Consider the following 83,111-nt stretch of genomic DNA (forward strand, 5'->3'; position numbering starts at 1 on the left):
CTGTCGTTTTCAAGCTCGTTCAGTAATGACTTTTTTCCGTGAGGCTATTTCTGCCCATTCTTGTGACTTGGCTATGCCTGAGCTCATTCCCATTCTTCAGACCTGAATCCTTACCAGAAAACCTCGCCCAAGGGCCTGTATGCAAGCTTAACCATCCCTGCCTTGAATTTGGATTTACAACTCACGCGACCTGGTTGCCCAAAATTGCTACTAGGACAGCTAGTTACAATGTAGATGTGCGTCAGGACTACGAATTTTTAGTCAAAGCTAAGAAGAATCCTCAAATTGAGCAGATGTTTGAAAATGAAGTGTATCCGCACTTCTCTTAAATCTGCCACCTGTTATCGAACAGTGCCCGAAAACCCTGTGTCAAAAGACCAGGATTTTCCAACACCGGATATCTCAATACCAACTAGGAGAAACCTCATAATGTTCGTCATTTCAGGATACAAAATTATCGAAACTATTTACACGGGTGAAACAAGTGTTGTTGTTCGAGGAATCAAACCTCCAGAACAACAAGTTATTCTAAAAATTTTGAATCTTGAATATCCAACACCCGCCGAAATTGCCAAATTCAAGCACGAATACGAGATTGTCAAAAATTTGCAGCTTGAGGGAATTGTCAAACCAGAGAGTTTAGAAATCCAGCAGAATACATACGTTCTGGTTATGGAAGATTTTGGCGGTCAATCTTTGTCCAGCGCGATCGCCAGCAATCCCATCGATTTAATTACTTTCCTTTCCATTGCCATTCGCCTGTCAGAAACTCTAGGAGAGTTGCATCAAAATCATATTATTCACAAAGATATCAAACCTCAAAATATTATTGTTTCTTTAGAAAAAGATATTATTAAAATAGCAGATTTTGGCATTGCTTCAAAGCTTTCCAAGCAAACGCAAAATATTAGCAATTCCAATTTAGCTGAAGGGACTCTCGCTTACATTTCTCCGGAACAAACGGGGCGGATGAATCGCTCGATCGACTATCGTACTGACTTTTATTCGTTAGGGGTTACATTTTATCAAATGCTGACTGGACGGTTGCCATTTGAAAGCGAAGACCCCATGGAATTAGTTCACAGTCATATTGCCAAACAACCCGTCCCCCCAAAAAAAGTCAAAAGTGAAAATTCAATTTTCATCCCGCCAGCAGTTTCCGATATTGTGATGAAGTTGCTGGCTAAAACCGCAGAAGATCGATACAAAAGCGCCTTGGGCTTAAAAGCAGATTTAGAAACCTGTCAGGAAATGCTGCGAAGTCAAGGTAAGATTTCAGCGTTTCCTCTGGGCAGACAAGATGTTTCGGTTCAGCTACAAATTCCTCAAAAGCTCTACGGGCGTGAAGCAGAAGCAGCCGCATTACTGGCAGCATTTGAACGGGTTATCAGCTATTCTAGAAGCGAATTTGTTATCGTTTCTGGATATTCAGGGATTGGCAAATCATCTCTAATTAATGAAGTCCAAAAACCCATATTTGAAGCGCGAGGATATTTTATATCGGGCAAATTTGACCAGTTTAAGCGGAATATTCCCTACGCTGCTTTGATTCAATCATTCCAGGAATTAGTGCGACAACTGCTGACGGAAAGCTCAGAAAAAATCGAAATTTGGCAAGAAAAAATTTTAGAGGCGGTTGGTACTAACGGTCAGGCGATCGTCGATGTCATTCCAGAAGTCGAACTGATTATAGGCCATCAAGCTGGCCTACCCGAACTAGAACCAGCAGAAACTCAAAACCGCTTTAACTTGGTATTTCAACAATTTGTTAACGTTTTTACCAGGAAGACACATCCTCTGGTTTTATTTGTGGACGATTTACAGTGGGCAGATGCGGCATCTTTGAAGTTAATTAAACTGCTGATGGCAGAGTTGGATAACCGATATTTACTATTAATAGGTGCTTATCGAGATAATGATGTAAGTCCGACTCATCCGTTGATGGAAACATTGGAGGAAATTAAAAAAAATAGGGCAACAATTGAGGCAATCGCGCTCCAACCTTTGAACATCGAGCACATCAACCAATTAATTGCCGAAACTTTCAACGAGTCCAGCGATCGCACCCAATCTTTAGCTGAACTACTGCTGGAAAAAACTGGCGGTAATCCTTTCTTCTTAACCCAGTTGCTGGAATCATTATATCGAGATGGTTTGATATCATTTGACCTGCGGCAAGGAAAATGGCAGTGGGATGTCGAGCAACTGCAAGCGATCGTCATTACGGATAATGTAGTCGATTTAATGACAAGCAAAATTCAAAAACTTGCCGAAACAACGCAGCAGGCAATAAAATTAGCCGCTTGTATTGGCAACCAATTCGATCTAGAAGTTCTTTCAGTCGTAAGTGAAAAATCTCCAACGGTGATAGCGAACCAGTTATGGGATGCACTTCAGGAAGGTCTAATTCTTCCCTTGAGCGATGATTATCTGTTACCCATGCTCGCCAACGCCTCGGAAACAACACCCACAGGCAATACCAAGTCAATCTTCTACAAATTTTTACACGATCGCGTTCAACAAGCTGCTTATACTCTCATCCCCAACGCGCAGAAAAAAGCAGTACATTTGAAAGTCGGTCAACTGCTATTGCAGAATACCGCACCAGAAGAAAGAGGCGAAAAAATCTTCGATATTGTCAACCAATTGAACATCGGTGCTGAGTTAATAGAGGAGCAATCGGCAAGAGACGAACTCGCACAACTCAATCTGATCGCCGGCCGCAAAGCCAAAGCTGCAACTGCTTACGAACCTGCTGTAAGGTATTTAACTGCTGGGTTAGAACTGCTGTCATCTGATAGCTGGGACTGTCAATACGACTTAACTTTTAATCTTTATGTATCTGCAGTGAGGGGCGAATATTTAAATGCCAATTTCGAGCGGTCTGCAATGCTTGCCCAGACAGCGCTACAACAAGTAAAAACGGTTTTAGAAGCAACCCGGCTGTACGACTTAAAAATTAAGTTGTATCTGTCTAAAAACGAAATGAAATTGGCATTAGAAACTGGGATTCAAGGTTTGGCAAGGTTAGGAATCTCTGTAGAGCAACAAATACCGCAACAAGTCTCGATCGAGACTTTGAAACACCTGCCACAGATGACCGATCCCTATAAAATCGAGGCAATGCGGCTGTTAAATACCATCATCTCACCAGCTTTTATTGCCGAACCTTCCCTAGTCCTGCCAATTATCACGACTATGATGGCAATTTCTAGGGAGTATGGGAATTCTGCCTTGGCAATTTATCCCTATGGTCTTTATGGCCTGATTCTGTCTGGAGCAATGGGAGACATAAAGGCTGGATATGAATTTGGTAAACTGGCAATGAGTTTGTTGGATAAATTTGATGCTCAAGAATTTAAATGTAAAGTTTACCATCTATTTAGCACTTGTATTCTGCCTTGGAATCAGGCGATTCGAGAAACTTTCGACCTGACACAACAAGCCATTCAAAGCGGACTGGAAACAGGAGATTTAGACTATACTTGTTATGCAACCATGTATAGTTGTTTACATTTATTTTTAAGTGGAAATAAACTGGAATATGTAATAGAAAAGCAAGATCAATATATTGAATTAATTGCTAGGCTTGAACAAGAGTTTCCTCTCTATTACGTCCGCATATGGAAACAGATTGCCTTAAATTTAAGGGGAGATTCGTCAGAGCCATGTCAGTTTACAGGCAGTAGCTTTGATGAAGAAAAACTGCTGCCGAGATTGCTAAAAGTTAATAATATTCAATCGCTGTTTTCCTTCTATTTTGGCAAAGCGATGCTTTACTATTTATTTAAAGATTTTGTCCTTTCTGTAGAAAATGCTGCCTTAGCAACCCAATATGCAGAACCCGTCGTGACTACAATGATCTACAGCGATCGCAATTTTTACTATTCTCTGGCATTGTTAGCTCGATATCCGGATTTGGAAACATCTGAGCAAGCACAAACGATCGATATCGTCATAGAAAATCAGCAAAAAATGGAGAAATGGGCATTCCATGCTCCAGCGAATTATCGTCATAAATACGAATTAGTAGAAGCCGAAAAAGCGCGAGTCTTGGGGGAACCGCTCAAAGCGATGGAGTATTACGATCGCGCGATTCAATCTGCCAGAGAATCAGGATACATTAATAATGAAGCGATCGCCAACGAATTAGCAGCAGAATTTTATTTGGGGATGGGACGAGAAAAAGTAGCTCGCACCTACCTGAATGATGCTCACTACGGCTATATTTGCTGGGGTGCTCAAGCAAAAGTAACAGATTTGGAATCCAGATATCCTGAATTATTTACTCGAAGTGGAAACGAAAATATCAGTATTCAGACAACCGCCACCTCATCGAGTATCAGAACCATACAACTACTAGATTTAGACACAGTATTGAAAGCTGCCCAGGCAATTTCCAGCGAAATAATTTTGGATAAATTGTTGGAAAAATTGATGGAGCTAGCCCTCGCCAATGCTGGCGCACAAAAAGGATTCCTGATGTTATCAAACAACAATATATTAAAGATTGAAGCTAAAGTAGAGCTTGATAAGCGAGTAGAAGTATTGCAATCTTTGCCAGTAGAAAGCAGCGATAATTTGCCCCTAACTTTGGTCAATTATGTTGCCAGAACCAAGGAAAATATTGTTTTAAATGATGCCAGTAACGAAGGGAGATTTATTACCGATCCTTACATCGTCAAGTACCAACCAAAGTCTATCTTATGTGCTGCGATCGTCAACCAGGGTAAACTGATTGGCCTGTTATACTTAGAAAATAATCTCGTTTCAGGAGCCTTTACGCAAAACCGTTTAGAAATCGCTAAAGTTCTATCTTCTCAATCCGCTGTTTCTATTGAAAATGCCCTACTTTATCGTACCTTAGAAGATAAAGTAAAAGAACGTACAGTCCAACTGGCTCAAGCTAATGCAGAAATTATCGATCTCAATCAAAAACTTAAAGCTGAAAATATTAGGATGGGTGCTGAGTTGGATGTCACCAAGCAACTGCAACAGATGATTTTACCCAACCAGTCAGAATTAGAGGCAGTTGAAGGATTAGAAATTGCTGGATTTATGGAACCGGCTGATGAAGTTGGCGGTGACTACTACGACGTGTTGCAACAGGATGGCAAAGTCACCATTGGCATTGGTGATGTAACTGGACACGGTTTAGAAAGTGGCGTTTTAATGATTATGGTGCAAACAGCAATTCGCACTTTGTTGGCGCACCGCGAAACCGATCAAATTAAATTATTGCAGACAGTGAACCAAACGCTTTTTGACAACGTAGAGCGCATGAATTCTGGTAAAAACATGAGCCTTTGTTTGCTGGAATATCAAGACAATACCCTGCGTCTGAGCGGACAGCACGAAGAGATGATTCTCGTGCGTTGCAGCGGCGAAGTAGAGCGAATTGATACTATGGATTTAGGCTTTCCGATCGCCTTGGAAGCCAATATTGCCGATTTCATTGCTACTACTGAAATACAGTTAAATTCCAGGGATGTTGTCGTACTCTACACAGATGGAATTACTGAAGCTTTTAATATGGAGAAGGCGCAATACGGTATCGAGAGATTAATTGAAGTTATTGCTATTAATAGGGGACACTCAGCAGCCGAAATCAAGCAAGCTGTAGTTGACGACCTGCGACGATACATCGGGGAACAAAAAGTATTTGATGACATTACTTTGGTAGTAATCAAACAGAAGTAATCTCAATTCCGGGTTTACTCTCCCCTTCCGAAACATTTGAACAATATACCACCGATTAACATAGCATATCAGTGTATCGCTTTCTCGTCCCTACAACTCAAAACTCAAAAGTATCGATCGCCAAATGCCAGTTTTTCTGATGCAGCCGATCGCAAATTTGCACTTTTTCAACCGCCAAATATTGCTGAAATTCTGGTTTTTCTATGCCGCTGCGCCACATTACCAGAGCATCTTCTCCGGTATCTTCGTAGTATCGTTTCCGCCGTCCGGCCTCTTTAAAACCAAATTTTTGGTAAAGAGAAACTGCGGCTAAATTAAATTCCCGCACTTCTAAAGTAGCCCGTTCTAATGGTCTATAGTGAGCCTTTTTTAGTAAAGCCCAAAGCAGAGCTTGTCCTAAACCCTGACCTTGAAAGCGAGGATGAATTGCCAAAATTGTAATATGAGCTTCTTCTAAAATTGCCCACAGGCAACCCAAACCTACCAGGGTTGGGGGAATCTGTAGGGGCGGTGCTCCCGTGACCGCAAGGTTTTGAGCTGATTTGCCGACCTCGGTTTCCGATGCCCACAAACCTAGTAAATCGCTGTTAGGACTGCCTAACTCGCGCCCATAGCCTTCTAAAGTCCAAAGTCCGCCAAAACATAAGCGATCGAGTTCGACTGCACTTTGGAGGTGTTCTGCGGCGAGATGTTTAATTTGTAGAAAACGCACGGCTGTAAATTGTACACTGGAAAACACAGTAGCGATTAGCTGTTTGTTGCTAGTTTTGAGTCATGACTCACAAGTCTCCAGACATTAGTCTACTGCCGACTGCTGACTGCTGATTAATGACTGCCGACTGCTGACTGCTGATTAATGACTGCTGACTAATAACCTAGGATAGTTATTGCGCGATGGTATCAACTCAATCTTTCGGGGTCGAATCGGGACTTAAGTATCTGTCTGAGTCTCAACAAGTCCTGCAAAATCGATCGCCCAATCAAGAACTGTTACCGCTGACAGCCAGTGTTAACAGCAGCGATCGGTTGGAAATCGGAGGCTGCGAGGTGACAGCTTTGGTGGAGCAATTTGGCTCGCCGTTGTACATTTTAGACGAAGAAACGCTACGGGCGGCTTGTACCCAGTACCGGGATGCTTTTAGGCGTTACTATCCGGGCGAATCTCAAGTGCTCTATGCTTCTAAAGCTTGGAGTTGTTTGGCAGTTTGCGCGATCGCAGCTTCGGAAGGTTTAGGCATAGATGTCGTATCCGCCGGGGAAATCCACACTGCACTGCAAGCCGGCGTGGGCCCCGACAAAATCTACTTCCACGGTAACAACAAGTCCCGCGAGGAACTCCAGCTAGCTGTGGAAAGCGGCTGCATTACCGTAGCCGACAATTGGCGGGATTTAGAGACTCTAGCAGAGTTGGGAGAATTGGGTGTCAGCAGCCTCACAGGTGGGCCGACACGAGTTATGGTGCGGTTTACTCCGGGAATTGAGTGCCACACCCACGAGTACATTCAGACGGGTCAAATCGATAGTAAATTTGGCTTTGATCCCAACTCGCTCGATCGAGTATTTACTTTCATCAGCCAACAGCCGTCGTTATTTTGCGTGGGAGTGCACGCTCACATCGGCTCTCAGATTTTTGAACTGCAACCCCATGACGATTTAGCTGAAGTCATAATTCAGACCTTGACAAAAGCACAGAGTTATGGTCTGCCAGCAACAGAAATTAATATTGGCGGTGGGTTGGGCATTCGCTATACTGAAGCGGACGATCCTCCTAGCATTGAAGATTGGGCTCGTACGATTTGCAAGGCAGTGGTAGCAGCTTGCGAGCGGCAGCAATTGCCCTTGCCTAAATTGCTTTGCGAACCTGGTCGATCGCTCGTGGGTACAGCTTGCGTTACAGCTTACACCGTTGGCTCTAAAAAAGTCATTCCGGAAATGCGGACGTATCTAGCTGTCGATGGCGGGATGTCGGACAATCCGCGTCCTATTACCTATCAATCAGTTTATCGAGTCCTCGCAGCCGGCCAAATGTCTGCTCCCTTAACGGAAACAGTGACAATTGCTGGGAAACACTGCGAATCAGGCGATGTTCTGATTAAAGATGCCAAATTGCCAGAGTGTCGGGCCGGAGATATCCTCGCCGTTCCGGCTACAGGGGCATACAATTACAGCATGGCTTCTAACTACAACCGAGTGCCCCGACCGGCCGCGGTTTTAGTGAGAAATGGGGAAGTTAACACGATTATACAGCGGGAAACTTACCAGGATTTGCTGAGGCTTGACCGCCTTCCTGAACGACTCGGAGCTCAAAAGTTAAAAGTTAAAAGTTAAAAGTTAAAAGAAAGACAATCCATGTTTACTTAGTGATGATTGCCTTTTCACTTTTAACTTTTGCCTTGTTCAGTCACGCGATTAGATTGACACTCCCCGGTCTAAAAACACGGGGATTTTCAGCATATTCCTTATAACAACTGTTCATGGTTCATGGGTTCGAGTGCATCACGGTTCGCGGTTCACAGGCGGTAGCGTTCGATGAACCATGAACAATCAACAATCTGGCTATGACTTTAGCCTCGTTCAGTCCTTATTGATTCAAGGGATAGATATTGGACTGGTTTTTGCCCTTGCGTATTTGGTGCTCGTCATTGTTGGCGAGCGCAGAACGCTGTGGATGGTACGGGGATTTATTATTTTGATGCTGGCGGCGGCGCTGAGCAACTGGGCTGGATTGAGGCTGTTGCACGTTGCCCTCAACAGCTTGGTGACTGGTTCGGCTGTGGCAATGGCGGTAATATTGCAGTCGGAGTTCCGCCGATTTCTGGAACAATTGGGTCGGGGGGAATTTCGGCAATTGTTTGGACGCGATCGCCGACCAACTCCCGAACCGGACAGCGTAATAGATGAAATTGTGGATGCAGTAAAAGAACTTTCGCAAAACCGCACGGGCGCTTTACTAATTATAGAAACAGATTCTCCGATCGACGATCGAGATTTTTCGGTGCCCGGACTAAAGCTAAATGCTGAAGTTTCTAAAGAATTGTTGCAGACAATCTTTCAGCCGCAAACTTTGCTGCATGACGGAGCTGTTTTGATTCGAGGTTCGCGAATCGTGTCGGCGGGGGTTATTTTGCCTTTGTCCGATCGCAGCGCGTCGCGGCAGTTGGGAACCCGCCACCGGGCGGCGATGGGGATTACAGAACGGGTGCAAGTTTGCGTGTGCGTGGTGGTGTCCGAGGAAACGGGTTCTATTTCTTTAGCGCAGATGGGAATGTTAAATCGACCTTTGACTAGCAGCAAACTTAAGGAATTGCTGGAAGCCAAGCTGTTTCCGTCGGAGGGAGAAAGAGTTGTGGCTCCAATTCCGATCGGCAATCTCGGACGCCAGATAGGATTGAAGGGAGTGACGCTGTTAAAACGGATACTGCGCCGTTAGTCGGGTAATCGGGAGAAACCATGAGTCAAGGAATTTGCTTGGAAAAGTTGCCGGAGGATCTGCAACAAGAACTACTGCCTAAGCACATAGCAGTGATTATGGACGGGAATGGGCGCTGGGCTAAGAATAAGGGGTTGCCGCGGATTGCGGGACACCGCCGAGGAGCTAGCACTCTGAAGGAACTGCTACGGTGCTGCAAAGATTGGGGGATTCCAGCTTTAACTGCCTATGCTTTTTCGACAGAGAATTGGGGGCGGCCGGCCGGGGAGGTGGATTTTTTAATGAGTTTGTTTGAGGGAAAGTTGCGGCAAGAATTGCGGGAGATGGTGGACGAGGACGTGCAAATTCAATTTATGGGGAATTTGCAGGCTTTGCCGAAGTCTTTGCAGGCGGAAATCGAGCGTTCTGTGACGGCCACTCAGCATAATCAGGGGATTTTGTTTACGGTGGCGACGAATTACGGGGGGCGTCAGGAGATTGTACAAGCTTGTCGGGCGATCGCCACTCAGGTGAAAGAGGGCAAGTTGCAGCCGGAGGAGATTGATGAGGTTTTATTTAAACGCTATTTGTATACTGCTGATATTTGTGACCCGGATTTGCTGATCCGGACGAGCGGGGAAATGCGGTTGAGCAATTTTCTACTATGGCAAATGGCTTATTCGGAAATTTACATTACTGAGACGCTGTGGCCGGATTTTGATCGATCGGAGTTTCACCGCGCTTTGTCTACTTATCAGCAACGTAACCGTCGATTTGGCAAAGTGTAACGATTTTGGATTGGGGATTTTAGATTTTTTGGTTGATTTTTCAGTTTCCAAGTAGGTATCGATTGTGAGGGAGCATCTCCATGAAAGTAAAAAACGTTTTTACGACCTGCGAGCATTCCGCACAGCACAATACAGCAAGTGTCCCGTTGGCACTCTCATGTAAATGCTTGCACGCTTGATGCTCCGGATTCTTATCTGGATTCCCCATCTAAAATCTATAGCAATCCTTGCAGAAGTTGTAAATTTTTTACCCCACCCCAACCCTCCCCTTGCTAAGGGGAGGGAGTAAGAAATTCAGAAATGATACGAGGATTACTATTAATACCAATTTCACTCACATCTCACATCAAATTAGGGGCCGGAGAAAACGGCAGCTTCAATGTCCTGACGTGAAAGCGAGTATTTGAATGCTCGCTGAATGTCTTGGCCGTCGTTTCCGGCATTGATGTAGCGGATGGTGAGTTGGTCGATGTCGAGGGAGAGTTCTGCTTTCCATGTAAGTTGCTCGATCTGCCAGCAGTGAAGTTCTCGCTGATCTTGCTGGCAGCCGCGGCTTTTGAGCCAGTGCTCGATTTCCGGGAGTGGATGGTTGTACAAAGGAGTGTCAGCGGAAGGAAGAGTCATGGGATTTTAGATTTTAGATTTTGGATTTTAGATTGGGGATTTCCGATTGAGGATTTCCGATTGAGGATTTCCGATTGAGGATTTCCGATTGAGGATTGGAGATTTGGGATTTGAGGCTTTAATTGCCGCGAATTAAGCCGATCGCGATCGCCACTACCAAACATCCAATTAAGCTAGCTCCCATGATCAACAGGGCGAACATTTCTCCGGGGGAAAGAGGTCTATCCGTAGGGTCTAGGTAAGCGGAGTTGGAAATTTTTTTGCCAGAGCCCGAAACCGGAGTATTGAAGCCAGGGGGCGGCCCAATCACGTTCATGCGAGAATAGCCTATTTTGAGGTCGTAGGCGAGGCGACGTTCTGGGTTGCTGAGGGTGGCGTAGGCGTTGTTGAGCTGCTGAAATTTGGCGGTGGCGACGGAGGGCGGCAGCTCGGTGGTATCGGGATGGTAGAGTTTGCTCAGTTCCCGGTACGATCGCCGAATTTCGATCGCTGAGGCTGAAGGATGCAGCCCTAACAAGCCGTAGTAACTAGAACCCAAGGGGGTTTGGGCGGGTATTTTCTGACTTTTGCTGTTTGCCGTTCCCTCGTTAGGAGTCACCTAAGCGCCTCTGGGCTTGTTGTGAATAGTTTTTGATTATTTTAGCCCAGAGTTGAGGGTAGCGCCACTGTCTGCTATGTCGAGGGGTTTTCGCGTGCGATAACCGGCGGCAACTAACATCAAACTCAGCACCAAGATATTGATGCCGTCAGCTTCATCGATTTGTGATGCCACTGACCACTATGTCTAGGTCTACTCCCTGTGCCTAATTCCTTTAAACTATGAATCGCCCCGCAAATTTTGGACATCTTCAACGCTAAGCCCGGTAACTTGGCTGATCGTGGCATTATCTAGCTGTGAAAGTAATTGTCGGGCGATCGCCAACTTCTCTTCTCGCTTGCCTTGTTCTATGCCTTGTTCTATGCCTTGTTCTATGCCTTGTTCTATGCCTTGTTCTATGCCTTCCTGAACCGCCTTAATAATTGCTCCTTGTTGGTCATAAATAAACTGTTCTCTTCTGTCTAAATCTTCCACTTCTTCCCGGCTTAACTTGGCTTGATTCGCAATATTAAAAGCTTCATGTATTTCTGGTATGCTATCCATTGTTTCGGGAACTGATGTCAGACTTCTGGCATTTTTCATGAAATAAATCCATTTATCTGCTAAACTTTCAAGTTCCTCCTGTCCTTTGATAAACTTTGGCAACTCTACAAACACTAAATCTAGATCGTTTTCGGGATAAGTAAAGTTTTTCTTTACTTCTTTGAACACAAATCTCGAAATCCATTCTTCGCTGTTAGGAAACATTTCAAAATCAGTAATTGTCAAGGCAATCACTGGCTTCAGCAATCGATATCCTTGTGCTGCTTCCAACTGAAAAGCATAAGTCTTTGCTGCATTGTACAAAACTCGCTTGCCAAAAGACTGGACGTTGAGCACTTGCATTTCAATAATTACTAAAGTGCCGTCGCTGAGTTTGGCTTTCACGTCCAGATAAGTATCTTTTAATCCTTCAAGTTTGGGTGGTAGATTGGGGTTGATAATTTCTAAGTCTTGGATGGTGGGCTTGCCTTCATAAATTAAGGCGTTGAGAAAGCTAATTAGAATATCTTTGCTTTCTGAGGAACCGAAGATTTTTTTGAAGGCGTAATCGGTTTTTGGGTTGATAAATATCATGGTTGTCAAATGGGTGCTTTTCGACTATTAGTTTGGTGAGGAAGCAACCGGAATCGAACTCACTCAGACTGCTGATTTTGTTTCAGGCAAAGGCTTGACATCTTCTGGTAAATGTGCGTGAGCCATAGCCAGCACTGGCTCCTCAATACTGTGTTCGCCGTCGGTGGGAAGTTGGCAAGAAATCAGTTCTGTGACGATGCGATCGCCCAGAACATCTTCCCAATCCTGCAACTGTTCTCTGGCTTTGATCGGTGTATTGAGAGCCACGTCTACGCCCATTTGCTGAAGGTTGAGGCTGTGGGCTGTCGATCGGCGGTTTACCAACTCCACCAGCCAAACGCTCAATCCGACTGCTGCCATCAAAGGTAAGACAATCCGGTAATCCCGGGTTAATTCAAACATCAATAGGATGGCTGTCAGCGGTGCTCTGGCGCTACCGGCGAGGACGGCGGCCATTCCCACCATTGCGTAGGCGGGAGGGCCGGCGACTCGATCGCTCATTGCCGGCAGCATTTCCAAAAACAGGCCGTAAGCCGAACCCAGGGAAGCTCCCAAAAACATCGCCGGAGCGAAGATGCCACCCACTAAACCGCTGCCGAGGCTGATTGCGGTCATCGCCAGTTTCACAAACAGCAGCAGCAGCAGCAAAGGCAAGGAAAATTTAACATCTTGGAGCATTGCTTGGACTGTTTCGTAGCCGACACCCAAAATTTGAGGTAATTGCAGGGCGACTAAGCCGACGCAGGCCCCGCCGATGATGGGGTGCAGCGGCCGGGGCAGTCGTCCGAGCCAAGCAAATCCTCGGATTTTTCCTTGAAAACAGCGATCGGCCAATTGAATTGCTTCTGTGTAGACTAGAGACACTCCGCTCGCCAAAAGTCCCAATCCCATGTACAGAGGTAGTTCTAGGGGGCTGCGGACATCGTAAACCGGCAAAGCAAAGGCAGGCTGAGCTCCCAAGCAGATTTGAGCGATCAGCGCGGAAACTACGGCGGAGAGCAAGACAACGCTGACTGACGAAGTGGCGAAGGTGCTGCCGAGCACGACTTCTAAAGCAAAGAAGACTCCGGCGATGGGAGAGTTAAATCCGGCAGATAAACCTGCTGCTGCTCCCGCGCCGAGGAGCAAGCGCTGCCGTTCTGGGGAGAGCTGTAAGACTTGAGCCAGCAGCATTCCGAAGTTGGCGCCGATTTCGACGCTGGGCGCTTCCGGGCCGAGGGAGGCGCCGGTGCCGAGGGAAACTGAGGCCGCCACCATTTTAGTGATGGGTTTGAGGGGGGAGAGTTCTTGCAGCCCGCGGGTTGCTGCAATTAAGGAAGACATATTCGGGCCAAAGTCCCGAAACCGCCAGCGCATCAGCCCGATGATGACTCCGCCGAGGGTGGGAATGCAGGCTAGCGTCCAAGAGCCTTTCGAGGCGATCGCACCCATGAAGTCTTCCAGCATCAGGCTGTGGATGAAGTGGATGAGGTAGTGAAACGTGACGACGCCTGCACCCGTAACTCCCCCTATGACTAGGGAGAGGATGAGCAGGAGCGTTTCTGGGCTGGGGTGCAGGCGGTTGAATAGCGGGCTTAGGCGGGAGGCTTGGGGAGTTGCTGCGGTTGGGCCGGGTGGCGGCAGATCCACAGGAAGGGTGGCTCTCATTTAGCGGTTAATTCTTCTGTGAGAAGTTAGATAAATATTACATTTTATTTCTTATTTTAATTGTCAGTGATTTTACGGGAATTGACAAGTTAATTAAGGCGTATTTTAGGGCGGATTTTTGGGGCGGGCGGCTGGTGGAATGACTGATTCTGAGGAGCGGCGAATTTTAGGTCATTGTATACTCAGTTACTTTTAAACTTAGATACTCTCTGGCGATAATGCTAATTAACTATATTTACATTGTTGGGGCTTAGGGCGATCGCATGAGTGAACTTGCAATATCATATAACTCAGTGAAATACAACATTCTGATTACAGAATTGGCGATTTGAGGCTTTACCTTAAAACCACTAATCTCAAACCACAAATCTCAAACCTCAAATCCCTCGATCGCGCATAGTATCACATCGGTTGTTGAGTGGGCGGGATTCTGGGTCTGGATTTGGCGATCGACATTAGCGGATCGCCGATGGTGGCCACTTTCCATGGACGGGATTCTAGCTGGCGTGCTGCGATTAAAAAGGGTGATCCTCGCTTCAGGCGATCGACCATTAATTTAGGTGGAATAAAGGCCGATAAAAAAGGTTCGTTGACGCTGCCAATATATGCGTAAGCACCATTTTCTAGCCACCTTCCGGCAACGGTGTTTTTGTCATCTGGCGCTGCTGCTGACCAACTGTGAATCATGTGGATTGCTGCGGGAAATTGAAGTTTTGGTATGTCCTCAACTGAAGCGTCGCCGTTGCCGACTTGGAATGATTTGGGATAGCCTTTGGAATTCATTAATATTAAGTCAAATGTCCACGGTTTTGAGGCTAAACTCCGCCACTTTTCCAGGCTAGATTCTGGTTGCTGGACTACTTCGACATTCAAACCTATGGTTTTTAGTCCGCTAGCTGCTTCCTCCATTTCATATTTTGCCCAATTTCCTTCCTTGGGGTAACTGTCATAAAGCATGGCTGTTTGGCTGTCTAGAAATAAGGCGCACATGGCTTGATAGATCGATCGTACTTCGGAGCCGTAAATCCAGCCGACAGCCGCCCAGCGTTCGCCGTTGGGGTGTCGTCCCAAACCGTCGGTAACGGCTAGTTGTTCGTCTGGTTTTTCAGGAGATTGATATTTGACTGCTAGTTGGCGTACAATAGTGATGGTGTCGATCGGGTCTGCGAGTTGAGAGTAAAAATATCCGGTTGATTCGACGGCTTTTGTAACTGCTAGTTGCAGACTTTTCCACTGTGTATTATTGAGGGTATCGTTGGGTTTTCCGAAGTTGCTTTCTAGAAAGACTAAAGGTTGACCGTGAGCGGCTGCTAAGGCAACTGCTGCAGAACGTGCCGGGTCGTTTTCTGATGTGATTACTACTCCTGGGGGTTCCCAGCCGAGTTGCTTCCATTGTGCTTTTAAGGTTGGAGTATCGGTGGCATTCCAAGCTGCGGCTGCTGCATTCAGCATTAATTGTTGGAGTTTTTGATTTTTTGGCAGTTGCTGTTTGATGCTTGGCAAGCGGACTATTTCTTCGGGTTGAAAGCGCTGCAAAAACATCGGCGTATATTTGTTGTCTTCGATGAGAATAGGCCAGTTTCCTTTGAGATTCCATTTTTGGATTGCTGCTAAGAATGTGGCTTCGTCTGGTACTAAAACTAGGCGATTGACTGTTGGTATGTTGTCACGGAGGATGGCTGATCGGAGGCCTGTTTGAATTGGCCAGGGTTCTTGTTTGGCTGAGGCGGGAAGTTGAAAGGGTTTTGCGAGAAAATTGCACGCCGTGAATTGCTGCGATAAGCATAAAAATAGTGTTAATGCTAGCAGTTTAATTTGTAGTTTTTTGTTATATTTCATTCTTTTTGCCGCAGATTGAAGCAGATTAACGTGGATTAACGCAGATGCAGAGGGGGTCTGTTAATAGATTCCGGGAATTAGTTTTTTGACTCGCTGGCTGTATTGTGAATAGTCTGGATATTTTTTGGTTAACCAGGCTTCTTCTCGGTTAGCTTTGATCTCGAAAAATATTATTAATATTGTGCTTGCTATTAAGTGGGATATGCTCATTTGAAAAATTGTCCAGCCGAAGGCTGCTAAAATTAAGCCACTGTATAATGGATGCCGCACTATTCCGTAAATGCCTGTTTGGACTAATTCTCCGTTTTCTATGGGATACGGTAAAGGTGTGAGATTTTTTCCTAAGTCTATCAATCCTTTGATGATGAAAATTAATCCGCTTAAGCCGAGCATACTGGCCATAAACCAGGTAATATAAAGTAATTGAGTTGATTGAATTTTTAATCCGGGCAGTTGATAAACTGGTAAGATTGCAAATCCTGTGAGCAATGCTCCTTGAAGCAAAACTAAATATTCGCCACGGCTGTTGTTGCGCCAGCTTTCGCGCGTGAAACCCCAATCAGTTAAGATTTTCATAGTAAGACGAAGAAGGAAGAAGGAAGAAGGAAGAAGGAAGAAGGAAGAGGGGAGAAGGAAGAAGGAAGAAGAGGGGAGAGGGAAGAAGGAAGAGGTGAGAAGAAAGTGAACTGTAGGTTGGGTAGAGTGAAGTAAAACCCAACCTACGGCGAACAGTGAACAGTCAACAGTCAACAGTCAACTGTCAACAATTAACAAATTTATTCTAGCCAGGGGCGAGTCATTAGTTCTAGTTGGTTGACTTCATCTTGGCTTAAACTCCAGCCTAATGCGCCTGCGTTTTCTTGGGCTTGTTTGGCGGTTTTGGCACCGGGAATGGGGATGACTCCGTTTTGGCATATCAACCAGTTTAGGGCAACTTGGGCAGGCGTACGATCGCGCTTTTTGCCCATTTTTCGCAGCGTGGACATGACTAATTCGATTTTTTCGATGCCGCTTTTGCTGAAGCGGGAGTCCATTTTGCGGGCTCCTGTAGGTTGTTCTTGGGCTGTGTATTTGTCGGTGAGCAATCCTTGGGCTAAGGGGCTGTACGCTAAAATTGTGACCCCCAATTCGCGGGCTGCACTCACAATTCCTTGTTTTTCTACTTGTCGCGACAGCAAGGAGTAACGGACTTGATTTGTTGCTAACGGAACGCCTCGGGCTGCTAGTATTTTGTGGGCTTCGCGCATCTGTTCTACTGAATAGTTGCTGACTCCTACTGCTTGAATTCTGCCTTGTTTTACTTCATCCGCTAAGGCGTTCATTAGGGTTTCTTGACTCAGCAAAAAAGTGAATGGCCAGTGCACTTGGTAGAGGGCTATTTGTTCTACTTGCAAGCGTTTTAAGCTGGCACTCAAAGCGTCGGAAACTGATTTTCCTGTAATCCGCCAAGGTACGGGGCCGAATTTGGTGGCTATTTGCACGGGTTGGGTGGTTTTTTTGAGAAACTGCCCCAGTAATTCTTCTGACAAGCCGTTACCGTAGACTTCGGCTGTGTCGAAAAAGTTGACTCCGCTGTCTAGGGATGTTTTGAATGCTGCTTCGACTTCGGCGGCGCCGTAGTTGCTGCCGTAGTTCCAAAATAGTTTGTCGCCCCAAGCCCAAGTTCCGACGCACAGGGGAATGACGGCTGGGCCGTTTTGTCCTAGGGTAATGGTTGTCACGGTTGGTAAATCCACAGTTATTGATTCTCTTTATTTTTATATGAATTTATAGGAATAATCGCGATGGAGCTTCTAGCCTGGGGAAGAATGGCGGCTGGTTGTGAGTATGTCAGTTACTATAAATGCAAATGCTGCGTTTATTTGAATAGTTATGTCTATCAACCGTTTGCCAGATTCAAGATTAACAGATTCTGCCACTCTTGCTATCAAGAGAGTTACCCTCCTGACTATGTTCCGGTTGGGTTTGTTTCAGATGGGATTGGGCATGATGTCGATTTTGACGCTGGGGGTGCTCAATCGCGTGATGATTAAAGAGTTGGCGATTCCGGCTACTGTGGTGGCTGGTACGCTGGCGATGCACCAGTTTGTGGCGCCGGCCAGGGTGTGGTTCGGGCAAATGTCTGATGCTAAGCCTTTGTTTGGCCATCACCGCACGGGTTATGTGTGGGTAGGAAGCGTTTTGTTTGTGATTTCTGCTTTTTTGGCGGTGCAGGTGATGTGGCGCTTGGGTAGCAGTTTGGAGGCTGTGGGGTGGACGACTCCTACTTACGGTTGGGTGGGTTTGTTGGGTTTGATTTTTGCGCTTTACGGTATTGCTATTTGTTCGAGTTCGACTCCTTTTGCTGCTTTGTTGGTGGATGTTTCTGATGAGGAAGATCGATCAAAGTTGGTGGGTGTGGTGTGGTCGATGCTGATGGTTGGTATTATTATCGGGGCGATTGTTAGCAGCGGTTTGCTGAAGCAAATTGATGGGGATGTGTCGCGGGAAGTGTTGCAGGCTTCGATTAATGGTTTGTTTGTGAAGGTGCCGGCGGTGGTTTTGCTGTTGGTGGGGATTGCGACTTTTGGGGTGGAGAAAAAGTATTCGCGCTACGGGGTGCGATCGAGCGCAGTGAACCGAGAAGATAAAATTACTCTGGGAAGTGCGCTGCGGATTTTGACTGCTAGCCGTCAAACCGGTTTATTTTTTACTTTCCTGCTGATTATGACAATTTGCTTGTTTATGCAGGATGCGGTTTTGGAACCTTACGGCGGGGAAATTTTTAAGATGCCGATTTCGGAAACTACTCGGTTGAATGCTATTTACGGTACTGGTACTCTGATCGGTTTGAGCGTTACTGGTTTTTTAATTGTGCCGCGCATTGGCAAGCAAAATACGATTAGGTTGGGCTGTTTGTCGGTGGCTGCTTGTTTTGGTTTAATTATTTTATCTGGATTTACTGGTAATCCAATTGTGTTTAAGTCGGCTTTAATGTTGTTTGGTCTAGCTTCGGGAATTACGACGACGGGTGCACTGAGTTTGATGTTGGATTTGACTGCTGCAGAAACTGCTGGGACTTTTATTGGTGCTTGGGGTTTGTCGCAGGCGACGGCGCGGGGTGTGGCTACGGTTAGCGGCGGTGCTATTTTGGATTTGGGCAGAAGTTTGTTTGGGGTGCCGATGTTGGCTTACGGGTTGGTTTTTGCTGTGCCGGCGGTGGGTATGATTCTGGCTGTTTGGCTGTTGGGTAGGGTGGATGTTCGGGAGTTTCAGGATAATGCTAAAAGTGCGATCGCCACTATTCTTGAAAATGAATTAGACTAATGTTTGGTTCATTTGATCGGTGTCAGTTGTCAGTTGGGCTGTGGCAGTTGTTAGTTCCAATAATCAATAACCAATAACTAATAACGAATAACTAATGACTAATTTTTGGGATTCTATTTTAAGTTTTGCACGGGTTACTGTCGAGAGAGTCGGACAGCAGTTGTTGCAAGATTTCGGTTCCGTCCCAGCGGATGAGAAGGATGACGGGAGTTTGGTTACGAAATCCGATAATTGGGCGGATGCGGAGATTAGAAGTGCGATCGCATCTGCTTTCCCCACTCACGGGATTTTAAGTGAGGAGGGCGAACACGTTTTCCCCGATACTGAATGGTGCTGGATTGTCGATCCTTTAGATGCTACAACTAATTTTGCTAGGGGAATTCCGATTTGGGGTATTTCTTTGGGTTTGTTGTATCGTGGAACTCCGGTTTTTGGCTACGTGCATTTGCCGCCAATTAATCAGTCTTTTCACGGTTTTTTTGCACCTGATTTTGCGGGTGGCGTGTTTGACAATATGCCTCAAGGTGCGTTTTTAAACGGGCAGCAAATTCGGCCGACTGCTGATAAAATGAGTGGCAATCATTTTTTTAATTTGTGTTCGCGGAGTGTGGGAATCGGGCCTCATCTTCCGAGTAAAGTTCGGATGTTGGGCATGGCTAGTTACAATTTTTTGACCGTAGCTTCGGGTGTGGCTATGGGAGGGGTGGAAGCGACTCCAAAAGTTTGGGATATTGCGGGGAGTTGGGTAATTGTGAAGGCTGCGGGTGCGGTTTGGTTGCCTCTGGAATCCCAGGGAATTTTTCCGCTGGAAGTGGGGAAGAATTACGGTAGGATTTCTTATCCGACTTTGGTGATGAATCGCCAGGAGTTAGTGTCGGTGTTTTTGCCGTTTGTGGAGGCTTGGAAGAAGAAAAAAATGGGGTAATTTAGGTGAAGCGAAGCTATCCCGTAGGAAATCGAACAATTATTAAATAAAACTGCAGGGCAGGCGTGACGGAGGAGTCTCCCACGTCTGCCGTGCTGTTTGGAAGAAATATACCGACCGATGACCGATGGTTCAAGTATGCCTACTCTCGTCTATTTCTGGCAATCTGCGATCGGGTGGTTTTGTTTTACGTCGATCGGGTGATGCGGTGCTGCTACAATTTGTGGTAAGTTTTCCACTACCTATTATCTCTCGGAAATAAAATTATCCCCGTCTTTAAGTAGAGGCACAAGGGTAAATAGATTTACTGCGGTGTGGGAAAAAGTAGATGAGTGGTATATTGGCTATGTCGAAGAGTTAGCCTGGGGGAAGATACAAGAATAAACCTGGGAAGAAACTCAGAAAATTATGCGGTTTGCGATCGCACTAATCTCGATAGTACAATTTCAGGGATTCACCAGAGGGATGATTTTCTAAGTGCAATTCTCAAGCCTGGCTGCTGGTTTTAGCAAGTGCTGATTTTGGGTATGTGGTGAATGTCATGTTAATTTGGGGGTGAGAATAACAGCCAATTAACTACGATCGTAGCAATTCTGCGATGCGATCGCACTTGATGCAGCTAGCAAAATAACAGATGCTGGGATTGGGACACAACATGGCTGTGTCCCTACTGCAAAATGAATTTATTGCCTCATGCGATTAATTTCGACAGCACATTAGACAACTTAGCACCGAGATTCTCCACAGAGTCCTGCTGTTTGGGATCTTTCATCATACCGTCAGGATTAAATGCTTCAAAAGCTTGGGGAAGTGCTTTCTGATCGGGGAGTACCAATACGTTAATATTCCCCAGGATCGATCGCAAATGAACTAATCCCCGCAAACCGCCGATTCCGCCTGGGGAAGCACTCATAATTACCGCTACTTTGCCAGTAAATGCCACCAATCCCGGTTCACCCGGTGCTGGGCGCGATACCCAATCGATCGCATTTTTCAACACAGCCGTAATTGAACTGTTATACTCAGGGGAAGCTATCAAAAACCCGTCATGCGCTACCATCAATTCCTTCAATTTGCGGGCATTTTCTGGCATTCCCTCTTTTGCTTCCAAATCTTCGTCAAATAGCGGCATCGGCAAATCGCGCAAATCTACATAAGTAACTTCTGCACCCGCCGCCGTAGCCCCAGCCGCCGCAACTTTTACCAGCAGTTTGTTATATGATCCTTCGCGGGTACTTCCGGCAAATGCGAGAATTTTTGGTCTATTTGTCATTGATTTTTTCCTGATTATTGTTTCCGAGTAAAATTGTACTATTCCGAGTGATTCCCAACAAAGTCAGCAATGAGTTTATCTGCCGACACAAGAGGATTTCCACGGTAATTAAATAAAACAGATCGCATTTTTACATTCCCGACTCCCAAACGCCTCTCGACGCGACTGGGAATGCCATAACCGTAAATAATGTGTCCTTTACCCGCCAACACCACAACTTGATAGTCGGGGTTTGCTTTGACAAATTGGGCTATTTTTTCCGCCATAGTTTCGTCCCACAAAACTTGGGCTTGCAAGAATCTTTCAAAAGCCGTACTATTTCCCTGTTCGGCCTTTTGGTGTTGCTGGTAAACTTCTAGCAGCAGTTGCCGATATTGGGCGTTGTCGGTGCGAATTTCGGATATTGGCGGAATGTGCTTTTTTTCCTCTGATGTGAGGCTTTCTAAACCTTGACTGGCAACTTTTCTCGTTACTTCGGATGGTGTATTTAAGGCGAGGACAGGTAGTTGATTTTCTTTGGCAAACCGCAAAATGGGGGCGTAAGATTCCCAGGGAAAACGCCATCTGCGATCGTACTCTGTTTGCTCGACTAATTGCTCTTGGGTCAGTTTACCTGCTAAGTAGTTGTCGATCGCGCTTTGAAAGGGACGCTGAAACATTTCCATCGCGATCGCAATTTTCCGATTTTGCCGCTGCATTTCTCGAACAATCTTTAGTTGAGCTTGGTGGTCTTCCGCGCTATCGTGGGTTTCTCCCAGATACACGACTTTTGCCTTCACCAACTGTTGCAGAATCTCTTGGTTAGTGTAAGTTTGCCGAGGTTGAGGGTTCGCCGTCGTTGAAGCAGTCGCTGCACTGCTGCACAGCAGAAAGATGCCGATCGATAAGGCGCACAGTTTGATGAGTTTGGTTGTTTTCATACAGATATTATGCCTGTTTCTCGCAGCAGCAAGCACAGCCGAACTCTACTATTTTAGCTGAGCAGCTAGAAAGCTCGATCCTTAATTTAACTTCATAATTAGTCGTAATTATCTATATCCATAGAGGATGGTCTTCCCTCTTCCCTCTTCCCTCTTCCTTCTTCCTTCTTCCCTGTTCCTTCTTTTGTAAAGTTTAGTTGCAGGTACTTGCGCTTCTAAAAGAAGGTGCTAAATTAATAATATGAAGCGAACAAAAAGCTTCTCTGACAGATACCACATCTAGATACCGCAGCGAAGTTCACAATAGAATCTAAGGAGTAAAACGCTGTCTAATCTCACATCTGTCTCATCAAAAACCAATAGCAGCACCCACCAACAAAGCTGATACTTCCTCAACTAATTAGAGGGGAGCAATGCAACTGAATCCGAGGATTATTGCAACTCCGCATCGAAGTTGAAAAAAGAGGAAATCACTCGGTACATATGGCTGGGTGCTGTTGTTGTTAAAATAGATTTTCGGTTTGTGATGTTTTTTGCAGTAGAGGCAGAGCCTCTAGATATGCGTTACCGGGCAGAGCCGGGTAACGAGCATAAAAGGAGAAAAACTAGAAAATTATTGGAAAATTGTCTCGTCTTCCTTCCGCCACGCGGGATCGACGATACAAATAAATATTAGCGGCTCCGTGCCACAGTTGTAAATAAACTGCTTGGCGTTTGGGGGAATGTAAACTGCATCTCCGGCTTCCACGAATTGATTTTCGTCGTCGATGTGCATTTCTCCAACGCCGCAGAGGATGTAGTAAACTTCAGAAGTTGTCAGGGAGTGCAGCGCAGAAGTTTGTCCCGGTGGCAAAGTGGCGTGGGCTAAACTGTAACGCAAATCCACAGCTTGTTTGTCTGGATGCAGCAATTCTCGCAGTTGAGTACCGTCGCCAGCAATAAACTCGTCGCAGGCATTTAGCTTTTGAATTAGCATTCTTTCCGCACTCCTTAAAATCTCTTTACCACAACTTAAGTTTAATTGAAAGAGCCAGAGATGTTAAGAAATATGTAAAGTGGCGGTCGGATTTTTTAACCGTAAATTCCCGAATGCCCTCGATAATCAGGACAGTCGATCGCATCTTCAGATAAAGCTATTGTCGGCTGAACGGGACACTTGAGATGGTAGTCGCGGGTGAAAAATACGCAGTTAGCACAAGGTATTTGGTGCATGCGCTGAGCTCGGCGCAGGGAGTCCGTGACTGTACGCCCGACACTCAAACACAGCAAAAAAACTAAGCCCCAAGCGGACACAAAACACAGCGGGACTAAAACAGGCTGTATTGCCTTAAGCAAAAAGTAAAGCATAGCAAGAAAATTCAGCGTTAGAAGCCACACATACATTACAGTAGTGGAATTGCCGATCGAGCGACCAAAAAGTTTAGAATCCTTTACAGCTCGATCGAGAAACCGGGCAATTATGGCATGATAAGGAGCAGTCCTTAAATAAATTTAGAGGAAATCAGTTATGACTCTGCGATTAGGCGATACAGTTCCCAACTTTACTCAAGCTTCGTCTGAAGGCGAAATCAATTTCTACGACTGGGCTGGGGATAGCTGGGTCGTGTTGTTTTCTCACCCGAAAGACTATACTCCAGTGTGCACCACAGAACTTGGTGCAGTGGCCCGTCTAAAGTCTGAATTTGAAAAGCGTGGCGTCAAAACCATTGCCCTCAGCGTCGATGATGTGGATTCTCACATGGGCTGGATTAAAGATATTGAGGAAACTCAAAATGTCACCCTCAATTATCCGATTTTAGCAGATGGCGATCGTAAAGTCTCCAACATTTACGACATGATCCATCCTAACTCTCTGAACAACTTAACAATCCGCACAGTTTTTGTGATTGACCCGGAAAAGAAATTGCGTTTGAGCATTACTTATCCGGCTAGCACGGGTCGGAATTTTAATGAAATTTTGCGAGTAATTGATTCCTTGCAACTTACCGACAAATACAGCGTTGCGACTCCGGTTGATTGGAAAGACGGCGACGATTGCGTAATCGTACCTTCGATTACCGACCCGAAAGAGTTGGAAGAGAAATTTCCTAAAGGTTATACGCCGATTAAGCCTTATTTGCGGATGACTCCTCAGCCCAATAAATAGGTTTAATTTACCACCCTGTTTGTAGTAATGACTTCATTCTTTAATCCTCATTTTTGAGGGCTGAAGTCCTCACTACAAACAGAGAAATTATGCAATCTTGTTTGAGAATTTAGATTTCAGGAAAGGCAAAATGCTGTCATCTCCGATCGTATTGCGAATGCCACCAAAATTGCAAATGACAGACGGCCAGTTTTTCGATTTCTGTCAATTAAATCGCAACTTGCGAATTGAACGCAGCCAGCAGGGAGAAATACTATTATTGACTCTCGTTGGGGGAATCAGCAGCAACCGCAATGCTATCTTAACTGGAGAATTGGGAATTTGGACAAAGGGAGACGGAACTGGCATTGCTTTTGCTTCTTGTACAGGATTTATTTTATCGATCGGCTCCGTGCGATCGCCTGATGCTTCCTGGATTAAACTGGAAAGGTGGAATGCTTTATCAAAAGCACAGCAAGAAAAATTTGCACCAATTTGCCCTGACTTTGTAGCTGAACTCAGACCAGATTTTGAGGACTTAGAGCCACTGCAAGCAAAGATGGCAGAATACATCAGAGAACCAGGAGTGCAGTTAGGCTGGCTTATAGACCGCAAAAATCGCAGAGTTTATATTTACCGTCCCGGTTTGCCAGAGGAATGTTTGGAGAATCCGGCGACAGTTAGCGGCGACCCCGTTTTGCCGGGATTTATACTCAATATGACCAAGATTTGGTAAAAGTGGTAGCAATAATATCAACTTATTGTAAAAATTAATAATAGGATGCAAACAGGCAAAAAATATGGATATTAAAAACGGCTTTGTAGGCACAATCGGCAACACGCCACTAATTCGCTTAAACAGCTTCAGCGATGAAACTGGCTGCGAAATTCTCGGTAAAGCAGAGTTTCTCAATCCCGGCGGTTCTGTAAAAGACCGGGCTGCTTTATACATCATCAAAGATGCAGAAGAAAAAGGCTTGCTGAAACCGGGCGGCACTGTTGTTGAAGGCACTGCCGGCAATACTGGCATCGGTTTGGCCCACATTTGCAACGCTAAAGGTTACAAATGTTTGATTGTGATTCCCGATAACCAATCTCAAGAAAAAATCGATGCTTTGAAAACCTTGGGCGCTGAAGTTCGGACTGTTCCCGCTGTCCCTTACAAAGACCCAAATAATTATGTCAAATTGTCTGGAAGATTGGCGGCGGAAATGGAGAATGCAGTCTGGGCAAATCAGTTTGACAATTTAGCCAATCGCCGAGCTCATTACGAAACAACTGGCCCGGAAATCTGGGAACAAACAAACGGTAAAATAGATGCTTGGGTAACAGCTACTGGTACTGGCGGCACTTTTGCGGGCGTAGGAATGTTTTTAAAAGAAAAAAATCCTGCTGTTAGAATTGTCTTGGCAGACCCGATGGGCAGCGGGCTTTACAGTTATTTCAAAACTGGGGAAATTAAGACTGAAGGCAGTTCGATTACTGAGGGAATTGGCACCACCCGCGTGACTGCAAATATGGAGAATGCCCCGGTAGACGACGCCATCCAAATTAACGATACTGAAGCTGTGAGGGTGATTTACCAACTGCTGAGGAAAGAAGGGCTGTTTATGGGCGGTTCTGTAGGGATTAATGTGGGGGCGGCCGTGGCTTTGGCAAAGCAAATGGGGCCTGGACATACGATTGTTACGGTACTCTGCGACGGCGGGGCTCGGTATCAGTCGCGTTTGTTCGATCGACAATGGTTGGCTTCCAAAGGTTTGTCACCAGATTAACAGTAGGGTGCGCTGCGGCGCACTTTAAAATCTGGGCATCATATATAAAATTTTGGCCTATATGGCCGCACCTATTCCCATGATAAAAAAATAGCATATATGTAGCCCAGTGTCAAGTAAAAAATATGAAAATTAAAGAATCTTCTAGGCAAGTTCTTGTTTGCCAAAACCGCACTTGTCGCAAGCAAAATTCAGCAAAGGTACTGGCAGCTTTTCAGAAATTGTCGCCTTCAGAAGTTGAAGTTGTTGCTAGCAGTTGTTTGGGACAGTGTGGCAACGGCCCGATGGTGTTGGCGCTGCCAGAAGAGGTTTGGTACAATGGCGTTTGCCCTGAAGAAGTTGCGACAATAACTGAGCAACATTTGCGGGGAGGAAAGCCGGTAGAGAGGATGCTTTACCGTAAGTTTCACCGACTTTCTAATTAGTCGATCGCCCGCCTTTAAAATTCTTCCGCAAACAACCGGCGGAGAATTTCCGTGACTTCGGCGCCAAATCTCGCGTCGAGTTCGATCGCCAAGCGATCGACATTGCTGGAACCGCCTACAGCTTTTTCTGCCCGCAAAGTCATTGCTAAAGTTCTGAGTTTGGCCGGCTTTCCCGTCGCCTTCGGCCGTTCGTCAACAAACCGCACTAAAGCCACATAAACTGTTTCTAGGGTTCCCCTGATCGCGCTCAGTCCGTAACCTAATTTTGAGATAATTACTGGAGAAGTGATAAGGCTATCCATCCCCAAAGTTTTAATTGCTACGTCCACATATCGAGCGCTGTCATGTCCCATTGCTCGGACAATGCTTTCTAAGCTGTTCCACTGAGATCCTTTCATGCGCGATCGCTGTTCGATGTGGAAGTGCCATCCTAACATTGAAATCAGCCTGGTCAAGTCATAAGCAGATACGGAATTATTTTGTTTGATGCTGTTTGGCGCGGCAGTTAGCAGCACTTGTTTTTTGCTGAGATCAAAAATTTTTGGGTTGTTGTGATAAGGATTTTCGCCGTAATCGCCGCGAAAAATTAGCTCATTATTGCCAGTAGCGTTCTTTAGCCATTGCTCTAGTCCTATGCGAGTATCGAAGCGTTTGAACATCGCCGCTAAGGAGTTTGAACTTGCTATATTTGAGGCATAGCTAATCATGTCTTTTGCTACATCGTAAAAGTAAAAATCCTCTTTTAGCCCGTTGCCATCTCTCACAACGCAGTTGTCAATGTCGCAGTCGGGATATATACTATTTACTTGACTGACGATATTAAGGAGTGGGATAATTTTAGTAGCACTCCACTGCTCAGCATTAGTAAGTGCGTTTTTTCCCAGCCAGTGCGCCTGAATTTTCCCGTCTACAAAAGTACCAATGCAAACGCAGGCTTCTTTGATGTCTTCGTGGAGGAAACTTAAAGCTTGAGAGTTAATTTGAGGTAGTTCTCCCAGGCTGGGAAATGGGGTAAGTTTGAGGGGATTATTGGGTCCGGGAATAGAGCTAATTAATTTTAAGCCGTCGGGTTTCTGTTTGAGATAATCGGGATAGTTTTTAATTTCTTGTTGGTAAGGGGATTTTTCAATGCCTCGGTCTAAAAAAGCTAGTTTGTTTATGTTAGCTTGGGCATCTATTTGCATTTGGAGGTAGTTTTTGAAGATGCGCGCTCGGTCTTTTGCGAGTTCGAGGGAGGTAAGGTTCATGATAATTGTTGGCAGCTTGTTACAAATAAGTAAATCACTATACTAGGATTTACGCAAACAAACCGGGTTTCTATGTAAAATTTTGGGTTGGGAAACGAAAAATTTATGAATAAATCGGGTTTGAGAGAGTAACTGCATTCAGGACAATATATCTGAGTTCGGGCCCTGCGCTCAAGCTTTTTTGCCGCGTACTTGAATGCGTTTGTCAGTTTTTTGTTTCTTAATCCAAGAGACAAATTTCTGGAGTTCAGGGTCATTTTTGAGCTTTTCCAGGGTGTTGAGCTCTTGGGCGAGGTGTTTGTTGTCAAATAGAGAGTGAATCTGGCGGTGACAAGCGGAGCAAATGTCGATTGTCGGGCTGGGATCTTCGTTTTTCCGCTTGGTGTTTTGTTTGGGGATGAGGTGATGGGCGGTTAATGCTTCCATTTGTCGATCGCACAATTCGCACTGCATAATTTTCTCAATGCTGCTGGATAGGAGAATTGCTACTTTTAGTTTAGCGCGATCGGCTTTGATTCATGTGAATAAAGGTCGATCCCACTCTCCAAACAATAAAAAACCCCCAATTGGGGGTCATACAAATCTCTTGTGGCAGAGGCCGAAAAGCCTCTGGGATCACAAAATATACAGCAGCAAAAACAAAACAATCCAAATAACATCCACAAAGTGCCAGTAAATCTCAGTCGCTTCGATTCCGAAGTGGTGCTCGCTAGAATAGTGACCTTGCGCGCGCGATCGCCACACCACCGCCACCATCAGCAGCACTCCTAACGTAACGTGCAAGCCGTGAAAGGCCGTCAAAACGTAAAAGCAACTGGCATACAAATTAGTCGTCAAGCCAAACTCTAAATGAGCGTATTCGTAAACCTGACCGAACAAGAAAACTGCCCCCATAGCAATAGTTACGAGCAGCCAATTACGCATTCCTGCGGCATCATTTTTTTTGATTGCAGTATCCGCATTGTGAATCACAAAACTGCTAGCAATCAGAATTACCGTATTGATTCCCGGCAGCAATAACTCGCGCTCGGGCGTACCTTCAGGAGGCCACGCGGGGGCCATCGCCCGATAAATCAAATAGGCGGCAAACATACCGAAAAATATCATGCCTTCAGCGCACAGGAAGACAATTACACCTAACATTCGGTGGTCGGGATGCTCGACACCGTGTGCTTCTACCTCAGCCTCGTGGTGGTAATTCAGGGCTGTTTTTGCCGGATCGATCGCTGGAATTTGCATAAGAAATTGGTAATGAAGAAGTCAGTTGTCAGTTGTCAGTGGGCAGTTGGCATTAGTCATCAGTCATTAGTTAACAGTTAACAGTCAACAGTCAACAGTCAACAATGACTGATGACTGATGACTAATAACTATTCGCCATCTTGACTTTCATCAGCAGGAGAATCAATATTTACCTCTGATTCAGGAGCGACCAAAGTGGCAGTACCGCCAAAGAAAGTTGAAGCTTGAGCCTCAGCAATAGGAATACCTGTTTTCTGGGCGTTGCGCGTGGCATTTTCCCTCAGCTTGAGTCTGAGACGTTCCCCAGTATGCTGAATTTTTTCCATGCCGTAATCGTAAGGCCCCGTTGCTAATACGGGAACTCCTTCAAAATTTTCGATAGGCGGCGGCGAAGTCGTCATCCATTCCAAACTCAAAGCTTGCCAAGGATTGTCACCTGCTTTCGGGCCGTACCTCCAGCTCCAAATCACATTAATGATAAACGGGATTGTAGAGACTGCCAGCATATAAGCACCGACAGTACAAATGACATTAATTGTGGTAAATTTCGGGTCGTACATTGCCACTCGCCGAGGCATTCCTTGCATACCCAAAGCGTGCATCGGCAAGAAAGTTACAGTAAAGCCAACATAAGTTAAAACAAAGTGAACTCTACCCCAAAATTCATTAATCATCCGCCCCGTCATTTTGGGGAACCAGTGGTAAAAAGCAGCGTAAATTCCAAACACTGAGCCGCCAAACAGCACGTAGTGTAGGTGAGCGACGACAAAATAAGTGTCGTGAACGTGAATGTCAAAAGGTACGGAAGCTACCATGATCCCGGTGATGCCGCCGAGGACAAATGTGGAGATAAAACCCATCCCAAATAGCATGGCGCTGACAAGCCGGAGTTTGCCTCCCCAAATAGTTGCCAACCAGCTAAATATTTTAATCCCAGTTGGTACGGCGATGATCATAGTCGTGATCATAAAAAACATCCGCAGCCAGCCGGGAGTACCGCTGGTAAACATATGGTGCGCCCACACGATCAAGCCCAAAAAGCTGATAGCAAGACTGGAATATGCGATCGCCAAATAACCAAAAATTGGCTTGCGCGAATGCACCGGCAAAACTTCTGAAATCACCCCGAAAAAGGGCATAATCATAATGTAAACTGCCGGGTGCGAATAAAACCAGAATAAATGCTGGTAGACGATGGGATCGCCGTTGCCGGTCGGGTTAAAAAATGCCGTCCCCGCTAACAAGTCAAACGACAGCAAAATCAAAGCTGCGGCTAACACTGGAGTAGCAATCAAAGTCAGCGCTGAAGTCGCAATCATCGCCCAGCAAAACAAAGGCATATCATTGAGACCCATGCTCGGAACGCGCATGGTAAAGATGGTAACGGCAAAATTCACCGCCCCCAAAATCGAAGAAGTCCCTAGTATTAAGACGCTGAGAATCCAAATTTCTTCGCCTGCTTGAGCAGTAACTAAGCTCAAAGGTGGATAGGAAGTCCAACCCGCCTGTGGAGCTCCCACCAAAAAACTGCTCAACAGCAACACGCCGCCTACGGGAATCAGCCAAAAGGCGATCGCATTCAGCCTGGGAAATGCCATGTCTTTTGCCCCAATCATTAAGGGGATCAAAAAGTTAGCAAATCCGGCTCCGGCGGGTACGATCCACAGAAAGATCATCACCGTGGCGTGAACAGTAAATAAACTGTTGTAGAGTTCGGGGGTGACAAAATCGGCGTCGGGGGTGGCGAGTTCTGTTCGCACCAAAGTGGCCATCACGCCGCCGATTAGATAGAAAATAAATGTTGTGACTAGGTATTGAATACCGATGACTTTGTGGTCGGTATTAAAAGTGAAGTAGTCGCGCCAATGTCTATCGGCGGGCGCTGTTCCGCGAGCCTCAGTGTTGGCACTTTCTTGGAACTGTGCTTGTGTCATAGTTATTAGTCATTAGTTATTAGTCATTAGTTATTAGCTCAGGATCAAAGATTCAGTGCCAGGAACTAATGACTATTTTTAGTGATGAGTTGGGTGAAGTTGTTCTAGGGTTTCGGAATTAATTTTTATTTCCCTGACGTAGGGAGCTAAAAATTCACCGTCTGACAATTCCCCAGGATTGACTGCAACTGCTTGCTCTAAGTTTTGACTGCTAGCAATTTGCTGGCTTTGCAGCCAACCGTCGAATTCTTCTGGCGTGTGAACGACTGCTACAGCTTTCATTGCTCCGTGGTAAGCGCCGCACAATTCAGCACAAACAACCCGGTATTCGCCGGTTTTAGTTGGTGTAAATCTCAGTTCGCTGGGCCGCCCGGGAATTGCATCTTGTTTGAGGCGAAATTCTGGCAGCCAAAATGCGTGCAGCACGTCTTGGGCTGAGATATTTAGCTGTACGTCGCGGTTGACTGGCATATGCAGTTCGCCAGAACTAACGCCGCTTTCTGGATAGCTAAAAATCCAGGCGTACTGCAAACCTGTGACATTTACAACTAAGTCTGCTGGTTTGTCTTCATTTTCGGGGGAAGCGCCTACGCCTAAAGCATAGAGTTTTGGAGACGGAATTTGAGGGGCGTTTTGGGGTGTATCTGAGAGTGTGGCTGCGATCGCACTTCCCCGCATTTTAGAGTGCGCTTGCATGGTTCCGTGGTCATGATTGCCCATCGGATCGAGGCCTCCCATTGAGTTGTAAATCTCAAAACTGTAGACTCCGATTCCTAAAATAATCACCGCCGGCACGGCTGTCCAAAGAATTTCTAAGGGAAAGTTGTCATGCCAAGGCGGCCCGTCTGTGTTGTCTCCTGGACGGCGGCGATATTTAATTGCAGCAAAGATGAGAATTCCCTGGACCATGATAAATAGTCCAGTGGAAATGGTCATCATTGTATTGAATAGTGCGTCTATCTCGGATGCTTCATTAGAGGCGGCGATCGGCAGTAAACCGTGATTCTGCCCGTACCAGAGACTGATCAGAGTCACTCCGATGCCGGCGAGCATGGTGAGGATGGAACTTGGAATGTTCACGCTGGTACTTCTTAATAGCGACACTTCTTCGCTTGAAAAATGAAGGAAGCGCCTCTGGGTTATCAATTTTTAATTGTAAATGGTATTTTTAGTAAAATGTCTCTCTTAAGGGTTACTTAAGGCTTAGTATTTTTGACTGACCGATCGCGAGCCTAAAAATACGTCTTTTGTACATTGACAAAAATGAGTAAAAATGCTATATGATCGCTCTGTTTGGCTGCTAAATTTGAGATTTTTTCTCAAACACCATCAAATGCTGCTGCGGCAACATATCTTTTGTCTCTTTCCATACTAAACCGACGGCTGCCATTTCTTTTTTCACCTGCTTCTGCGTCATTTTGTGCAAACCTTTAATGGGAATCAGCGGGTTTTCGCCGCGATACTCGATCGATACCGTGCGGCCTCTCGGTTTGAGTGCTTTCACAATTCCTTGCATCATTTCTCTGGGATATGCAAATTCGTGATAAGCATCGACCATCACAACTAAATCCACGCTGTTTTCCGGTAAATTCGGATTGTCGATACTTCCCAAAACTGGCTCAACGTTAGCAATATTTTTTTCTTGTTTATTCACTTTAATAAAATTAATCATTTCCGGCTGCGCGTCAACGGCTAAAACCTTTCCTTCTGGAACTAAGGGAGCGATACGAAAGCTAAAATATCCCGTTCCCGATCCAATGTCGGCGACAATATCGGTTGGTTTTAAATCGAGATTGTGGACTAATCGAGCTGATTTTTCTTCCATGCCACGAGAGGGTCTTTCTAGCCAACCAGCGCCTTGATATCCCATGACTTGAGCAATTTCTCGACCCATGTAAAATTTGCCGGTGCCGTCGGGATTGTGGACTGTTCGCTGCTGATAAATTGGGTCGCCATTTGCGGTTTTACTTGCTGCTGCACAGGCATTGAGCGGCAACAGGCAAATTATTGCTAAGATAATTGCTGTTAAATGTTGAATGAATTGTCGGTTTTTCACGATCGTCCTAATTGTATATTTAATTTTTTGATTACCAGGCTCTACGCGGTAATGCAGAACCCGAGGAAGCTCCTCGCGAATATCGAGAATAGTTTAAGATTTAGCTGACAGCGGATTCTAACAATTTAATTGTACCAGAGTCAGCGTCGATTTCGACTTCTTGGCCGATCGGCAAAGTGAACTGTTCCCGGATGTGTCCCACCATTGAACCGTACCACGCGGGAATCTTCAAAGGGCGAATGTGGTCGGACAAGACTTGAGGCAAGGTTAGAGACTCTTGGGGTTTTTCAGCTTCGCACTTGGTACACTGTCCAAAAATAAAACCGGATATTTTATCAAGAATGCCCGCTAATTTGAGCTGCGTCAACATTCTATCGATGCGATAAACTTCTTCGCCAACTTCCTCGACAAACAAAATACTGTTTTCCCACTGCGGCAAATAAGCCGAACCAACCATTGCTGCGATTACTGATAAATTGCCGCCGATTAGTTTTCCCCTAGCTGTGCCCCGCCCGATTGTTTGAACTTGCACACTTTGGGAGTTTTCCATCGTCACAGAACCTCCCTCAAACAAAACTTTTTTGACGTAATTCACTGTAAAGGGGCTCCAAGTTGACGCACCTAAAGGGCCGTGAAAAGTAACTCTATTAGTTTTAGCATAAATCGCCAATAACAGTGCGGTAATATCGCTGAATCCCATAATAATTTTGGGGTTGTTGCCGATAATATTGTAATCCAGGAGCGGCAATATCCGACCACAGCCCCAGCCGCCCATCCCGGTAAAAATAGCTCGCACTGAGTCATCGGCAAAGGCTGCATTGACATCGGCGGCGCGATCGGCATCCTTGCCTGCTAAATAGCCGTAGCGGTCGTAAAAATGCTCTCCCAATTTAACTTTTAATCCCAGCTTTTCCATAACTTTAAAAAAATCCTCGATTTCTTTTTTGTAGTTGAAAGCAGCAGGATTGATTAAAGCTACGGTGTCGCCGACTTGCAGGCGGCGCGGCTTAGCGATCGCACTTTGGGGAGATAGATTGGTTTGGGCGAGCGGCAAAAGCTGAGTACCAATAGCAGTCAGCCCAAAAGTTGTGAGCAGAGCGCGGCGGCGGAGAGTCATAGCTGTTAGGTAATTTTTGCTATAATTGTATAGCAAAATCTCTGCCATATCAGTTTAAAATTGCGAGTTTACAATGAAAACCGACACTAAAATCTCAGCTAAAAAATCTTGGGCTCAAGCTTTAGCCCGTCCTGCTGCAGAGTTTCCGCTGACTCAGCTATTGGTTAAAAGCGGTAAAATTCCCGCAGGATTGCGCGGCACTCTCTACCGTAACGGGCCTGCACGTTTGCAACGCGGCGGCATGAATGCGGGACACTGGTTTGATGGCGATGGTGCAATTTTGGCAGTACATTTTACCGATGTCGGTGCTGCTGCTGTTTATCGCTACGTGCAGACAGCAGGATATCAAGCTGAGGAAAAAGCTAATAAATTTCTCTACCCTAATTACGGCATGACAGCACCGGGGCCTGTGTGGCTGCGGTGGACTAAAACTGTTAAAAATGTTGCCAATACTTCTGTTTTAGCTTTGCCCGACCGCCTTTTAGCTTTGTGGGAAGGCGGCTTGCCTCACAGCCTCGATTTGCAAACTCTGGAAACTCAGGGAACGGACGATTTAGGAAGTTTAGAGAGCGGCTCTTCTTATTCAGCTCACTGCAAGCGCGACCCGATTACTGGGAATATTTTTAACTTTGGAATTACACAGGGTGCTAGTACAAAGTTGAATCTCTATAAAAGCGATAGTACAGGCAAAATATTCCAAAAAGCAACAGTTGCTTTAGATGGAATCCCGATGATCCACGATTTTGTTTTTGCAGGGAAGTATCTCATATTTTTTGTACCGCCGATGCGACTAAAACCTTTACCGATTTTAGCTGGAATTAGCAGTTACAGCGAGTCTTTTGAATGGAAACCCGAGTTAGGAACGCAGATATTAGTTGTTGACTCGGAAACTCTGTCTTTAGTTAGTCGCGGCGAAACCGATTCTTGGTTTCAGTGGCATTTTGCTAACGGTTTTGTCAAGGAAGATGGTTCGGTGGCTGTAGATTTTGTGCGCTTCGCTGACTTTCAAACTAATCAGCGGCTGAAAGAAATAGCGGCGGGTGAAACTCGCACCGATGCGGAGGGGACTCTGTGGCGGGTGCATCTCAATCCTCAGACGGGAAAAGTGACAGCAGCCGAAGAATTGTTGGATCAACCTTGCGAATTTCCGACGGTACCTGCTTCAGAAATAGGGCAAGACTCGCGATATATTTATCTGGCAATGTATCGGCCTGACGTTGATATTGTACCGGAACGTTATGGTGCGATCGCCCGTTTGGACACGCAAAGCCGCAATCTCACAATTGCCGACTTGGGCGAAAATCGCTATCCCACAGAGCCCATCTACGTTCCAGATATTTCGTCGGAGAAAGGTTGGATAGTAACAGTTATTTATGACGGCAATTCTGACAGCAGCGAAGTCTGGATATTTGACAGCGAAGGGCTAGATCGCGCTCCTGTTTGCCAGCTAGAATTGCCCGGTGTCATACCTTTGGGCTTTCACGGCACTTGGAAATCGGCAGTCTGAGAAAAGTGTAAAGAAGTGTTGCGGAAGATTTATTAAAAATTGTTGCCGCTTTAACTTCTAGTTGTTAAGGTGTGTGTAGATAGGAAATTCTCATATCTAGGAGGTGTGGAATTGATAATCTGCATTGCTCAATTATCCTGTGCCAATTCGCACCAATCCCCGGCGATTGTAAGTCGCGGTTGCACAGGATATCGTCTGCCTCTGCGGACTAAAAAAAGAGGGGTAATGAAGCCCCGAACAATGACCAATTCGGGGTGAATATTCCCGGCGAATAAATTCGCGGCTACACAGGCAAAGTCCGCCTCCGCAGACTGAAGAAAACCAATCCCCGGCGAATAAATTCGTGGCTACACAGGCAAAGTCCGCCTCCGCGAACTGAAAAAAAGCGGTAATAAAGCCCGCTTTGGCATGATTCCCGACTAGGTTTTCTCATCTCATCTTGGTCTGCTGGCATGAGGTTAAAAGACCAGATATTTGACTGATTTCTGGCAAACCCAAAGTAAAGTTTAGTTCAGCTCACGCGCACGTTAGCGATTCAACAGTTTTTGGTTTTGAGTTAACCCCACAAGTAAATGAGGTCTATCGGAACAAGATAGCCTTTCCCAAAATTATGAATTATGAGTTGTTACCGCCAAAACATCCAACTCATAGCTAATAATTCACAACTCACAACTCATAACTCCGTGCCGCAGTGAGCATCTACCAAAAGGTTTAATCTATGCAACTTCAAGGAAAAACAGCTCTTGTTACAGGAGCTTCGCGCGGAATTGGGCGATCGATCGCCCTGGAATTAGCGAGACAAGGAGTCAAACGTTTGTTGATTGTGGCGCGCAACCGCAAGCAATTAATTGAACTGGCAGAGGAAATCGATGTTTTGGGCACAGAAGTAGTGCCGTTAGCTTTGGATTTAACTCAGTCAGTTGCGGTGAATATTGCGATCGCCCAAGCTTGGCGAGATTGCGGCCCGATTCACCTGCTAGTCAACTGTGCAGGCGTCGCGCACCAAGCATCTTTCTTGCGTTCCCCGCTACCGTTAATCGAGGAAGAAATCGCCTTAAATTTGCTCGGAACCTACACAATTACCCGCTTGATAGCTCGGCGAATGGCCACTCAAAAAGAGGGAACAATCGTCAATGTTTCGAGCTTAATGGGCAAAATTGCCGCTCCCACAATGGCGACTTATTCTGCTACCAAATTTGCCATTTTGGGATTCACCCAAGCTTTACGCAGCGAGTTAACTCAGTACAATGTTCGAGTCACAGCTTTGCTGCCATCTCTAACAGATACCGACATGGTGCGAGACTTAGAGCAATTCCGGTGGGTAGTGCCCACAACTCCCGAAAAAGTTGCCCTAGCACTTGTCGCGGGATTGCACAAAGATGCGCCGGAAATCTTGGTAGGATGGCAAAGTCATCTAGCAGTTTGGTGTCACCGAATAGCACCTTGGCTGCTGGATTTTGTGTTGCGGATGGCAACTCCAGAACTTCGGGATAAATCGCGGGGCCGTAAATTGCGGGAGGCTTTGGCTAGCGGGCGATAAACTTTTTAGTAGGGCGGGCTTTTCGGCCCAACCCCTACTCCCCACAAAAAATTTGATGTGTTGTGGAACGGGCATCTTGCCCGTTCCTAAGCGCACCTTACATTTGGCAAACACTTTAACTGTTAGTCATATCGTTTCCGGTTGCATCGGAATGATATAGAGGACACGGCAGTGACTATAGGTGTCAACTTAAGACTCAAACCCTTGATCAATCTCGCTTTTAGCCTAGTCTAGATCCCCCTAAATCCCCCTTAAGAAGGGGGACTTTGAGAAGAATCTTGTCCTCCCCTTTTTAAGGGGGGCTAGGGGGGATCTAAGTTTAATGGTCAAAAGCCGTCTGTGACTAGGTTTTACATTAAGTTGACACCAATGATATCACTCATCCTCCTCAGAAAATAGCGACGGTAAATCCCGTTCTCCCCTCACCACCCTGATAATTTCAATTCCACTGTCTATCGCCCGATAAAGAATAATGTAACCCATGAGAGGAAGCCCCCGCACAGAAGCTGCTAGTTCCTCGTAACTACGACCCATATTAGGAAAGTTAATTAAATTGCGACACTTTCGATTGAACTCCTCGACAAACTGTTCTCCGGATTCAATATTTCTAGCTGCAAAGTAATCCGAAATTTCATCTAAATCGCGACTCGCTTCTGGAGAAACAATGTAGCGACTCATCTTTAGTTCTCCCGCATTTTCCGAAATTTTTCCTGCAATCTTGCTATGACTATTTCTCCATCAATCCCTTCACCGCGATCGAGTTGAGCTATTCCTGTTGATACTTTTGGTCGCGTTTCTTCTACCCATTTTTGATAGCTGTTGCTCTCTTTGGGCTCGCTGTTGTCGGCTAGGAGTTCTAAGGCCGCTGCAATTACCTCCTCCGCCGAAGGATATCTGCCACTTGTAACTTGTGCTTCTATGAATTTTTGCTGCTCAGGCTTGAGAGTAATTTTCATGGGGTTTACCTCTGAGAACCTTTAACTATTATATCATTTCCACTCCCCTTGCAAGGTAAAAGCCGCCCAATAATAGGGGGATTTCCATTTTTCCTGCTGCATCATTTCAATCTGTGCGGCCCTCAAAGCTGCCGCCGGTGCTAACTTTTGTTGCAGCATTTTTTGATAAAACTTTTGCATTAACACAGCAGTTCCTTCATCATCTACACTCCACAAACTCACCGCCACCCGCTGCGCCCCCGCATACATAAAACCCCTTGTTAATCCCACCATGCCTTCGCCTTTAACATTCTGTCCCAGGCCCGATTGGCAAGCACTTAAAACCACTAAATTTGCCGCCAGTTTCAAGTTGAAAATATCCGTGAGGCGCAAAAAACCATTGACAAGATTGCCCTTGTCATCTACCATCGACATCAGAATTCCTGAAAGTTCGGGATTTTGGCTGTTGGCAATGCCGTGGGTGGCAAAGTGAACGATTTGATAATTGGCTAAATTTCCATCGGTAGCAGTAGTGCGACTGGCATCAAAATCAAATATTTGACGGCTAGAAGCTGAGGGAAATAAGCTGGATATTGTTTGGGCTTCTTGGCGGGTAAATGCGAGGCGTTGGGGCGGCCATTGCCGATTAGAAGCACGAAGCGATCGATTTAAACCGAGGTTATTTGCTTCTAATTTTTCTGTTGTTGCTTGGGTGATTTTTCCTTTAATTCTTTCATCGTCTGGACTAAAAACTGGATCGGCTAAAATTGCTAAATTTCGGCTTGGTGGTTTTCTATCTCCGTAATTTTGCCTGAGAATAGCGAGACTTGAGGCAGAAGGCAAGGTAATAATTTCATGTTCGGCAATTAAGGGAACATTGGTATTTTGTCCGGCGGTTTTGTCAAGAGTTAAAGCTTGAAAAGGGGTATAGTGCAGCACGCCGTCGGGAACAATTAATAAGCGTTTGTTTCCTAATTGGGCTGCTGCGGGTTGTAAAATCACTTGACCCAGATTGGCACTTGCTTGGGCAACTTGTTGGGGAATATCTCTCTGGATTGGGCTAGTTATTGTCTCTAGGAATTCCTTAGCTGCTGTTTCTATATCGGCGCGTTTTGGTAATTCATAGCTGCTTACTCCTGTTGATGTCACAACCCACAAATAACTGCGGTCTTTGCCGAGGGAATATTGCAATAAAATCGTGTTGTCATCGAGAATCTGTTTCTGAATTTCTGGGAGTGTTAAAGGTTGGGGCTGGGTGAGGGCTGCGTAGCGGGGGCTGGCGGTACGAATCTTTGTTTTAATTTGCTGATATTGTTCCAAAAGTGCGAGGCGCTGTTTGTCGATTTCATCGATTTTAGTTGCGTTGGGATTGGGGGTACTGATTGTTTCGATGCGCTGCTTTTCAACGGCATCGAGTTGCTGTTGCAGGCTCTTTTCTTGTTGCAGTAAATCAGGGGAAATGCCTTCGCGAATGTTGGCGTTACTTTCTTGGAGAAGTTCGAGGAGGCTGCGGGCTCTCGAACGTTCGCTGGCTTCTAAGGCTTTTGTAGCATAACCGGATTTAGGATTAGTTTTATGCAGTTGCATTAACAGGTCGATGTAGAATTCGTAGTAGTCCTGTACTGTGGCAAAGTATGAGGTGCGGAGTTCTGGACTGGCTATTTTAGTGCGGAGGTTTTCGATGATTTTGAGAGAGGATTCAATGTCGTTGAGGGCTTCGGTAAGATTGTTTTGATCGCGCTTGACCGAAGCCATACCGAAAAGGGTAACAGCTTCCCCAGAGCGATCGCTTACTGCCCGACGCAGAGGAAGCGACTGGCTGTAATACTCTAGCGCTTTCTGTTTTTCTCCTAATTGTGAGTAGGCACTGCCAATGCGGTTGAGGGTGATAGCTTCCCCACGGCGATCACCTATTGCCCGAGTTAAGGGAAGCGACTGGCTGTAATACTCTAACGCTTTTTGTTTTTCTCCCAACTCTGAGTAGAGAGAGCCTATGTTGTGGAGGGTGTCAGCTTCCACACGGCGATCGCCTGTTGCCCGACTCAGGGGAAGCGACTGGCTATAATACTCTAACGCTTTCTGTTTTTCTTCCAACTCTGAGTAGAGAGCGCCGATGTTGTTAAGGGTCGTAGCTTCCCCGCGACGATTGCCTACTGCCCGAAATATGGGAAGCGACTGGCTGTAAGACTCTAACGCTTTCTGTTTTTCTCCCAATGTATCGTAGACTAAGCCGATGTTGTTGAGGGTGGTAGCTTCCCCGCTGCGATTGCCTCCTGCCCGAAATATGTGAAGCGACTGGCTGTAATACTCTAACGCTTTCTGTTTTTCTCCCAATTTATCGTAGACTAAGCCGATGTTGTTGAGGGTGGTAGCTTCCCCGCTGTGATCGCCTACTGCCCGAAATATGGGAAGCGACTGGCTGTAATACTCTAGCGCTTTTTGGTTTTCTCCCAATTGTGAGGAGACTAAACCAATGTTGTTGAGGGTAGAAGCTTCCCCACCGCGATCACCTGTTGCCCGCCTCAGGGGAAGCGATTGGCTGTAATACTCTAGTGCTTTTTGGTTTTCTCCTAATTGTGAGTAGACACTGCCGATATTGGTGAGGGTGGCAGCTTCCCCACCGCGATCGCCTGTTGCCCGCCTCAGGGGAAGCGATTGGCTGTAATACTCTAGTGCTTTTTGGTTTTCTCCTAATTGTGAGTAGACACTGCCGATATTGGTGAGGGTGGCAGCTTCCCCGCTGCGATCGCCTGTTGCCCGTCTCAGGGGAAGCGACTGGCTGTAATACTCTAACGCTTTCTGTTTTTCTCCCAATTCTGAGTAGACACCGCCGATGTTGGCGAGGATGACAGCTTCAAGGGAGTGATCGCCGATTGTCCGACTCAGCTGAAGGGACTGGCTGTAATACTCTAATGCTTTCTGCTTTTCTCCCAATTCATCGTAGGCTTTGGCGAGGCCGATGAGGACAATAGCTTGCCTTCTATTGTCACCCGCTTCTCGATATAGCTTCAATGCTTCTTCCCACTTGACTATCGCACCTCTTTTTGATTCCGCTGTTCCTCGAACATACAGTTGTAGTCCTTCGTTTAATGCTTTTGCAGCACTTTCGTTACTGTTACTTTGTGCTGTTTGTACGGCGTTGCCAACGGAAATGGTTGCTGCCACTGGCTGACTTAACTGAAGCGAAAGTGTGATCGACATACCAGCCAAAAACCATTGAGCGCGATCGAACATAGCCACCCCTTTTGTATTTGCTTCAATCTTAGGTCACTAGCCTGCTTAGTGTTAAGGCAGGAAGAAGTCAGGGCGATCGGCATTTTTGCTAGAGTTAACGAGTAGTGCGATTCCCTACGGGAGCGCTACGCCGCGCGTACTTTTTCCCAGCATGAACAACATCCTAACTACCCCCGATCCCGTAACCCGCCACTGGGATTGCCCCGAATGCGGCGGCACCGGTACCCTCAGCCCAGAAATTTGCCCTGTTTGTCTCGGAGCAAAATACATCGATCTCGCGACAATAACGAACTGGATGCTCGATTTTATGGAATCTCGCGGCTGCGATCGAGCTGAGATCGATCGATTGCGAACCGAAAACCCAGACCCCCTAACATTAACTTTTTGCCTCGAAGTTTGTATCGCCCTTAAATAAACAATTTACCAATTACCAATTACCAATTCCCTATTCCGAATATTCAGTGTCCCTTAACCGGATGTTGCCCGTAAAAAGGCAAAGCATCCGACCAATCAGGACGACTTCCCATTTGCCACTCCAAATAAGCTAATTCCAATACACTAGAAACCGACCAACCCAACTCGCTGCCAACTTCAATTAACTGATAAGAATTTCCCCAATTATCCAACTTTTCTTGCCAGGATTCCGGTGTCATTACCGTATCAGTAAACAACTCAGTTACACCAGAATTACTGTTAATTGAATAAACCGCCCCAAACACTTGTCCCCGCTGTGCAGGCATTTGCAGCGCCATATCCTGAGTTGAGATAGATTTTTTACTGCTGCTGCAAGCCACAGCCGCCAAAGTTGAAACCGCAAAAACCGGAATATCCAACTGTTGAGCCAAAGTCCGCGCCGTCACCATACCCATCCGAGTCCCAGTGAAACCTCCGGGCCCCTTCGCCACAGCAATAAAAGCCAAATCCGCCCAAGTTTGTGGCTGAATAAACTCGACTAAATACTGATGCAAATGAGTTGCTAAATCCCGATCCAAATTCCAAGTTTGGCAGCGAGAATCCCCGGCAAAATTGCTGATGGCTAAACCGAGTTCGCGACTAGCTGTGTGCAGGGCTAAGCCGTATTTTTTAACAGATGTTCCGTCTTGGGGATTGCTATTCACGATTAATGATAATTTTCCTTAACAAAAAACAGGGGCAAAGCCACAACTAAGCAACCCAAAAGAATGCCAAATATTCCCGTATTTAAAATCCTGGAATTACCCATGCCCCCAGTCACCAAAAACAGCACTACTAAACTTGCAAATAAATTTTTATTGGCAAATTCTTTGTGTTGGGAAACTTGATGCTTCACCGTCATAAAACCCGACGTAACTATTAGCGCAAACCAAGAATTAAAAATGACTATTTGAGAGCCAAAGATAAACCAAACTAAGGCAAACATTAGCGCATCTATCCAAAAATCCTGAGTTTTTAACTTCGGCTGCCAAAATTCTTGGGTAGTAACAGAGGCGATTTTCTTGAGTAATTGATTGTGTTGCAGCCGCACGAGTTTGTTTCTCAATTTAATCTTGGGATCGATTTGCAATATTTGCTTCCACTCCGGGCGGCGAGAATTGTTAAGTCTTCCCAACAGCTTCACGGCTGCGACTTTATTTAACTGCAAATCGGTGAGTCTGGTGGCAATTATTTGAGATAAGTGCGGATAGTAAACGGGGTTGTCTTCGGTTCTGTTGATGACGATATTGAGCTGTTGCTTGGCTTGACTGACTTGGATTGTAACATTGTACGGGGCGAGATCCTCTTGTAAAGCTTGCTGAATTTCGGCTTGCTCTTGGCGAGTGAAAAGCGACACACCGGGCGCAGGTGTAACCACCCGTTCTGCGGGCGTTTCCGGCGCGTCTAGCACAGGCGAAGCCTCTAAATATACCTGTTTGGGGTTCAAGTGCCGGATGACTGCTGATGCTGAACTGTAGCGCCGATTGGTGGCACTTTGGAGCATGGTGTCGAGGATGCGGCCGAAATCATCGCTAACAGCAGTCTTCAAATAATTTCGCCAAGCCCAAGAATCCTCTGTACTGTCGAACAAATCGAAGGGAGGAATTTCAGTCAGCAAGTGAATGCAAGTAACGCCCAAACTGTAGATATCGCTGGCAAAAACTGCTTTCCCCATCAATTGTTCTGGGGCTGTATAAGCAGCACTGCCGATGATTGTACCAGTTTGCGGCAACCCGGTTGCTGTTACTTTCTTAGCTGCACCAAAGTCTACTAAAACAATATCTTTTTGGAAAGGAGAGGGTTGATAGGAATTTTCTAAGGCGGGTAAAGGGGCTGGAGATAGCCTGCGGCGAATGATATTTTCTGGTTTGATATCGCGGTGAATAACTTTGGATTTGTGGACGAAGTGGAGCACAGGCAATAAATCGTTGAGGATTTGCCGAATTTGAGTTTCGGTGAATGCTCCTTTTTGTTCTAATTCTCTGGCTAGGTTTTTGCCGTCTATAAATTCTTGTACTAAATACTGTCTCCCATCTTGTTCAAAATGCGCGATTAATTCTGGAATCTGGGGATGTTTTCCCAAGGTTTCTAGCTGGGCTGCTTCTTGGTAAAATAGTTGAGCGGCTTTTTCTGCTGAGGTATTTTGCTGCAAAAATTGCTTAATTACGCACTGCGAAAAAATCAGGGGTTTGGTTTCATCAACTGCTAGAAATGTTCGGCCAAAGCCTCCTTGCCCGATCGGCTTTATGGTTCGGTAGCGAGATGCTGATGGCGTTTCTGCGTCAAAAGTTAACAACAAATTGGAGCCGCAACTTTGGCACAATTCTGCATCCCCTGGGTTGTGCGGATTCTGACAAGTTGGGTTTAAGCAATAGCACATTGGATTTTAGATTTTAGATTTTAGATTTTAGATTTTTAATTGGGAATGGGGAATGGGGAATTGGGCATCGGGCATCGGTAATGGAAAATTGAAAATTGGGAATTGAATATTGGAAATGGAAAATTGAAAAGCGGGTAAAAAGAAGAAACAAGAAAATGAGAGCGTTTTATTTTTTGGTTCTTCCTTCTTCCTTCTTCCCTCTTCCTTCTTCCTTCTCCCTTAAGTGGGGACGAGTTCGCCTGGCCGCAATTTTGCCCATTTGCCGGTCTCTTGCTTGAAACTCTGACACCCCACTACATCCCATTCCATTTCAATTTCGTCTTGGCGGGGACGGATGTTGACGTTGATGGTGGGTTCTACGGGGTCGAAATCGGGTGTTTCGGTGAGGTGAAGCTGTTCGTGCTGTTCTTCTACGGCGTGGTAGGTGAAGCAGCGGTCTACATAGTGGCAGTTAATACAAATACACATTCTTGATATCCTCTGTGCATTTCAAAAAGATTGGTGAAATTTGAGCTTTCTGTTAATCTAGCGTAGCAAGAGTTTAATTGTTTGTAAGTTTGTAGATTTTTGTTGCAATGCCGATTAATTTGCCCTCTTCATTATCTCCTAATACTTGGCCGTTTGATTTGGAACTGCTGACACCGCCTGCTTATATGGTGGGCGGTGCGGTACGGGATGCGTTGCTGGGCCGCCGATCGCACTATTTTGACTTGGATTTTGTCATGCTAACACGGGCGGTGAAGACTGCTCGAAAAATTGCCGATCGCACGAATGGTGGATTTGTCTTGTTGGATGCGGAACGCCAAATTGCGCGGGTGGTGTTTGCGGGCGGTACGGTGGATTTGGCGCAAGCGGAAGGGGGGAGTCTGGAGGGGGATTTGCTGCGCCGAGATTTTCGGATAAATGCGATCGCCTACAATCCTTTTACAGGAGAAATCATCGATCCTTTGGACGGTCAAACTGATTTGCGGTTGGGTGTGCTGCGGATGATTTCGCGGTCAAATTTGGAGGACGATCCGCTGAGGTTATTAAGAGCTTACCGCCAAGCGGCACAGTTGGGTTTTGCGATCGAACCTGAAACTCAATCGGCGATTCGGGAATTAGCGCCCCTGTTGAGTCGGGTAGCGGTGGAACGGGTGCGGACGGAATTGGGTTATTTGTTGAGCAATCCTAACGGTGTTCCTTGGATTTGTCGCGGTTGCGAAGATGGTTTGTTTTCGATTTGGTTTGAAAGTGCGATCGACCGTTTTGATATTTTGACAAAAATTGACGCCTCTGCTGACAAATTAGCGGCAATTTACCCGGAATTAGGGAAGGAATTCGGGCGTCAGATTAGAGATACAATTAAAACGCCTTTGTTGGCTGTGGCGAAGCTGGCTATTTTGGCAGATTCCGACCCGACAATTGCTGAAACGCAGTTGCTGCGGTTGAAGTACAGCAATGCGGAGGTGAAAAGTGCGATCGGGCTTTTGAAATACTTGCCCAAATTGCAAGCAAAACCTATCGCGGAAATGTCTTTGCGAGAACAGTATTTTTTGTTTAGGGATGTGGGAATAGTATTTCCAGTTTTAGCAGTTTTGGCAGTGGCGGCGGGAGTTGCGGTTGATGAGATTTCACTGTTAATTAATCGCTATCTCGATAGGGATGATATTATTGCTCATCCCACACAATTAGTTAGCGGCAATGATTTAATGGAATATTTAAATTTGCCCAGAAGTCCACGGATAGGCCAATTGTTGATGGAGATTCAATTAGCGCGGGTGGAAGGGAGAATTGCGACTCGCGAAGATGCGCTGAAATTGTCGGTAGAGTTGGTTGATGTTCATTGATATTTTGCAACTGTGGCAACAGTGCGATCGCTCCAATAATCTCTTGACAATTGTCGCGACAATTACTATTATTGAAGTGATGCTTATTAAATAAAAATAATTAAATGCAACCTTTGAGTCTAATATCACCTGTGATTTCCGCCGAACGGGAATTGCGAGAGGTTTATCAAAGCAAATACGGCATTCTCTACCAGGAAGACTGTCTCAAGTTTTTAGGTGCTATTCCCGATTACAGCGCCGATATTGTCTTTGCAGATCCGCCCTTTAATCTGGGCAAAGATTATGGCAATGGTGCGAGCGACCTGCTGAATTCCAGCGATTATCTTGCTTGGTCAAAACAGTGGCTTAAAGAAAGTATTCGAGTGCTTAAACCGGGCGGAAGTCTATTTATTTTCAACTTACCTAAATGGTGCATTGAGTACGGTGCATATTTAAACCAAGAGGGAATGAACTTTCGTCACTGGATAGCTTGTAGAATGCCTAAAGCCTTTCCTCGCGGCAAGAAAATGTCTCCCGCACACTACGGATTGCTTTACTACACAAAAGGCGAACCAGCAGTTTTCAATAAAGTTTATACGCCGATTCAAGTCTGCCGACATTGCGGAGGAGAGATTAAAGATTACGGCGGACACCGCAAAAAATTAAATCCTCAAGGTATTAACTTAATGGATGTTTGGGATGCTCCCGAAGATGTCTGGGAAAATGCTTCTGAAGATATTCGAGAAGAAAATCTGTGGACTTTAATTGAGGAAATGTGGACAGATATTCCGCCAGTAAGACACCGACAGCACAAGAAAAGGGGAGCCAACGAATTAGCTCCAATCATGCTGGAGCGTATCATTGCTATGGCATCGAATCCGGGACAAGTTGTAATCGATCCTTTTGGAGGTTCTGGCACTACATTTTATGCAGCAGAGAAGTTGGGTAGGTATTGGCTGGGTACAGAAATCGGCGATATTGAACCAGCAGTGAAGCGGTTACAAGACTTGGCAAATGGAAAAGTTGAAAACTGGGAATCAGCAAGAGGAAAGACCAAAAATAAAGCTAAACAAAACGAGTCAATCCAACTATAATTTGTTTTCTTGACAACTAACATTTTATATTAAAGCGCGACCATCTGTGCCTTTAGTAATTGTAGGTACGTTGCTATCCAGGGCATCATGTTCAATGACAAATATGGCTAAAAAACCTTCTTGTATGTTAACAGCACGCCAGACATCAAAGTAAGGCTCTAGCTCCTCATAATTGCCAATTCTATCAGTCAAATAAGGGTACAGTTTGCGGCTGGGCAGAACTAATGCCGTCCCCAAAAAAATCCCTCGTAAAATACCGAGAACCAGTTTATTAACAGCACGGTGACTTGATGAGATATTTCCTGTTTCCCATTCAAAGGCAAATAAATGATTGTCTAAGATTTTGGTAGCATCTACTCGTCCTGGCGCTCTAGTTGCAAATCGGATTTTAGTTTCAAGCTGCCATCCAAAATTGTCCTGAAGAGCCGCCATACAAGCATTTTTGATAGGTTTGACACCGTTTCCGTGGCTGGTTGGATTGATCGTAAAGTTTGATGCACCCACAGGCCACGCGATCGCGTCAATAGCAATCCGTATTTCATTTTTAATAACTCCCCATTCTTCTGACTCCTCAAAGTTACCGCGACTAATAAGTGATACTTCTTGAACTATCTTCACAGCGTACTAAGCCTGTTCATTTATACTTGCTTTTAGTTCTTCCGGCAATTCAAACTTGCCATCTGCACCCGCTTTAAACTCAACAACTTTCAACACAGCATCAACATTCAGCGGCCCGTAAATATGCGGATAAAGATCTCCGGCTGCCGATTCATACTTAACTTCTGCTTGCACTTTCCCAGAGTCAATGCACAGCAAAAGCAATCCTGTTTGTCCGACAAAAAATTTGTTGGCACTTCTAGTAACTTGCGGGAGTGTCGAACAGTGGATAAATCCTTCAGAGTCTAGGGTATCGCCGCGATAGGATTGAAGGTGTTTTGCTTCTTCCCACTGTTGGCTTTTAGCAATGTGAAATATAACGCTCATAATTGAATAATTTTAACGTGAAACAGTATTTTGTTAGAGCCCCGACTTGTTTAAGCAGTCGGGGAGCTGCTTTCCCAGGCAGAGCCTAGAAGATTAAAACACTAAAGTCCTTACTACAAACCTAGCACGATACGAGTACATCCGATCGCCTGAGAACTCTCATATCTTCCTCATCGAGTTCGACTGGTGTACCGCTGCGAATTAGTTCCACAAAATCCTCATTCGGCACCATGATGCACAAAGTGTACAAACGTTCACTGCCCGTATTCTCAATTACGTGAGTGGCTGTTGGAGGCACTAACAAACTATCTCCAGGTTGAATACTAACTGTTTTTCCGTCGCAGGTTGCTTGCCCAGTTCCTTTGAGTACAAAAAACATTTCGACTGCCAATAGATGGCGGTTGGGAGGAGTTTTGCCGTCCACATCGAAAATCTCCACGCAAACTGTTAATGAAACATTAGCTATTACCGGATCGAAAACGATCGCTAATCGATTAGTATCGCCCGGACTGATGCGAAATGCTTGGTAGTCTTTCGGAGACTTTATAACAGGAATCATGCACTGGTTTGTCATTTTTTTATTGTTAGTTGTCAGTTGTTATGTTTCTGGTGTCATTACTGAGAATCCAGAGTCATTAGTCCGCCGCTCAACCTCCAAAGTTTATTGATTTCACAGGAGAGTGCGCTGTCAGAGCAGGAAGCGAGATATATAGGCTTTGCTGTGCGGGACTCTCGCACTCCTAAAAAACGCTTTTTGTACTCCAGAGGGATACTCCCCTGATGACTGCTATTTAATTGCTTCTAACATAGCCTGAGAATCCGACAAAAAGCCAAAACATTGTTTAACGTTATAAAGAGTAGCTTGCCAGCAATACTCGGGAGATGTCGTAGCTGTACAATCTTTGACTAAAATACAGTCGTAACCGAGGAAATTAGCATCTTGCAGGGTAGCCATGACGCACTGATCGGCGTTTACTCCTCCGAAGAAAAGTGTAGTTCTGCCGAGGTTCCGCAAGATACTATCTAAAGGAGTATCCCAAAAGCCGCTCATCCGATATTTATCAACGCAAATATCCTCCGGTTTGGGTTTTAATTCATCGACAACCTGCGCTGCCCAACTCCCTGCCATCAGTACAGGTGCGTTGTTTTTTGGCAGCGGATCTCCCAAACCTACGCCGTCGCCTGTGGGATTGTAAACGTGACGGGAAGCTGCACTAATATTGAGCAAATCGGGGCGGTTCCCCCAGTTAATCCAAATAATTGGCACTGCGTGCGATCGCAATTTTGGCAGCAAATTTTTTAAAGGATTAATTGGAGTTCGGGCCGACGTTACATCTACGCCAATATGTGCTAGCCAACCGTCGGGATGACAGAAATCGTTTTGCATATCTATCACCAACATTGCTGCTTTTGCTAAGTCCAAACGCAGGGTTTTAGTTTCTGTTTCCAGGGTAACAGGTTGAGGCGCGATCGGCGATCGGGTGATATCGGCAATTTTGGCATCAACTTTCCAAGCATTCGGCGGTACGCCCAAGGTGCGGAGAGAATCAGGATTCATATAGATTGTGAGTCAAAAACAATCTCAATCTTATAGCTATTTGATGGTTACTAACTTGTCATATCTTAAATGTTTGTTATGATTAAGTATCAGTGGAAACTTTTTTAGATATTTTATAATTTATTAACTTTATTACAGTTGGGCGATCGCAAATGTTAGCAGCCTGCAATCCTACAATAAAAATTAATATAAATTTACACAAAGGGTAAATCTATGAGCTTTACAATTCAAAATGCTTTAATTCCGGTTGATAGCGGTTATGAAACCGCAGATAGATGTACAAGTAGTGGATAATTGCATAAGTACGATCGCCCAGAATTTAATTGGTGGCAAAATAGTTATTAAGGGCAAAAATAAGCTGCTGTAGCCCGGTTTTATCAACGCGCACACTTACTATTCATAAATGTGGCAAAGGTAAGGTGCAAAGGATCGATGTTGATGCTTTGAGGCGGGAATAATTCGATCGCAGCGAGTGGACTAGCAAGCGTCAATCGCAAACGGTGAGCGAGATTGAGGCCCATTACCGCCAAGAGATGAAACTGCAAGGTTATTCTTAGGGGGAATCACAGGTAAGGTGGGCATTGCCCTACAGTATGATGTTAAACTATGATATTTGCGACAAATTGATGATTAAACTGCACAAATGGCAGCGGATACTGGCTTTAATAGTTGTTTTTACGATCGCCCTTACCTCCTCCGCCATATTATCCCCGCGTCTCTTGGCTCAAACCCCGCCCCAAACCCCAACAACCGAATTGCGCGGCGTCTGGCTGACGAACATTGACAGCGACGTTATCTTCTCCCGCAACAACATCATTGACGCTGTAAATCGACTGGATAAACTCAATTTTAATACCATCTATCCCACGGTTTGGCAAGGAGGCTATACGCTTTATCCGAGTGCAGCAGCCCAACGAGTATTCGGAGAGTCGATCGATCCATCGCCCGGATTGAAAGACCGAGACATTCTCAAAGAAATTATAGCGCAATCTCGCCAAAAAGGTATAGCAGTAATCCCCTGGTTTGAGTTTGGTTTCATGGCTCCCGCCGAATCGGAATTAGCCACACTTCACCCCGACTGGCTGGCGCACCGGCGCGACGGTTCAACTATTTGGAAAGAAGGCCAACACGAGCGAGTTTGGCTGAATCCCTTTCATCCGGAAGTCCAGCAATTTATCTTAGATTTAATCCTAGAAATTGTCGATAATTATGATATAGATGGCATTCAATTTGACGACCATTTCGGCTTGCCAGTAGAATTTGGCTACGAGCCAGTAACAATGTTAATGTATCAGGAACAAATTAAAAGCCCTCCCTCCGACGACCCCCGCGAAACCTTCTGGGTGCGCTGGCGCGCGGACAAAATCAATGACTTCATGGGGCGAGTTTCTCGCGCCATCAAATCCCGCAAAGAAAAATGTATTGTCAGCTTATCTCCGAACCCTTTTCACTTTTCTTTGCCCGCCCACTTGCAGGACTGGTTTACCTGGGAAAGACGCGGCTACATCCAAGAAATTGTGTTGCAGGTGTATCGCAGCGATATCAAGCGTTTTAGTGCCGAACTGGAACGGGAAGAAGTTAAACTGGCTAAACTTAACATTCCAACTGCGATCGGCATTTTAACTGGTCTTAAAAATAATTCCGTGCCCCTCAAACAAATTCAAGAACAAGTGCAAGAAGTGCGAAAAAGAGATTTCGCTGGCGTGTCGTTCTTTTTCTACGAAAGTTTGTATAATTGGGCTAAGGAAACCCCCGAACAGCGCAATTCGGCATTGCAAGAATTCTTTCCCACAAAGATACAGCGCCCGCCATCCGAAGGTGGAATTTGAAACCCACGGTTAAAATGAGAAAAAGCATACAGCGCTTAGGAATTGTCATCTTATCTCTGACCGCTTTCCTAACAATTGGCTATCTAACTCCCAGAAAGTGGGGAAATTACGCGCAAGCAGATTGCACAATTTCTCTATACATTTCCAACGAAGGCATCCACACCGAGGTCATCGTTCCCGTTAAAAATGAATATTTTGACTGGAATCAATTTTTACCGCTAACAGAAATAGGGCGGGAGGCCACTTCTGATTATAAATATTTGTCTTTGGGCTGGGGAGATAGAGCTTTTATGTTGGAGACTCCCACATCAGGAAGTATCAACCCAGTTACAGCTTTCAAGGCGCTATTTCTCCCTACTCCGTCTACCCTACACGTTCAAGGTTATCGGGTTCTCCCCCTAAATATTGAAACCAAATGTGTTAAAATCAGTGGAAAAAATTATCGGCTGCTGGTAAGTTTTATTAATAATTCATTTCAATTAGGTGCAGCAGGTAAGCTAATGAAAATTAGCTACGGCTACGACAACAGCGACAGTTTTTATGAAGCAAAAGGCAGTTACTCTATTTTGAGAACTTGCAACGACTGGACGGCCGAAGCTTTGCAAAAAGCTGATGTCAATACTCCTTTATGGTCTACACTTTCTTCTGCGATTATGTTTCATTTAAATAGCGGTTGCGAATGTCAAAAATAAATGGTAATGGGTAATACAATTTTAGATTTTAGATTTTAAAATTCGGAATTAATGATTATGTATGGGTTGGTAGCTTGCCTAAAGTTGCATTCTTTTTTTTAACTGGTATAATTACCAATTTGAGGAAAAATCATGAATGTAATTCCAGCGATCGACTTATTGGATGGAAAATGCGTCAGATTGTATCAGGGAGACTACGCGAAGTCGCAAACTTTTAACGACAACCCCGTCGCAGTCGCCAGACAGTGGGTAAATGAAGGCGCGACAATGCTGCATTTAGTAGACCTCGATGGCGCTAAAGCAGGTCATCCAGTCAACCAAGCAGCCATTGAAGCGATCGTCCGATCGGTAGACGTTCCCTGTCAAGTAGGTGGGGGAATGCGCGATCGCGCTTCTGTTGCGGCTATCCTCAATTTAGGCGTTCGGCGCGTCATTCTCGGCACTGTCGCCGTCGAACAACCGCAATTAGTCGGCGAATTGTGCGCCGAATTTCCCGGCCGAATTCTGGTAGGTATCGATGCCAGAAATGGCAAAGTTGCTACTAGAGGCTGGCTAGAAACTTCGGAAGTTTTAGCAACAGAATTGGCGCAAAAAATGGCCGAGTTAGGTGCTGCTGAAATTATTTACACCGACATTCACCGCGACGGTACTATGGAAGGGCCGAATTTGGAATCTTTGCGCGAAATTGCTAACGCTATTTCGATTCCCGTGATTGCTTCCGGTGGCGTTAGTTCGATCGCAGATTTGTTGAGTTTGCTGGCTTTGGAACCAATTGGCGTCAAAAGTGCGATCGTCGGTAGGGCAATTTATACCGGCGATATCTTGCTAAAAGAAGCAATTCAAGCAGTGGGACAAGGGCGGTGGCAGGATGTACCGCCAGATTTGGGTTCTTCAAGCTTTGCTTGATAGTCATGTCGAGTTAACTGGCTACCCAATATGTAACAGTTATCAATTTTCCGACTTACAGTCAACAGTCACCAGTCAACAGTCAACAGTCAGCGTAGAATCGTCTTTCTTACCATCACCGTAACCATGTTTTTGAACCATACAATTACAGCTTTAAGTTCTGGGATGGCATCCCTAGTTAATCCCATACCTTTGTTAGCAACAGTCGAGGCAGAAAATTCGCCGATCGTCCTCAGCGGAGTTTTGCTCAGTTTGGTAGTGATTTATATCGCCAGTAAAATCGGCGCGGAAGTGGCTCTAAAATTTGATTTTCCCCCGGTTTTGGGTGAACTTGTAGCAGGGGTAATTGTTGGTGTATCTGCTTTACACTTGATCGTTTTTCCCGGAAGCGGGCTGTCAGCATCAGACTCCGGGATTATGACAGTTCTGCAATCGATTAATCATCTGTCTCCTGCCACCCTCACCAGTATCTTTGAATCGCAGAGTGAAATCATTGCAGTGCTAGCTGAATTAGGCGTGATTATTCTGCTGTTTGAAATTGGCTTAGAGTCGGATCTCAAACAACTCAAGCAAGTCGGAATTCAAGCTACCGTTGTCGCCTGCGTAGGTGTGGCAGTTCCCTTTGCCGCTGGTACTGCGGGCTTGATGATAATTTTCCACACGGCGGCAATTCCAGCAATTTTTGCGGGGGCTGCTTTGACGGCAACCAGCATTGGAATTACATCTAAAGTATTGTCTGATTTAGGACAACTGAACTCTAAAGAAGGTCAAATTATTGTCGGTGCGGCGGTGATTGATGATGTGTTAGGAATTATTGTCCTGGCTGTTGTCGCCAGTTTAGCCAAAACCGGTGAGATTGATGTTGTTAATGTCATCTATTTGATAGTCAGTGCAACTGTTTTTCTGCTAGGTTCGATTCTGTTGGGCGGTGTCTTCGACAAAACCTTCTCGGCGGTGGTGGGCCAACTCAAAACTCGCGGAAATATTCTCATCCCGGCATTTATTTTTGCCTACTTCATGGCTTTTCTGGGCAATGCAATTCATCTCGAAGCGATTTTGGGTGCCTTTGCTGCGGGCTTGGTTTTGGATGAAAGCGATGCCCGCCTGGAGTTGGATGAATTGGTGAAACCCATCGCCGATTTATTTGTACCCATCTTCTTTGTAACGGTAGGGGCACGGGCGGATTTGGGGGTTTTAAACCCAACAGTGCCGGATTATCGGGCGGGACTTTTGATAGCCGTATTTTTGATTTTGGTTGCTATTTTGGGCAAGATCGTAACAGGTTGGGTGGTGTTTGGTCAGCCTGGAATCAATCGATTGGCGATCGGAGTGGGGATGATTCCTCGGGGCGAAGTCGGGTTAGTGTTTGCCGGCATCGGTTCGGCGAGTGGGGTTTTGGATAAACCGTTAGAAGTCTCGATTATTATCATGGTGATTCTGACGACTTTTTTGGCTCCGCCTTTTCTGCGGATTGCCTTTGGCGATACGGTAGTGCCTCCTGCTACTGGGGAACTTTCTAGCGAGAAAACCGTTTGATTGAGGGAATTTGAGTCTGGGCGATCGACTGATTTAGAAACAAATGTCGATCGTCCAAATTTATTTAGCCGTAAGAATAAGTTTTAAGTTGTGATAAGCGGCTACAGCTTGACTTTCAACTGATAACAGTTGTCAGCGAGTTTAATTAGTTCCCCCAGGCCCCAAGTACCTTGATCGTTCAAAAGTTCCGCTAGTTGATTCGGGATTGCTTCTTGGCCCAGAAATGCCCCGCTGATGGCACAAGCCATTGCTGCGGTGGTATCCACATCGCCACCGACGGCGATGCTAGTGCAGAGAGTTTCCCAGTAATCTTGAGGCGTTCTCAAAAACGCATATAAACTCCACAAGACGCTACCAACTACAAAAGGGGAAATTCCTTGCCAAGAGCGATCGTAGTTTAACGGGAGTCCAGCTCTAGAAATCAACTCTACGGCTTCTTCTGGGGGCAATTTGACCCAATCAATCAAATCTTTGAGCAAAGCAGCAAAGGAAGAATCAACTTCTGCTACCCATTCGCTCAGTTGACCGAGAAATGGCTCAGTTTCAATCATCATGTCAGATTGAAGGGCGATCGCCACAGCCCCCGCGATCGCCACAGCACCGGCACAACACCGCGAATCTTGATGGGTGATGCGCCCTTGATCGCAAGCAGCTTGTACAAGCTGGGACGGGTCATCGTAGAATATTAAGCCGATCGGCCCTGCCCTCATAGCACTGCCATTACCAGCATTGGGAGCAGGAGTACCAGCTTCTTGCCAAGCAACGCCCCGTATCAGGCGGTTTGCAGCTTCTTCTGTCGATCGACCGCGCCCGACAATACGCTCTTGAGCGAAAATGTCAGCAATACGGGTGGCGTAGTCGCTGGGGTCGAATTCGCCACAAGCGAGGTAGCTTTGGAGGAGTTCGCGGGCGAGTTGGGAGTCGTCGGTGTATTGACCAAAAGGAAAGCCGAAGCGATCGCGATCTTTGATTTTTTTGAGTCTAACTTCGTAGCTGACAAAGTTTTGGCAAACTTCGGGAGGATAGCCTTCTACTCTACAGCCTATAGCGTCGCCGAGACACTGACCGATCAGACAACCTCTAAATTGTTCAAGACGCGGGACTGCCATTTATGTAGTTTTAAGTATGTCGATCTAATCTTATGTTAAATCCCCGACTTCTTAAAGCCTGCTGTGGAGAGTCAGAGCGCCCGCGCAATAGCATTAACTACTTGTCTACCCCCTTTTTTTCTTGAATTAGATCTGACCAGTTTTCTTTTATTTACACAAATCATTCAGACGCGAGATAACAGTTTCCAAGCTACTTAATAAAGGCTATATATAGAGAAATCCGATCGCAGTTATTTACCAACAACTGCTAGAGCACCGCTTTGCAAAACAGGAATTTCAATTCGGAACTCTGTTCCTTGATGGGGTTGAGAGAAGCACTGGATGAAGCCACCGTGCTTATCAACTACAATTTGATAGCTGATGGATAGCCCTAATCCAGTTCCTTTACCCGTTGGTTTCGTGGTGAAGAAGGGATTGAACACCTGTTGTATAACAGTTTCCGTCATCCCAGGCCCATTATCTTGAACTTGAATTACTACATTTTTTGAATAACCGGGCTGAGTTTCGTTTGTGACTAGCTTCGTCCGAATAGTGATGCGACTGGGATTTTTTGGGATGTCTTTTGTATAAGGCTGATTGTCGTAGTTTTCTAAAGCATCGATCGCATTTGCCAGAATATTCATAAAGACTTGGTTCAACTGTCCGGCATAGCACTCTACCCGCGGTAAGTCGCCGTAGTCTTTGACAATTTCAATAGCAGGATGATCCGGTTTTGCCTTCAGTCTATTTTGCAAAATCATCAATGTGCTGTCAATTCCCTCGTGGATATCAACTGGCTTCATTTCTGCCTCATCCAGCCGCGAGAAGTTTCGTAGCGACAGGACAATTTGACGAATGCGATCGGCTCCTACCTTCATTGAAGTCAGCATTTTGGGCAAATCTTCACTAATGTAGTCCAGATCGAACTCTTCAATTTTTTCCTGAATTTGGGGATTAGTTGGATAGGTTTGCTGGTAAAGCTGAATCAACTTTAGTAAATTTTGCGTGTAGTCGGCAGTATGGCTCAGGTTGCCATAGATAAAGTTAACTGGATTATTAATTTCGTGAGCAACACCAGCAACCAGTTGCCCTAAACCTGACATTTTCTCTGCCTGAAGGAGTTGTGCCTGAGTTTGCTGCAAGGTTTTGAGTGCAACCTCAGCTTCCTCTTTTGCTTGCCTTAACGCAGCTTCGGCTTGCGTGCGCTCAGTAATATCCAGTGTCAAGGATGCAACTCCAACAATCTTTCCAGCCTCCCCTACTAAAGGCGTATTGAACCATTCGCAAATAATGGTTTGGCCGTTTTTCGTAATATTTTCGTTGACACTGTAGATTCCTCCGACCTGACTCAACAACTCGTTCATAACTTGATCGACTATCTTTCTGGCAGACGCAGGCACAATTAATTCTGCGGCATGGTGTCCGATCGCCTCTGTAGCCGTGTAACCAAAAATCTGCTCGGCCGCTGGATTCCAGGCCGTGACTTTAAAGTTTAAATCCCATTCCACAACTGCCAGTGCACTTTGGCGGAATAGAAAAGATAACCGCTGTTCCGACGCTTTGAGTTCTTCTTCTACCTGTTTTCGTTGAGTAATGTCAATCCCTGTTTTGATGATGTACTCAATTTCACCTTTATTATCCAGTAAAGCAGTATCTGACCAGGCAATCCGTCTGAGTTGTTGATCTTTGGTCATCCAACTGCCTTCATACTGCTGGGGAAAATTACCAGATTGTAAAGACTCAAAAGTAGTTTTGGCTTGTCCAACTAAGTCTGAGTTCTGGAACAAGTCCCAAATGTAGCGCCCTTTCACTTCATTAAACGAGTAATGAGTCATTTGTTCGCAAGCCCGGTTAAAGCGAACGATTTGTCCCTGCGGGTCGAGCACAACTACCAAGGCACCTGCAATTTCAAGAATGGCTGAAACAAAATTGCCTTCCACTTCAACTGCTGTAATCAGTTCCTCTAACTGAGTCGCCATATTGTTAAATGCGATCGCCAATGTCCCCAGTTCGTTTTGGCTGTCGATGTTGACCCGTGTATCTAATTGCCCCGCACTGAGTTGAGTAGCTGCCGTGGTTAAGCGCTGTAGCGGCACCACAATTTGCCGAATAAATAGATACCCAATGCCAACAGCGACGATCGTCACCACTGCCAATGAGGCTCCCATAATTGAAAGCATTTGGTAAACGGGAGCATAAGCCTCAGCCGTTGGCAGTTCTACAACCACATTCCAATTCACGCTCCGAACTAAGGCACTGGCTCCCAATACTTCTACCTGGTTTAGACCTTGATAAACGTTAAGGCGCTTAGTATCTTCGGAGGCTTTCAAAAATTGAAATAAGGGGCGCTTAGAAATATCTTGAAGCTGAAAGGTTTCTGGGTTACTACCCTTTTGAGCAATGAGAAAATTACGCTCATCGACTACATAGACATAACCCGTCTTGCCAACCTGCGTTTGGGAAACAACAAACCAGAGAAAGTTGAGATTTACCTGTGCTAATAGCACCCCATCCACCTCATCTCGCTCATTCCGAATCGGAACCGCCAGAATGGTGGTTGGTTGGTGAGTTTTAGGATTAATTTCTACAGGACTGACATAATCTTCCTGTTGTTTGAAGGCACGAATAAACAGTGGCGAATTAGCTGGATTTTCTAACTTGAGCGGTTCGTAGGGTGAAACTGACGCGACAACTTGTCCCTTCCGGTTCAAAATGGCAACGGCTTCATAAGCATCATTATGACGAATCAACCCTTCCAACAGGCTCTGCTGCGCTTGAGGTTGAAAGTTTGTGAGTCCTTTAACCCTAGCTAAATAGCTCAGTTTTCGTTTCAAGTCATCTAAATAATTATCAATCTGCCCTCCTGCTGTATGGCTGCGCTCTTGTTGGAGCGATCGCGATTGCTGGATCTGCGCCTGAAAGCTGAGGTAGATCAGCAAGCCACCAGTGGGCAGTAAGCTTAGAAGAACCAAAAATATCAAACCATACCGGAGCTGATGTGCAATAGAAAAGAAGCGTTGCCAGGGATGAGAACGGGAGCTTCTGGCGATCGGCAGAACGCGCTCGTTGCGTTGATTTTGCATCGGACTTAGGATCAATATTAGTAAATCAATTAATCGGTGCACTAAGGAGAAACATCGATTTTGCCAGTCGTCACAGCTTCTCGGATGGTCTTGAAAGTGTCCTCTTCCTGAGACGTGAGACTACCACGGAAAGGGGCAAAGTCGTAGATTTTCTCCTTGAGGCCAAACTTGTAAAGTTTTCCTTCCCAGCGACCTTGCTGGGTTAACACTGCCGCATTTAGTACCAGATTGGGAATGTCCTGCAGAACGCTAGTTAGGACTTTGCCGGGAGCCACTTCGTACTGATCCTTTGTCCTACCAATCACCAAGACTCCTGGCTTTTGCGTAACGGCTTTTAGCGCGGCTAACCCTGCCTCACCCGCGTTGAATGCCAAAACATCAACTCCAGAAGCAACCATATCCGTTGCAACTTTGATAGCTTTTTCCGTATCAACCCAAGAATTGAGAAAAGCAGTCGAGGCTTGAACAGAGGGATTGGTTGCCTTCACTCCCCGCCTAAACAATGCTTCTTCTTCTTTGTAAACCGGATAAGGTTCACCCACAATATAGCCCACTTTATTGCTTTTGGTCTTCATGGCAGCCAAAGCACCTGTGAGGTACCCCACCTCACCCGAGCGAAAGGCAACAGCCCCCAAATTTTTGTTATTCCCTGGATGCGTTGTAACCAAGGCAAATTTCGTTCGTGGAAATTCTTTAGCGACCTTTTCGGCAGCTTTGGAATAGGCCCCACTGGCTGCAATTACCAGGTCATACCCTGACAGGGCATATTTGCGAATGGTAGCTTCACTATGTTCACCGTCAATACTGTCAGTAATGTCTACCTCAGCATTAAATTTATTTTTGATTAGATTCAATCCTTCAAAGCAAGCTTGATCCCAACTTTGGTTGTCTTTGGCGCCTGTGGTGAGCATTGCCACTCTAAAGCTGCTAGGAGTCCTTGCTTCCGGGGAAGAGTTTACGTTCGGAGTCGATCGAGTGCAACTGATCGCAAAAACCAGAGCTAGAGCCGCCAGAGTCATTTGTTTCAAGAGGGATTGAATTCGCATAATAGCTTTTCGCAGCAATATTACTTTTTACGCCGATAAATTTGTTGAAGGGTATCTCAACAAGCTTCACAACTCTTACTCTCGTTAGTATTTAATGCCTTTGACAGATTCAGCCTAACACTCATTTAATCTCAAAAAAAAGTAAGGACACGGCACTGCCGTGTCCTTACAACTCTAACCTGCAATTAACCGAATTCGCGATTACTTAACAAACAGCATTTCTTGATAAGTAGGCAGCGGCCACAAATCATCAGCCACTTCACCTTCCAGAGCATCTGCATACTTGCGAACCTCATCCATCAAAGGACGAATTGTTTGCGAAGCATACTGCATATGATCTTCTGTAGAAGCAAAATCGTGCTTGCTCAAAGCAGAACTCAATTTGCTCGCAGTATCAATCATTGACTTAACCAACATCGCTACTTTTTCGGCACTTTCCTTTTCCAGTTCAATCCCAATCTCTTTCAATTTAGAAATCGTGCCGGAAAGTTCAGCTAAATACCTCACCGCAGCGGGGTAAATAATAGTTTTTGCCATGCTTATTACCAGTTTTGCTTCGACTTCAATTGCCAGCAAATACTGCTCTGCATAAACATCGTAACGGCTTTCCAATTCAACGGGAGTCAGAACACCTGTCTTTTCAAACAAATCTTCAATGTATCCTTCCTTCAACACGGGCAAAGCATCTGCCGTAGTCCGCAAGTTAGCTAAACCCCGTTCCTCAACAGCCATTTTGTGCCATTCTTCCGAATAGCCGTTGCCGCCAAATACAACCGCACCGTGCTCGTCCATCACTTCTTTGAGAATGGTTTGGATGGCAGCATTCAGTTCAGTTCCGTTAGCCAAATCGCTTTCTAATTTGTTAGCAATCCAGTCCAAAGAATCTGCAAGAATCGTATTCATAGCCACCAGCGGCCCGGAAACAGACTGACCGGAACCAACTGCCCGGAATTCAAATCGGTTTCCAGTAAAGGCAAAGGGCGAAGTCCGGTTTCTGTCCCCAGCATCCTTCGTGAAAGTAGGCAGCGTTTCTACACCTAAATTCATAATTCCCCGACCTTGAGAGTCCTTAACTTCTCCCCGGCTAATTTGCCCGAAGATATCTTCTAATTGCGAACCCAAATAGACAGAGATAATTGCTGGTGGAGCCTCATTTGCACCCAATCGGTGGTCGTTGCTGGCAGTAGCAACTACCGCGCGCAACAGCGGCCCGTATTTGTGAACTCCGCGAATCACAGCGCCGCAGAAAACTAGAAACTGCACGTTAGAGTGCGGTGTATCGCCGGGGTCTAATAAGTTTCCTTGGGTGGCATTGCCAACCGACCAGTTGACGTGTTTGCCGGAACCGTTAATGCCTGCGAAAGGCTTCTCATGCAGCAAACACATAAAACCGTGTTTCTTCGCAGTGTTGCGGAGAATTGTCATGGTTAATTGTTGGTGGTCGCTGGCGACGTTTGCTGCTTCAAAAACAGGTGCAATTTCAAACTGACCGGGAGCTACTTCGTTGTGGCGGGTTTTGGCAGGAATTCCCAGTCGGTACATTCTTTCTTCTACTTCCTGCATGAAGACTTGAACGCGCTCGGGAATCGCTCCAAAATAGTGGTCGTCAAATTGCTGACCTTTCGCAGGAGGTTTGCCGAAAAGGGTACGACCTGCTAGCAGTAAATCAGGGCGGCTGTTGGTGAAATTGGCATCTACCAGGAAGTATTCTTGTTCGGAACCGCAACTGGAATTGACCGGAGCAACTTCGGTATTTCCTAATAGCTTTAACACTCGGGTTGCTGCTTTGTTCATTGCGGCAATGGAACGCAAAAGCGGCGTTTTCTTGTCTAAGGCTTCACCTGTCCAGGAGATGAAAACAGTGGGAATGCACAATGTCATGCCGTTGTCGGTTTCCATGACATAAGCAGGGCTGGTGACATCCCAGGCTGTATATCCGCGAGCGGCGGCGGTGGAACGGATGCCGCCGTTGGGGAATGAGGAGCCATCCGGTTCGCCTTGTACTAGAACTTTGCCTGCAAATTCTGAGATGACGGAGCCGTCGCCTTGCACTGAGATGAAAGCATCGTGCTTTTCGGCGGTGCTGTTTGTTAGCGGGTAAAATACGTGGGCGTAATACAGGGCTCCTTTGGAAATAGCCCAATCTTTCATTGCTGCTGCAACTACATCAGCTACGGAATCATCTAGTTTTTGGCCGGTTTGAACGGTGTTTTTTACTGATTTGAAAATGCTTTTGGGCAGACTTTCTTGCATTTTGCTCAGACTAAAAACGTCTGTTGCCCACATATCTTCTAGCCGCTTGGGAGGCTGGGCAGGCATCTGTTTGCGGTTGACGATTTGAGAAATTGCTTGAACGCGCGATTGGTTTCCACTCATGGTTATTTTTATTGGGATTGCAGGACGAGTTGTTGATAAAAAATAGATGTTAGCAAAAGTCTAACGATTGACGAATATGTTGGATTTACCCAACGTTTTTAGTCAAAGCTAACTTTGGGGAGAATGCCTTTTTGGCAGACTCTAAAAGATTGGAGGAGCGAGGCGCAATGACTTCGCCCTCCATCGGGTGTGACAATCCTGTGTGAGATGCGGTTGGATTGCGGTTATTAGCAAGAAGATAGATGGCAAGAGCCTGTACAAACTTGAGTCAACATTATAGATGTCTGCACTGCACAAATTTAGTAACTAATCTTTACCCTGGTCAGCTCAAAAATTTTGTGCGAATCAATTCCGATGAATTCAGGTCAAAACTACTTATGGTTTTTAACGGTTCGACGATCGATAAATCGCAGTCCAGCAAACAACGCACTCGTTTAGGGGTTTTGGAGAATTATGGAGAGTACACAATCTACACTTGGAGAGTGTAAACAATCATTAACCAAATAAATGTATCGCAGGCTACAGAATTTTAGTTTTTTTTCAGAAAGATCGATCGCACCGATCGCACACAACCGCAGGATTTCAGTGTAACAGGACGCGGGGCGCTGAAACTGAGGGCGATCGTACATTTACAGGAATTATCGAGGGATACTATATATAGTGTACCAAGAAAAGGATCTCACTTTGGCGTTGCTGAATTCTGGTATGAAATTTGTAGGGGCAATTCCCCCGTGGTTGCCGCACCGCTGGGGGGGTAAGCTTTTATTTAGCACCGCCACAAAACTTTCCCAGCGCAGTAATGGGGATTTCTAGGGATATAAAATGAAGAGAGTTACAGCCATATTTTAGGCAGTTTGAGACGCCTTTATTTAAGTAAAAATGAGTATTTAAACTTTTATTTAATTGGTTGGTAATCCGAAGACTTCAGAGCATGAGCCAAAAAGCGTTCTGTGTAGTACAAAGCCAGTTGATTGCTCGGGCCATTAAAAACAGCATCAAATGCGTGTTCAGCCCAAGGAATTTCGAGCAAAATAGCCCGATCGCCCGTGGCTCGTAATCGTTGGTAGAGCGATCGACCAAACTTGGGCTGAACGATATGGTCGCGACCTGCATAAACCAGTAGAGAAGGGGGAAGATTCGGTTTAATATAATTTATGGGAGAAGCCCGACGGTAAAGCTCGTTGAGTTCGTCTGCGGTTCCTCCCAAAAAGGCACGCAAAACGGCTCTAACATTTATGGCATCAGGAAAAGGTGGGTCATTGTATCCCCGAATCAGGTCATTTGGTCCGTAATAGTTCACCACTGCTCGAACTGGAAGCACACTAGAATCATAAGCAGTTAGCATTGCTAAATGGGCACCTGCCGACCTTCCCATCAGAGCAATTCGATCGAGATCGATTTCCCAATCACCAGCATGAGTTTTGATGTAGGAAAGAGCGGTTTGTACGTCCTCAAGCTGAGCAGGAAATCGATACTTGGGAGCGTGGCGGTAATCAACTGCAACCACACAATAGCCTTGGGCGGCCATATAGCGGCTGAATTCCTCATTGGAATCGGCATTGCCTCTCTGCCAAGCTCCTCCGTAGAGTGTGATAATCGCCGGATATTTGCCAATTTGCATCGGCCGGTAAAGGTTTAATTGCAGTAAAACTCCGTCAGGGTTGGCAAATCCAATAGCCCGATCGATCCTAACCTCTCTAATCGGAATTCCTCGGAACGCATCTGCGAGGATAAACGGTTGAGGGCGTAGCTGCGCGCGATCGGCTTGAGGAACGGCTGCTAAATAGTTTTCCCCTAGAACAGCTTGCATTTGGGTAGCTATCCCTGCATTGGCTGCTGGGAACTGAATCAGTGGAAGCAGGCCCAGGATTAGGGCGAACAGGTTACAAATTGACAAAATAATGTAGACTTTGCCTTGATGCCGTCTGAGCAGGTTCAGCAGAAGGGCGATCGTATTGATACCGACCAACCAAGGACTGATTTCGGGTGCTCCCACCGCCAAAGGGTACAGGAACATCGTGGGTGCTGGTACGATGACCCAGAGACTGAGAAATAGCGCGATCGCACTCAGGAACCAAGGGATAAATTGCGAGACTAAGAACGCTGCTAATAAGGGTAACTTTTTGCGGTTCTTCTTGTGGATCATCGGATTTTCGCAGCCTAATTTTTAATCAGTTTAAATTAATCTGGCGGTTTTTATTGGTAAGTCGATCGCCTCTGGCATTTTACCAAACCTGCAACTTCGACTCCATGACACCCTGCGTCGAGCGAAAATGTTTTGTATCGTTCTATTTTCATCTTTGACGTTGTTCGCTGTTTGTCGGAATCTTAAGCTGAGGTTGTCCCACTAAACTAGCTGTATGGGCTGTTACTCATCAAAAGTTTGGCTATTATAGCAACCGCTAAGACGGTGAGGACATTCTTAATCGCTGAAACCATTGCTCTTACTGCTTCTTCCTTCTTCCTTCTTCCTTCTTCCTTCTGCTATATTCCGATTTTAGTAGTTAGACAGAGACAGCACTTAGGCACGGGTGTGGAGAAACCGGGTTTTTTTACAGATTTTTGAAATTTATGGAAACCTCAAATCGGAACGCAATTAAATTGTAGAGCAAGTGTATTTATCAGGTAAAATCGAGTCTAATCCTTTAACTGCTGAGGCATAGTCTCATGCCCATTCCCAAACTCAGTGAAACAACGATCAAGCTTCACACCTCTGCCCAATCTCTCAAGCGGGGTGAAGCTTACTATTTAGCTGGCAATGTTATTAGCGCAGTCCGGCGTGGCAATATGGTGCAAGCAGTAGTGCAGGGTTCCGAAGTAGAACCCTACCGTGTTACCCTGCCCTTTGATGATGCCGGATTAGGATCTACATTATTCTGCACTTGTGCTTACGATAACGATGGGTGGTGTAAACACATTGTGGCGACGTTGTTATTGTGTCTAGGGCAACCAGAAATAATTGAGCAGGGCCCGACACTGGAACAATTGCTCGATCGCCTCAACGATGTACAAACCCAGCAATTAATACAGCATTTAGTAAAAAAAGAACCATCACTCATTGATGCGATCGAACGATACATTAACTTAAGTGCTATTCCTGCACCTTCAAACCAACCTACCAAAGCACCCCGCCACACCTCCATCGATCCTGCTCCTTTTCGACACCAAGTACGACGAATTTTGCGAGAGGCTGTGAGGTATTTGGAGGATGGATGGGAGGAAGACCCAATTACAGAAGAACTTTTAGATGTAATTCAGCAAGCCCAGGAATTCAGCGAACAGGGGGATGGCAACAACGCCTTAGTAATTTTAGAAGCCATCACCACAGCCTGCGTTGAAGATTGGGATGATGTAGAAGAGTTTGGCGCTGACAATTCTGAGATAGCTAACGCTTTGAATGAAGCTTGGACAGAAGCCATTTTGACTGCTCAACTAACTGCTGAAGAAGACATTGATCTCCAGGTGATGTTAGAAGCTTGGCAAGATGAATGGGATTGTGATTTCAGTATGAGCTTGGAAGCTTTACGCCGAGGTTGGGATGACCCCCTACTCCAACAGGTACTTGAAGGAAACATTACTGGGCAAGGAGTTTGGGCTGGTGACGCACCAGACTGTGCTCACGACTTAACTTTGATTCGCTTGCAAATCCTCGATCGCCAGGAACGCGATCAAGAATACTTATACTTAGCCCAAGCAGAAGGTTGTACTCAACAATACTTGACGATGTTAACTCGTTTGGGGAGAGTAGAAGAAGCAGTGGAAGCTGCTGCTACCCAGATGCAATCAGCGGAAGATGCTTTTGCTCTCGTTCAAACTTTAAAGCAAAAGGGAGCCTTAGAACAAGCTCTGAAAATTTGTCAAGCTGGGTTAAATTTGTCAGGTCATTGCCATTACCAATTGGCAACATTGATGAGTGAGTTGGCTGTTGAGTTGGGCGAAGACGAACTTGCGTTAAATGCTAGAATCCAGATATTTAAAATCAAACCGTCTTTTAGCGATTATAGTTTAGTGAAGGAGTTAGCAAGAGATAGTTGGTCAACTTTGAAAGCAGATTTGTTAGCAACTCTGAAAAGTAATGAAAGTTGGAATTTTCCAGACGCGAAGGTTGATATTTTTCTGGATGAGGGAATGATTGAAGATGCGATCGCCCTTGCTGATGGCTTGAGTTATTACGACTCAGCACTGATTCACCGAGTAATGGGGGCTGCTATCAGCCACAGCCCCGATTGGGTAATCGCCAATGCTTGTCGGCGTGCTGCATCGATTATGGATCAAGGGAAATCAAGCGAGTACAATTTGGCGATTAAGTGGTTGGAAAAAGCCCGCGCTGCCTATTTACACACTGGGCAAAATCTTCAGTGGTCTGCTTATCGTTCTCAACTGATGCAAGTACACAGTCGGAAGCGGAAGTTGATGGAAATGCTCAAAAGTCCCCATTTAGATTGAGCCTTAAGTTTACCGTAAACCCAAGTGAAAGCGACCCAACCCAGGATCGAATAAACCTTACTTAATTTTTGCTTTTACGGCCCTAGATTCCACTGTGAATCCTGGAATATCTTGCAATTCTGTTTCGCTCAAACTATACTGTTCGCAAACCAAACTCAAACGAGTTCCGGTACTTTTAACAGCGTTGACAGAGTGAGTCAAATCTCCTTGAAAATAGATCAGCGAGTTGGCTTGTGGCTTAATCTGCCCGACTTGCTGTTTGTTGCGCCGCAGTATCAACTCTCCCCCTTGCAAATTCGGCGGTACTTGCACGTATAAAACGCTGACGGCTGCGGGAGGTTCAACTGTTTTGCAGTACGATCGCAAAGATCGATCGATATGCGGATCGACGCGGGAACCTTCACCCAGCAACAAAGGGTTGAGGTAAAAAGCATTGCATTCAGGCTGTAATGCTTGGTCTAGATAGGGTTTGAACAAGGGGAACCGCCGTTCTACTTCGGCGATTTCCGCACGTTGAAACACCACGGAAAACCCTTTTGTGCCAATGAAATCGCGATTGAGGTTGTTGATTGCTAGATAAGGGGAGGCTAGAATTGCTCCTCGCAAGTCGTTGAGGTAGTCGATCGAGAAAGCGTTAGGATGTTGGCTATAGTATTTCAAGGCACTCAAAAATCATCAAAGTTTAAGGAAACAGCAGATAGAAATGCAGCAATCGCTCAGATTTGGGATTGCTTCGTTTCTCGCGGAGGACATAATAATCTTGATTTCAGTCCGCGTACTTAAGTCAAAGGTTTTTCTTAACTGCGGGCGATCGCCCGGAAGTGTCGCAACCGACTAGCAACGGCAGAATATCAGTATACAGGCGATCGTTGTGGTGATTCGATTATATTTGCAATTCCATTATACATGATGCCGCTCAGCAGCCGATCGCCCATGTATTTTAACTTGTGGAATTGCAGAGGCGGGCCTAATTTCCGCGATCGCATCCGGCCTCTGTTTTCTCACCAATTTCTTAAGTTTGCTAGCTGGAAAACAGATGTGTGTTGGGACTTTTTCGCAAACATCTTGCTAAAACAAGCAACCCGTGCATTAGGTCAAAATGCTGGGAGGGCGATCGACAATATCTAACTGGCGATATAACGTTAATAAAGTTTACAAATAGAGGGTATCTAAAAAATACCAGCAGTCACAACATTTACTAAGTAATTATTTCAGATTAAATTAATATTTCTCTTGGTGAAAAAAGCAAAGAGGCCAGCTATACTTAAAAAGTAAGTGAAAAAAAACAACTCGCTGAAACGATATGGCAACAACATTGTACGAAAAAATGGGTGGAGAGCCAGCCATTAAAGAGATGGTGGATGATTTTTACCGCGATGTTTTGGCTGACGAGATAGTGAGCCATTTCTTCGATCATACAGACATGGAAAAGCAGCGCCGCCATCAAACTGCTTTTATCTCTTATGCCCTCGGCGGCACCAAGCAATACTCAGGTCGTTCAATGGAGAAAGCCCACGCAGGTTTGAATTTACAGCCTGAACACTTTGATGCGATTGTGAAGCATTTGACAGATGCAATAGTTGCCCACGGCGCGTCCCAAGAGGATCTCGATGAAGCGCTAGGTAAGATCGCGACTTTGAAAGAGGCTGTTTTGTACAAGTAAGATCGAGTACAGACAAGAGGGTTTTTGCAGCCACTCGAATACTGATAAAAGTGGAGATTTCGTAATTGTGCAGCGAAAGCTCCACTTCGTTTTTGGCCGCATATAATGAACCGCGAAGATGCGAAGGAAGAGAAGAGTTCACAATTGAGGCGAAGATGGCTAGAGTTATTTAACTGACCTCCCGTATGAGTTATGGGAATCAATCGCGAGCGATCTTATAGCGCGTTTAAGTTATTTTCGACTGGGTTTATAAATACCTATTTCATTTTTTATAGTAGCTTATTCGGCTAGCCACGGTATGGCTAAAGTATATTTTACGGCATTCGTTAATTTACTTGAAATGCTGACAACTTATATTCCTCCTTTAGCTAGATGACGGTAGTTAAGTGCGGATTGCACGATCGGTTTACTAATTGCCAATTACCAATTCCCAAATCGTATATGCCGCAATACTTCGGAAAACTTCAAAAAACCGAACAGCCTTGGTCAACAATCGGTTCGGTAGAATCCATAAATAAAACCGATCGCACCTTTCACTTTAATTGCGGCGAAACTTCCCTAAACCTCAGCATCCTCGCGCCGAATTTAATCAGAGTGCGAATGTCCCCGACAGGTGAATTCAAAAGCCGATCGCACTCAATAACTGTGCCTGACGAAGAGTGGGAAATTATACCATTTGAAGTGCGAGAAACAGACGAAAAAATAGAAATTGAAACATCACAAATAACGATTTCAGTCAAGCGCTCTGGCTCTGCAATCGAATGCTTTGACAAATCGGGAAAACCCTTTGCTAGCGACTGCGATCCTAGTATGGGATGGCGCACAGGCGCAACCGCAGGCTGGAAACGCATCGAAGCAGACGAACACTTCTACGGTTTCGGCGAACGCACCGGCTTTCTCGACAAACTCTCTGAAGTCAAGACAAACTGGACAATAGACGCGCTTGACTACAATTCCCTCAGCGATGAAATGTACCAGGCGATCCCATTTTACATCGCCCTGAATCCCGATCGCGCTTACGGCATCTTTTTCAACACGACATTTTGGAGTCGATTCGACATCGGCGCCGAACAACCGGGAGTTTTGCGGATGGAAACCAGAGGCCCGGAACTCGACTACTACATCATTTACGGCCCGGAACCCGCCCAAATTCTCGCCACCTACACGCAGTTAACCGGCCGGATGCCGCTTCCGCCAAAATGGGCGCTGGGATACCACCAATGCCGCTGGAGCTACGACTCCGAGGACGTTGTGCGGGAGTTAGCGAAGCAATTTCGCGATCGGGCGATTCCCTGCGATGTCATTCACCTCGACATCGACTATATGGACGGCTACCGCATTTTTACCTGGAGCCCGAAGCGTTTCCCCGATCCCGCGAAACTGATCGCAGACTTGAAAGCAGCCGGTTTTAAGGTTGTCACCATTGTCGATCCCGGTGTCAAGTACGAACCGGAAGGGGATTATGAAGTATTCGATCAGGGTGTGGAAAACGACTATTTCGTCCGCACCGCAGAGGGAAGGCTATTCCACGGTTACGTTTGGCCCGAAAAAGCGGTGTTTCCCGACTTCCTGCGGCCAGAGGTACGCGAGTGGTGGGGCGAATTGCACCAAAACCTTACAGATATGGGCGTTGCGGGGATTTGGAACGACATGAACGAACCTTCGATCGCAGAACGGCCTTTTGGCGACGGCCACCAACACATCTGGTTTCCGCTGGATGCACCGCAAGGCCCGGAATCCGAGGGCGCCACCCACGCGGAAACGCACAATTTGTATGGGTTGATGATGGCGAAAGCTTGTTCGGAAGGGTTGCAAAAAGTGCGATCGGGCGAGCGATCTTTTGTGCTGACGCGATCGGGTTTTGCGGGCATTCAGCGTTACTCCTCGGTATGGATGGGCGACAATCTATCGCAGTGGGAATACTTAGAAATGTCGCTACCGATGCTTTGCAATATGGGGCTTTCCGGCGTGGCGTTTGTCGGTTGCGACATCGGGGGTTTTGCGGAGAATGCAACCGCTGAATTGTTCGCGCGGTGGATGCAGGTGGGAATGCTGTATCCCTTGATGCGCGGTCATTCGGCGATAAATACGGCCCAACACGAACCGTGGGTTTTTGGCGATCGCACTGAGAAGATTTGCCGCGAATACATGAATTTGCGCTATCAGTTGTTGCCTTACATTTACACGTTGTTTTGGGAAGCTGCGACGACGGGAACACCGATTTTGCGACCGCTACTATATCAATTTCCGCGCGATCAGGCAACTTATCACCTTTACGATCAAGTATTGCTCGGCCCGTCGCTGATGGCTGCACCTGTTTACCGCCCGGGAGTTGAGCACCGCGCCGTGTATTTGCCGGAGGGGACTTGGTACGATTGGTGGACGGGCCAATGCTATCAGGGCCCGACGCACATTTTAGCTTATGCACCTTTGGAGAGAATGCCGCTTTACGTGCGGGGCGGGGGCATAATTGCGATCGCACCTGTGAAGCAATTTGTCAGCGAAGAACCGCTTGAGTCATTAAAAATGCGAATTTGGCCCGGAAGCGGTGAATGGACGCTTTATGAGGACGATGGACACACTTTTGAACATGAAAAAGGTGTCTGGGCTACTACTAATTACAAGGTGTATTTTGAAGGGGAAAAAATAATCGTTGAAATTGCCGCGCGCGAGGGTCAATTTGTGATATTTGAACGCGAAGTTATTGTGGAAGTTGTTGGCGTTGGCGAACAGCGATTTACAGATGATGGTACGGTGCGGCGTTTGACATTTGGATAACTTTGGCATAAAGCGGTTTATGCTATGGTGGGATTCATTCAGGGCGATCGCTCGATCTGGCAGAGTTTGAGATGGAAAGGGCGATCGTATCCCTCGATCGCTCTGAGCGTGTGATTCCGGTAGGGGTGCTTGGTCGCACTTAGCCCGCAATCTCAAAGCTGAAATTGATGAGGATTTAATTTAGTCTGATCGAGGGACTGTCTCGTTACCTTTTGAAATCGGTGAGTATCAGCGCGTTGCTGTCAAGATTGTGGACGATATTGTGGACGAGCGCGGGATTGAAAGTTTTAAAATTATCCGATCGCAGCCATAATCTCTCTCTAGCATTGCCGAAGAGTTGGGGTGTCCAGCATCTTTATTATAGTAAAAAGTGTTTTAGTATAATAAAAGCTTGCTCCGGTAATCTTATTTCACTGGAATAACATAAGATAGCAAAACCTCAACCTTTGTCCCTCAGCCACCCAATGATGCGATCTGGTCGATACGTCCAACAAATCGAAGGATACAGCGCCTTCATTCCAGCGCCACTCCCCCCAAAGCCACCGATCAAAATGGACGGCGCGCTCAACCGCTTGCTCTCTGATGCCGATCGCGCTTTGGGAAGACTGGACGGTGCCACCTCTATTTTGCCCAACCCTGACCTATTTGTAGCGATGTATGTCCGTCAGGAAGCGGTTCTTAGCTCGCAAATTGAAGGGACGCAAAGCACCCTAGAGGACGTACTTCAATATGAAATCGATGTCAAAGGTCAAGAACGCTTTAAAGATGTGCAGGAGGTTGTTAACTACGTTAACGCCATGAACTACGGTTTAAAGCGGCTTCAAGAATTACCACTTTGTCTGCGCTTGCTGCGAGAGATCCATGCAGAATTGATCAAAGACGTGCGAGGGAGCGAGCGCACGCCCGGAGAATTTCGGAAAAGTCAAAATTGGATTGGCCCTCAAGGCTGTGACCTTGCTACTGCTGCTTTTGTACCTCCAACAGTGGCAGAAATGCACCACACCCTCGATAATCTAGAAAAATTTTTGCACGATACCAATTCCTTACCTGTACTGATTCATTGCGGATTAGCTCACGCTCAATTTGAAACAATACACCCATTTTTAGATGGAAACGGACGAATTGGACGATTGCTAATTACTTTTCTGCTTTGCCAGCAAGGAATCCTTCAAAAGCCTTTACTATACCTCAGTCATTATCTAAAATTTCACAGAATAGAGTATTACGATCGCCTGATGGCAATTCGCACTCATGGAGATTGGGAAGGATGGTTAAAGTTTTTTCTTCAAGGTATTTTTGAAGTCAGCCAGTCAGCCACATCAACAGCTCGTTCTATTCTGGAAATGCGAGAAAAACACCGTAAAATCATCGGTCAGCAGATTTCCACCAGCAGTTATGGATTGCGCTTGCTAGAAGTCCTTTTCCAGCACCCTATCGTAAATATTCGTTTGGTAGAAAATGAACTGCAATGTACTTACGCAACCGCGAGTAAAATCGTAGAACAATTTGTCAAACTTGGCTTGCTATGCGAAGTCACAGGTTGGCAACGCAACAGACTTTATCGTTACGAACCCTATCTCGATCTTTTTGAAAGCAACTACACATTAATCACTCCAGAAAAATCTGATTCTCTCCCATCAACTCAAAGTTAATCTTTTTTTAAGATAGCCAAATTTAGGCGCGCGCCAACTACAATTAATCAACTCATCATCTATCGGAAGTCTAAATCATTCATGCAGGTTTGTAGGGGTAGTACCCCGTGCCTACCTCGATCGGGGCAACCACGCGGGATTGCCCTAACTTAATTTTACAACTCATTTAGCCGCTATATAATATACGGGAGGCGAGCAGTAGACATCTCCAGAACAGCCAGTCTTGAACAGGCTTTCCGGTCTGTTCCACAAGAATTATTGGAGAGGTCTAGTAGACCCGACACTTACCCACAAACTATGCAACCCATCCAAATTACCACATTCCAAGCTTTGTGGCGCAGCTTGGGCCTGATAATCAAAGCCGCACCAATAGAACTCCGCAATTTAATATTACTCAACATCATTCGCGGTGCTGCCCCCTCTGCCGTGCTATTTTTAGATAAATTAATCATTGATGAAGTATCTCGGTTGCTATCGCAAACCCAAACAGCACAGCCCTTTGCTTTGATGCTTTCCCGGCCAATATTACTGTGGAGTATTGGCGGAGTCTTAAGTCTCAAGTTAATCGGCGACTCTCTCGAAACAATGAGTTCTTTTGCAGCGACATCTTTGCGCGATCGCGTTCAAGGCTTTGTCGAAGGAAAAGTCCTGGAAAAAGTCGCGAATTTCGACGATATTGCACTCTTTGAAAACCCCGAACTATTAAATATTGTAGAACTCGCAAAAACCGGAGTATCGAAAATACAGCAACTAGCATTTACCCTCAGCATGACCATCACGGGAATTTTTATATTTATTCCATCTATTAGCCTTGCTGCTACCATAGCTTGGTGGGTGCCAGTGCTGATGCTGATTTCATCATCTCCCTCAATTTACATCCAAAGAAAATATAGCCGAATCATCTGGAGAGTTCAAAGAAAGCAAGCTAAAATTAGCCGCGAGATGAACTTATCCGCTAGAGTATTGACGGGCGAAGAATACGCTAAAGAATTGCGTTTGTTTGGCTTGCAGGAACTTTGGCTCAAACGCTGGCAAAGTCAGTTTTTGCAGTTTTTTAGCGAGATGCAACGCATCCGAAAAAAAGGAGCAATTGTTGTACTTTTCTGGTCTGTGTTTAGTAGAGTAGGAGTAGCTTTGCCATTTGTTTATGTGGTAATGGGAGCTTTGGGAGGGCGCTATACTTTGGGGGATTTGGCGCTGTATTCTGGTTTGATTGTCCAGGTGGAGCAAAGTTTGCAATTACTGATTGGCAATTATACTAATTTGTACGATATTTCCCTCGGCGTTAGTCCGATTTTTCAACTGTTGGAACTCAAACCCGAATTGCAGTCGCCGCTTGTGGATGTGGCATCTCGCCTGCCTACTTTACCAGAAGGCGGGCAAGATTCCCACCCCACAAAAGATAAAATTGGCATCGAGATTAAGCATCTATCTTTCTGCTATCCCGGTAGCAATAAAAGCACGGTGGAAGATATCAACTTAACGATTAATCCGGGTGAAATGCTAGTGCTTGTTGGTGAAAATGGTGCGGGTAAAACAACTCTTGGCAAACTCCTCGGTCGCCTGTACGACCCGACAAGTGGTACGATAGACTGGAACGGCAAAGATTTGCGATCGTACTCTCTAGCATACGTGCGATCGCGCATCGCCGTCGTTATGCAAGATTACGCCCGTTTCCCCTCCACAGTCCGCGAAAACGTCGGTTTCGGCGACTTGCTTTCACTGTCAGATGACACTGCAATTAACGAAGCTATTTCCGAAGCAGGAATTAGCGCCAAAGTCAATAGTCTTTCCGCAGGTTTAGAGACACCCTTGGGGAAACAATTAGAAGACGGCATAGACTTATCGGGGGGACAGTGGCAAAGAATTGCGATCGCCCGCGCCTTAATGCGGCTTTCTACAGCCGAAGTGCTAATTTTTGACGAACCAACCGCCGCCCTAGACCCCAAGACAGAACACGAAATTTACAGCATCTTCCGCCAAATAGCCGCCGGGAAAACAACAATAGTCATCAGTCACAGATTGGGATTAGCAAAAATTGCCGATCGCATCGCCGTCATGGAAAACGGTAAAATAGCAGAAATAGGAACTCACGACGAATTGATAGCATCAAACGGAATTTACTGCTCAATGTTCACCCGTCAAGCTAGCAGCTATATTTAGTCATTAGTCAGCAGTCAACCGTCAACAGTCAACTGTTGACTATCTCCCCGTCAGCGTATCCGCATAAGGATCAGGCAAAGCTTGCTGCACCTCCAAAAGAGACAAAGCATCCCCAGTCAATGGTTGGCTAATCAAATTTTTTTTTAGCCCATCCCCCTTGCGATCGCGCTCTTGCAGCTTCAGCAATTCCTCTTGATAAACCGCAACAATTCGCCCTAAACTCAGCACCAAATCATCCCAATTATCATCTCCCACCAACTTCTCAGAAATTCCCTCAAATAACTCTCCCGCTTGCCTTTTTTGAACATAAGCTTTCAAAAGCTTTCCCGACTTTTGCAAAACGGCCTGATAAATATCCCCATCAGACCACCACAGCCCCTGTTGACTCAGCAGCCAAGTCAAAATATACTCGCGAGCGTGTTGCTCCTTCACCCAGGCCGCGAGATACTGCAAATCTTCCATAGTTAAAACAGTCTCCTCAATTTTCCTCAAAATGTCCGCTTGTTTGTATCTACCGTTACTGCGATCGACATAATACCTGCCTTATCATCACCTGCCCGCGCCATTAATATCCCTTAAATCTTAAAAAAACCCTACTGATTTACCAAACAGCAATTCTGAGAATATAAAAATAAACCTAAACCTCCTAGGTCTATTGTCCAATACTTTTAGTCCACCGGAAAGCGCTACACCCCGCCTCGCTTTCCTCTCTCGCAAATCAATCCTCAAGCGGGAACAACCAGCGGGTTATTAGCATGACAAAGCAAAATTTTGGTTTAATCGGTCTAGCCGTGATGGGCGAAAACCTAGCGCTCAACGTCGAAAGCAGAGGCTTCTCCGTGGCTGTGTACAACCGCACAGCAGCCAAAACCGACGACTTCATGGCCCTACGCGCCCCCGGCAAAAACATTGTAGCCGCCAAGACTCTGACTGAATTCGTCGATGCCCTAGAAACCCCGCGCCGAATCTTAGTCATGGTGCAAGCTGGGAAACCCGTAGATGCGGTCATCGACCAGCTCAAACCCATGCTGTCACCGGGCGACATGATTATTGACGGCGGCAACTCGCTATACGACGACACCGAACGCCGCACCAAAGATTTAGAATCGATCGGACTGGGATTTGTCGGCATGGGCATCAGCGGCGGCGAAGAAGGCGCGCTCAACGGTGCTAGCCTGATGCCCGGTGGCACCCACGCTGCTTACGGCATACTAGAGCCAATTCTTACCAAAATTGCGGCTCAAGTAGATGACGGCCCCTGCGTCACATTCATCGGCCCCGGTGGCGCCGGCCACTACGTGAAGATGGTTCACAACGGCATTGAGTACGGGGATATGCAGCTCATTGCTGAAGCCTACGATTTGCTAAAAAACGTTGGTGGATTGAACGGCCAGCAGTTGCAGGAAGTTTTTGCCGAATGGAATACCACAGACGAACTCAACTCGTTTTTGATTGAAATTACGGCTAATATTTTCAAATACATTGACCCGGAAACTAAGCAACCCTTAGTTGAGGTAATTATGGACGCAGCCGGTCAAAAAGGCACCGGCCGCTGGACTGTAATGAGTGCTTTAGAATTGGGCGTGAGCATTCCCACAATTATTGCTGCTGTGAATGCGAGAATCATGTCTTCTTATAAAGACGAGCGCGTTAAAGCTTCCCAAGCACTGACGGGACCTAGCGGCAAATACGAAGGCGATACTAAAGAGTTTGTTAACAAAGTCCGGGATGCGCTTTACTGCTCGAAGATTTGCTCCTACGCGCAAGGCATGGCACTTTTGAGCGCAGCCTCGAAGTCGTACAACTATGACTTAAGTTTGAGCGAAATTTCCCGAATTTGGAAGGGTGGCTGTATCATTCGGGCTGGATTTTTGGACAAGATTAAAACAGCTTTCAAGGACGACCCCACGTTGCCGAATTTGCTGTTAGCGCCGGAGTTCAAACAGAGCATTCTCGATCGCCAATCGGCTTGGCGAGACGTGTTGGCTACTGCTTGCCAACTGGGGATTGCAGTGCCAGCATTTAGCGCCTCGCTGGACTATTTCGATAGCTACCGGCGCGAAAGATTGCCGCAAAACCTCACGCAAGCTCAGCGGGATTATTTTGGGGCTCACACCTACGAACGCACCGACAAACCGCGCGGCGAATTCTTCCACTCAGAGTGGACGCAGACTGCTAAAGAGTCGCTGCAAACCGGTACTACCGATTAATTAATTTTTGTAGGGTGCGTTTCGGCGCACCTTACAGATACACAATGAGATTACTGGCAACTAATTTTTTTCCTGAACCCACACGGATACTGAACCGCCTTGACAGCGAAACTCGCCCCAACCCCACTCGTTAGTAGAAACAGGTTCCTGAATATGCCCTGTTAAGTCCACAAACTTAGCATGAGGTTTACCAACTTCCATCCACTTGAAACCCTCCGGGCCGTCACTCATAATTACTGCCATTGCCTGTGGATGCTTCCCATTGCCCAATCTCGTCCAGCCAATGGTATTCCAATGATCGAAATAGTCATATTGAGGGCCGTAGGCGAAGTGTTGACGAGCATGGAGAAACTTGTCAATTAGCGATCGATGAGAGGGCAAAACAATCTTATACCGCTTGCCATCACGGCCCCAATCTTCATATTCTGCACCGTAATAATCGCCGTAGAAAATGCAGGGATAACCTTCTTTTCGCAATAAAATAATCGCATAAGCAAGAGGTTTAAACCAGGGTTCTACCACCGATTCAAGTGCTTGCAGCGGTTGAGAGTCGTGGTTTTCGACAAACGTTACTGCATGAGTCGGTTGCTGCTGCATCATTGTACCGTCTAAGATGCGTCGCATATCGTAGTTACCGCCCTGTTGGCTGGCGTAATGAAAGTTGTAATGCAGTGGCACATCAAAAACTGACATTTTGCCCTTAACTGAACCGATATACCAGTGCAGGATATCGATATTTGGTGCCCAATACTCACCGACAACAAACAAATCTTTGCCGACATATCGCTCCATTTCATCCAACCATTCCGGAAAAAACCAAGATGATATGTGTTTGATGGCATCTAAACGGAAACCGTCGGCACCTGTTGTGTCGAGATACCACTTACCCCAGCGTGTAATTTCATCTCGTACCGATTGATCCTGGAAATCCAGATCGCACCCCATTAAATATGCAAAATTGCCATTTTCTAGGGAAACATAGTCATCAAAAAATTTCTCTTCTACCAAATAGACTGTACTGCGATCGTCTTTATTGTACTCGTTGTAGTCTACTGCATCAAAATGCCACCAGTGCCATTCAAATTGGGAATATTTACCTTGGCGTCCGGGAAAGTTAAAATGGGTGTAGCTTTTGATTTCTTGCAATCCACCTTTGGGATTTAGCCGATCGTTTTGAGGATAAGGAGTTGCCTTAAATATGTCTGCTGCATCTGCACCCATTTTGTGGTTGATAACTACATCGGCATAGACTTGGATCTGAGATTTGTGCAGGGCTGCGATCGCATCCAAATATTGCTGCTTAGTACCATATTTGGTGCGTATTGAATTTTTTTGGTCGAATTCTCCCAAATCAAATAAGTCGTAAACCCCATATCCCACGTCGCTTTGCCCGCCACTTCCTTTGTAAGCTGGGGGCAGCCACAGTGCCGTAAAACCCGCATCTGCCAATTCTTTCGCCTGGTTTTTCACCTCATCCCACAGGGTTCCTTGATCGGAAGTGTACCAGTGGAAATATTGCATCATCGTGCCGTTGATATCTGCCATTTTTCACCCTTGCCTTGAGATGATATTGACAATGTAAGGCGATCTTAGGCTACAGCATTGCCCATTGTCACGGTATCCGCATTAATTTTTTCTAAAACTACGGTTTGGGTGTGATTAAAGTTTTGTTACATTTCTCAACTATAAAATCTTTTGACTTTCGCCTGACTCTTTGAACCATACTTGAACTTGAGTGCAGACAAAAAGCCCCCGTCCAAGCTCGGAAATCTAAAATAATCAGTAAGTAAGATCACAATGTGCTTGCGATCTTAGTAGATAACTATACTGAGTAAATCTGCTACCATCATAACTACTCCTTTTAAAAAAATGTAATTTTATGAAATCTTTTATTGTAAGAGCTGCTGCCGTTGTGGGTGTGATAGCGACATCGGTATTGGATACATTGAAAGAAGAAGAGGAAAAAAAGCGTTTATTAGACAGTGGTATTCTGGAAGTCGATGAAATGACGGGAAAAGAGTTTGAGAAATTTCTAGAGGTTCATTTTATAAACTTTGGTTGTACTGTTACTTTAACTCAAGATAGTCAAGATTATGGGGCGGACTTAATTTTATACAAAGATGGCTCCAAAACCGTGGTTCAAGCGAAAAGGAGCAAAAATCCAGTTGGTATTAAAGCAGTTCAAGAAGTAGCAGGAGCCGTCAGACATTACAAAGGAAATAAAGGAAGAGTAATCACGAACAACAGATTTACAGAAAACGCTTACAATCTTGCTAAATCTAACGACGTAGAGTTATGGGATAGAAAAAAACTCATCGAATTCATCCTGACAGCTAAAAATTGTAAATAACTTATCTATCAAATTAAGTTATATATAAAAGATGCACTGCTTTCCCGGTATATTTAATCTCACTGATGAATCATGCTACAAATTTCTAACACTGTGTTCATAGACGATCGCGAAATCGAGATTAGTGCGATTCGCTCTCAAGGCGCGGGGGGGCAAAATGTAAATAAGGTGGCGAGTGCGATTCACTTGCGCTTTGATATCCCAGCTTCCTCATTGCCCGATCGCTACAAGGAGCGTTTGTTGCAAATCAACGACCAGCGCATTACCTCCGAAGGTGTGATTGTCATCAAAGCGCAGGAACACCGCAGCCAGGAACAAAACCGGGAGGAGGCTTTGAGACGGCTGCAAGAACTGATTAAAAGTGCGATCGTCATACCGAAAAGGCGCAAACCGAGCAAAGCAACTCGTAGTTCCCAGCGCAAGCGTCTCGACAGCAAAACCAAGCGAGGCCAGATTAAAGCTCTGAGAGGGAAAATTACGGATTGATCGATGAAAGGTCGATCGGGCTTCTGAGTTTTTAGTGATAGCCTTAGTATTTTCCGGGCTTGGGTGCATGACTCAAACCCGTTTCCCTAGACATGGACGAACCCCTGCGGGTTAGTTGTCGTTCGGTGAGGGCGATCGACTTGGTAAGTCATCGGGAATTTGGGTTACGTCTAATCCTAAAAGCTCAAACATAGTTTTTAGAGAAACCTGGTACAGGTTAGCCAGTGCAGCTACGTTTTCAACCGTTGGCATGGACTTTCCTGATTCCCAGTCAGCTTGCATCCGCTCAGAAACGCCGATATGTTGTTTGACTTGAGGGCGGGTTAGCCCAGCTTGTTCTCTGAGTAGTCTCAATGGAGACTTTTCCTTTTCTTGCGAATTTTCTGCCACTATACATGAAGCTTGTTTCACAACCTCTAGGTTCTTGACCTCCGCCGAAAGATGAAGTACACTTAATGCTTGTAGGTCATCGGGAATTTTGGCTACGTCTAATCCCATACATCTAGCAAGTGTTTTTAGAGGTACGCCTAGCTCGCGCGCCAGAGCAATGACGCGATCGAAGCGAGGAATGGATTCCCCTCGTTCCCAATCGCCAATAATGCGAATTCCTACCCCCATTCGACGACTAAGTTCAGGTTGGGTCAAATTTGCACTTTCTCTAAGGTTTTTCAAGGTTATGGTTTCTTGATCTTTAGCTTCCATCAATTATAGCAGTTAATTGCTAGCAAAATAGTGCTTGACAAAACTGAAATCTGGCACTAAACTGCTAGTAGATAGGCAAAACAAAGGCAACCGGGCAAGCCTCCAAGGTCAAAATGCAGGTTTGAAGAACTGCCTTATTTGTAGCGTCTATCAATTGTGCTTGCATACCCAAGCGTATTTTCGGGGGTTGGGCGCATACCTCAAGCCCCTTTTTTCTCAACGCCGAGGAGGTGGTGCCATGTAAAAGGTCGATCGACCTCACAGCACAGCCCAACTCAAAATTGTATCAAAGATCTAGACCAAAACTTCAACTTTGCGATCGCACAACTTCCGTGCTATCGTGCCATTTCTCGAACCATTCCCGATCATGCCCACATCAATTGACAACTTCTACCTAGGCGATGTCGCCTCCAACTTTCACTTTGCAGGCCCGCTGCTAGACTTTGAAGAAGAAATCCAGAATCAATCTCCCTTTCACGATTTAGACTACCTCACAGGCGAAATTAAAAGGGGATTCCTAGACTACGTGCGTCAAGGAATCATGCTGGACGCGATCCGAAAGCTGCGATTGTACAAAGACAAGTTCAAAACTTTTAAAAGTTACTGCGAACAAGCATTAGGTAGGCAGTATTTTTACTGCACACAAATTATCAAAGCTGCGAGTATTTGCCTGCGCTTGATTAAAGCAGGCTTTGAGATTTTGCCTAGCTGCGTTGCTCAAGTTGTTCCTTTGTTCAAACACGCAATCACTGACCAATATGGCGACTGTCGTTTACAGGAAAAGTGGCAAGAAGTTGTCGATGTCATACCCAAAGAAAGGATTACCGCAGTAACTATTGCCGAAACAGTTGACAACAATCCCAACCTCCGGCTCAAACAAATTCGCATTAAAACCGACACCTACGCCCTTTTAACGAAAAAAGCAGCCGCAGCCGGACTGTCAATTTCGGAATTTTTGGCAAGGTTGGTTGGCGAATACAATCCCAGAAATTTAGAGCAGCCAGCGGAACATACTCCTGAACAAGAGGAGATTTTAGACCAATTAGACGCGGAGTTTAAGAAGCCGGCAACGGAACAGACTTCAACTTCTGCTCAAGGAAAAGTTAAGTCTAAAGGTTTTGGAGGTAAAGTTGACCCTAAAGGTGGTAAAAGGGAAGAAGTTAAGGCTAAAAGTTCGGAAGGGAAAGTTAACGCTAAAAGTTCCGAACGTGAAATTAAGTTGAAAAATCAGCAAACTGAAATCCTAGCTAAGAAACGGTCAAATTCATTTGAGGATAAAAATCATGAAATCATCAGCCCAAAATCCGATCATGCGTCAACTGAAACTCATGGAGGTTCAATTGAACGAAATTCAGTGCCAACTAATTAAAGCCACTGTGTTGAATTGGTGGCAAATAGTTTTGCCCGACGGACAGAAAATTGCGATCGAGCACGCGGGTGCCGGACACTGGATTTTTCGGGCTAACGGGCTTGAGAAATCTCATCCTGAAGTGCGGCTAGCTGTATTAAGGGCGATCGCTGAAGGTTGTCGCCGATAAGCTACGGTTAAGGACACGGCACGGTGTCGTGTCCCTACTGGGTGATGGGGTTTGTCATGATTTGGGGATGTTGGGGCGATCGAGATTAGTTGCGATTGCGATCGGAATTTCCCAACTGTGGGGCAAAGTTAAAATTTCCCGCGTTGTGCGCCCAGGGCTGGTGTCAACCATATATTATGGGGTTTGGGGAGCAATGCCTTAGCAGAGCCTATTCATACATCTAAGTCAAGCAGCATTAGGCTAGCCCTCAATTCGTGACATTTTCTTCCCAGACTCTACTCAAAAGACATCTCCAATAATCAATTTGAAATCCTTACTCAACCATAATATCAAATCTGTTAGCATCGAAATTATTCCTATCTCTCTTTTCTTCATCTGCGTTAATCAGCGTCAATCCCTTGTCATCAGCGGCCCGAGAAATTATCTTTTTTTCACCGCCGATGAGGGCAGATAAACACAGATTAACGCAGATGAATGAGATAAATTCCGCTTCCACCATCCATCGGTGATTGTTGACTGTTAACTGGATTTGACTATTCCGATGCAACCGGAATTTATCTCATTGAGTTTTTCGACTGACAGTTAACAGCCAACTGTCAACAGTCCACAGTCAACAATCCCGGAGGAGTGCAACCGGAATTAATATTACTCGATTTGATGAAGCAATTTCTCAATTGTCTCCACTAACGTTTCAGGCTCAACAGGCTTGGGAAGATGCCTTTGAAATCCGGCTGCTAGTGCTTGCTGTTTATTTGTCTCACCTGCATAGGCTGTCAGAGCGATCGCGGGAATCTGCCCTCCCTCATCTGTGGATAGTTGTCGGATTTGACGAATCAACTCATAGCCATCGATTTGTGGCATCCCAATATCAGCAATCAAAACATCTGGCTTAAATTTAGTGAGTTGTTGTAGCGCCTCTGTTGCTGAAGATACATAGGGCTTGCTGAATATATCGATCGCATATTACGTGGCCTGGGTTAAGAACTGGTGCGTTCGAGAGTCATCGCCGT

General features: G+C 45.7%; 71 protein-coding genes. 31 read left to right on the forward strand and 40 right to left on the reverse strand.

Annotated elements, in window-relative coordinates:
- Positions 1-429: 429 nt before the first annotated feature.
- Positions 430-5,700 carry an AAA family ATPase gene (locus QT994_RS14115; RefSeq protein ID WP_333175504.1) on the forward strand — a complete coding sequence of 1,757 codons (5,271 nt, stop codon included), beginning with the start codon at positions 430-432 and terminating at the stop codon, positions 5,698-5,700.
- A gap of 97 nt (positions 5,701-5,797) precedes the next feature.
- On the opposite strand, the gene rimI is transcribed toward QT994_RS14115, so the two are convergent.
- Positions 5,798-6,439 carry a ribosomal protein S18-alanine N-acetyltransferase gene (rimI, locus tag QT994_RS14120; protein WP_333175507.1) on the reverse strand — a complete coding sequence of 214 codons (642 nt, stop codon included), beginning with the start codon at positions 6,437-6,439 and terminating at the stop codon, positions 5,798-5,800.
- 155 nt (positions 6,440-6,594) lie between these two features.
- On the opposite strand from rimI, the gene lysA reads away from it, so the two are divergent.
- From lysA to QT994_RS14135, 3 genes are all read left to right on the forward strand, one after another.
- Complete coding sequence (gene lysA, locus QT994_RS14125) at positions 6,595-8,028, forward strand: diaminopimelate decarboxylase (RefSeq protein ID WP_333175510.1); 1,434 nt, start codon at positions 6,595-6,597, stop codon at positions 8,026-8,028.
- Between the two features lie 208 nt (positions 8,029-8,236).
- Positions 8,237-9,130 carry a diadenylate cyclase CdaA gene (gene cdaA, locus QT994_RS14130; protein WP_333175513.1) on the forward strand — a complete coding sequence of 298 codons (894 nt, stop codon included), beginning with the start codon at positions 8,237-8,239 and terminating at the stop codon, positions 9,128-9,130.
- Positions 9,131-9,150: 20 nt separating this feature from the next.
- On the forward strand, positions 9,151-9,897 hold the full coding sequence (locus QT994_RS14135; RefSeq protein WP_333175516.1) for an isoprenyl transferase: 747 nt from the start codon (positions 9,151-9,153) through the stop codon (positions 9,895-9,897).
- 351 nt (positions 9,898-10,248) lie between these two features.
- Here QT994_RS14135 and QT994_RS14140 read toward each other — a convergent pair whose 3' ends face one another.
- The 8 genes from QT994_RS14140 to QT994_RS14175 form a co-directional block, all read right to left on the reverse strand.
- Positions 10,249-10,521, reverse strand: coding sequence for a DUF3143 domain-containing protein (locus tag QT994_RS14140; RefSeq protein ID WP_333175518.1), 273 nt, complete (start codon positions 10,519-10,521; stop codon positions 10,249-10,251).
- Between the two features lie 118 nt (positions 10,522-10,639).
- Positions 10,640-11,119, reverse strand: coding sequence for a J domain-containing protein (locus QT994_RS14145; protein WP_333175521.1), 480 nt, complete (start codon positions 11,117-11,119; stop codon positions 10,640-10,642).
- 36 nt (positions 11,120-11,155) lie between these two features.
- Positions 11,156-11,293, reverse strand: coding sequence for a hypothetical protein (locus QT994_RS14150; protein ID WP_333175524.1), 138 nt, complete (start codon positions 11,291-11,293; stop codon positions 11,156-11,158).
- 45 nt (positions 11,294-11,338) lie between these two features.
- The gene (locus tag QT994_RS14155; protein ID WP_333175527.1) at positions 11,339-12,235 is read right to left on the reverse strand and encodes an Rpn family recombination-promoting nuclease/putative transposase; all 897 of its coding nucleotides are present in this window, start codon (positions 12,233-12,235) and stop codon (positions 11,339-11,341) included.
- A gap of 63 nt (positions 12,236-12,298) precedes the next feature.
- Positions 12,299-13,882, reverse strand: coding sequence for a chloride channel protein (locus tag QT994_RS14160; protein WP_333175530.1), 1,584 nt, complete (start codon positions 13,880-13,882; stop codon positions 12,299-12,301).
- Between the two features lie 402 nt (positions 13,883-14,284).
- The gene (locus QT994_RS14165; RefSeq protein ID WP_333175533.1) at positions 14,285-15,721 is read right to left on the reverse strand and encodes a hypothetical protein; all 1,437 of its coding nucleotides are present in this window, start codon (positions 15,719-15,721) and stop codon (positions 14,285-14,287) included.
- A 60-nt stretch (positions 15,722-15,781) separates the two neighbouring features.
- A complete protein-coding gene (locus QT994_RS14170) occupies positions 15,782-16,297 on the reverse strand; it encodes an isoprenylcysteine carboxylmethyltransferase family protein (RefSeq protein WP_333175535.1) in 516 nt (171 codons plus the stop codon).
- A gap of 200 nt (positions 16,298-16,497) precedes the next feature.
- A complete protein-coding gene (locus tag QT994_RS14175) occupies positions 16,498-17,442 on the reverse strand; it encodes an aldo/keto reductase (protein WP_333175646.1) in 945 nt (314 codons plus the stop codon).
- Between the two features lie 151 nt (positions 17,443-17,593).
- Between QT994_RS14175 and QT994_RS14180 the strand changes: the two genes are divergently transcribed.
- From QT994_RS14180 to QT994_RS14190, 3 genes are all read left to right on the forward strand, one after another.
- Positions 17,594-19,027, forward strand: a complete 1,434-nt coding sequence (locus tag QT994_RS14180; protein WP_333175539.1) for a BCD family MFS transporter — start codon at positions 17,594-17,596, stop codon at positions 19,025-19,027.
- Between the two features lie 94 nt (positions 19,028-19,121).
- Positions 19,122-19,952, forward strand: a complete 831-nt coding sequence (locus QT994_RS14185; RefSeq protein WP_333047432.1) for an inositol monophosphatase family protein — start codon at positions 19,122-19,124, stop codon at positions 19,950-19,952.
- 65 nt (positions 19,953-20,017) lie between these two features.
- The gene (locus QT994_RS14190) at positions 20,018-20,182 is read left to right on the forward strand and encodes a hypothetical protein (protein WP_333175542.1); all 165 of its coding nucleotides are present in this window, start codon (positions 20,018-20,020) and stop codon (positions 20,180-20,182) included.
- 461 nt (positions 20,183-20,643) lie between these two features.
- On the opposite strand, the gene QT994_RS14195 is transcribed toward QT994_RS14190, so the two are convergent.
- The 4 genes from QT994_RS14195 to QT994_RS14210 form a co-directional block, all read right to left on the reverse strand.
- The gene (locus tag QT994_RS14195) at positions 20,644-21,225 is read right to left on the reverse strand and encodes an NAD(P)H-dependent oxidoreductase (protein ID WP_333175543.1); all 582 of its coding nucleotides are present in this window, start codon (positions 21,223-21,225) and stop codon (positions 20,644-20,646) included.
- A gap of 38 nt (positions 21,226-21,263) precedes the next feature.
- Positions 21,264-22,145 carry a ChaN family lipoprotein gene (locus QT994_RS14200; RefSeq protein ID WP_333175545.1) on the reverse strand — a complete coding sequence of 294 codons (882 nt, stop codon included), beginning with the start codon at positions 22,143-22,145 and terminating at the stop codon, positions 21,264-21,266.
- A 613-nt stretch (positions 22,146-22,758) separates the two neighbouring features.
- Complete coding sequence (locus QT994_RS14205) at positions 22,759-23,121, reverse strand: cupin domain-containing protein (protein ID WP_333175547.1); 363 nt, start codon at positions 23,119-23,121, stop codon at positions 22,759-22,761.
- A gap of 95 nt (positions 23,122-23,216) precedes the next feature.
- Complete coding sequence (locus QT994_RS14210; RefSeq protein WP_333175549.1) at positions 23,217-23,492, reverse strand: hypothetical protein; 276 nt, start codon at positions 23,490-23,492, stop codon at positions 23,217-23,219.
- A 160-nt stretch (positions 23,493-23,652) separates the two neighbouring features.
- Between QT994_RS14210 and QT994_RS14215 the strand changes: the two genes are divergently transcribed.
- The 4 genes from QT994_RS14215 (at position 23,653) to QT994_RS14230 (ending at position 26,470) form a co-directional block, all read left to right on the forward strand.
- The gene (locus QT994_RS14215; RefSeq protein WP_333175554.1) at positions 23,653-24,291 is read left to right on the forward strand and encodes a peroxiredoxin; all 639 of its coding nucleotides are present in this window, start codon (positions 23,653-23,655) and stop codon (positions 24,289-24,291) included.
- A gap of 130 nt (positions 24,292-24,421) precedes the next feature.
- Positions 24,422-25,006 carry a Uma2 family endonuclease gene (locus QT994_RS14220; protein ID WP_333175556.1) on the forward strand — a complete coding sequence of 195 codons (585 nt, stop codon included), beginning with the start codon at positions 24,422-24,424 and terminating at the stop codon, positions 25,004-25,006.
- A 64-nt stretch (positions 25,007-25,070) separates the two neighbouring features.
- Positions 25,071-26,045: a cysteine synthase A gene (locus QT994_RS14225; protein WP_333175559.1), complete on the forward strand. Its 975-nt coding sequence runs from the start codon at positions 25,071-25,073 to the stop codon at positions 26,043-26,045.
- Positions 26,046-26,170: 125 nt separating this feature from the next.
- Positions 26,171-26,470 (forward strand): (2Fe-2S) ferredoxin domain-containing protein, encoded by a 300-nt coding sequence (locus QT994_RS14230; RefSeq protein WP_333047444.1) that lies wholly within the window; start codon positions 26,171-26,173, stop codon positions 26,468-26,470.
- 14 nt (positions 26,471-26,484) lie between these two features.
- Here the strand turns inward: QT994_RS14230 and QT994_RS14235 are convergent, their stop codons facing one another.
- From QT994_RS14235 to QT994_RS14265, 7 genes are all read right to left on the reverse strand, one after another.
- The gene (locus QT994_RS14235) at positions 26,485-27,717 is read right to left on the reverse strand and encodes a hypothetical protein (protein ID WP_333175562.1); all 1,233 of its coding nucleotides are present in this window, start codon (positions 27,715-27,717) and stop codon (positions 26,485-26,487) included.
- 171 nt (positions 27,718-27,888) lie between these two features.
- Positions 27,889-28,170: an HNH endonuclease gene (locus QT994_RS14240; RefSeq protein ID WP_333175565.1), complete on the reverse strand. Its 282-nt coding sequence runs from the start codon at positions 28,168-28,170 to the stop codon at positions 27,889-27,891.
- A gap of 162 nt (positions 28,171-28,332) precedes the next feature.
- Positions 28,333-28,956 carry a heme-copper oxidase subunit III gene (locus tag QT994_RS14245; protein WP_333175567.1) on the reverse strand — a complete coding sequence of 208 codons (624 nt, stop codon included), beginning with the start codon at positions 28,954-28,956 and terminating at the stop codon, positions 28,333-28,335.
- Between the two features lie 129 nt (positions 28,957-29,085).
- Positions 29,086-30,891 (reverse strand): cytochrome c oxidase subunit I, encoded by a 1,806-nt coding sequence (gene ctaD, locus QT994_RS14250; RefSeq protein ID WP_333175569.1) that lies wholly within the window; start codon positions 30,889-30,891, stop codon positions 29,086-29,088.
- A gap of 78 nt (positions 30,892-30,969) precedes the next feature.
- Entirely contained in the window at positions 30,970-31,971 is a 1,002-nt protein-coding gene (locus tag QT994_RS14255; protein ID WP_333175572.1) for a cytochrome c oxidase subunit II, read from the reverse strand.
- Between the two features lie 220 nt (positions 31,972-32,191).
- Entirely contained in the window at positions 32,192-32,950 is a 759-nt protein-coding gene (locus QT994_RS14260; protein WP_333175649.1) for a class I SAM-dependent methyltransferase, read from the reverse strand.
- Positions 32,951-33,047: 97 nt separating this feature from the next.
- A complete protein-coding gene (locus QT994_RS14265; RefSeq protein WP_333175651.1) occupies positions 33,048-34,064 on the reverse strand; it encodes an LD-carboxypeptidase in 1,017 nt (338 codons plus the stop codon).
- A 73-nt stretch (positions 34,065-34,137) separates the two neighbouring features.
- Between QT994_RS14265 and QT994_RS14270 the strand changes: the two genes are divergently transcribed.
- Entirely contained in the window at positions 34,138-35,571 is a 1,434-nt protein-coding gene (locus tag QT994_RS14270; RefSeq protein ID WP_333175575.1) for a carotenoid oxygenase family protein, read from the forward strand.
- 718 nt (positions 35,572-36,289) lie between these two features.
- Positions 36,290-37,111 carry an SDR family NAD(P)-dependent oxidoreductase gene (locus QT994_RS14275; protein ID WP_333098608.1) on the forward strand — a complete coding sequence of 274 codons (822 nt, stop codon included), beginning with the start codon at positions 36,290-36,292 and terminating at the stop codon, positions 37,109-37,111.
- A 375-nt stretch (positions 37,112-37,486) separates the two neighbouring features.
- Here the strand turns inward: QT994_RS14275 and QT994_RS14280 are convergent, their stop codons facing one another.
- The 3 genes from QT994_RS14280 to QT994_RS14290 are packed head-to-tail and all read right to left on the reverse strand — an operon-like array spanning position 37,487 to position 41,280.
- Positions 37,487-37,789 (reverse strand): type II toxin-antitoxin system RelE/ParE family toxin, encoded by a 303-nt coding sequence (locus QT994_RS14280; protein ID WP_333175578.1) that lies wholly within the window; start codon positions 37,787-37,789, stop codon positions 37,487-37,489.
- Between the two features lie 2 nt (positions 37,790-37,791).
- A complete protein-coding gene (locus tag QT994_RS14285; protein ID WP_333047456.1) occupies positions 37,792-38,067 on the reverse strand; it encodes a type II toxin-antitoxin system ParD family antitoxin in 276 nt (91 codons plus the stop codon).
- A 33-nt stretch (positions 38,068-38,100) separates the two neighbouring features.
- Complete coding sequence (locus QT994_RS14290; RefSeq protein ID WP_333175581.1) at positions 38,101-41,280, reverse strand: CHAT domain-containing tetratricopeptide repeat protein; 3,180 nt, start codon at positions 41,278-41,280, stop codon at positions 38,101-38,103.
- A gap of 85 nt (positions 41,281-41,365) precedes the next feature.
- On the opposite strand from QT994_RS14290, the gene QT994_RS14295 reads away from it, so the two are divergent.
- The gene (locus tag QT994_RS14295; RefSeq protein WP_333175584.1) at positions 41,366-41,695 is read left to right on the forward strand and encodes a hypothetical protein; all 330 of its coding nucleotides are present in this window, start codon (positions 41,366-41,368) and stop codon (positions 41,693-41,695) included.
- A gap of 43 nt (positions 41,696-41,738) precedes the next feature.
- Here QT994_RS14295 and tsaB read toward each other — a convergent pair whose 3' ends face one another.
- The 3 genes from tsaB to QT994_RS14310 form a co-directional block, all read right to left on the reverse strand.
- A complete protein-coding gene (tsaB, locus tag QT994_RS14300; protein ID WP_333175587.1) occupies positions 41,739-42,398 on the reverse strand; it encodes a tRNA (adenosine(37)-N6)-threonylcarbamoyltransferase complex dimerization subunit type 1 TsaB in 660 nt (219 codons plus the stop codon).
- Between the two features lie 2 nt (positions 42,399-42,400).
- Positions 42,401-44,113 carry a serine/threonine-protein kinase gene (locus tag QT994_RS14305; RefSeq protein WP_333175588.1) on the reverse strand — a complete coding sequence of 571 codons (1,713 nt, stop codon included), beginning with the start codon at positions 44,111-44,113 and terminating at the stop codon, positions 42,401-42,403.
- A 219-nt stretch (positions 44,114-44,332) separates the two neighbouring features.
- Complete coding sequence (locus tag QT994_RS14310) at positions 44,333-44,581, reverse strand: Ycf34 family protein (RefSeq protein ID WP_006632635.1); 249 nt, start codon at positions 44,579-44,581, stop codon at positions 44,333-44,335.
- Positions 44,582-44,688: 107 nt separating this feature from the next.
- Between QT994_RS14310 and QT994_RS14315 the strand changes: the two genes are divergently transcribed.
- Positions 44,689-45,942 carry a CCA tRNA nucleotidyltransferase gene (locus QT994_RS14315; protein ID WP_333175590.1) on the forward strand — a complete coding sequence of 418 codons (1,254 nt, stop codon included), beginning with the start codon at positions 44,689-44,691 and terminating at the stop codon, positions 45,940-45,942.
- A 104-nt stretch (positions 45,943-46,046) separates the two neighbouring features.
- Complete coding sequence (locus QT994_RS14320; protein WP_333175591.1) at positions 46,047-47,015, forward strand: site-specific DNA-methyltransferase; 969 nt, start codon at positions 46,047-46,049, stop codon at positions 47,013-47,015.
- A gap of 24 nt (positions 47,016-47,039) precedes the next feature.
- On the opposite strand, the gene QT994_RS14325 is transcribed toward QT994_RS14320, so the two are convergent.
- From QT994_RS14325 to QT994_RS14340, 4 genes are all read right to left on the reverse strand, one after another.
- Positions 47,040-47,633: a restriction endonuclease gene (locus QT994_RS14325; RefSeq protein WP_333175594.1), complete on the reverse strand. Its 594-nt coding sequence runs from the start codon at positions 47,631-47,633 to the stop codon at positions 47,040-47,042.
- A 6-nt stretch (positions 47,634-47,639) separates the two neighbouring features.
- Entirely contained in the window at positions 47,640-47,999 is a 360-nt protein-coding gene (locus tag QT994_RS14330; protein ID WP_333175597.1) for a DUF952 domain-containing protein, read from the reverse strand.
- A 121-nt stretch (positions 48,000-48,120) separates the two neighbouring features.
- The gene (locus QT994_RS14335; RefSeq protein WP_333175599.1) at positions 48,121-48,558 is read right to left on the reverse strand and encodes a cupin domain-containing protein; all 438 of its coding nucleotides are present in this window, start codon (positions 48,556-48,558) and stop codon (positions 48,121-48,123) included.
- Between the two features lie 228 nt (positions 48,559-48,786).
- Positions 48,787-49,557, reverse strand: coding sequence for a cysteine hydrolase family protein (locus QT994_RS14340; protein ID WP_333175602.1), 771 nt, complete (start codon positions 49,555-49,557; stop codon positions 48,787-48,789).
- A gap of 626 nt (positions 49,558-50,183) precedes the next feature.
- On the opposite strand from QT994_RS14340, the gene QT994_RS14345 reads away from it, so the two are divergent.
- From QT994_RS14345 to QT994_RS14360, 4 genes are all read left to right on the forward strand, one after another.
- Positions 50,184-51,386, forward strand: coding sequence for a glycoside hydrolase family 10 protein (locus QT994_RS14345; protein ID WP_333175652.1), 1,203 nt, complete (start codon positions 50,184-50,186; stop codon positions 51,384-51,386).
- 14 nt (positions 51,387-51,400) lie between these two features.
- Positions 51,401-52,078, forward strand: coding sequence for a TIGR02117 family protein (locus QT994_RS14350; protein ID WP_333047467.1), 678 nt, complete (start codon positions 51,401-51,403; stop codon positions 52,076-52,078).
- 132 nt (positions 52,079-52,210) lie between these two features.
- Positions 52,211-52,984, forward strand: coding sequence for a 1-(5-phosphoribosyl)-5-[(5-phosphoribosylamino)methylideneamino]imidazole-4-carboxamide isomerase (gene hisA / locus QT994_RS14355; protein WP_006632646.1), 774 nt, complete (start codon positions 52,211-52,213; stop codon positions 52,982-52,984).
- 165 nt (positions 52,985-53,149) lie between these two features.
- Positions 53,150-54,520, forward strand: coding sequence for a cation:proton antiporter (locus QT994_RS14360; RefSeq protein ID WP_333175605.1), 1,371 nt, complete (start codon positions 53,150-53,152; stop codon positions 54,518-54,520).
- 101 nt (positions 54,521-54,621) lie between these two features.
- Here QT994_RS14360 and QT994_RS14365 read toward each other — a convergent pair whose 3' ends face one another.
- The 5 genes from QT994_RS14365 to QT994_RS14385 all read right to left on the reverse strand — a co-directional run bounded on the left by QT994_RS14365 (position 54,622) and on the right by QT994_RS14385 (position 64,259).
- Positions 54,622-55,629 carry an ADP-ribosylglycohydrolase family protein gene (locus QT994_RS14365; RefSeq protein ID WP_333175607.1) on the reverse strand — a complete coding sequence of 336 codons (1,008 nt, stop codon included), beginning with the start codon at positions 55,627-55,629 and terminating at the stop codon, positions 54,622-54,624.
- Between the two features lie 230 nt (positions 55,630-55,859).
- A complete protein-coding gene (locus QT994_RS14370; RefSeq protein WP_333175609.1) occupies positions 55,860-58,691 on the reverse strand; it encodes a PAS domain S-box protein in 2,832 nt (943 codons plus the stop codon).
- A 41-nt stretch (positions 58,692-58,732) separates the two neighbouring features.
- Positions 58,733-59,602: a BMP family protein gene (locus QT994_RS14375; protein WP_333175612.1), complete on the reverse strand. Its 870-nt coding sequence runs from the start codon at positions 59,600-59,602 to the stop codon at positions 58,733-58,735.
- Between the two features lie 336 nt (positions 59,603-59,938).
- Positions 59,939-62,113, reverse strand: coding sequence for a glutamine synthetase III (locus QT994_RS14380; protein WP_333175615.1), 2,175 nt, complete (start codon positions 62,111-62,113; stop codon positions 59,939-59,941).
- An 895-nt stretch (positions 62,114-63,008) separates the two neighbouring features.
- Positions 63,009-64,259, reverse strand: a complete 1,251-nt coding sequence (locus tag QT994_RS14385; protein ID WP_333175618.1) for an alpha/beta hydrolase — start codon at positions 64,257-64,259, stop codon at positions 63,009-63,011.
- Between the two features lie 521 nt (positions 64,260-64,780).
- Here QT994_RS14385 and QT994_RS14390 point away from each other — a divergent pair.
- Positions 64,781-66,559 carry an SWIM zinc finger family protein gene (locus tag QT994_RS14390; protein WP_333175621.1) on the forward strand — a complete coding sequence of 593 codons (1,779 nt, stop codon included), beginning with the start codon at positions 64,781-64,783 and terminating at the stop codon, positions 66,557-66,559.
- A 57-nt stretch (positions 66,560-66,616) separates the two neighbouring features.
- On the opposite strand, the gene QT994_RS14395 is transcribed toward QT994_RS14390, so the two are convergent.
- Positions 66,617-67,219 carry a 2OG-Fe(II) oxygenase gene (locus QT994_RS14395; RefSeq protein WP_190732430.1) on the reverse strand — a complete coding sequence of 201 codons (603 nt, stop codon included), beginning with the start codon at positions 67,217-67,219 and terminating at the stop codon, positions 66,617-66,619.
- A gap of 246 nt (positions 67,220-67,465) precedes the next feature.
- Here QT994_RS14395 and QT994_RS14400 point away from each other — a divergent pair, with 246 nt between their 5' ends.
- The 5 genes from QT994_RS14400 (at position 67,466) to QT994_RS14420 (ending at position 74,815) form a co-directional block, all read left to right on the forward strand.
- Positions 67,466-67,687, forward strand: coding sequence for a hypothetical protein (locus QT994_RS14400; protein ID WP_333049227.1), 222 nt, complete (start codon positions 67,466-67,468; stop codon positions 67,685-67,687).
- 175 nt (positions 67,688-67,862) lie between these two features.
- Positions 67,863-68,222 (forward strand): group 1 truncated hemoglobin, encoded by a 360-nt coding sequence (locus QT994_RS14405; protein ID WP_333049224.1) that lies wholly within the window; start codon positions 67,863-67,865, stop codon positions 68,220-68,222.
- Positions 68,223-68,594: 372 nt separating this feature from the next.
- On the forward strand, positions 68,595-71,000 hold the full coding sequence (locus QT994_RS14410; protein ID WP_333175625.1) for a glycoside hydrolase family 31 protein: 2,406 nt from the start codon (positions 68,595-68,597) through the stop codon (positions 70,998-71,000).
- A 464-nt stretch (positions 71,001-71,464) separates the two neighbouring features.
- On the forward strand, positions 71,465-72,652 hold the full coding sequence (locus tag QT994_RS14415) for a Fic family protein (RefSeq protein ID WP_333175628.1): 1,188 nt from the start codon (positions 71,465-71,467) through the stop codon (positions 72,650-72,652).
- Positions 72,653-72,949: 297 nt separating this feature from the next.
- Positions 72,950-74,815: an ABC transporter ATP-binding protein gene (locus QT994_RS14420; RefSeq protein ID WP_333175629.1), complete on the forward strand. Its 1,866-nt coding sequence runs from the start codon at positions 72,950-72,952 to the stop codon at positions 74,813-74,815.
- A gap of 39 nt (positions 74,816-74,854) precedes the next feature.
- Here QT994_RS14420 and QT994_RS14425 read toward each other — a convergent pair whose 3' ends face one another.
- A complete protein-coding gene (locus QT994_RS14425; protein WP_333175632.1) occupies positions 74,855-75,277 on the reverse strand; it encodes a hypothetical protein in 423 nt (140 codons plus the stop codon).
- 293 nt (positions 75,278-75,570) lie between these two features.
- Here QT994_RS14425 and gnd point away from each other — a divergent pair, with 293 nt between their 5' ends.
- Positions 75,571-77,025, forward strand: a complete 1,455-nt coding sequence (gnd, locus tag QT994_RS14430; protein ID WP_333175636.1) for a decarboxylating NADP(+)-dependent phosphogluconate dehydrogenase — start codon at positions 75,571-75,573, stop codon at positions 77,023-77,025.
- Positions 77,026-77,085: 60 nt separating this feature from the next.
- Here the strand turns inward: gnd and QT994_RS14435 are convergent, their stop codons facing one another.
- Entirely contained in the window at positions 77,086-78,570 is a 1,485-nt protein-coding gene (locus tag QT994_RS14435; protein WP_333175638.1) for an alpha-amylase, read from the reverse strand.
- A gap of 334 nt (positions 78,571-78,904) precedes the next feature.
- Between QT994_RS14435 and QT994_RS14440 the strand changes: the two genes are divergently transcribed.
- Both QT994_RS14440 and arfB read left to right on the forward strand, forming a co-directional pair.
- Entirely contained in the window at positions 78,905-79,375 is a 471-nt protein-coding gene (locus QT994_RS14440) for a restriction endonuclease (protein ID WP_333175641.1), read from the forward strand.
- Positions 79,376-79,447: 72 nt separating this feature from the next.
- A complete protein-coding gene (arfB, locus tag QT994_RS14445; RefSeq protein WP_333147251.1) occupies positions 79,448-79,861 on the forward strand; it encodes an alternative ribosome rescue aminoacyl-tRNA hydrolase ArfB in 414 nt (137 codons plus the stop codon).
- A 111-nt stretch (positions 79,862-79,972) separates the two neighbouring features.
- Here arfB and QT994_RS14450 read toward each other — a convergent pair whose 3' ends face one another.
- Positions 79,973-80,563, reverse strand: coding sequence for a helix-turn-helix transcriptional regulator (locus QT994_RS14450; RefSeq protein WP_333175642.1), 591 nt, complete (start codon positions 80,561-80,563; stop codon positions 79,973-79,975).
- A 367-nt stretch (positions 80,564-80,930) separates the two neighbouring features.
- Between QT994_RS14450 and QT994_RS14455 the strand changes: the two genes are divergently transcribed.
- Complete coding sequence (locus QT994_RS14455; RefSeq protein WP_333175644.1) at positions 80,931-81,932, forward strand: hypothetical protein; 1,002 nt, start codon at positions 80,931-80,933, stop codon at positions 81,930-81,932.
- Positions 81,904-82,101, forward strand: coding sequence for a hypothetical protein (locus QT994_RS14460; protein ID WP_333049195.1), 198 nt, complete (start codon positions 81,904-81,906; stop codon positions 82,099-82,101). The genes QT994_RS14455 and QT994_RS14460 overlap by 29 nt, the downstream gene beginning before the upstream one ends.
- A gap of 645 nt (positions 82,102-82,746) precedes the next feature.
- On the opposite strand, the gene QT994_RS14465 is transcribed toward QT994_RS14460, so the two are convergent.
- Entirely contained in the window at positions 82,747-83,058 is a 312-nt protein-coding gene (locus QT994_RS14465; protein ID WP_445243910.1) for a response regulator, read from the reverse strand.
- Positions 83,059-83,111 lie beyond the last annotated feature (53 nt).

Origin of the sequence: Microcoleus sp. S13_B4, assembly GCF_036700885.1 — a bacterium.
Lineage (GTDB): Bacteria > Cyanobacteriota > Cyanobacteriia > Cyanobacteriales > Microcoleaceae > Microcoleus.

Coding starts and splice junctions, on each gene's coding strand:
- QT994_RS14115 (WP_333175504.1), top strand. CDS start 430: ATGTTCGTCATTTCAGGATACAAAATTATCGAAACTATTTACACGGGT.
- lysA (WP_333175510.1), top strand. CDS start 6,595: ATGGTATCAACTCAATCTTTCGGGGTCGAATCGGGACTTAAGTATCTG.
- cdaA (WP_333175513.1), top strand. CDS start 8,237: ATGAACAATCAACAATCTGGCTATGACTTTAGCCTCGTTCAGTCCTTA.
- QT994_RS14135 (WP_333175516.1), top strand. CDS start 9,151: ATGAGTCAAGGAATTTGCTTGGAAAAGTTGCCGGAGGATCTGCAACAA.
- QT994_RS14140 (WP_333175518.1), bottom strand. CDS start 10,521: ATGACTCTTCCTTCCGCTGACACTCCTTTGTACAACCATCCACTCCCG.
- QT994_RS14155 (WP_333175527.1), bottom strand. CDS start 12,235: ATGATATTTATCAACCCAAAAACCGATTACGCCTTCAAAAAAATCTTC.
- QT994_RS14160 (WP_333175530.1), bottom strand. CDS start 13,882: ATGAGAGCCACCCTTCCTGTGGATCTGCCGCCACCCGGCCCAACCGCA.
- QT994_RS14165 (WP_333175533.1), bottom strand. CDS start 15,721: ATGAAATATAACAAAAAACTACAAATTAAACTGCTAGCATTAACACTA.
- QT994_RS14170 (WP_333175535.1), bottom strand. CDS start 16,297: ATGAAAATCTTAACTGATTGGGGTTTCACGCGCGAAAGCTGGCGCAAC.
- QT994_RS14180 (WP_333175539.1), top strand. CDS start 17,594: ATGTCTATCAACCGTTTGCCAGATTCAAGATTAACAGATTCTGCCACT.
- QT994_RS14185 (WP_333047432.1), top strand. CDS start 19,122: ATGACTAATTTTTGGGATTCTATTTTAAGTTTTGCACGGGTTACTGTC.
- QT994_RS14195 (WP_333175543.1), bottom strand. CDS start 21,225: ATGACAAATAGACCAAAAATTCTCGCATTTGCCGGAAGTACCCGCGAA.
- QT994_RS14200 (WP_333175545.1), bottom strand. CDS start 22,145: ATGAAAACAACCAAACTCATCAAACTGTGCGCCTTATCGATCGGCATC.
- QT994_RS14205 (WP_333175547.1), bottom strand. CDS start 23,121: ATGCTAATTCAAAAGCTAAATGCCTGCGACGAGTTTATTGCTGGCGAC.
- QT994_RS14210 (WP_333175549.1), bottom strand. CDS start 23,492: ATGCTTTACTTTTTGCTTAAGGCAATACAGCCTGTTTTAGTCCCGCTG.
- QT994_RS14215 (WP_333175554.1), top strand. CDS start 23,653: ATGACTCTGCGATTAGGCGATACAGTTCCCAACTTTACTCAAGCTTCG.
- QT994_RS14220 (WP_333175556.1), top strand. CDS start 24,422: ATGCTGTCATCTCCGATCGTATTGCGAATGCCACCAAAATTGCAAATG.
- QT994_RS14225 (WP_333175559.1), top strand. CDS start 25,071: ATGGATATTAAAAACGGCTTTGTAGGCACAATCGGCAACACGCCACTA.
- QT994_RS14230 (WP_333047444.1), top strand. CDS start 26,171: ATGAAAATTAAAGAATCTTCTAGGCAAGTTCTTGTTTGCCAAAACCGC.
- QT994_RS14235 (WP_333175562.1), bottom strand. CDS start 27,717: ATGAACCTTACCTCCCTCGAACTCGCAAAAGACCGAGCGCGCATCTTC.
- QT994_RS14240 (WP_333175565.1), bottom strand. CDS start 28,170: ATGCAGTGCGAATTGTGCGATCGACAAATGGAAGCATTAACCGCCCAT.
- QT994_RS14245 (WP_333175567.1), bottom strand. CDS start 28,956: ATGCAAATTCCAGCGATCGATCCGGCAAAAACAGCCCTGAATTACCAC.
- ctaD (WP_333175569.1), bottom strand. CDS start 30,891: ATGACACAAGCACAGTTCCAAGAAAGTGCCAACACTGAGGCTCGCGGA.
- QT994_RS14265 (WP_333175651.1), bottom strand. CDS start 34,064: ATGACTCTCCGCCGCCGCGCTCTGCTCACAACTTTTGGGCTGACTGCT.
- QT994_RS14270 (WP_333175575.1), top strand. CDS start 34,138: ATGAAAACCGACACTAAAATCTCAGCTAAAAAATCTTGGGCTCAAGCT.
- QT994_RS14275 (WP_333098608.1), top strand. CDS start 36,290: ATGCAACTTCAAGGAAAAACAGCTCTTGTTACAGGAGCTTCGCGCGGA.
- QT994_RS14280 (WP_333175578.1), bottom strand. CDS start 37,789: ATGAGTCGCTACATTGTTTCTCCAGAAGCGAGTCGCGATTTAGATGAA.
- QT994_RS14285 (WP_333047456.1), bottom strand. CDS start 38,067: ATGAAAATTACTCTCAAGCCTGAGCAGCAAAAATTCATAGAAGCACAA.
- QT994_RS14290 (WP_333175581.1), bottom strand. CDS start 41,280: ATGTTCGATCGCGCTCAATGGTTTTTGGCTGGTATGTCGATCACACTT.
- QT994_RS14305 (WP_333175588.1), bottom strand. CDS start 44,113: ATGTGCTATTGCTTAAACCCAACTTGTCAGAATCCGCACAACCCAGGG.
- QT994_RS14310 (WP_006632635.1), bottom strand. CDS start 44,581: ATGTGTATTTGTATTAACTGCCACTATGTAGACCGCTGCTTCACCTAC.
- QT994_RS14315 (WP_333175590.1), top strand. CDS start 44,689: ATGCCGATTAATTTGCCCTCTTCATTATCTCCTAATACTTGGCCGTTT.
- QT994_RS14320 (WP_333175591.1), top strand. CDS start 46,047: ATGCAACCTTTGAGTCTAATATCACCTGTGATTTCCGCCGAACGGGAA.
- QT994_RS14330 (WP_333175597.1), bottom strand. CDS start 47,999: ATGAGCGTTATATTTCACATTGCTAAAAGCCAACAGTGGGAAGAAGCA.
- QT994_RS14335 (WP_333175599.1), bottom strand. CDS start 48,558: ATGATTCCTGTTATAAAGTCTCCGAAAGACTACCAAGCATTTCGCATC.
- QT994_RS14340 (WP_333175602.1), bottom strand. CDS start 49,557: ATGAATCCTGATTCTCTCCGCACCTTGGGCGTACCGCCGAATGCTTGG.
- QT994_RS14345 (WP_333175652.1), top strand. CDS start 50,184: ATGATTAAACTGCACAAATGGCAGCGGATACTGGCTTTAATAGTTGTT.
- QT994_RS14350 (WP_333047467.1), top strand. CDS start 51,401: ATGAGAAAAAGCATACAGCGCTTAGGAATTGTCATCTTATCTCTGACC.
- hisA (WP_006632646.1), top strand. CDS start 52,211: ATGAATGTAATTCCAGCGATCGACTTATTGGATGGAAAATGCGTCAGA.
- QT994_RS14360 (WP_333175605.1), top strand. CDS start 53,150: ATGGCATCCCTAGTTAATCCCATACCTTTGTTAGCAACAGTCGAGGCA.
- QT994_RS14365 (WP_333175607.1), bottom strand. CDS start 55,629: ATGGCAGTCCCGCGTCTTGAACAATTTAGAGGTTGTCTGATCGGTCAG.
- QT994_RS14370 (WP_333175609.1), bottom strand. CDS start 58,691: ATGCAAAATCAACGCAACGAGCGCGTTCTGCCGATCGCCAGAAGCTCC.
- QT994_RS14375 (WP_333175612.1), bottom strand. CDS start 59,602: ATGCTCACCACAGGCGCCAAAGACAACCAAAGTTGGGATCAAGCTTGC.
- QT994_RS14380 (WP_333175615.1), bottom strand. CDS start 62,113: ATGAGTGGAAACCAATCGCGCGTTCAAGCAATTTCTCAAATCGTCAAC.
- QT994_RS14385 (WP_333175618.1), bottom strand. CDS start 64,259: ATGATCCACAAGAAGAACCGCAAAAAGTTACCCTTATTAGCAGCGTTC.
- QT994_RS14390 (WP_333175621.1), top strand. CDS start 64,781: ATGCCCATTCCCAAACTCAGTGAAACAACGATCAAGCTTCACACCTCT.
- QT994_RS14400 (WP_333049227.1), top strand. CDS start 67,466: ATGATGCCGCTCAGCAGCCGATCGCCCATGTATTTTAACTTGTGGAAT.
- QT994_RS14405 (WP_333049224.1), top strand. CDS start 67,863: ATGGCAACAACATTGTACGAAAAAATGGGTGGAGAGCCAGCCATTAAA.
- QT994_RS14410 (WP_333175625.1), top strand. CDS start 68,595: ATGACGGTAGTTAAGTGCGGATTGCACGATCGGTTTACTAATTGCCAA.
- QT994_RS14415 (WP_333175628.1), top strand. CDS start 71,465: ATGATGCGATCTGGTCGATACGTCCAACAAATCGAAGGATACAGCGCC.
- QT994_RS14420 (WP_333175629.1), top strand. CDS start 72,950: ATGCAACCCATCCAAATTACCACATTCCAAGCTTTGTGGCGCAGCTTG.
- QT994_RS14425 (WP_333175632.1), bottom strand. CDS start 75,277: ATGGAAGATTTGCAGTATCTCGCGGCCTGGGTGAAGGAGCAACACGCT.
- gnd (WP_333175636.1), top strand. CDS start 75,571: ATGACAAAGCAAAATTTTGGTTTAATCGGTCTAGCCGTGATGGGCGAA.
- QT994_RS14435 (WP_333175638.1), bottom strand. CDS start 78,570: ATGGCAGATATCAACGGCACGATGATGCAATATTTCCACTGGTACACT.
- QT994_RS14440 (WP_333175641.1), top strand. CDS start 78,905: ATGAAATCTTTTATTGTAAGAGCTGCTGCCGTTGTGGGTGTGATAGCG.
- arfB (WP_333147251.1), top strand. CDS start 79,448: ATGCTACAAATTTCTAACACTGTGTTCATAGACGATCGCGAAATCGAG.
- QT994_RS14450 (WP_333175642.1), bottom strand. CDS start 80,563: ATGGAAGCTAAAGATCAAGAAACCATAACCTTGAAAAACCTTAGAGAA.
- QT994_RS14455 (WP_333175644.1), top strand. CDS start 80,931: ATGCCCACATCAATTGACAACTTCTACCTAGGCGATGTCGCCTCCAAC.